Source organism: Pseudomonas wayambapalatensis, assembly GCF_049942315.1.
In the GTDB taxonomy this organism is placed as follows: domain Bacteria; phylum Pseudomonadota; class Gammaproteobacteria; order Pseudomonadales; family Pseudomonadaceae; genus Aquipseudomonas; species Aquipseudomonas wayambapalatensis.
In genome coordinates, this window is record NZ_JBNFMU010000234.1 from 1 (window position 1) to 91,236 (window position 91,236).

The window sequence follows — 91,236 nt, forward strand, 5'->3', positions numbered from 1 at the left end:
CCATTTCATGAATGGCAGCCATTACCAGGAGCGAGACGGGGGACTTGGGTTGGAGGAGGACCGCTTGATGGGCCACGGTTTGTGCGCAGAGTGCGTACTCGGTGGCTTGGATGATGGTGTCTTCGAGAGAGTGGTTGTTGTGAGGTGGGTCGGGGACGATCTTTAACATCGCGTTATTCCTTGTGGGGCTACCTCCCAACTGCTGTCAAACAAAGGGTGGCAGCTGTACGTGGGTTGACAGACCGGCGGAATAAGCAAAGTTCCGGCGCACGCAAGCGTGCCCGCACGTACAGCTGCCATGGAAAGCAGCCATATGCTTAATACCGTCACAGCCTGTCAAAGCTGTGTCGTTGATGTGCAACGACGCGCCGAGACTAGAGCGCTGCCCCAGGAGCCGCAACGGAAAAAAGGCGCCGGGAGTATCTTTGGGAAATGGACTACAGGAAAGGCGTATTTTCTGATTTTCGAAGGATGCGATACGCATAGGCGACGCCAGGAATACCAGGCACCTACGCCACCCCCTTGTAGGAGCGGGCTTGCCCGCGAACACCGGCATAGCCGGTGCCATCCACCGCGGTGTTGCCATCGCGGGACCAGCCCGCTCCTACAGGATCTCCCTGCTCCTGCACTCAACGATCAGCGCGCACCTTTGCTCCCGACATTCGACACCCACTCCTCACTGCGGCTATGCCCGCTGGTGCGCAGCAGCCCCAGGTCCAGCGCATTCTCACCATCCGCCGCGCCCTTGCTCTTGGACAGTTCCGCAATGGCCGTACCCATGTCGACCGGCGAGTTGGAGAAGTCCACCGAGACATTGCGCTGGTAGTCACGACCCGTGAGCGTTTCGCGGCTGACCGACTGGGCCTGCAGATCGACGTCACCAGCGCTCGACTGGATCCGTGCCCCGACCAGACGCGCCTGGCCACCGACCTTCAATTCGACGCCTTCATTGCCCTTGAGCGTGGCCTGGTGGGCGACGGTGTCGCGCTGGGTGTGGGACACCTCGACTTTCACGGTCGGCGACAGCTTCGGGTCCACCTTGCTCAGCGTCGGGCCAACCTTCTCGGTGACCTTGCCTGCCGCTGGGCCGGAGAGGGCTCCGGCAGCATCGAGATAACCCTGGGGATTCTTCTCGTGGCTCAGACGGGCGTCGGCCTTGACGACCAGTGTGTCGACGCGATCCTTGCGGCTGGCCAGCAGCAGGTCGCCACCGATGTCGCCGCGGATCCGGTCGGCGTCCAGGCTTGCGCCTTCGATGCGGGTGTCACCTTGGCTTGCCAGCTCGATGCGGTCAGCGCGCAAGGTGCTGGCATTCCAGGTCTGGTTGTCGCGCTTGTCGAGATTGACCTGCACCCGCCCGTGCAGGCCGCGGATATCCTTGTCCGGGGTTTCGCCGCGGTTGAGCCTGAAACCGGCACCGGCAGTGATCTCCAGGTTGTCGCGCTGCTCCGTGTCGGACGAGGCTTCGACCAGCATGCCACCCTTGCTGGCCTCCAGCTTGATCTGCGCGGCCGAGGCTTGCAGGCCCTGGAGATGCAGGGCGATATCGTCGCGTGCACGGCTACTGATCTTCAGGGTGCCTTGGGTGTCGAAGCGGGCATCGACTGCCTGGCTGGCCTTCTCGTTGAGCTTGCCATTGGCGAAGTGACCACCCAGTGCGCCGCCTTTGCCCGTGCCGAACTTGGCTGCCAGCTCGAGCCCGCCGCCGAGGTTGTGGCCGCTGGCCTGCTGGCTGTCGTGGGCCGCCTTGACCTGCAACAGCCCGGCGCTGTCCAGTTCGATGCCGCCAGTCGGTGCTTCGCGGCTGCCGATGCGAGTGCCTTCGAGGATAAGGTCGGCGCCGCTGCTGAGCAGCACCTTGCCCTTGGCGTCGATCTGGCCGACCTGGGCCTTGCTTTCCTGGCGCTGGAGCTCGGTCAGGTCAAGGTAGCCGCGACCCTCGACACCGGTACTGCCGGGGCGGTTGCCCACCTTGGCCCAGGCATTGCCGTCGGTCTGGCGCTGGTGTTCGGAGCGCTGGTCGTGAGCTGCGCTCAGCAAGAGCTTGCCGTTGCTGGTGATGCTGAGGTCGCCGTTGCCGGCGTTGATGCGCGTACCTTCGTACAGGCCGTCGGCGCCCAGTTGGACCTGGATACCCGTTTGTCCATAGAGGCTGCCGACCCGGGCGTTGCGGGTGCTGTCTTCGCTGTTCGACGAGCCACCTTTAGCGCTGGCGCGCACATTGAGGTCGTTGCCGGTACTGGTGTCGACCCGCATGTCACCGCCAACGGCCAATTGCTCGACGAGGCGCGACTGCTCGTCGACCGCCGCACGTTGATGATGCTGGTTGGCGGTGATCGCCAGCAGGCCCTCATTGGCGCGCCAGGCCGTGCCTTGATCGTCGATGCGCTCGGCTTCGACCTTGACGCTGGCACCGGACAGCTCGCTGACCTGGGCGATACCGCGGCGCTGGTTTTCCAGGCGCTTCAGATGGTCCACGGTCATGTCGCCGCCGACGCTGGGTGCGGCCATCGCGTCCTCGGGCGAGGCCTGCTGGAAGCGCGCGGCTTCCTCGCCGAGTATCAGGCGCTCGATGGGCCGGGTCAGATCGCGGTATTCGAGGCTGGCACCGAGGGTGCCACGCCAGTTGTCATTGCGCTGCTCGCGTTCGTGCACATCCTGTACCGCTCGGTTCTCGATCTCCTTGGCCTTGACCAGCAACGCCTTGCCAGCGTCGACGCGTGCGGCCTCGGTCACCAACGTCCCTGTGTCGATCTTCACATCGCCACCTGCCTGCAATTCGCTGCGTTGTACCTTGCTGTCGCGCTCACGCACGGTCTCCTTCTGATGATGCCCCTCGAAGAGGCTGCCGATTCGGTCGATGCCGCCGGTCACGACCAGGCTGCCACCGCTGTCGGTGCTCTGGGTGTCTGTCTGGTGGTCGTTGTGGGTGGCGCCGAGTGTGATCCGTTGCCCCTGCAACGCGAGGTCGCCAGTAGTGGCGGTGACTTTCGAGCCATTGACCTGCAGGTGTGCACCGCTTTGCAGTTCGACCGAGCCGCCCTTGAGCTCGCTGGCCACCTGTTCGGTCACGCGCTGCTGGCTTTGTGTGCTGACGACCGCATAGCCGACTCCAGCCTCGTACTGGCGAGATCCGGGCTTGTCGTCCTTGGCGTTGGCGGTCTGGCGGGCGCTGGCGGTGAGTGAGCGCTGTTGCGTGTCGGTCTTGCTGTCGCTGCGCGCCTGCGCACTCTCGACGATGAGGTCGCCCTTGGCTTCGACCTTGAGCTGCCGACCGGCCTCGACCTTGGCGCCCTGGATGCGCAACTCTTCGGCGCTGGCCAGGCGCAGGTCGCTTTTCGAACTGACGTCGCTTGCCAGCACCTTCTCCTGGTTGGCGCTGTGGCTGCGGTCGTGGCCGATCAGGCCGAACAGCTTGCTGTCGCTCTGTTTGTCGGTGGTGCTGGAGCGGCTGTGGTCGGCTTCGATCACCAGCTTGCCCTTGTCACCGTAGAGCACCGATTCGCCTTCGCTGGCGATGGTGCTGCCCTTGACCCTGACCTGTCCGGCGGTGACGTTCAGGTTGGCGCCCGAGGTGATCACACTGCCGGCGACCTGCTGGGCGGTATTGTCCTTGCCTTCGCGGTCGCCGAAGAAGCTGCCGGAAACCAGGTCGCCCCGGTAGTCGCGTTGTGTGCCGCGTGCCTCCAGGGCCGTGGTGGCAATGTCGACCTGGCTTGCCGACAGCGCCATGTCGCCCTCGCTGTGCATCCGGCTGCCCTGGACCTTGAGTGCCTCACCAGCCTTGGCGATCAGCGTGCCCCCCTGCAGATCGCTGGGTTTGGCGGTCTCCTGGTACTGGTCGCTGTCGCTGTCACCCCGCCACAGGTGCTTGCGATGGCGTACCTGCTCTTCGACACGTCGGCTCTGCTTGCCGGCTTCGATGCTCAGGTTGGTCGCGCTGTCGAGGTTGAGTTCGCCGCCGGCCTTGAGGGTGGCCGCTACCAGTTGCATGTCGCCGCCGGACTTCAGCGCCAGGCGGTCATCGGCTTGCAAGTGCGTGCCGGTGAGCGTGCGCTCGGTCTCGGTGGTGTTGCGTTCGTAGGTCTCGGTGGTGACGAACAGCCACTTCTTGTCCCATGACTTACGGTCACGTTCGATGTTTTCCCGGGCTGTGGTATCCAGCGTGAGTTTCTGGCCCGCATTGACGTTGATCGATTTGCCCTCGCCCGTGACGGCCTGCAGCCTCAGGTCGCCGCTGGCGCTGAGGTCGAGGTCGCCCTTGCGGCTGCGCAGCGCGGCGTTGCGCGTGCCGTCGTCACCGATGTGCAGCCCGCCGGCCGACTGGACCTGGATGCCATCGTACCCGTGCATGTCGATGGCGCCGATTCGCACGCCCGCGCCCTCGGCCGTGCTGACCACGCGGATGCGGCCGGCGTACATGGCGCCGAACAGGCTGGCATCGATGCTCGCCGGGGTGCCTGGCAGGTGTTCGAGGACCTGGCCGTTGCTGGCGTCGATGCGGTTGCGTCCGGCAATCAACTGCAGGTCGTCGCGGGTCTTGAGCGTACCCTTGCTGTCGATGCGCGGGGCGATCAGTTCGAGGGCGCCGCCATCGTTGCTCTGGCCACCGTCGAGCACGCTGAGCATGCCATGGGCGTTGCGTGAGTCGAGCAGGCGCACGCGGCCGTCCTCGAGCTGCACATCACCGACCAGGAAACCGGCGCGGGTCGTGTTGATGAAGCTGCCACCATTGAGGGTGATGCCATTGCTGTTGGCGAGGATGTAGTCGGCGGGGCGGCCGAAGATTTCCTGTGGGCCTTCGATCAGCGAGGCGTTGCGGCTGATCACTTCGTTGAGGATGGTCGAGGCAGCCTGCCCCTGGAACTGCGGGTTGGCGGCCAGGGCGCCTGCCAGTTGCGACTGGCCGGCCTGCAGGGCGTTGTTGAGCACCGCACCCGCCTGGCCGATGTTGTAGTGGAGGAACTGGTTGTGCGACAGGCCGCTGGCGTTGGGTGCGACGATCTCGATGACCGGCACGCCATGGGCGTCGTTGATCAGCGGGGTGCCGCCCGGTCCAGGAGCCGGTTGCAGGCTGCCTTGGGCGAGCAGGGCCGGTGAGGCGGCTGCCAGTGTGAGAAATATGCTCCAGCGCAGGGCGTCGGGGGTGGTCGCTTTGCGGGGCTTTTTATCGTTCACGGGGTTGTCTCTCTTGTTGTGGGTGAATCAGATCTTCAAGGTCCATTCGAACACCCAGAAGCCAGGCTCCAGGGTGCTGCGTGATCGGTCGCTGGCACTCAGCGCGCGCTGGTAGTCCAGGCGCAGGCGATTGCCCGGCGTGCCCAGTACCACGCCGAGCACGGCCCCGCTCAGGCGTTGCGAGCTGCTGCCGTGATCGAAGCGCGTCCAGCCCAGGTCCAGCCCGAGGTGCGGGCGGATTTCCAGGGGCAGGCTGAGGGGAAGGGTGTGGCTCAAGGTGTTGCGCCACACCGCACCGCTGGCGCCGGAGACGCTGTGCTGGCGAAAGCCGCGCACGGCGAGGTCGTCGGAGAGGGCAAGCTGTTCGATGGCCGGCAGGCGGTCGGGGCTGTATTGCAGGTTCAGTTCGCTCTGCCAGCGCCAGGGCCCTGGGTGCAGGTACAGGAGGTTGGCGCGGTACTTGCGAAAACCAGGCTCGGCGCTCTTGCGGCCAAGCGGTGCGCGGTCGGCACCGAACAGATCCACGCCTTGGGCGACGCCGACATAGGCGTTCCACAGGCCGCCTTCGAGCCAGAGCAGGTTGAGGCCCGCCTCGAGGGTGGTGAGTGTCGGGCTCTGCTGGGCGATCTTAAGCGGGCCGAGCCAGTTGCCCACGCGTTTGTGGTCAAGGCGCAGGCTGGCGTTGAGCATGCCCTGCTGGTTGCGCCACAGCATGCGGTCGGCACTCAGCCCTTGCAGGCTGCTGCTGCCCCGGCTGCTGAGGCGGTTGCCGGGTAGTGGTGCGCGGTAGCTGAGCTGGCTGGCGTTCAGGGCGAAGGTCCAGGGGCCGTAGGGAACGCTGTAGTAGAGGCTGGCACCCTGGCTGCGCCCCGGTGCCTGGAAGACACTGGAGTTCAATGACAGGCGCAGGTCGTCGTTCAGCCCCAGCGGGCTGTCCAGGCCGAGGCTCAGGTTCAGGCGATGGCGGCCGGTGAGTGCGCTGCCGCGGTTGTCGAGGCGGCTGTCCAGATGCCAGCGCGAACCGATCCGGCGTGGTTCGAGTTGTATCCGCGTACCGCCGGGTACGTCGCCGGGCAACAGGTTGGCGCCCAGGTCATAGGCGCGCAGGCGGTTCAGTTGATCGAGCCCTTGCTCCAGGTCGGGCAGGTACAGTGGATGGCCGAGCATGTCGGGAAAGGCACCGGCCAGCGACAGCGGCAGCGCGGTATCCAACTCGATACTCTCGACGAAGCCTTCGACGATGACGATGTCGAGGGGGGCGCCAGCCTTGGGGGGATGTCTCAGATAAGGGCGGCTTGCCGGATACCCCGCCCTGACGTAGCCTTCGGTGATTGCCAGGAGCAGTCGGTTGATGGCGTGCGCAGTCATGCACGAGTGCAGCAGCGGGCGCAGGCTCTGTTCGAGCGTGGCGTTGGTGATGCGCACGTTGCCGCTCAGGCGCAGGCCGCTGACCGGCCAGCATTGGGCTGAAGGGGTTGCCGATGGTGTCGGCTGCCCTGATCCTTGCGGGGCAGGGCGGCGCTGCCAGTGCTCCAGCCGCTGCTGTTGCTGCAATTGCTGAAGCTCGCGTTGCTGGTCGCGTAGCTGCTCGCTGGCGGTATCGGCTGCAAGGGCAACCGAGCTGGTCAGCAGCGCGAGCAATGCACTGATGATTGAAAGGCAGATAGCCGGAAACGGGGTGTTCGCCATCGAAGAATTCCGCAGAGGTCGTACGGTTCAAGTACTCGTTTGCGTGGATTCTAAAAATTCGAACAGTCGTTTGGATGCGATACGTTGCCTGTACGGGTATCAGGCAAATAACCTTTTTGAGTCGGGATATTCTGAGGACTTGCTGAAAATGTAGGACGCGCCGTCAGCCTGCGCCGTCTTTCTCAGGCGCGGGCGGGCTCCACGCTGGGGACGTGGGAACTGCAAGGGTGAGCCCGAGGGCTCAGGGGCGAATCTCGATCATGGTCCCGTCCTTGACCATGCTCCACACTTCACGCATGTCGTCGTTGCGCATGGCGATGCAGCCTTCGGTCCAGTCGAGGGTGTGGAAGTACCACTCCGGGTATTCTTCGTTGATCGGTGTGCCGTGGATCATGATCATGCTGCCGGCATTGACCCCTTCGCGGCGCGCCTTGGCGGCGTCGCTGATGTTTGGGTAGGAGATGTGCATGGCCAGGTTGTAGCGGTCGCTGACCTTGCGCCAGTCGAGCCAGTAGAAGCCTTCAGGCGTGCGCTTGTCGCCTTCGCGCTCCTTGGCGCCCTTGGGTTGTTTGCCCAGGGAGATGCGGTAGGTCTTGAGTGGCTCGCCGCGGCTGATCAATTGCAGGCGCCGCTCTGACTTGAGCACCAGCACCTTGTCGATCTGCGGCTGGCTGCTGCTTTGCACAGGCCTGGCCTGGGGCTGCGTGCCCTGCGACGTGGTCGCGGGCAGGGGCTTGCGAATGATGGTCTCGGTGAACGCCGCCTGGGACACCGATGCAACGCACAAGCAGAAGAGGGCAAGCAACCAGCGCATGAAACGTATCCTGAAATAGCTAGGTGGACGACGAAACGTTCATCGGCGGCAGGTATTCATGGCCTATGGGGTACTGCTGCCCGATGCGGTCGCGATAATAGCATTCTAGTGTCCGCGTGACGGTGCGGAAAGCCAGTTCGTTCCAGGGTATTTCATGCTCTTCGAACAACCGCACTTCCAGGCTCTCGACACCGACGTCGAAGTCCAGGTCGGCGAGCTCTGCGCGGAAGAACACGTGCACCTGGTTGATGTGCGGCAGGTCGAACAACTGGTAGAGGGTGGTTGGGCCCACGCGTGCGCAGGCTTCCTCGACGGTCTCGCGACGAGCGGCCTGGTCAAGTGTTTCGCCGTTCTCCATGAAGCCGGCGGGCAGGGTCCAGAAACCGCGGCGGGGCTCGATGGCGCGGCGACACAGCAACACCTGGCTGCCCCAGATCGGCAAGACGCCTGCGACGATGTTGGGGTTCTGGTAGTGGATGGTCTGGCAGGAGGGGCAGACGTACCGCAGGCGGCTGTCGCCCTCGGGAATCTGCTGAATGACCGGTTGGCCGCACGCGCTGCAGAATTTCATGCTTTTATTCCTGTGTGAGCGGCTATCTTGGCGCGGCCGACGGGGTTGTCGCAAGCCGTCGGGGCTTGGGTGCCTCGCGGCTTTGGTGCATCATGCAAGGCAGGCTTTGGAATCGAGAGTGCGTAATGCTGGACGAGCTTCTTCGCCGAATGAGCAACCATACCCCTGCGTCACTGGAGGCGGATCGCCGTTTTCCCGAGGCGGCGGTGCTGCTGCCCATTACCCGTAGCGAAGAGCCCGAGCTGGTGCTCACTCTGCGTGCCAAGGGGCTTTCCACCCATGGTGGCGAGGTGGCCTTTCCCGGAGGGCGCCGCGATCCGGAGGACCCGGACCTGGTGTTCACCGCCCTGCGCGAAGCCGAGGAGGAAATCGGCCTGCCGCCGGGGTTGGTCGAGGTGATCGGCCCCCTGAGCCCGCTGATTTCGTTGCACGGGCTGAAGGTAACGCCGTTCGTCGGGCTGATTCCGGATTACGTCGAGTACCAGCCCAACGATGCCGAAATCGCCGCGGTCTTCAACGTCCCTCTGTCGTTCTTTCGCCAGGACCCACGCGACCACACCCATCGCATCGACTACCAGGGGCGCAGTTGGTACGTGCCCAGCTACCGTTATGGCGACTACAAGATCTGGGGGCTGTCGGCGATCATGATCGTCGAGCTGGTCAACGTGCTGTTCGACGCCGGTATCAGCCTGCACCAGCCGCCAGAGCGCTTTATCCAGAACTGAGCGGGGTTCACCCGCCGACTGCGTTCAACCGTGAGGAACACGACATGAAATACCGCTTGGGCGACCTGCGGGTCGAAGCCCATCCCAGCAGTTGGGCTGCCCCCACTGCCACCTTGATCGGCAAGGTGCGCCTGCAGGCCCGGGCCAGTGTGTGGTTCGGCGCCGTGCTGCGCGGCGACAACGAGCTGATCGACATCGGCGAGGACAGCAATGTCCAGGACGGTACCGTCATGCACACCGACATGGGGTCGCCGCTGACCCTGGGCAAGGGCGTGACCATTGGCCACAACGCCATGCTGCATGGCTGCAGCGTCGGCGACTACAGCCTGGTCGGCATCAATGCGGTCATCCTCAACGGTGCGCGGATCGGCAAGCACTGCATCATCGGCGCCAATGCGCTGATCCCGGAAGGCAAGGAGATTCCCGACGGTTCGCTGGTGATGGGCTCGCCGGGCAAGGTGGTGCGCGAGCTGACCGAGCAGCAGAAGCGCATGCTCGAAGCCAGCGCCGCGCACTATGTGCACAACGCCGAGCGCTATGCGCGGGAGCTGGTGGTCGATGAAGACTGACGAGCGGCCGGTCGCCTCGCCGTGCGTGAACGTCTGTGCGCTGGATGAGCAGGACATCTGCATCGGTTGCCAGCGTACGGTGCAGGAGATCACCCGGTGGGCACGGATGGCCAATGACGAGCGCCGGGCGGTGATCAAGCTGTGCCATGAGCGGGCCGTGGCGGCGGGGTTGGTGATCGGTTGAGCTAGCGGCGGTTTGCCGCTGCGACTTGTCCCACGATGGGGCTGGCGCTAATCTGTCGGGCTTGCCCCTCGAATCTCCGGATCATGTTCTACCTCATCGCCTACATCAGCAGCGTGGTGCTCATCAACTACGCCTTCTCCAGCGCTCCGCACCTGGACGTGATCTGGTCCGCCTGGGGCGGGCTGGTGTTCATCCTGCGTGACATGGTGCAGACCCGTTACGGGCATGGCGCACTGATCGCGATGCTGGCGGCGCTGGTGCTGTCCTACGCGACTTCGGAGCCGGCCATCGCCCTGGCCAGCGCTACGGCGTTCTTCGTGTCCGAACTGATTGACTGGCTGGTGTTCAGCGTCACCCGCAGACCCCTGCGTGACCGCCTGTGGCTGAGCTCGGCGCTGAGCATCCCGGTGGACACCTTCATCTTCTTCGGCATGATCGGTGCACTGACGCCTGCCGTGATCGGCACGGCGATGGCCTCGAAGTTTGCTGGTGTGACGGCGGTCTGGCTGATCATGGCGTGGCGGGCGCGACGCGCGCTGGCGGTGGGTTGATCCGCGCCCGATTGATGTAGAATACCGGTCCTTTTTCAGCGGGCAGCACCAGCCGGCGCGCCCCGGACGCCTTCGAGGACCTGAAATGACCCGTATCGGAACCCCATTGTCGCCGACCGCGACCCGCGTACTGCTGTGTGGCTGCGGCGAGCTGGGCAAGGAAGTGGTGATCGAGCTGCAGCGCCTGGGCGTCGAGGTGATCGCCGTGGACCGTTACGCCAACGCGCCTGCCATGCAGGTCGCGCACCGCAGCCATGTGATCAACATGCTCGACGGCGTCGCCCTGCGTGCGGTGATCGAGGCTGAAAAACCGCACTACATCGTGCCGGAGATCGAGGCCATCGCCACCGCCACGCTGGTCGAGCTGGAGAACGAAGGTTTCAACGTGGTGCCGACCGCCCGCGCCACTCAGCTGACCATGAACCGCGAAGGAATTCGTCGCCTGGCTGCCGAAGAGCTGGAGCTGCCGACCTCGCCCTACCACTTCGCCGACACTTATGAAGACTTCGCCAAGGGCGTGGCCGATGTTGGCTATCCGTGCGTGGTAAAGCCGGTAATGAGCTCGTCGGGCAAGGGCCAGAGCCTGCTGCGCAGTGATGCCGACCTGCAGAAAGCCTGGGACTACGCCCAGGAAGGCGGGCGTGCTGGCAAGGGCCGGGTGATCGTCGAGGGTTTCATTGATTTCGAGTACGAAATCACCCTGCTGACCGTGCGTCATGTGGGCGGCACCACCTTCCTCGCGCCGGTCGGTCACCGTCAGGAGAAGGGCGACTACCAGGAGTCCTGGCAGCCCCAGGCCATGAGCCCGAAGGCGCTGGCTGAGTCGCAGCGTGTGGCTCAGGCGGTCACCGATGCGCTGGGTGGTCGTGGCCTGTTCGGCGTCGAGCTGTTCGTCAAGGGCGACCAGGTGTGGTTCAGCGAAGTGTCGCCACGTCCGCATGACACCGGTCTGGTCACCCTGATTTCCCAGGACCTGTCGCAGTTCGCCCTGCATGCCCGTGCGATTCTTGGCCTGCCGATCCCGGTGGTGCGTCAGTTCGGTCCGTCGGCCTCGGCCGTGATCCTGCCCGAAGGCCAGTCGCAGCAGACCAGCTTTGCCAACCTCGGCGCAGCGCTGAGCGAGCCGGACACCGCCATTCGCCTGTTCGGCAAGCCGGAAATCAACGGCACCCGCCGCATGGGCGTGTGCCTGGCCCGCGACGAGTCGGTCGAAGCGGCGCGCGCCAAGGCGACCCGTGCTTCGCAGGCGGTGAAGGTCGAGTTCTGATCTGAGATCGCACGGGGCTGCTGCGCAGCCCATTCGCGGGCAAGCCCGCTCCTACAGACTCCTGCAGGAGCGGGCTTGCTACAACTGCTCAAAGCTCGGTATGGCGAGTTTCCTTCAGGCACAGCACTGCAATCAGGCTGATCACCGCCGCCACCGATACATATCCCCCCACCCAGCTCAAACCTCCCATGCTCACCAGTTGCTGGGCAAAGAACGGTGCCGCCGAGGCGCCGACGATGCCGCCCAGGTTGTAGGCCGCCGAGGCCCCGGTGTAACGCACGTGGGTCGGGAACAGCTCAGGCAGCAGCGCGCCCATCGGGGCGAATGTCACGCCCATCAGGAACAGTTCGATCGCCAGGAACAGCGCCACGCCGGCGGTGGAGCCCGAGGTCAGCAGGGGTTCCATGGTGAAGCCTGAGGCAATGGCCAGCAGCCCACCGACGATCAGCACCGGCTTGCGCCCATAGCGGTCGCTGAGCCAGGCCGACAGCGGCGTAGCCAGTGCCATGAACACCACGGCGAAGCACAGCAGGCCGAGGAAGGTTTCGCGACTGTAGCCGAGTGTGGAGACGCCATAGCTGAGCGAGAACACCGTGGAGATGTAGAACAGTGCGTAGCACACCACCATCGCCGCAGCGCCCAGCAAGGTGGGCATCCAGTACTTGGCGAACAGGTCGACCACCGGCATTTTCACCCGCTCTTGACGGGCCACGGCCTTGGCGAAGACCGGGCTTTCCTCGAGCTTCAGGCGTACGTAAAGGCCCACCAGCACCAATGCAGCGCTGAGCAGGAACGGAATGCGCCAGCCCCATTCACGGAACTGCTCGTCGCTGAGCACCAGTGCCAGGGTCAGGAACAGACCGTTGGCGGCGAGGAAGCCAATCGACGGGCCCAACTGCGGGAACATGCCGAACCAGGCGCGCTTGCCGGGCGGTGCGTTCTCGGTGGCGAGCAGGGCTGCACCGCCCCATTCGCCGCCCAATCCCAGCCCCTGGCCGAAGCGCAGCACGCAGAGAATGATCGGGGCCCATACGCCGATGCTGTCATAGCCTGGCAGGACACCGATCAGTGTGGTGGACACCCCCATCAGCAGCAACGAGGCGACCAGGGTCGACTTGCGCCCGATGCGATCACCGAAGTGGCCGAACAGGGCCGAACCCAGCGGCCGGGCGAGGAAGGCGATACCGAAGGTGAGGAAGGCTGCAAGCATCTGCGCGGTGCCTGAGCCGGACGGGAAGAACACTGGACCGATCACCAGCGCCGCAGCCGTGGCGTACACGTAGAAATCGTAGAACTCGATGGCGGTGCCGATGAAGCTGGCGGTGGCGACCCGGGCGGGCGAATTGACCGGAGTCGCCGAGACAGGTTCGGCGTAGGTGTTGCTGGTTGTCATGCGTAGGTCCCTGAACAGTCGTTCGCGCGGCCGATCAGGCGGGCCGCAGCGTATTGTTGTGGTTCGCCAGGCTGACGAGGGCCCCGGGATGGCAGGGCGCGGACGCTGTTCGGGATAGGACGCAGGGCCGCTGGCACGTCAGTGAGGCGGACTGGCCGTGGGGCGCCGGGTGCGGGTAGCAGGCGGGACGGCAGGGCTGGGTAAGCGTGGCCCGAGTATAGCTATCGGGTTACGGTCCAGACCAGTACCTTGCTGGCGCAATTGTCCTCGGTTTCGAGGATTTCCAGGCGGTAGCGTCCGACTTTCAGGCAAACCGCGCTTGCCGGGATGCTTTCCAGTGCTTCGGTGACCAGGCCGTTGAGGGTTTTCGGGCCGCCGTCGCAGGGCAGGTGCCAGCCCAGGCTGCGGTTGAGCTCGCGCAGCGAGGCGGTGCCTTCGATGATGAAGCGGCCATCGGGCTGGGGATGGATATGGGGGTTGTCCAGGCTCTGCTCGTCTTCGAACTCGCCGACTATTTCTTCAAGGATGTCTTCGAGCGTCACGATCCCCAGCACTTCGCCGTACTCGTCCACGACCACGCCCATGCGCCGCTGCTGCTTGTGGAAGTTCAGCAGTTGCAGTTGCAGCGGGGTGCTTTCCGGGACGAAGTAGGGCTCGTAGCAGGCGGCCTGGAGTTTCTCCAGGGTCAGTTCGGCGCGTGGCAGCAGGTGGCTGATGAGCTTGGTGTTGAGGATCGCTTCGACCTGGTTGATGTCGTTGTGATAGACGGGCAGGCGGGTGTGGCGGCTGAGGATCAGCTGTTCGATGATCTGTTCGATCGGGTCGTCGAGGTTGATGCCATCGACTTCGTTGCGCGGGACCAGGATGTCGTTGACGGTAATCCTGTCCAGCGCTTGCAGGCCCTCGATCAGGCCCTGGCGTGGGGTTTCGTGCGGCTCGTCGTCATCCAGGGCGTCTTCGTCCTGTGGGTGCAGGGCGACGGCGGTAGGCTGCACGCGGAACGGGCGCAGGATCACTTTGGCCATGCCGTCGAGCAGGCAGGCCAGCGGCTGCAGCGCTGCCAGTGGCAGCTTGAGCAGGCTGCCACCGAGGCTGGCGAAGGCGTGCGGGTTGCGTCGTGCCAGGCGCCGCGGCAGGTACTCGGCCAGCACCAGCAGCGTCAGCGTGGCACAGAGCCCGGCCAGCCAGAAGCCATGTTCGCCGCTGTAGCGCTGGCCGATCAGGCAGGCCAGGCCCAGCACCAGCAACTTGCCGAGGCTGGCGCAAAGGACCAGTGCCTGGGCGGGCAGGGTGGGGGCTTCTGTCTCGCTGGAGCGGGCGTGGCCGTTGAGTTGCTGGCGGGCGGCCTCGACCGCACTGAACAGCGCCGACCACAGCAACGCCAGTACCAGGGTGCCGAGCAGCGGGGCGTACGGCAAAGTGTCCATGATTGCCCGTCAGATGTGCAGGATGAATTCGCGGACCAGCTTGCTGCCGAAGTAGGCCAGCATCAGCAGGCAGAAACCCGCCAGGGTCCAGCGGATCGCCTTGTGCCCGCGCCATCCCAGGCGATTGCGCCCCCACAGCAGGACGCTGAACACGATCCAGGCCAGGCACGACAGCGAGGTCTTGTGCACCAGGTGCTGGGCGAACAGGTTCTCGAAGAACAGCCAGCCGGAGATCAGCGACAGCGACAGGAGGATCCAGCCCGCCCAGAGGAAGCCGAACAGCAGGCTTTCCATTGTTTGCAGTGGGGGGAAGTTGCGGATCAGTCCCGAGGGGTGCTTGTGCTTGAGCTGGTGGTCCTGGAGCAACAGCAGCAGGGCCTGGACCACGGCGATGGTGAACAGGCCATAGGCGAGGATCGACAGCAGGATATGCGCCAGGATGCCGGGCTCTTCATTGACCAGCGGCACGGTGCCGGCTGGCGCGAACTGTGCCAGCAGCGCTGTCACTGCACCCAGCGGGAACAGCAGCACCAGCAGGTTCTCCACCGGAATGCTCAGGCAGGCGAGCAGCGTCAGGGCGATCACCGCGGTGGCGATCAGGCTGGCGGCGCTGAAGAAGTCGAGGCTCAGGCCCAGTGGGGTGAGCAACTGGAAGAACAGGGCGCCGGTCTGTGCGACAACGGCAATCACGCCCAACAGGCCGAGCAGGCGTTTGTCGACCTTGGCACCCTGTGCCAGGCGCGAGCCTTGATAGGCGGTCGCGGCAATATAAAGGATGGCCGCGATCAGGTTGGGGATGAGGCTGGGTGAGGAGAGCATAGGTCCTGGTAGGCGAGCCCTAAAGGAGGGGAGTTTGGCATAGAACGCGGTTGCCTAGGAAGACTGCAGGCCGTGTCGGCCTTTTCGCGGGCTCAAGGTTTCATGGAGGCGGCGGTTCGGCGCTGTGAGTTGCCAGCGAAAAGGCCGCCGCCGCTGCCGCTCAGCGCCAAGGTGTGCGCCGTCGCCGCTCTCCGTTATAATGCCCGGCTTGCTGTGCCCTGCGCGTGTGGATATCCGCCAGGGCGCCTGAACAACCTCGGCTTTATTGGGCCTGAAAGGATCACCATGTTCGAAAACCTGACCGACCGCCTGTCACAGACGCTGCGCCATGTCACCGGCAAGGCCAAGCTGACCGAAGAGAACATCAAGGACACGTTGCGTGAAGTGCGCATGGCCCTGCTCGAGGCCGACGTCGCCCTGCCGGTGGTCAAGGACTTCGTCAACAGCATCAAGGAGCGCGCGGTCGGCACAGAGGTGTCGCGCAGCCTGACGCCGGGCCAGGCCTTCGTGAAGATCGTCCAGGCCGAACTGGAAAGCCTGATGGGCGCGGCCAACGAAGACCTCGCGCTCAATGCGGCTCCGCCAGCCGTGGTGTTGATGGCGGGCCTGCAGGGCGCCGGTAAGACCACCACCGCCGGCAAGCTGGCGCGCTTCCTTAAAGAGCGCAAGAAAAAGACCGTCATGGTGGTGTCCGCCGACGTCTACCGCCCGGCGGCGATCAAGCAGCTCGAAACCCTGGCCAACGACATCGGCGTGACCTTCTTCCCGTCCGATATCAGCCAGAAGCCGGTCGATATCGCCGAGGCGGCGATTCGCGAAGCCAAGATCAAGTTCATCGACGTGGTCATCCTCGACACCGCCGGCCGTCTGCACATCGACGCCGACATGATGGACGAGATCAAGGCCCTGCACGCGGCGGTCAAGCCGGTCGAGACGCTGTTCGTGGTCGATGCCATGACCGGCCAGGACGCCGCCAATACCGCCAAGGCCTTTGGCGAGGCGCTGCCGCTGACCGGCGTGGTGCTGACCAAGGTCGATGGTGATGCCCGTGGCGGTGCCGCGCTGTCGGTGCGCGCCATCACCGGCAAGCCGATCAAGTTCATCGGTATGGGCGAGAAGACCGAAGCCCTCGAGCCTTTCCACCCTGACCGCATCGCCTCGCGCATCCTCGGCATGGGTGACGTGCTCAGCCTGATCGAGCAGGCCGAGCAGAACATCGACAAGGCCAAGGCCGACAAGCTGGCCAAGAAGCTGAAGAAGGGCAAGGGCTTCGATCTCGAAGACTTCCGCGACCAGTTGCAGCAGATGAAGAACATGGGCGGCCTGGGTGGCCTGATGGACAAGCTGCCCAGCATCGGTGGCGTCAACCTGTCGCAGATGGGCAATGCCCAGGGCGCGGCCGAGAAACAGTTCAAGCAGATGGAGGCGATCATCAACTCCATGACCCCTGCCGAACGTCGCGACCCCGACCTGATCAGTGGTTCGCGCAAGCGCCGTATCGCCCTGGGCTCCGGCACGCAGGTGCAGGATATCGGCCGACTGATCAAGCAGCACAAGCAGATGCAGAAGATGATGAAGAAATTCTCCGCCAAGGGCGGCATGGCCAAGATGATGCGTGGCCTGGGCGGGATGCTGCCGGGCGGCGGCATGCCGAAGCTGTAACCGAATCCGCTTGGTCGCCTTGATTGCAAGGCGGCCAGGCAGACCCCGCTTTGGCGGGAAAATCGCCGCAAAACAGCGGCTTAAGCGGCAGTTCTGGATTGCTTTGCATGGCTCTTGCGAAAAAGCCATTTGCAAATGTCCGTGTATTCCCTGAGAATATGCGGCCTTTTGGGCACCCGTGTGCCTATTTGGCATTCAGATTTGCAGCACTGACTGCAGTACCGACTATAGGAACGATGTTCACATGGTAACCATTCGTCTGGCCCGTGGCGGCTCGAAAAAGCGCCCTTTCTACCACCTGACCGTGACCAACTCGCGTAACGCCCGTGACGGCCGTTTCGTTGAGCGCGTTGGCTTCTTCAACCCGATCGCCTCGGGCGCCGAAGTCAAGCTGTCGGTCAACCAGGAACGCGTCACCTACTGGCTGAGCCAGGGCGCGCAGCCGTCTGAGCGTGTTGCTCAGCTGCTGAAGGACGCTGCCAAGGCTGCTGCCTGAGCAGTATGAACGCGACGCCAGAAAAGGCTGACGACCTCATCATCGTTGGCAAGATTTTTTCGGTTCACGGCGTTCGCGGCGAGGTGAAGGTGTATTCCTTTACCGATCCGATTGAAAACCTGTTGGATTATCCGCGCTGGACGCTTCGGCACGAAGGCAAGGTAAAGCAGGTCGAGCTGGTCAGCGGTCGTGGCTCCCAGAAGGGCCTGGTCGTGAAACTGAAAGGCCTCGACGATCGCGATGAAGCCCGTCTTCTGAGCGGTTACGAAATCTGCATTGCGCGGAGCCTTTTGCCCAACCTGGCCGCCGACGAGTACTACTGGTACCAGTTGCAGGGCCTGAAGGTCATCAACCAGGACGAACAACTGTTCGGCAAGGTCGATCACCTGTTGGAGACCGGTGCGAACGATGTAATGGTGGTCAAGCCTTGCGCTGGCAGCCTGGATGATCGCGAGCGTCTGTTGCCCTATACGGAGCAATGCGTGCTGGCAATCGACCTGGAAGCAGGTGTGATGCGAGTCGAATGGGACGCGGATTTCTAGACGATGGGTAACCTTCGCGTAGAAGTCATCACGTTGTTCCCCGAGATGTTCTCGGCCATCACGGAGTACGGCATTACCAGTCGTGCGGTGAAACAGGGGTTGCTGCAAGTGACCTGCTGGAACCCACGGGACTACACCACTGATCGTCACCACACGGTGGATGATCGGCCGTTTGGCGGTGGTCCGGGCATGGTGATGAAGATCAAGCCTCTGGAAGACGCCCTGGCCAGTGCCAGGCAGGCGACCGGAGCATCGGCGAAGGTGATCTACCTCTCGCCACAAGGCCGCAAGCTGACTCAGCAGGCGGTCAAAGGCCTGGCCGAACAGGAATCGTTGATCCTGATCGCCGGTCGTTATGAAGGCATCGACGAGCGTTTTATCGAAGCTCATGTCGATGAGGAGTGGTCGATTGGTGACTATGTACTTTCCGGTGGCGAGCTGCCGGCCATGGTACTGATCGATGCGGTTACGCGGCTGCTGCCCGGAGCTTTAGGGCATGTGGACTCGGCGGAGGAAGACTCCTTCACCGATGGTCTGCTGGATTGCCCGCACTACACCCGACCTGAGGTGTATGCGGATCAGCGTGTACCCGACGTGTTGCTAAGTGGCAACCATGCACACATCCGGCGTTGGAGAATGAAGCAGTCCCTTGGTAGGACCTTCGAACGACGCGCCGATCTTCTGGAAAGTCGCTCGCTTTCTGGAGAAGAGAAGAAGCTGCTCGAGGAATACCTCCGCGAGCGGGACGATAGTTAACGTATCGATGGTGGATCAAGTTATCCATCTTAGGAGCACAGCATGACCAACAAGATCATCCAGCAGCTCGAAGCCGAGCAGATGAGCAAGGAAATCCCGACCTTCGCACCAGGCGACACCATTGTCGTTCAGGTTAAAGTGAAGGAAGGCGATCGCTCGCGTCTGCAGGCGTTCGAAGGCGTTGTTATCGCCAAGCGTAACCGCGGTCTGAACAGCGCCTTCACCGTGCGCAAGATCTCCAGCGGCGTTGGCGTAGAGCGTACCTTCCAGACCTACAGCCCACAGATCGACAGCCTGGCCGTGAAACGTCGTGGTGACGTGCGTAAAGCCAAGCTGTACTACCTGCGCGACCTGTCCGGCAAAGCCGCTCGCATCAAGGAAAAACTGTCCTGAGTGCAGTTTGACCGGCGGCCTTGGTCGCCTTGCGAGAGAAAAAGCAGCCTTCGGGCTGCTTTTTTGCATTTTGTGGTATTGGTGTTGCCTGCTTCGCGGGTCGCCCCGCTGCCATTCCCTTGCGATTCGAGTACCCCATGACCACCACCCCAAGAGACCAGGAAATCCAGCGCCGTACCGAGCTGTCGATCACTCGCGTGACTAAGGCCGTATTTCCCAATACCACCAATCACCACAACACCTTGTTTGGCGGCACCGCGCTGGCCTGGATGGATGAGGTGTCGTTCATCGCCGCTACGCGTTTCTGTCGCCTGCCGCTGGTGACCGTGTCCACCGACCGCATCGACTTCAAGCACCCGATCCCGGCGGGCTCGATCGTCGAGCTGGTTGGCAGCGTGATCAAGGTGGGCAATACCAGCTTGCAGGTACAGGTCGATGTGTTCGTCGAGAACATGTACCTCGACGGCCGCGAGCGTGCGATTCATGGGGTGTTCAGCTTTGTTGCCATCGACGAGGACAAGCGACCGGTGCCGGTACTGCCTCAGGCTTGCCTGTCCAGAGGTCGGTACAGACAACCCGCAAGCCGCTATGAAACACTAGGCCCACTTTCAACACCCAGCAGCCTTCCGAATGCCCGCCCTGGACCACCCCCTGATCGATCAGTTTCTTGATGCCCTCTGGCTGGAAAAAGGCCTGTCCGACAACACCCGCGTTTCCTACCGCAGCGACCTGGCCCTGTTCAATGGCTGGTTGCAGGAGCGTGGCGTCGCGTTGCCTGAAGCTGGCCGCGATTCGATCCTCGACCACCTTGCCTGGCGCTTCGATGAGGGTTACAAGCCGCGCTCCACTGCGCGGTTTCTCTCTGGTGTGCGTGGCTTTTATCGCTATCTGCTGCGGGAGAAACTCATTGGTGTCGATCCGACCTTGCAGGTCGATATGCCGCAGCTGGGTAGGCCTTTGCCCAAATCCCTGTCGGAAGCGGATGTCGAAGCGCTGCTCAAGGCACCCGACCTGGCCGAAGCCATCGGCCAGCGCGACCGAGCCATGCTCGAGGTTCTCTACGCCTGCGGCCTGCGGGTCACCGAGCTGGTGAGCCTGACCCTCGATCAAGTCAACCTGCGCCAGGGTGTACTGCGGGTGATGGGCAAGGGCAGCAAGGAACGTCTGGTGCCGATGGGCGAGGAGGCGGTACTGTGGATCGAGCGCTACGTGCGCGACGGTCGCGGCGAGCTGCTCAACGGTCGCCCCAGCGATGTGCTGTTCCCCAGCCTGCGGGGCGAGGAAATGACCCGCCAGACGTTCTGGCACCGCATCAAGCACCACGCGCGCGTGGCCGGTATCGACAAGCCACTGTCACCGCATACCTTGCGTCACGCCTTTGCCACCCATCTGCTCAACCATGGTGCCGACCTGAGGGTGGTGCAGATGCTGCTGGGGCACAGCGACCTTTCCACCACGCAGATCTACACCCACGTCGCCAAGGCACGTTTGCAGCAGTTGCATGCCCAGCACCATCCGCGTGGATGAATGATTTTCATGTTCCGCCCGGCGGCCATCAGACAGTGATTTCGTCGCGGCCTGATGTGGTAGGCTTGAGCGGTTTGCACCAGGGACTGTCTGGTCGCCGCGATTTTTTCCGCAGGCGACGTCCTCCGGTCCCCGTCCGCCTTCAGGAGTACCCCATGCGCGTGACCCAGATGTTTGCCGCCGCCGCCCTGGCGCTGGCCAGTACCTTTGCCTTCGCTGCGGCCACCGATGTCAACGCCGGTGCCGAGCAAGCCATTCGCAACACACTCAAGACACTGGAACTGGAAGTCCCGATCGAAAGCGTCGCCACCAGCCCGGTCGGCGGGCTCTACGAAGTCAAGCTGCAGGGCGGTCGCGTGCTCTATGCCAGCGCAGATGGCCAGTTCGTCATGCAGGGCTACCTGTACCAGATCCAGGATGGCAAGCCGGTCAACCTGACCGAGAAAACCGAACGCCAGGGCATCGCCAAGCTGATCAATGGTATTCCTGCGACTGAAATGGTGGTTTACCCGGCCAAGGGCGAAACCAAATCGCACATCACCGTGTTCACCGACACGACCTGCCCGTACTGCCACAAGCTGCACGCCGAGGTGCCCGAGCTGAACAAGCGCGGTATCGAGGTGCGCTATGTCGCCTTCCCGCGCCAGGGCCTGGGCTCGCCGGGTGACGAGCAACTGCAGGCTGTCTGGTGTTCCAGTGACCGTCGCGCGGCGATGGACAAGATGGTCGACGGCAAGGAAATCAAGGCGGCCAAGTGCGCCAACCCGGTCAGCAAGCAGTTCCAGCTCGGCCAGTCGATCGGTGTCAACGGCACGCCGGCGATCGTGCTCGAAAGCGGCCAGGTGATCCCGGGCTACCAGCCGGCACCGCAGGTGGCCAAGCTGGCCCTGGCCGGCCAGGCGCAAGCCGCCAAGTAATTCATTCAATACGCCGTCGTCATGGGGTGACGGCATGTTTCACGGTCGGCGCAGGTGCCGGCCGTTCAATGGGGAGTTCACAGTGAAACCGGTCAAAGTAGGCATCTGTGGGTTGGGGACCGTCGGTGGCGGTACCTTCAATGTACTTCAGCGCAACGCCGAGGAGATTGCCCGCCGTGCCGGGCGCGGTATTGAAGTGGCCCAGATTGCCATGCGCTCGCAGAACCCGAACTGCCAGATTACCGGTACCCCCATTACCGCTGATGTGTTCGAAGTCGCGACCAACCCCGAAATCGACATCGTCATCGAGCTGATCGGTGGCTACACCATTGCCCGCGATCTGGTGCTCAAGGCCATCGAGAACGGCAAGCACGTGGTCACCGCCAACAAGGCGCTGATTGCCGTGCACGGCAACGAGATTTTCGCCAAGGCCCGTGAAAAGGGCGTGATCGTGGCCTTCGAGGCGGCGGTTGCCGGCGGCATCCCGGTGATCAAGGCGATCCGCGAAGGCCTGTCGGCCAACCGCATCAACTGGTTGGCCGGGATCATCAACGGCACCGGCAACTTCATCCTCACCGAAATGCGTGAAAAGGGCCGTGCTTTCCCTGACGTGCTGGCCGAAGCCCAGGCGCTGGGCTATGCCGAGGCCGACCCGACCTTCGACGTCGAGGGCATCGATGCTGCGCACAAGCTGACCATCCTGGCCTCCATCGCTTTCGGTATTCCGCTGCAGTTCGACAAGGCCTACACCGAGGGCATCACCCGCCTGACCACTGCTGACGTCAACTACGCCGAAGCCCTGGGCTATCGCATCAAGCACCTGGGTGTGGCCCGCCGCACTGCCGACGGCATCGAGCTGCGCGTGCACCCGACGCTGATCCCGAGCGACCGCCTGATCGCCAACGTCAACGGCGTGATGAACGCGGTGATGGTCAACGGCGACGCTGCTGGCTCGACGCTCTACTACGGCGCCGGTGCCGGCATGGAGCCGACCGCTTCGTCGGTGGTCGCCGACCTGGTCGATGTGGTGCGTGCCATGACCTCCGACCCGGAGAACCGCGTTCCGCACCTGGCCTTCCAGCCGGATTCGCTGTCGGCGCACCCGATCCTGCCGATCGAGGCGTGCGAAAGCGCCTATTACCTGCGGATCCAGGCCAAGGATCACCCAGGCGTGCTGGCCCAGGTCGCCAGCATCCTGTCCGAGCGTGGCATCAACATAGAGTCGATCATGCAGAAGGAAGCCGAAGAACAGGACGGCCTGGTGCCGATGATTCTGCTGACCCACGGCGTGGTCGAGCAGCGTATCAACGATGCCATCGTCGCCCTTGAAGCCCTGCAGGATGTGGTCGGCAACGTCGTGCGTATCCGCGTCGAACAGCTCAATTAATTCAGCAGCGGGCCGCGACGGCGGCCCGCGCCCAGAACCGAAGGTTTGCACAATGCGCTATATCAGTACTCGCGGCCAGGCTCCGGCCCTGAATTTCGAAGACGTCCTGCTGGCAGGTCTTGCCAGCGACGGCGGCCTGTACGTGCCGGAAAACCTGCCGCGCTTCACCCAGGAAGAAATCGCTTCCTGGGCCGGCTTGCCGTATCACGAACTGGCGTTCCGAGTGATGCGCCCCTTCGTCACCGGCAGCATCGCCGATGCCGACTTCAAGAAGATCCTCGAGGAAACCTACGGTGCCTTCGCCCACGCCGCGGTGGCACCGCTGCGCCAGCTGAACGGCAACGAGTGGGTGATGGAGCTGTTCCACGGCCCGACGCTGGCGTTCAAGGACTTCGCCCTGCAACTGCTCGGCCGTCTGCTCGACCACGTGCTGGTCAAGCGTGGCGAGCGCGTGGTGATCGTCGGTGCCACCAGCGGTGATACCGGTTCCGCCGCCATCGAAGGCTGCCGCCGTTGCGACAACGTCGACATCTTCATCCTGCACCCGCACCAGCGCGTGTCGGAAGTTCAGCGTCGGCAGATGACCACGATCCTCGGTGACAACATCCACAACATCGCCATCGAAGGCAACTTCGACGACTGCCAGGAGATGGTCAAGGCCAGCTTCGCCGACCAGTCCTTCCTCAAGGGCACTCGCCTGGTCGCGGTCAACTCGATCAACTGGGCGCGGATCATGGCCCAGATCGTCTACTACTTCCATGCGGCACTGCAGTTGGGCGGCCCGGCGCGCTCGGTCGCGTTCTCGGTCCCGACCGGCAACTTCGGCGATATCTTCGCCGGTTACCTGGCGCGCAACATGGGCCTGCCGATCAGCCAGCTGGTGGTGGCCACCAACCGCAACGACATCCTGCACCGCTTCATGAGCGGCAACCAGTACGTCAAGGACGCGCTGCACCCAACGCTCTCGCCGTCGATGGACATCATGGTCTCGTCCAACTTCGAGCGCCTGCTGTTCGACCTGCACGGTCGCAACGGCGCGGCGATCGCCGAGTTGATGGCCAACTTCAAGCAGGGTGGTGGCTTCAGCGTGGAGCAGGATCGCTGGACCGAGGCGCGCAAGCTGTTCGACTCCCTGGCAGTGAGCGACGAGCAGACCTGCGAGACCATCGCCGAGGTGTTCAAGGCCACCGGCGAAGTGCTTGATCCGCACACCGCCATCGGCGTCAAAGCCGCTCGTGAGTGCCGTCGCAGCCTGGATACGCCAATGGTGGTGCTGGGCACCGCGCATCCGGTCAAATTCCCCGAGGCAGTGGAGAAGGCCGGTGTCGGCAAGGCCCTCGAGCTGCCTGCGCACCTGAGCGACCTGTTCAGCCGCGAGGAGCGTTGCACGGTCCTGGCCAATGACCTGAAGACGGTCCAGGCCTTCGTCAGCCAGCACGGCAACCGCGGCAAGCCGCTGTAAAACGCGGTACTCGAGGGCATTGGCGGGGCAAGTCGGAACATCGGCTTGCCCCGTTTGCGTTTGAGCGGTTCTTTAATTACAGAATCATCCTTCGTCTTTTCAGGCTTTTCCTATTTGAGTCCCTATGCTGCTTTTCTAGAGTGGGCGCCCTGTCCATCAGGGCTCGCAGCCCTCAGGAGCGGCTCATGCACCGGCTCAACATTCTTATCGTCCAGTCTCATCCCGCCCAGCAGATCGCTTTGCACCAGGCCTGCAATGCCCTGGGGGTTTTCAACGTGCGCATCGCCTGCGATCTGGCCAGCGCCAAGGCAAGCATGGCGCAGATGCGAGCCTTGGACATGCTCATCATCGACCATGGCATGCCGGCGCTGAGCGCCCAGGCACTGTTGAAGCACGTGACCCGGCAGGGCCATGCGCGTGCGCTGCTGTTCGTCGGACAGCCCCCTGTGCGCGGCCCTGATCTCGCTTCCGAGGCCCAGCGTCAGGGGCAGTGGGTCGTTGCCCAATTGCCCTGGCCGTTGTCGATGAGGGGGTTGCAGGCGGCATTGCAGCGGCTGCGTCGACCGCCGCGCAGGCACTCCGGGCGGGATATCGAAACTGTCATGTTGCCCACGCATGCTGGCTGATACAGGCGCGAGCGAACTTTCCCAAGTGCCTGACGGTCAGTTCCGATAGGTCCCCGACAAAGCGAGTACGCCGGATGGAAAGAATCTGCTCCCTGCTCAACGATGCCCTGTCCCCTTATCACACCCGACTCGACGATGCGGATGCGCGCGGCAATCGCCAACTCACCGTGCTCGATGCGCAGGGCAACGAGGTATTGCACCGCGCCGTGAGCGTGCGCCAGCTACAGGAGCAGCGCTTGCTGGTCGATCTGGTCGACGGTCTGCACCGCGACCTGCAGATCGTCGAAGGGCGTCTGCAGCCCTGTGTGATCGCAGCATTGCAACACCGGCACCAACCTCAGGGAACCTTTGCCTGAGTGCCTCGTCAGATTTTATAGGGTGCTCGAACGCTGCTTTGCTCCGGTAGCGTTGGATCGCCGTACAGAGTCCATTCAAGGGCTTTGCGTTGACCCCGGATGTCTTCCCCAGCATCCGGGGTTTCTTTTGCCTGCGTCATGGCTTGATGCTGGTCGGAGCGGGAGCCTCCTCGACCAGGCGTCGGGTCTGTTCCAGGTACTCTGTGCGCAGTTCGGGGTCAAGCCAGTTGGCGTAGAACTCAGGGAGGACTTCCTGGCGCAGGTGTGGCAACAGCTTGTCGATATGGGCGATGGCCTCGCGTCCTAGTGGGGTGTCGGAGCAGCCCACATGCAGAAACTGGTAGCGATTCGCCCCTTTGATCGGGTGGAACTGGTAGCTGTCCAGCGAGCCGCCCTGCTGCTGGACCAGGTAGCGCACCTCTGGCCAGTAGCCAAGCACCAGTTGCAGGCGCCCCAGCTGCTGCATCTGCAAGAGGTTGGCGGTGGCATCGTTGCCGTAGTGGCGGCTCAACGTGGCTTCTGGCAACAGCCGCAGGATATCGTCGACCACTGCCCCGTAGCTGCGCTGGGCCACGATTCCCAGTTTCAGCCCTGGACGCTCCAGCAACTGCTTCAGGTCCACAGGCGAGCCTTCCCCGGGATCGTCCAGCAGCCTCTGGTCAGCCTTGCGGATGACTAGCCCGCCACTGAGGATGGGCAGCGAGGGTTGGGAAAAGTGCACGAAACGGGCGCGTTCCGGCGTCCATAGCAGGGTCGGGTCGCAGGTGAAGCTGTGCTCTTGGAGCATCTGGATGCCACGGGCGCGATTCACCCGAAGGACTGTGTGATCGTATTCTGGCATCTGCTCGATGAGCAGAGGCAGCATGCGGTCGACCACGCCCTGGCCCTTTTCCTGGCCTTCGAGAATGGTGAACGGCGGCAGGTCGCGCACCAGCCAGGTCAGGCGCTCACGGGCCTGGCCCTGCTGCCAGGGCAGCAGCAGGGCGCAGAGCAGCACACACAAGCGCATCATGCTGGTTCGGCGCCCGATCAGACCGCCCCCTGCTCGCGCAGGCGTGCCACCTGGGCATCGCTGTAGCCCAGCCCGGCGAGCAGCGTCGCCGTGTGCTCCCCCAGCGCAGGCCCGACCCACTCCGTGGAGCCTGGTGTCTGCGACAGCTTGGGCACGATACCTGGCATCTTGAAGGGCTTGCCGTCCGGGAGTTTCGCCTGGAGGAACATTTCCCGGGCGAGGAATTGCGGGTCGCTGAACATGTCCTCGGCCGAATAGATGCGGCTGGCAGGCACGCCGGCATCGTTCAGTGACTGCATCACCTGTTCCAGCGGCAGGCTGTTGACCCAGCGGTCGATCACCCCGTACAGCTCGTCGCGACGCAGGTCACGACCATCGTTGCTGGCCAGGGTCGCGTCCTCGGCCAGGTCGTCGCGGCCGATGGCCTGCATGAAGCGTTTGAAGATCGCATCGCCGTTGGCGCCGATCTGCACGTGCCGGCCGTCGGCACTGGTGTGGATGGAGGAGGGGGTGATGCCCGGCATGATGTTGCCGGTGCGCTCGCGAATGAAGCCGAACACGTCGAACTCCGGCACCATGCTTTCCATCATCGCAAAGATTGCCTCGTACAACGCCACATCCACCACCTGCCCTTCACCGCCATTGACCTCGCGATGTCGCAGGGCCATCAGCGCGCCGATCACGCCCCAGAGGGCGGCAATCGAGTCGCCGATGGAAATGCCCGTGCGCACGGGCGGGCGATCCTCGAAACCTGTGATGTAGCGCAGCCCCCCCATGGACTCGCCGACTGCACCGAAGCCCGGCTGGTCCTTCATCGGCCCGGTCTGGCCGAAGCCTGACAGGCGCACCATCACCAGGCGTGGGTTGAGGGCATGCAGCACGTCCCAGCCAAGGCCCAGTTTCTCCAGCACGCCAGGGCGGAAGTTCTCGATCAGGATGTCAGCGCCGGCCAGCAATTGCTTGAGGATCTCGCGCCCTTCGGGGTGCTTGAGGTTGAGGGTAAGCGATTGCTTGTTGCGTGCCTGGACGAACCACCACAGCGAAGTCCCTTCATACAGTTTGCGCCACTTGCGCAGCGGATCGCCGCCATCAGGTGATTCGACCTTGATCACCTCGGCGCCGAATTCGGCGCAGATACGCGAAGCGAAGGGGCCGGCGATCAAGGTGCCGAGCTCGATGACCTTCAGACCGGCGAGGGGTTTGGCGGGGGTGGGCATGGTGCGTCCGTGGCGACAGAAAAGAGGCTTGGTTTTATCACAGCTGGTCAATGGCAGATACTGTTGCAAGGCAGAGTCCAGTGCACGCAGATGCGCAACCACCCACCCCAACAAACTCGGATCGGTTAAACTCTGCGACTTTCTCCAAAGAAGCCCCTTTCCCATGGCCCAGCCTTCCACCACCTACAAGTTCGAACTGAATCTGACCGACCTCGACCGCGGCGTGTACGAAAACGTCCGTCAGACGATTGCTCGTCACCCGTCGGAGACTGAGGAGCGCATGGCCGTCCGTCTGCTGGCCTACGCCCTTTGGTACAACGAGAACCTGTCGTTCGGCCGCGGTCTGTCGGATGTCGATGAAGCTGCCCTGTGGGAAAAAAGTCTGGATGATCGCATCCTGCACTGGATCGAAGTCGGCCAGCCCGACGCCGAGCGCCTGACCTGGTGCTCGCGTCGCACCGAGCGCACCAGCCTGCTGGCCTACGGCAGCTTGCGGGTGTGGGAGAACAAGGTGGTCGGCGCGGTCAAGGGCCTGAAAAACCTGAGTATCGCTGCTGTTCCGCAGGAAGTCCTGGAGGTTCTGGCCACCGACATGCCGCGTACCATCAAATGGGATGTGATGATCAGTGAAGGCACGGTATTCGTCACCGACGACCGTGGCCAGCACGAAGTCCAACTGCAGTGGCTGCTCGGTGAGCGCGGCTGACCTGATCCGATCTGACCGCCGAAGACCCCATGCGTATCGAACCCCGCCCCCTGCCATCGGCATTGCCCTTCCTCGGTAACCTGCCGCCCCTGTTGACCCGCCTGTATGCCGCGCGCGGCGTGCAGAGCGAGTCCGAGCTGGACAAGAGCCTGGCGCGCCTGTTGCCGTACCAGCAACTTAAAGGAATCGAGGCGGCCGTCGACCTGTTGGTCGAGGCCCTGGACCTGCGTCAGCGCATCCTGATCGTTGGCGACTTCGACGCCGATGGCGCCACCGCCAGCACCGTGGGTGTGCTGGGGCTGCGACTGCTGGGTGCGGCCCATGTGGATTACCTGGTGCCCAATCGCTTCGAGTACGGCTATGGCCTGACCCCCGAGATCGTGCAGGTGGCATTGCAGCGTCAGCCACAGCTGCTGATCACTGTCGATAACGGTATCTCCAGCGTCGATGGCGTGGCGGCGGCCAAGGCGGCCGGGCTCAAGGTCCTGGTCACCGACCACCACCTGCCTGGCGAGCAGTTGCCCGACGCCGATGCGATCGTCAACCCGAACCAGCCAGGCTGTACCTTCCCCAGCAAGTCGCTGGCTGGCGTGGGGGTGATCTTCTACGTGCTGATGGCCCTGCGTGCCCGCCTGCGCAGCCTTGGCCGCTATGAGACGCAAGCCCAGCCGAACATCGGCGAACTGCTCGACCTGGTGGCGCTGGGCAGTGTCGCCGACGTGGTGCCGCTGGATGCCAACAACCGTATCCTCGTGCACCAGGGCCTCGAGCGCATTCGTGCCGGGCGCGCTCGCCCCGGGCTGAAGGCAATCCTCGAAGTGGCGCGCCGCGATCACCGCCGCATCACCTCGACCGACCTGGGTTTCATCCTCGGACCACGGCTCAATGCCGCCGGTCGGCTGGACGACATGAGCCTGGGCATCGAATGCCTGCTGTGCGAAGACGCCGCCGTGGCGCTGGACATGGCCGGGCAACTGGACGGGCTCAACCAGGATCGCAAGTCCATCGAGCAGGGCATGCAGCGTGAAGCCCTGGCCCAGCTCAAGGATTTGCCGGTCGAGTCCATGCCCTATGGACTGTGCCTGTTCGACGCCGACTGGCACCAAGGTGTGATCGGCATCCTCGCCTCGCGCCTGAAGGAGCGCTACCACCGGCCGACCATTGCCTTTGCCGATGCGGGCGAGGGTATGCTCAAGGGGTCGGCGCGTTCGGTGCCGGGCTTCCATATCCGTGATGCGCTGGATGCCGTGGCCGCGCGCCACCCGCATCTGATCAGCAAGTTCGGCGGCCATGCCATGGCCGCAGGCTTGTCGCTACCGGAGGCCAACTTCCAGGCCTTTGCCGATGCGTTCGACGAAGAGGTGCGGCGCCAGTTGTGCGAGGACGACCTGACCGGGCGCCTGCTGTCCGATGGCACCCTGGCGGTCGAGGAATTCCATCTGGACCTGGCTCGTGCCCTGCGCAATGCCGGCCCTTGGGGGCAGCATTTTCCCGAGCCGCTGTTCCATGGCGTGTTCCAGTTGGTCGAACAGCGCGTGGTAGGGGAGCGGCATTTGAAAGTGGTGCTCAAGAGCGAGTGCGGCTCGGTGAAACTTGATGGGATCGCTTTCGGCATCGACCGCGAAATCTGGCCCAATCCGACAGTGCGTTGGGTGGAGGTGGCCTACAAGCTCGATGTGAACGAGTTTCGCGGCAATGAAAGCGTGCAGTTGATGATCGCGCACATGGAGCCGCGCTGACACGGGGCAGGTGTCAGCGCGGGGCGTCCATCCGGCGGAACTTCGCCCCAAGGTAATCTGGTCTAGTCTCAACAAAGACCGATACCGGGCCACGGCCGCACACGAGTGTCCGGGTCGGATCACCATTGGAGTCCTTGGGAGGTCCCCTCATGAGCCTGCTGCTTGAGCCGTATACCCTGCGTCAGCTGACCCTGCCCAATCGTATTGCGGTATCACCAATGTGCCAGTACTCGAGCGTCGATGGCCTGGCCAACGACTGGCATCTGGTCCACCTGGGCAGTCGCGCCGTCGGTGGCGCCGGGCTGGTGATCACCGAAGCGGTGGCTGTCACTGCCGATGGAAGAATCACTGCCGAAGATCTCGGGTTGTGGAACGACGACCAGATCGCCCCGCTGCAACGTATCACCCGCTTCATCACCTCCCAGGGCGCCGTCCCGGGCATCCAGCTGGCGCATGCCGGGCGCAAGGCCAGCACCCATCGTCCCTGGCTGGGCAAACACGGTAGCGTCAAGATCGAGGACGGCGGCTGGCAGCCGGTCGGGCCTTCGAAGATCGCCTTCGACCCGGAGCATACGCCGCCGCGCGAGCTGAGCCACGATGAAATCCAGGGCGTCGTCCAGGCCTTCGTCCAGGCTGCCGAGCGTGCGAAGACGGCCGGGTTCAAGGTCGTCGAAATCCATGCGGCCCACGGCTACCTGCTGCATCAGTTCCTCTCACCTCTGAGCAACCAGCGGCGTGACGAGTACGGCAGCTGCTTCGAGAACCGTATTCGTCTGACGCTTCAGGTGACCGAGGCCGTACGTGAGGTGTGGCCGCAGGAGTTGCCGCTGTTCGTGCGGGTCTCGGCCACCGATTGGGTCGAAGATGGCTGGAACCCCGACGAAACGGTCGAGCTGGCGCGTCGTCTGAGGGCGCTGGGGGTCGACCTGATCGACGTGTCCTCGGGCGGGACCTCGGTCAATGCCGAGATCCCCACCGGCCCGGGTTACCAGACTCGCTTCGCCGAGCGCGTACGCAAAGAGTCGGAAATTGCCACCGGCACCGTGGGCATGATCACCGAACCCGCCCAGGCCGAGCACATCCTGCGTACCGGTCAGGCCGACGTGATCTTCCTCGCCCGCGAACTGCTGCGCGACCCCTACTGGCCGCTGCATGCCGATGATGACCTGGGTGGCAACAAGGCAACCTGGCCTGCGCAGTACCAGCGTGCGACCAGCCGGGCCAACCCGATTCATGAGTCGGACTTGCGGGATTGACAGATCTGCACGGTGGAAACGCTCGACGAGACTAATGCAACATCCCGAAGCAAATGCATTAAGCGAGAATTCAGGCTGCGGGCCTAATCTGGAGCTTCCCTATCCGTCCAGGAGTCATCCAGATGAACACCCGTGGTCTGCTCGATCAATTGCTCAAGTCCGGCCAGTCGCTGCTGCAGAACCAGCAGGGCAAGGGCGGGGCGGGCAAGGTGCCCGGTATTGGCGACCTGCTCGGGGGTGGCCAGGGCAAGGGGGCAGGCCTTGGCGGCCTGCTTTCCGGTGCCGGAGGCGGGGCGCTGGCGGCCGGTGCCATGGGCCTGCTGCTGGGCAGCAAGAAGGCGCGCAAGTACGGTGGCAAGGCACTTACCTATGGTGGCCTCGCTGCGCTTGGCGTGCTTGCCTACAAAGCCTATGGCAACTGGCGGGCGCGCCAGGGCCAGGCTGCGGCGCAGGAGCCACAGACCCTCGATCGCCTGCCGCCGGCCCAGGCCGAGCAACACAGCCAGGCGGTGCTCAAGGCGCTGGTGGCGGCGGCCAAGTCCGATGGCCATATCGACGAGCGCGAGCGTGAACTGATCGAAGGCGAATTCGTGCGCCTGGACAACGATCGCGAGCTACAGGCCTGGCTGCATGCCGAGCTGAACAAGCCGCTCGACCCCGCCGAAGTGGCCCGTGCCGCGCAGACGCCTGAAATGGCCGCGGAGATGTACCTGGCCAGTGTGATGATGGTCGATCAGGAGCACTTCATGGAGCGCGCCTACCTTGACGAACTGGCCCGCCAGTTGCGCCTGGACCCGAACTTGCGCGAGGAACTGGAGCGCCAGGTGCGGGACGCTGCAGCGCAGTGATGTGGCGATTGGCCATTTAATCGGCAGGGATGCCTGAATACTCCACAATTCAACCGATAAAGCGCCTGGCGGCTAGGCTATACTTCGACGATTTTCCCGCTCGTGAAGAATTCCTGAGGGCTGATTGTGAAGAACTGGACCTTGCGCCAACGGATCCTGGCAAGTTTCGCCGTGATCATCGCCATCATGCTGTTGATGATCGTCGCGGCGTATTCACGCCTGGTGACCATCGAAGCCAGTGAGCAGGCAGTGGGTACGGACAGCATTCCGGGGATCTACTACAGCTCGATGATCCGCAGCGCCTGGGTCGACAGCTACGTCGCCAGCCAGCAGTTGGTCGGCTTGTCCGACCATCGCGAACTGACCTCTGCCGATATCGAACTGTTCAAGGGTTTCCACGACCGACTCAGGGCGCAGATGACCAACTACCAGGGCACGATCCAGGATGCGCAGGACCAGGCATCCTTCGACACCTTCGTGCGCCTCGAGGAGGATTACGTCAAGGTGGTCGACCAGGTCCTGGCAGCCTACCGCGAGAAGAACTACCCCGAAGCCGAGCGTCTGATCGCCGAAGTGCTGACACCGGCCTGGACCGCTGGGCGCAAGCACCTGAACACGGTGATCGACCGCAATACCGAATCCGCCAATGCCGCCACCCGCGAGATCGTCAGCGCCGTGGCCACCGCCAAGGGCAGCATGATCGTTTCGCTGATCCTGGCGATCGTCGCCGCCGGCATCTGCGGCCTGCTGCTGATGCGCGCCATCAGCGCACCCATGCAACGCATCGTGCACGCCCTCGACAAGCTGCGCTCGGGTGACCTCAGTGCGCGCCTGAACCTGGACCGCAAGGATGAGTTCGGCGCCATCGAGAACGGCTTCAATGAAATGGGCGAGGCACTTGCCAACCTGGTGGCCCAGGCCCAGCGCTCATCGGTGCAGGTGACCACCTCCGTCACCGAGATCGCCGCCACCTCCAAGCAGCAGCAGGCCACCGCCACCGAAACCGCGGCAACCACCACGGAAATCGGCGCCACTTCGCGGGAGATCGCCGCGACCTCGCGTGACCTGGTGCGCACCATGACCGAGGTGACCAGTGCCGCCGACCAGGCTTCGAGCCTTGCCGGCTCCGGCCAGCAAGGCCTGGCGCGCATGGAGGAAACCATGCACCAGGTGATGGGCGCTGCCGACCTGGTCAACGCCAAGCTGGGCATCCTCAACGAGAAGGCCAGCAACATCAACCAGGTGGTGGTGACCATCGTCAAGGTCGCCGACCAGACCAACCTGCTGTCGCTCAATGCCGCCATCGAGGCGGAAAAAGCCGGCGAGTACGGTCGTGGTTTTGCCGTTGTGGCCACCGAAGTGCGTCGCCTGGCCGACCAGACCGCAGTGGCCACCTACGACATCGAGCAGATGGTGCGCGAGATCCAGTCCGCAGTGTCGGCTGGGGTCATGGGCATGGACAAGTTCTCCGAGGAGGTGCGCCGTGGCATGTTCGAGGTGCAGCAGGTCGGCGAGCAGCTCAGCCAGATCATTCATCAGGTGCAAGCGCTGGCGCCACGGGTGCTGATGGTCAATGAGGGCATGCAGGCACAGGCCACCGGCGCCGAGCAGATCAACCAGGCGCTGGCTCAGCTCAGTGATGCCAGCACGCAGACGGTCGAGTCGTTGCGCCAGGCCAGTTTCGCCATCGACGAACTGAGCCAGGTGGCTGCCGGGCTGCGTGGCGGTGTGTCGCGCTTCAAAGTCTGACGGTGATGAACGATCTGCAACCGCGTGATCAGCGTCAGGCCGAAGCCAAGGGCGTGTTGTACCTGCTGTTCCATATCGGCGGACAGCGCTTTGCCCTGGATGTGCGCGAGGTGATAGAGGTGCTGCCGTTGCGTCCGCTCAAGCCCATCGCCCAGGCACCCGCCTGGGTCGCCGGGATCCTCGGGCATCGTGGCGCGCTGGTGCCGGTCATCGACCTGTCGTCCCTGAGCTTCGGTGAGCCTGCGCCGCAGCGCACCAGTACGCGCCTGGTACTGGTGCGTTATGGCGCTGACCTGCAACTGGGGCTGGTGCTCGAGCAGGCGACCAACACCTTGCGTTGCCAACCCGACGAGTTCCAGCCCTACGGGGTGGACAACGGCGAGGCGCGTTACCTGGGGCCTGTGCGACAGGATGCACAGGGGCTGTTGCAGCGCATCCAGGTCGACGACCTGTTGAGCGATGCCGTGCGCCTGCTCTTGTTCCCTGATCAATCCACGCAGGTGGCAGGATGATCGAACAACGCTTCTTCCGCTTCCTGCAGGAGCGCATCGGCCTGGATGTGGAGTCGGTGGGCGCGCCGATGGTCGAGCGGGCCTTGCGCCAGCGATGTGTGGCACTCGCCGCGCGTGACCTCGACGATTACTGGCTGCGCTTGCAGCAATCGTCCGGTGAGCAACAGGCGTTGATCGAGGCGGTGATCGTTCCCGAGACCTGGTTCTTCCGTTACCCCGAGTCGTTCACGGCATTGGCCGGGCTGGCTCGGAAACGCCTGGTCGAGCTGGCCGGATCACGGCCGCTGCGTATCCTCAGCTTGCCGTGCTCGACCGGCGAGGAGCCCTATTCGATTTCCATGGCGCTGCTCGATGCGGGTCTGCCGCCATCGGCCGTGCGCATCGATGGGATGGACATCAGCCCCAGTTCCCTCGCCCGTGCCGAGCAGGCCGTGTATGGCCGCAACTCGTTCCGCGGCAGTGAACTGGCGTTCCGTGAGCGGCATTTCGACTGCGCCGATGACAGTTACCGCTTGCATGAGCGCGTGCGTCAGCAGGTCAGCCTGCAGCCTGGCAATGTGCTCGATCCTGCCCTGCGCAGCCGCAAGGGGGTCTACGATTTTGTCTTTTGCCGCAACCTGCTGATCTATTTCGACGTACCCACCCAGCAGCGGGTCTTCGAGGTGCTCAAGCAACTGCTCCACGACGATGGCGTGCTGTTCATCGGCCCGGCCGAGGGCAGCTTGCTGGCGCGTCTGGGCATGCGGCCGATCGGCATCGCGCAGTCGTTCGCCTATGTGCGTCAGGACCAGGTCGGCGTGCAGCCGCCGGTCAGCCCGGTGCCGCCGGCACGACCCAGCGTCCCGCCGGTAGCTGCGCCGCGTCCTGTCGCCATGCCCGTGGTGGCGCCATCCCTGGCCCGTGCTGCTCGCCCGCCCGCCAGGCCGGTTGCGTTGCCGACCGTGAACGAGAACGAAACCGAACTGCTGGCAGCCATCGCCCGTCAGGCCAATGCCGGGGCCAGCGAGCAGGCCCGCGCCAGTTGCGAGCGCTACTTGCGTCTGTTCGAGCCCAAGGCGCAGGTCTACTACTGGCTGGGGCTGCTCAGCGATACCCAGGGCGATGCCGGCGAAGCACTCAAGCATTACCGCAAGGCCCTGTACCTGGAGCCCCAGCACACCGAGGCACTGCTGCACCTGGCCACTCTGCTGGCATCCCAGGGGGATGTCACAGGGGCACGGCGTCTGCAGGAAAGGGCGGCGCGGGCGGGCAGGGAGTCTGAACGATGAGCGGTGCCTACTCGATGGACCTGATCGCCCAGGACCATGACGATATCGACGATTGCTGGAATCGCATCGGTGTCCATGGCGACAAGCAATGCCCCCTGCTGGACCGGCACATCCACTGCCGCAATTGCGAAGTGTATGCCGCTGCGGCTACCCGCCTGCTCGACCGCTACACCTTGCTGCAGGACGAGCATGTCGAGATGGCGCAGGTGGAGCAGGGCACTGCCGGTCGCTCCATGCTGCTGTTCAGGCTGGGCGAGGAATGGCTGGCCCTGGCCACTGCCTGCCTGGCGGAAATCGCGCCGCTGCAAGCCGTTCACTCGCTGCCGCACCAGCGCTCGCGGATGCTGCAGGGGGTCGCCAACGTGCGGGGTGCGCTGGTGCCGTGCCTGTCGTTCGCTGACCTGCTGGGCATGGAGCTGGCGCCAGCACAGGAGCGCAGTGGGCGGGTGATGCCGCGGATGTTGATCCTGGCTGCCGAAGGTGGGCCGGTGGTATTGCCGGTCGACGAGATCGACGGCATCCATCGCCTGGACCTTTCGCGCCTGCACGAGGAGCACGACACGGCCCATTTCACACTGGCGGTGATGCAGTGGCGTGGCCGCAGTGTGCGCGTACTCGATGACCAACACCTCCTGTCTGCCGTGAAGCGGAGCCTGTCATGACCCCGGAGCAAATGCGCGACGCATCGTTGCTCGAGCTGTTCAGTCTCGAGGCCGAGGCCCAGACCCAAGTGCTCAGTGCCGGGCTGCTGGCCCTCGAGCGCAATCCGGCCCAGGGCGATCAGCTGGAAGCCTGCATGCGTGCGGCGCACTCCCTCAAGGGCGCGGCGCGTATCGTCGGCATCGATGCCGGTGTCAGCGTCGCCCATGTCATGGAGGATTGCCTGGTCGCGGCCCAGGAGCGGCGCCTGTTGCTGCGCCCCGAACACATCGATGCCTTGTTGCAGGGCACTGACCTGCTGATGCGCATCGCAACGCCCGGGGACACCCAGGGCGAGGCGGCGGTGCCGGCGTTCCTGGTACAGATGGCCATGTTGCTCGACCCTTCGGCGCCTGCGCTGGACGCTGCCGGCGCATCGGCTGAACCTTTGCCTCTCGCGATGCCGCCCGAAGTGCCCGCGATGCCTGTGGAGCCTGAGCCGGAAGTGGAGCCTGCTCCCGCACCCAGGAGCGGCAAGCGCACAGGCGAAGGCGGTGAGCGCGTGCTGCGGGTCACCGCCGATCGCCTGAACAGTCTGCTCGACCTGTCGAGCAAGTCGTTGGTGGAAACCCAGCGGCTCAAGCCCTATCTCGCCAGCCTGCAGCGCCTCAAGCGCATGCATGGCCAGGGTATGCGCGCCCTCGACGGGCTCAAGACCCAGCTCGAAGGCAGCGGCCAGAGCGCCGAAGTGCTCGACGCCCTGGCCCAGACCCAGCGCCTGCTCGCCGAAACCCAACAGATCCTCCAGCAGCAGGCTGCCGACCTCGACGAATTCGGCTGGCAGGCGAGCCAGCGCGCGCAGTTGCTGTACGACACTGCGTTGGCCTGCCGGATGCGCCCCTTCGCCGATGTGCTGACCGGGCAGAGCCGTATGGTGCGCGACCTCGGGCGCTCCCTGGGCAAGCAGGTGCGGCTGCTGATCGAGGGTGAGAAGACTCAGGTCGACCGTGATGTGCTGGAAAAACTCGAGGCGCCGCTCACGCACTTGCTGCGCAATGCTGTCGATCATGGCATCGAGCAGCCCGAGCGACGCCTGCTGGCGGGCAAGCCCGGTGACGGCACGCTGCGCCTGCGCGCGTCGCATCAGGCCGGGTTGCTGATTCTCGAACTGAGCGACGACGGTGCGGGTATCGACCTTGAGCGCCTGCGCCGCAGCATCGTCGAGCGGGCACTGTCGCCCGCCGAGACCGTGGCGCAGATGAGCGAGGCCGAGTTGCTCACCTTCCTGTTCCTGCCCGGTTTCAGCCTGCGTGACCAGGTCACCGAGGTGTCTGGCCGTGGGGTCGGCCTGGACGCGGTGCAGCACATGGTGCGCGAACTGCGCGGGTCGATCGAGCTCACTCAGGTGGCAGGGCAGGGCTGCTGCTTCCACCTGGAGGTGCCGCTGACCCTGTCGGTGGTGCGCAGCCTGGTGGTCGAGGTCGGTGGCGAAGCCTATGCCTTCCCGCTGGCGCATATCGAACGCACCCTCGACGTACCGGCCGAGGCCATCGTGCAGATCGAAGGCCGCCAGCACTTCTGGCACGAGGACCGCCACATCGGCCTGGTCGCCGCGAGCCAGTTGCTCAACCGTCCGGCCGCGCAGGAGGAGGCGGACAGCCTGCGCGTGGTGGTCATTCGTGAGCGCGAGCAACTGTACGGCGTGGCCGTGGAGCGCCTGATCGGCGAGCGGGTGCTGGTGGTGATGCCGCTCGACCCGCGTCTGGGCAAGGTCCAGGACATTTCCTCCGGCGCCTTGCTCGACGATGGTTCGGTGGTGCTGATCATCGATGTCGAAGACCTCTTGCGCTCGGTGGACAAGCTGTTGAGCACCGGGCGCCTGGAGCGTATCGATCGCGGTGCACGGGCGGGCCGGGGTGTGGTGCGCAAGCGCATCCTGGTGGTCGACGATTCGCTGACGGTACGCGAGCTCCAGCGCAAGCTGCTGGGTACGCGCGGATACGACGTAGCGGTGGCGGTCGATGGCATGGATGGCTGGAACGCCCTGCGCAGCGAAGACTTCGACCTGCTGATCACCGACATCGACATGCCGCGCATGGACGGTATCGAACTGGTCACCCTGGTGCGTCGCGACAGTCGCCTGCAATCGCTGCCGGTGATGGTGGTGTCGTACAAGGACCGGGAAGAGGACCGCCGACGTGGACTGGATGCCGGCGCCGACTATTATTTGGCCAAGGCCAGCTTCCATGACGATGCGTTGCTGGATGCGGTGGTGGAGTTGATCGGAGGAGCCCAGGGATGAGGATCGCCATCGTCAATGACATGCCCATGGCTGTCGAGGCCCTGCGCCGTGCGCTGGCCTTCGAGCCCGCGCACGAAGTGATCTGGGTGGCCAACAATGGCGTCGAAGCCGTGCACAAGTGTGCCGAGCAGACGCCGGACCTGATCCTCATGGACCTGATCATGCCGGTGATGGATGGCGTGGAGGCGACTCGCCGGATCATGGCCGAAACCCCTTGCGCCATCGTCATCGTCACGGTGGATCGCAAGCAGAATGTGCACCGGGTGTTCGAGGCCATGGGCCACGGCGCCCTCGATGTGGTCGATACGCCGGCACTGGGTGCGGGCGATGCCCGGGAGGCGGCGGCGCCTTTGCTGCGCAAGATCCTCAACATCGCTTGGTTGATCGGCCAGCAGCGCTCCAGCGCAGTCCGCTCCGTGGCGGCGCCGGTCCGCAATCTAGCGCGTCGTTGCGGCCTGGTGGCCATTGGCTCGTCCGCAGGCGGGCCAGCCGCGCTTGAGGTACTGCTCAAGGGGCTTCCGCAGGATTTTCCGGCGGCCATCGTGCTGGTCCAGCATGTCGATCAGGTGTTCGCCGCCGGCATGGCCGAATGGCTGAGCGGTGTGTCCGGGCTACCGGTACGCCTGGCCCGTGAGGGTGAACCACCGCAGCCGGGGCAGGTGTTGCTGGCAGGCACCAACCACCACATCCGGCTGTTGCAGAATGGCCAACTGGCGTATACCGCCGAGCCGGTCAACGAAATCTACCGCCCCTCGATCGACGTGTTCTTCGAGAGCGTGGCGCGCTTCTGGCGCAGCGATGCGGTGGGCGTGCTGCTCACCGGCATGGGCCGCGATGGCGCGCAGGGGCTGAAGCTGATGCGCGAGCAGAGTTTCCTGACCATCGCCCAGGACCAGCAAAGCAGTGCGGTGTATGGCATGCCCAAGGCCGCCGCAGCGATCCAGGCGGCAGTCGAGATACGACCGCTGGAGCGAATTGCCGGGCGACTTATGGAAATCTTTCCGAAATGACGATATGTATTGAGTCACGCCGCCTGGCCGGTAGTGACCTGGTGAATAGGGATGAATGACCTACCGATCGATGGTTTCACGACGATCAACGAAAGCGCCGCGATGGTCCTGCTGGTCGACGACCAGGCGATGATCGGCGAGGCGGTGCGTCGTGGGCTGTCCCACGAGGAGAACATCGACTTCCACTTCTGTGCCGATCCACACCAGGCAGTGGCCCAGGCCATGCGCATCAAGCCGACGGTGATCCTCCAGGACCTGATCATGCCGGGTCTGGACGGCCTGACGCTGGTGCGCGAGTACCGCAACAACCCGGCGACCCAGGATATCCCGATCATCGTCCTGTCGACCAAGGAAGACCCGCTGGTCAAGAGTGCGGCCTTCGCCGCCGGGGCCAACGACTACCTGGTCAAGCTGCCGGACACCATCGAGCTGGTGGCGCGTATCCGCTATCACTCGCGCTCCTACCTCACCCTGCTACAGCGTGACGAGGCCTACCGCGCCCTGCGCGTCAGCCAGCAGCAGTTGCTCGACACCAACCTGATGCTGCAGCGGTTGATGAACTCCGATGGCCTGACGGGGCTGTCCAACCGCCGCCATTTCGACGAATACCTGGAACTGGAGTGGCGCCGCGCCATGCGCGAGCAGCAGCAGTTGTCGCTGCTGATGATCGATGTCGACTACTTCAAGGCCTACAACGACGGCTTCGGCCATCTGGCCGGTGACGAAGCGCTGCGCCAGGTGGCCGAGGCAATCCGCGGCTCCTGCTCGCGCCCAAGCGACCTGCCGGCGCGCTATGGCGGCGAGGAATTCGCTCTGGTGCTGCCCAACACCTCGCCGGGTGGTGCACGGCTGATTGCGGAAAAACTGCGCCAGACCGTGCTCGCCCTGAATATTCCGCACAATGCCCCCCAGTCCGATGCGCGCCTGACGGTAAGCATCGGATTGGCCACCCAGACACCGGTGGTGGGCAGTCACTGCCGGCAGTTGATCTCTGCCGCAGACAAGGGGCTTTACCTGGCCAAGAACAGTGGGCGTAACCAGGTTGGCATTGCATGACGCGGTTCTGCATGAAATGAATCTGCACCTGCCCGCCCTCAAGGCTGAACGGCCTGATCGGCTTTGTTGTAGCTGAACGGTGAGTGGGTGAGCTGTCGCAGGTTCAGCGCCACTACCGGTACCCATATCCCGGTGTTGGCCTTGAACTTGGTCTGGAATGACTTGGCATTGTTGAGCGAAGCGGTGTTGCCGACCTTGTAGAAGAACGCCTCGATTGGCAGCTGGGCACCATAGTTCTGCGGCCAAAGATTCACCATCAACTCATTCCAGGCCGCTTTGATGTTCGGCGGTGGATTGCTGCGTACCTTGTAGCTGATCGCGAACTGTGCGGCATTCTGGGTACTCAGTGAGCATTGATAGTTTCGGTCGGGCAGTTTGCTGGAGTACGCATACCAGGTGGCCTCCGTTGTCACGTTTACACTGGCGCAGGTGCTGAGGTCTGCCGCTGCCACGCTTCGCGGTTTCAGGCCACAGCCCTTGCCAGAGCGAACGCCGACTGCCGTCGCTGCATCATAGGCGTAGATGCACAGGTACTCCATACCCTTGCCTTGTGCGGCAGCCTCGGCTTGCGGAAGGAAGATGAAGCCTGCATCCCGGTAGAAATTGCTCACAACGGAATCGACGCGAAAGTAAGAGAAGGACACGGCACCCAGTTTAATTGCGGATGGGCTCGGGTCCCACGGGTTGAAGGGGCCGTCGTCCACTGAGCGAATGATGATGCCATTACAGTAGTAGGCAGGCAGATTTCCCGGGCAAGTATTTTCCCTGGCGTTGTAACGAGCATTCAGATTAGCGGCAATTCTTGAACCGGGGTCGGTACCGGTTTGTGTCACCCGAACGTTGAACGGCGGCGAGATGAGCAGCGGATTACCGCCGACACCGACACTGCCCGTGACCACGGCGGTACTTCCAATATCCTTGGCGATTTCGCTTCTGGGAATCTGGAACATCAGCGGTACATTGGGGGTCTTGACGACCTGAGTTTTTGCAAGCCATTCGCTGCGACCTTTCCAGCGCATGCCCACCGTATCGTTCAGCGTCATGGGCTTGTAGAGAAAGCTGACGGTGACCGAATCGCCAATGGCATCGACATCCACGGTGCTGGAACCGGAGTTGGGGAAGCGCGGGCGGTACAGTTCCAGTTGGGTCGCCGCCTGAGTCGATGACTGGATCGCCGCCACCGCAGGTGTTTCTGCCTGGTGAGTCTGGCAAGCGGTCATCGCCAGCAGCGCCAACAACAGAGCACTTGGGCCTATGCGGTAAGTACATGGCTTTACTGGCATTATCATCATGACTTCCTTGTTCGTGAGATAGAAGCGGTCATGGTGACGCTGACGTTAGTTTGGCGTGTACGCCAGCGCTCCACGAAATCAGAAGGGCGCAATAAAGTTGAGGGTGAGCAGGCTAATGACTTTGTTGTGCCCTCCGGGTATTAAGATTTTTTATCTTCTGATTCAAAAACCCGGACTTCGAGTGTTTTGCTGATCGACAGCGGCTTCCCAGGAATACCTACGCTGGCCGTCAGTTTTGATGTCCATTTGTTGCCGAGGTCTGTTTTGACCACACCATAAGGAATGACGAACGTCATGACTTTCTCATCTTTCACTTTCTGCAGAGGCAGGTCGTACGTCGCATTCCCACGCCAGCGCATGCCTACTGTGTGGCCTTCCGCAATGTCGTCATACTCGAAGGTGACCTTGAGTTCTTCTCCCAACTTATCCAAATAGATCTTGTTATCCTTGAAGTCCGGAACCTCAGGGGGGTTGTATACATCTTCTTCATTCGCTGGTTTAGTTACACTGTTCATTGTATGTCTCCTTGCGCAACTGCGCCTGACCTTAAATGTTGGTGGTGCCTGCAAGCTCATTAGTGCATAGGCTGTGGTACTTATCTACTGACAAAAATACTAGGTCGAAGAGGTTTGCAATCGACGTTCCCGCGCTCGCTCGTTACCCCCTGCCAGCGTTCGGTGCTGATCGCTTTTGCCGAAGTGCGGCGCCCGACGGGTCTGCCGCCGTGGCTCGGACTGGGTTATACTCGCGGGCTTTTCACCGAATTCGTGCGAGTAGCCAGAAGCCATGGAAATCCAACCGATCCTGAACACCATCAAGGACCTCACCGAACGTTCCCAGTCCATTCGGGGGTATCTTTGACTACGATCACAAAGCTGATCGTCTGATCGAAGTCAACCGCGAGCTGGAAGACCCCAACGTCTGGAACAAGCCGGAGTACGCGCAGGCCCTGGGCCGCGAACGTGCCATGCTGGCGCAAGTGGTCGAGACCCTCGACAAGCTGTCCAACGGCCTGGGCGACTGCCAGGACCTGCTCGACATGGCGGTCGAGGAAGGTGACGAAGCTGCCGTCGGCGACGTTGTGACCGAACTGGAAGGCCTGGAAGAAAACCTTGCCCAGCTCGAGTTCCGTCGCATGTTCAGCGGCGAAATGGACATGAACAACGCCTACCTGGACATCCAGGCCGGCTCCGGTGGCACCGAGGCGCAGGACTGGGCCAACATCCTGCTGCGCATGTACCTGCGCTGGGCCGACAAGCGCGGTTTCGACGCCACCATCATCGAGCTGTCCGAAGGTGAAGTCGCCGGTATCAAGGGCGCCACCGTGCACATCAAGGGCGAGTACGCCTTCGGCTGGCTGCGTACCGAAATCGGCGTGCACCGCCTGGTGCGCAAGAGTCCGTTCGACTCCGGTGCCCGTCGCCACACTTCTTTCTCGGCGGTGTTCGTCTCGCCCGAGATCGACGACAAGGTCGAGATCGAGATCAACCCGTCCGACCTGCGCATCGACACCTACCGTTCCTCCGGCGCGGGTGGTCAGCACGTCAACACCACCGACTCGGCGGTGCGTATCACCCACGTGCCGACCAATACCGTGGTGGCGTGCCAGAACGAACGCTCCCAGCACGCCAACAAGGATACCGCCATGAAAATGCTGCGGGCCAAGTTGTACGAGCTGGAAATGCAGAAGCGCAACGCCGCCTCGCAGGCGCTGGAAGACAGCAAGTCGGATATCGGCTGGGGTCACCAGATCCGCTCCTATGTACTCGATGACTCGCGTATCAAGGACCTGCGTACCGGTGTCGAGCGCAGTGACTGCCAGAAGGTCCTCGACGGCGACCTCGACCAGTACCTGGAAGCCAGCCTCAAGCAGGGGCTGTAAACCGCACACCACCGCCGCGATACGAGGCCATGGGCCCGTATCGCGTGCCCTGCCCGACAGGGGCACCGAATACCTGATGGAAACAATGACGACATGAGCGACCTCAAGACCGAATCGCAAGACCTGCAACAGGAAGAAAACACCCTGATCGCCCTGCGCAAGGAAAAACTTGCCGCCGAGCGTGCCAAGGGCAACGCCTTCCCCAACGACTTCCGTCGCGACAGCTACTGCAACGACCTGCAGAAACAGTACGCGGACAAGACCAAGGAAGAGCTGGAAGCAGCCGCGATCCCGGTCAAGGTTGCCGGTCGCATCATGCTCAACCGTGGCTCGTTCATGGTGATCCAGGACATGACCGGGCGCATCCAGGTCTATGTCAACCGCAAGACCCTGCCCGAAGAAACCCTTGCCGCGGTCAAGACCTGGGACCTGGGCGACATCATCAGCGCCGAAGGCACCCTGGCTCGCTCGGGCAAGGGCGACCTGTACGTCGAGATGACCGACGTGCGCCTGCTGACCAAGTCGCTGCGTCCGCTGCCTGACAAGCACCACGGCCTGACCGACACCGAGCAGCGCTATCGCCAGCGTTACGTCGACCTGATGGTCAACGAGGAAACCCGCCACACCTTCCGTGTGCGTTCTCAGGTGATCTCGCATATCCGCAAATTCCTGATCGAGCGCGACTTCCTCGAAGTCGAGACGCCGATGCTGCAGACCATCCCTGGCGGCGCTGCGGCCAAGCCGTTCGAAACCCACCACAACGCCCTGGACATGGCCATGTTCCTGCGCATCGCGCCGGAGCTGTACCTCAAGCGGCTTGTTGTCGGTGGTTTCGAGAAGGTCTTCGAGATCAACCGCAACTTCCGTAACGAAGGCGTTTCGACCCGGCACAACCCCGAGTTCACCATGCTCGAGTTCTACCAGGCCTACGCCGACTACCGCGACAACATGGACCTCACCGAGGAGCTGTTCCGCGAGCTGGCGCAGTTGGTCCTGGGGACTACCGACGTGCCATACGGCGACAAGGTATTCCACTTCGGCGAACCGTTCGCGCGCCTGTCGGTGTTCGATTCGATCCTCAAGTACAACCCCGAGCTGACTGCCGCCGACCTGCAGGACGTCGACAAGGCCCGCGCCATCGCCAAGAAAGCCGGTGCCAAGGTGCTGGGGCACGAAGGTCTGGGCAAGCTGCAGGTGATGATTTTCGAAGAGCTGGTCGAGCACAAGCTGGAGCAGCCGCACTTCATTACCGAGTATCCGTTCGAAGTGTCGCCGCTGGCCCGTCGCAACGACGACAATCCGGCCGTGACCGATCGCTTCGAGCTGTTCATCGGTGGCCGCGAGATCGCCAACGCCTACTCCGAGCTCAACGATGCCGAAGACCAGGCCGAGCGCTTCCTGGCGCAGGTTGCCGAGAAGGACGCCGGTGACGACGAAGCCATGCACTACGATGCCGACTTCGTGCGTGCCCTGGAATACGGCATGCCGCCGACCGCCGGTGAAGGCATCGGTATCGACCGCCTGGTGATGCTGTTGACCAACTCGCCGTCGATTCGCGATGTGATCCTGTTCCCGCACATGCGTCCGCAGGCTTGAGTGAATTGAAAAAGCCGCCTCCAGGGGCGGCTTTTTCTTGCTTGGCTGTGTAGTGTCTGTACCGGCCCTATCGCGGGACAGACAATGAACATCCCCTAGACAGACTCCGAGGTCCCCACCGTGCCCCCCGCAAACGCCCAGCAAGGCGCCGCCGGCGTAGCCAACGCCGTCGCCGAGAGCGTGCAGTACCAAGGTCGCAAGACCAGTCGCCAGGGCAGCGAGCAACGCCGCCAGCAGATTCTCGACGCCGCCATGCGCATCGTCGTGCGCGACGGTGTGCGCGGTGTGCGCCACCGTGCAGTGGCGGCAGAGGCCGAGGTGCCGCTGTCGGCCACCACCTATTACTTCAAGGATATCGAAGACCTGCTCACCGATACCTTCGCCCAGTACGTCGAGCGCAGCGCCGCCTACATGGCCAAGCTGTGGGCCAACACCGAGGTTGTGCTGCGCCAGCTGCTGGCCCAGGGCGACGGCAGCCCGCAGTCCCGTGCACGTCTTGCCGACGAAGTGGCGCGCATGACCGCCGACTACGTCACCCGCCAGCTGTACAACCGCCGCGACTTCCTCATGGCCGAGCAGGCCTTCCGCCAGGAGGCGCTGCTGTGCCCGCGCCTGGCCGAACTGGTGCGGGCCCACGAGCAGATCCTGCTGCATGGCGCGCGGCAGATGCTTCAGGTGGTCGGCTCGCGCCAGCCCGAGCAGGACGCCCTGGTGTTGACGGCCATCATCGAGCAGATGGAATATCAAGGGCTGCTCAAAGAAGCGAATGCCCAGGCCGATGGGCAGATGCTCGCTATCCTTACCCGTTACCTGCACCTGGTGCTGGCCGCGGTCTAAGGCGCAGCCGACCTTTTCAAGGAGAACCTGATGAAAGCCTGGCGTGTGCTGTTGTTGACCTTGTCGTTCCTGCTGCTGGGCGGGTGTCTGGTGACCTTCGACGAACCGCTGGCCAGTAACGAACCAGCCCCCAAGGCCTTGCTGGGCCAATGGAGCAGCAAGGACGCCTGGGGCCAGCCACTGAAGCTGACCATCAGCCGCGTCGGCGGCAACACCTACAAGGCCGTGGCCCGCGCCCAGGGCAAGGCGCCCGAGGATTACACCTTCAGCGTTTCGCGCCATGGCAATCGCTGGTACCTGTCGGCAGGCGTGCCCAAGCGCCTGGGCGGCAAGTTCCTGATTGGCGGTTTCGAAGTCGTCGATGGCAAGCAGTTGGTGCTCTACAACCTCGATGTCGAGCAAGTCCAGCAGGCCGTGGACAACAAGGAATTGAGCGGTCGCAGTACCGAGGTGCCCGAAGACAATGGCCCGGGCGTACTGATCGACAGCCCCGCCGAGCGGGTGCTGGCCTATCTGGACGACCCCGCCAACTCCGACCTGTTCGTCGAGGTGGCGCGGTTCCAGCGGGCCGGCAAATAGCGGATACCGCGTACCTGTAGGAGCGGGCTTGCTCGCGAATAGGCCCTTGCAAGGAGTCTCCGTTGGACGAATACCAGCAAACCATCCGCACATTGTCCGACCGTATCGTCGCGGCCCAGACCCCGATCCGGGTGCTGGACGCGGTGAAATGGGACGACGGCATTCGCCAGGGTTTTCTCAAGGCCAAGGGCAAGGAGCCGCCAGCGGTAGACCATGCGTACTACCACAGCCGCCCTCTGTCGTTCGACTCCAGCGCGGTGAAGGCCGAGTTCCAGGCCATCGAGCGCGACATCATCCGCCAGCTCGGCCAGTTCAACCCGGTCGGGCAGATCATGAAGCGCATGTGCCGCGAGTACCGCATGGTGGTGCGCATGCTCGAGGCGCGCGGCACCGAGGATTTCGGGCTGATCTCCCAGGAGCTGTATGGCGCCGCCTCCGACGCCTTCCACGCCGGTGACCCGACCCTGGCCGACCTGGGGCTGATGCTCTCGGACTACCTGAACAATATCGATGGGCGTGGCGACCTGAAGGACGAGCCGAAAAACCTTACTGCCAAGGAAGCGGTGGAGATCCTCCAGCGCCGCCTGAACAAGGTCTTCGGCGAGGCGGAAGAAACCATCCGCGTGTTCGAGTCCGATGGCATCGTCGCCGATGCGGCGGCCGGTGCCGACTACATCAAGGTGCGTGCCGACGCCATGTTCAACAGCCGCGACGTCCGCGCGCTGGAGGTTCACGAAGGGCTGGTGCATGTGGGCACCACGCTCAATGGCCTCAACCAGCCGATCTGCACCTTCCTGGCCAAGGGCCCGCCCTCGTCGACCGTGACCCAGGAGGGCCTGGCCATCCTCATGGAGGTGATCGCCTTCGCCTCCTATCCCAGCCGCTTGCGCAAGCTGACCAACCGCACCCGCGCCATTCACATGGTGGAGCAGGGCGCGGACTTCCTGCAGGTATACGAGTTCTTCCGGGGCCAGGGTTTCGAAATGGCCGAAAGCTATGGCAATGCCAGCCGAGTATTCCGCGGCTCGGTGCCCAATGGTCTGCCGTTCACCAAGGACTTGTCCTACCTCAAGGGTTTCATCATGGTTTACAACTACATTCAGTTGGCCGTGAGGAAAGGCAAGCTGGAGCAGATTCCGCTGCTGTTCTGCGGCAAGACCACGCTGGAAGACATGCGCACCTTGCGCCAACTGGTCGAGGAGGGCCTGGTGGCGCCGCCGAAGTACTTGCCCGAACAGTTCCGTGACCTCAACGCGCTGTCGGCCTGGATGTGTTTCTCCAACTTCCTCAATCACCTGAGCCTGGATCGCATTGAAGCCGACTACGCGAACATTCTCTGAGCGCTGCCGCACCCTGTTGCTCGGGCTCGGGTTGTCTTGCCTGGCCGGTTGCAGCAGCCTGCTGTTCTATCCAGAGCCGGGCCAGCCGTTCACCCCCGAGCGAGCGCACCTGCAGTACCGCGATGTCACGCTGACCACCGAGGATGGCACCCGCCTGCATGGTTGGTGGCTGCCGGCCAAGGCGGGCGTCGAGGTCAAGGGCACGGTGCTGCATCTGCACGGTAATGGTGGCAACCTGGCCTGGCACCTGGGCGGCAGTTACTGGCTGCCCGAGCAGGGTTATCAGGTGCTGATGATCGACTATCGTGGCTATGGTTTGTCCCAGGGCACGCCGACGCTGCCGGCGGTGTACCAGGATATCGATGCTGCGCTGGGCTGGTTGGGCAAGGCGCCCGAAGTGCAGGGCAAGCCGCTGGTGCTGCTGGGCCAGAGCCTGGGCGGTGCGATGGCCATCCATTACCTGGCCGGCCATCCCGAGCAGCGCCAGCGTTTCAGTGCGCTGGTCTTCGATGGGGTGCCGGCGAGTTACCGCGACGTCGGGCGCTTCGCCCTGAGTACGTCGTGGATGACCTGGCCGCTTCAGGTGCCGCTGTCGTGGCTGGTGCCCGACGCTGACAGCGCGATCCACTCCATCGAACGCCTGGACAGCCCGCCCAAGCTGTTCTTCCACAGCATCGATGACAACCTGGTGCCCATGGCCAACGGTATCCGCCTGTACCAGCATGCCCCGCCGCCGCGCGTGTTGCAGTTGACCCGTGGCGACCATGTGCAGACCTTCGCCGACCCGACCTGGCGTCAGGTGATGCTGCGCTTCCTCGACGACCCCAGCCACTTCAACGGCCTGCGCCGATTGGCGGAGGTCCCGAACTACCCTGACGAGAAGAATGCGCAATGAGTGAAGAACGCAACGCCATCCCGCTGATCCTGACCGGTGTCGGCAGCATCATCGTGACGGTGGGTGCCTTGTGGTACTACGGCTACCTGCATTTCGCCAAGCCCGAGGATGCCCTGCTGCTGCAGGACTACACCATGCTCAAGACGATTCCGGGTGAGGACTACCGGGTTTCCCTCGATCCATCGCCGCAGGTGGCGCAGTGCGTCGAGGGTGTGCTGGTGTTGTTCGACACTCAGCAGAAAGGCCTGACGGGCGTGCTGGTCGACAACCGCAAGCGGGCGATCCGCTGCATGGGCCAGGACACGCCGCAGCAGGTACAGTGAATCTGATCTTGCGCACATGAAAAACCCGCCATCAAGGCGGGTTTTTCATATCGCTCACAGCGCGTATCAGCGAATCGCAGCACGTGGCTGGACCGGTTGGTTATCGTTGGAGATGGTCACCTCCACACGACGGTTCTGCGCACGGCCCGAGGCGCTGGAGTTGTCCGCGACCGGATACTCCTTGCCATAACCCTGGGCGACTACGCGGGATGGGTCGATGCCGGCACGCACCAGCGCACGGCGTACGCTTTCGGCGCGACGCTCCGACAGGCCTTGGTTGTAGTTCGCCGAACCGACGCTGTCGGTGTAGCCCTCGACAATCACCTTGCGCTCAGGGTTTTCCTGAAGGAAGTTGGCCAGGGTGGTGATGTTCGGCAGGGCGCTGCTCTTGAGGTCGGCCTTGTTGAAGTCGAACAGCACATCGCCGAAGGTCACCAGCGTACCGCGGTCGGTCTGCTTGGCGTTGAGGCTGTCCTGCAGTTTCTTGATCTGCGCGTCGCGGGCCTCCAGCTTGGCCTGGGCGCGTTGCGCCGCAGCGTTTTTGATATCGGCTTCTGCGGTGCGCAGGGCGATGGTCTGCTTGGCGACTTCGACACGCTGGTTGGTCAGGTAGGCCAGTTGATCGACCTTCTTCTCATCTTCGCGATCCATGTAGGCCTTGTCGGCCTTGTTCAGCCAGTCCTGGGCGTCCTTGGTCTCGAGGGCTGCCAGCTTGCTCGACTGCGGATCGCTCTGCAGCGCCGAGAAGTTGGTGCGGGCCGATTCGAGGTTGGCGTTCGGGTCGTGCGAGCACGCAGCCAGACCGACGCTCAGGGCCAACAGGGCAGGGATCATTACGTAATTGCGCATAGTGTTCATCCTTTGATCGATAACGAAGGCAGGGGAATACCGGGCAGGCCTCACTGGGCGCTGCGCAGGCCTTCCTCACGTACGTCCTGAACGCCTTGGCGGGCATCCTGCACGGCTTTCTGGGCCTTGGCTGCCTGTGCCTTGCGCTCGGCGACGCGGGCGTCCCATTCGGCCTGTTCGGCCAGTCGCTTGGCTTCGTCGTACTTCTTGTCATGCATGGCGATTTCCGCCTGCTTGAACTTGTCTTGCGCCGCTTTCATCTCCACGGCGGCAAACTCGGTGCCGCCTGCGCTGACGGCAGAGTTCACGGCAGACTGGGTCACCGCGTACTGCTCGGTCGGCGGGTTGCCAGCACAGCCAGCCAGTACCAGGCTGCTGCCAAGCGCCAGCGCGGCCAGCTTGAGCCCGCGCAGAGAGTTGGACGGGAATTTTTCGGTGCGGGTCTTCATGGTGGTCAACTCCATTGGATCACTCCTGATAACGATGTCCGTAGCAGTCCATCGCTCCCTGACATACACATGTGCTCGAGTCCAAGGCCAAACACCATGCGTGCAGGGTTTTTGCGTGATGGCTATTGGCTCCGACTTGAGCGTTTTCAGAATAGTTCAGAAAAAGTTGCGTAGGCTTCGTAATTATTTCTGACTGGTCGGTCAGTGCTTTTCCTACGGAACTATTGCCGCGCGGGGCAGTATTCGTGGGCCTTCCGGCTCAGGCGTCGCGCTTGGGGAGTGGCTGGCTGAGGTCGTGCAGATGCCGCCGCGACAGGCTTAGGAAGCGTGGCGTGGGGCCGATATCTTCATACAGCGGATCACCTTCTTCATCGGTGGCGATCACCTGCTGGCCCTTCACGTAGGGGAAACTGGCTTCGAGTTCTTCGAGCGCGGCGGCGACCAGCTCGCCGAGCAGTTCTTCGGTGGTGCGCTTGGGGTACATCTCGACCAACGCGGCCAGGCGCGCCTCGGATTCCAGGTCAAGGTGCAGGTGGTGCCCGGTGGGGCTGAGGGTGCCGGCGGCGTTCTGTTCCCAGTGTTGTGCGAGCTCGCGGATTTTCATGATGACCTCTGTAGAACCGTGACATGAGCTGTGAGGGCCGTCTCTTCACTTTAGTTGCATTGGCCGATCCTGGCTTGCCTTGCGGGGGCGCCTGTGGGCACTCTTGGAGCAATGACCTGGGCGGCAGCGCGGGTGGACCGCGCGATAAGGAGAGCCAATGACCGATATCGATGTGCGCTTGCGTGAGGATGTCCATCTGTTGGGTGAACTGCTGGGCGAGACCATCCGCCAGCAGCATGGCGAGGCATTCCTGCAGAAGATCGAGGATATTCGTCACAGCGCGAAGGCCGATCGCCGTGGCGCGGCCGAGCAGTTGAGCTCCACGCTTGGCGATCTTGCAGACGATGACCTGTTGCCGGTCGCCCGAGCCTTCAACCAGTTCCTCAACCTGGCCAACATTGCCGAGCAGTACCAGTTGATCCATCGCCGTGGCGCCGACCAGCCGGCACCATTCGAGGACCGCGCATTGCCCGAGTTGCTGGCGCGGCTCAAGCAGGCCGGGCACGCCGACGATGCCTTGGCCCGGCAACTGGCCAAGCTGGACATCCAGCTGGTACTCACCGCCCACCCCACCGAGGTGGCGCGGCGTACGCTGATCCAGAAGTACGACGCCATCGCCGCGCAGCTTGCCGCCCAGGACCATCGCGACCTCACGCCGGCTGAACGCCAGCAGGTGCGCGAACGCCTGCGTCGTTTGATCGCCGAAGCCTGGCACACCGAGGAGATTCGCCGCACCCGTCCAACGCCGGTCGATGAGGCCAAATGGGGCTTTGCGGTGATCGAGCATTCGCTGTGGCAGGCGATTCCCAGCCACTTGCGCAAGGTCGACAAGGCGTTGTTCGAGGCCACGGGCCTGCACCTGCCGCTGGAGGCGGCGCCAGTGCGTTTCGCCTCTTGGATGGGCGGCGACCGCGATGGCAACCCCAACGTCACCGCCTCGGTCACCCGCGAGGTGCTGTTGTTGGCACGCTGGATGGCGGCCGACCTGTTCCTGCGCGATATCGACTACCTCGCCGCCGAACTGTCCATGCAACAGGCCAGCGACGCCCTGCGCGCCAAGGTAGGTGACAGCGCCGAGCCCTACCGCGCCTTCCTCAAGCAACTGCGTGATCGTCTGCGTGCCACCCGGGCCTGGGCCCATGCCGCATTGGCCGGCCCGCAGCCTGCAAGTGCCGAAGTGCTTGTCGACAATCGCCAACTGATCGAGCCCTTGCAGCTGTGTTATCAGTCCCTGCATGCCTGTGGCATGGGGGTGATCGCCGATGGTCCGTTGCTCGATTGCCTGCGCCGGGCGGTGACCTTCGGCCTGTTCCTGGTGCGCCTGGACGTGCGTCAGGATGCGGCCCGGCACCGCGACGCGCTGTCGGAGATCACCGAGTACCTGGGGCTCGGGCGTTATGCCGAGTGGGATGAAGAACAACGTATCGCCTTCCTCCAGGCCGAGCTGAAAAACCGTCGGCCGCTGCTGCCCGCCCACTTCCAGCCCCAGGCCGAGACCGCCGAGGTGCTCGCCACCTGTCGCGAGATCGCGGCGGCGCCCGCGGCTTCTCTGGGCTCCTATGTCATCTCCATGGCGGGCGCCGCCTCCGATGTGCTGGCGGTGCAATTGCTGCTCAAGGAGGCCGGGCTGACTCGGCCGATGCGCGTGGTGCCGCTGTTCGAGACCCTTGCTGACCTGGACAACGCGGGCCCGGTGATGGCGCGCCTGCTCGGTTTGCCCGGCTATCGCGCCGGGCTGCACGGGCCGCAGGAAGTGATGATCGGTTACTCGGACTCGGCCAAGGATGCCGGTACCACGGCGGCAGCCTGGGCGCAGTACCGGGCGCAGGAAAACCTGGTACGCATCTGCCGTGAACACCAGGTCGAGCTGCTGCTGTTCCACGGCCGCGGTGGCACCGTCGGCCGTGGCGGTGGCCCGGCCCATGCGGCGATCCTTTCCCAGCCGCCAGGGTCGGTGGCGGGGCGTTTCCGCACGACCGAACAGGGCGAGATGATCCGCTTCAAGTTCGGCCTGCCGGGGATCGCCGAACAGAACCTCAATCTCTATCTGGCGGCGGTGCTCGAGGCGACCTTGCTGCCGCCGCCACCGCCCGAGCCTGCCTGGCGCGAACTGATGGACCAGCTCGCCGCCGATGGGGTGAAGGCTTATCGCGCGGTGGTTCGCGAGAACCCTGATTTCGTCGAGTACTTCCGTCAGTCCACCCCGGAGCAGGAACTTGGGCGCCTGCCGTTGGGCAGTCGGCCAGCCAAGCGCCGGGCGGGCGGCATCGAAAGCCTGCGGGCCATCCCGTGGATCTTCGGCTGGACCCAGACGCGTCTGATGCTCCCTGCCTGGCTGGGATGGGAAACCGCGCTGGGCAATGCCCTGGCGCGTGGCCAGGGTGAGCTGCTGGGGCAGATGCGTGAGCAATGGCCGTTCTTCCGCACTCGCATCGATATGCTGGAGATGGTGCTGGCCAAGGCCGATGCGGAAATTGCCAAGGCCTACGACGAACGTCTAGTGCAACCGGCGCTGCTGCCTTTGGGGGCACATCTGCGCGACCTATTGTCGCAGTCGTGCCAGGTGGTGTTGGGCCTGACCGGCCAGCCGGTGCTACTGGCGCACAGCCCGGAGACCCTGGAATTCATCAGCCTGCGCAACACCTATCTGGACCCGCTGCACCGCCTGCAGGCGGAACTGCTGGCGCGTTCGCGGGTGCGCGAAGCCGCTCTGGACAGCCCGCTGGAGCAGGCCCTGCTGGTGACCGTGGCCGGTATTGCCGCCGGTTTGCGCAACACCGGCTGAGGCCGTCGGGCAGCGCCGCACCGGGTTGTACGGTGGTGCAGCCGGGGGATGCATCGGGGTAGGTTGCGATGGGTGCAACCTGCTCGGCAGAAGGGCGCCAGATGGGCGTTCGTGCAATTTTGGAACGCTTGTCTGGCTGCCGGGCGCTGTGTATCTTGAGCAGCCTTTTGACCGATTTTCCGGTCTGATCCGATTTTCCGGACTTGGCCCTGAACGCCGAATCCATTGATTTGCAATAAAAAAATATGAGGAGCACAAGATGCGCGTAATTCTGCTGGGAGCTCCCGGGGCCGGTAAAGGTACTCAGGCAAAGTTCATCACCGAGAAGTTCGGTATTCCACAGATCTCCACCGGCGACATGCTGCGTGCCGCTGTCAAGGCCGGCACCCCGCTGGGGCTGGAACTGAAGAAAGTCATGGACGCCGGCCAGCTGGTTTCCGACGATCTGATCATCAGCCTGGTGAAGGAGCGCATCGCTCAGCCAGACTGCGCCAAGGGCTGCCTGTTCGACGGTTTCCCACGCACCATCCCGCAGGCCGAAGCCATGGTCGCTGCCGGTGTCGACATTGATGCCGTGGTCGAAATCGCCGTGGACGACGAAGAGATCGTCGGTCGCATGGCCGGTCGCCGCGTGCACCTGGCCTCGGGCCGCACCTACCACATCCAGTACAACCCGCCGAAAGTGGCAGGCAAGGACGATGTCACCGGCGAAGACCTGATCCAGCGCGACGACGACAAGGAAGAAACCGTGCGTCACCGCCTGTCGGTCTACCACAGCCAGACCAAGCCGCTGGTGGACTTCTACCAGAAGCTGTCGGCCGCCAACGCCGGCAAGCCCAAGTACGCCCACATCGAAGGCGTCGGCTCGGTCGAGTCGATCACCGCCAAGGTGCTGGCAGCCCTGAGCTGATCGCCCTCTGCGTTTTACAACGGCCCGCTTGCGGGCCGTTGTCGTTTATACTGCCGCTCTTTTCCCTTTCGCCTGGATACACGTTCGATGACCACCCTGCTGGCCCTGGATACCGCCACCGAAGCCTGTTCCGTCGCCCTGCTGCATGACGGCAAGGTGACCAGCCATTACGAGGTGATCCCGCGCCAGCACGCGCAGAAGCTGCTGCCGATGATCAAGCAGTTGCTCGCCGACTCCGGTGTCGCCCTGAGCGCAGTGGATGCCATCGCCTTTGGCCGTGGGCCTGGGGCCTTCACCGGTGTGCGCATCGCCATCGGTGTGGTGCAGGGGCTGGCATTCGCCCTCGAACGGCCGGTGCTGCCGGTGTCGAACCTCGCCGCCCTGGCCCAGGGGGCGCTGCGCCAGCATGGTGTGCAGCAGGTGGCCGCGGCCATCGATGCACGCATGGATGAAGTGTACTGGGGCTGCTACCAGGCGCACGATGGCGAAATGCGCCTGCTCGACCAGGAGCGGGTGATCGCCCCTGAGCGGGTCGTACTGCCCGAGGGTGGCCAGTGGTTCGGTGCGGGCACCGGCTGGGGCTATGGCGAGCGTCTGGGCGTTCAGGTCGAGCGCTGCGATGCCCAGGCCCTGCCGCATGCCCTGGATATCCTCAGCCTGGCCGGCCATGCCTGGGCGCGGGGCGAGGCGGTCGTCGCCGAACAGGCGCAACCGGTCTATCTGCGCGATAATGTCGCCACGCCCAAGGCGCGCTGAGTGCAGTTCGTCGGCTATTGCCGTTCGAGATAAAACCTTTTGCGCGATCTGTGGTCCAGTTATCACACGCGCATTGGTGATGGACGCCTGATGCTGCTAGATTGCCATCATTGCTCCCGAGTGCACCCATCATGCGCATCGACGGTTTCTCCTCACAGTCCTACCCGGTCAAGCGCGCACCGCGCAAAGCATCGGTGCGCGACGAGAGCATCGACGATGCGCAGGTCATCGAGGACGTCGAAGACCACGAAGCCGAGCAGATCGCCCGCGCCAACCGCCGCAGCGCTGGCCTGCCAGCGCGCCAGCAGGACATGGTGTTCCCCCGCGCCCGCGACAGACGCACCGCCACCGCGTTGGCCAGTTACCTCAGCACCGCGGGTTTCACCGACTGGGAGATGGAAGTGCTGGGGTTGGACCTGTACATTTGATGGATGAATCCATCGCCTCTGCCTTATCACCTCGGTTGTCCGTCCTGGAGCGAGAACGCCTGGCGCGACTACCTCTATCCCGCCGACGCTCGCCCTGCTGAGTACCTTGGCCTGTACAGCCAGGTGTTCAATGCGGTCGAGGGCAACACCACCTTCTACGCCCGTCCTGCGCCTGCCACGGTGGAGCGCTGGGCCCAGGTCATGCCCCGGCAGTTTCGCTTCACTGCGAAGTTTCCCGGTGACGTCAGCCATGCTGGCGACCTGCGTGATCAGCTCGAATCCGCGCTGGACTTCACCCGCCTGCTGGCGCCGCTGGGCGAGCGAGTATCTCCCTACTGGCTGCAGCTACCGGCGCTGTTCGGCCCGGCGCGATTGGCGGAACTGAGCCACTTCCTCGACGAGATCGGTGTGCCGGTGGCCGTCGAGGTGCGCAACGATGCCTTCTTCGCCCGTGGCGATGAGGAGCGTCTGCTCAACCGGCTGTTGCATGAGCGCGGTGTGGAGCGAATCTGCCTGGATCCGCGGGCGCTGTTCAGTTGCACGTCGCGCGACCCAGCGGTGCTGCACGCGCAGGCCAAGAAGCCCAAGGTGCCACCGCGTCCGGCCGCCTTCAGCCAGCACCCGCAGGTGCGCTTCATCGGTCATCCGGAGTTGGCCGCCAACGAAAGTTTTCTCACACCCTGGGTGGACAAGATCGCTGGCTGGATCGAAGAGGGGCGTTGCCCGTACATTTTCCTGCATACCTCCGACAACCGCCTGGCTGCTGCGCTGGCCCAGCATTTTCACCAACGCCTCATGGTGCGGTTGCCGGGCCTGGCGGCTTTGCCGGAATTGCCGCGCGCACCTGAGGTCGAACAGCTGGGACTACTCTGATCCCCAGACCCTGCCGGAGACCTGATCATGGATGTGCAAACCCTGCGAGCCGAAGCCTTCAAGAAGTTGCACGAGCGTGATGGCGCCTTCGTCATTCCCAACCCGTGGGATGCCGGGTCCGCCAAGCTGCTGGCGGCGCTGGGCTTCGAAGCTCTGGCCACTACCAGCGCAGGATTGGCCTTCAGTCTGGGCCGGCCTGATGCCGAGGGTGCACTGAGCCTCGACGAAACACTGGCCAATGCCCAGGCCATCGTCGATGCCACACCCCTGCCGGTGGCCGCAGACTTGGAGAACGGTTTCGGCGACCTGCCCGAAGACTGCGCGCAGACCATCCTGCGCGCGGCCGAGGCTGGGTTGGTGGGCGGCTCGATCGAGGACGCCACCGGTCGCAGCGACGCCCCCATCCACGATCTTGGCCTGGCCGTCGAGCGTGTCCGCGCCGCAGTTCAGGCGGCCCGCAGCCTGCCATTTCCTTTCACCCTGTGCGCCCGTGCGGAAAACCTCCTGCACGGGCGCCTGGACCTGGATGACACCATCAACCGCCTGCAGGCGTTCGCCGAGGCGGGCGCCGATGTGCTCTACGCCCCAGGCCTGCGCAGTGTCGACGAGATTCGTGCAGTGGTGCAGGCGGTGGCGCCCAAACCGGTCAATGTGCTGCTGGGCATGGCGGGTGTGCCGCTGTGCGTGAATCAGTTGCAGGACCTGGGGGTGCGCCGGATCAGCGTCGGCTCGTCGCTGGCGCGTGCGGCACTGGGCGCGTTCCAGCGTGCGGCGCTGGAGATTCGGTATCAGGGCACCTTCAGCTATGGCGAACAGGCGATGCCGTTCGCCCAGCTCAACGACCTGTTCCGACGCTGACCGGCCATGCGCTTGCTGGCGATGGTGCTGGGCGGGCTGATGGCCGCAGGTGCGCTTGCCTGGTATCTGGGCTGGCGTCCACCGGCAGCGTGGAATCCCTGGGCGGCGCTCGATGTGCGTCAGCCGCCGAACCTGCTGACGGCCTACAAGCTGTCACGTCTGCGTGACGACCCGGCTTTGTGTCGACAGGCGCTGCAAACGTCTGCGCTGCGTTATCGAGCGCAGGCCGACAGCCCGGAAACGGCGCGTTGCCCGTTACGCAATGTGTGGCGTATCGAAGGTGGCGAGGCGCGCCTGAGCAGCAGCTTTCTCGCCAGTTGTCCGCTGGCGGTGGCCTATGCGCTGTTCGAGACCCACGGCTTGCAGCCTGCGGCGCAGCGTGTGTTCGGCCAGTCGGTGGCACAGGTGGATCACCTGGGCAGCTTTGCCTGTCGCAATATCTATCATCGCGAGCAGGGGCGGCTCAGCCAGCACGCCACGGCCAATGCCCTGGACATCAGTGGCTTTCGCTTGAAGGATGGCCAGCGCATCGTACTGGCGCGAGACTGGCAGGCGGGGGGAGCGAAGGCGCAATTCCTGCGCGAAGTGCGCGATGCGGCCTGCGAGAGCTTCAGTACGGTGCTGGGGCCTGACTACAACGCTGCCCACGCGAATCACTTTCATCTGGACGCGGGGCTTTGGCAGGTCTGCCGCTGACTCAGGCGTGTACGCGCACGTTGTTCAGCACCACAGGGCGGGCCCAGTGGGTATCGAATTCCAGGTCGTTTTGCTGTTTGGCGAGGGTCGCGTCGTCGAAGGGTTCCGGAGCCGGTTCGAGCAGGTACTTCTCCAGTTCGGCGATCGGCAGGTGCAGCGGACGCGGCGAAGGCGCCGGGCCCGGCTCGGGCGAGGGATGGCCCTGGTTCATCACCAGCGGGCGCAGCCAGCTGCCATTGAGGTCGAGCTGGCGCTGCTGCTCGATCAGTTCGCTGGCGCTGAAGGGTTCGGGCGCCGGCTCCAGCAGGTTGGCTTCCAGTTCTGCCTTGGGCAGGAACAGCGGCTCGGGCGGACGCACCTCGGTATCCTGAACCGGCAGCGCGCGCTGAATCTCGATCAATGCCAGCGCCTTGGCGCCGCCCAGTGGCTCGCCGCTGTCCTTGTCGTACTGGCGGGTCAAGGCCTGGCTGAAGCTGTCCTGCTCTTCTGCGGACTGCTCGGCCATCGCGCGGGCGAAGAAGTCCTGCCACAGGTGGCTGACGCCGCCCAGTGCCTGGGTATTCTGGCGACCGTAGTTGCCGACTGGCGACAGGTAGGTCAAACCGATGGGAAGAGTATCTGACATGGCAGTCGCGCGCGTTGTGCTCTGGCAGAATAGCGGATAGAGCTTTTATCGGCCGTGGCCGGGGTTTCATTAATTTTTTCGAGTGCGGGATCGGATGGCAGAGCAAGAGCAGGGCACAGGTATCAGGGTCGAGGCGCTGTCGGCGCCGTTCCAGGCGCAGGCGCAGGATTGGGCGCAGCGTCTGGGCCTGCCGCAGGAGGATGACTCGGCGCAGTTCGCCGTGCAGATCGGCGCTGATGGTCTGCAGATCCAGCAATTGGGGCCGCAGGCCCCCGGTCCGGTGCGGGTGGATTTCGTCGAAGGGCAGGCGGCGCATCGACGCCTGTTCGGCGGCGGCAATGGGCAGATGATCGCAAAGGCGGTCGGTATCGCCCAAGGCGTTCGGCCTCAGGTGCTGGATGCCACCGCGGGGTTGGGCAAGGATGCTTTCGTGCTGGCGAGCCTGGGCTGCCAGATGACCCTGATCGAACGCCAGCCGCTGATTGCTGCGTTGCTCGAGGATGGCCTGGCGCGTGGGCGCCTGGATGCTGAAGTGGCGCCGATCGTCGAGCGCATGCGCTTGCTGACGGGCAATGCCATCGAACGCATGCGCGATTGGCAGGGCGAGGCGCCGCAGGTGATCTACCTCGACCCGATGTTCCCGCACCGTGACAAGAGCGCACTGGTGAAGAAGGAAATGCGCGTGTTCCGCCCGCTGGTGGGCGACGATCTGGATGCTCCGGCATTGCTGGAGGCCGCGCTGGCGCTGGCCAGCCACCGGGTCGTGGTCAAGCGCCCACGCAAGGCACCGATCATCGACGGGCCAAAGCCGAGCCATAGCCTGGAGGGCAAGTCCAGTCGCTACGATATCTACCCGAAGAAGGCGTTGAAGGCTTAGGGTAAGCGGGCGCCGAATCGCCGCGAACACCGGCAAAGCCGGTGCCATGCATCGCGGTGTACTTTTCGCGGGCAAGCCCGCTCCTACAGGTGGCTGCTATACGCCCGCATGAACACCCCGACCACCTCGCGCACATGCTGCTCGGCTTCCTCTCCGGCCAGCGGCGGTGCGCAACCGAGCAACAGCCGGTAATCGGCGGCGCCCTTGATCAGGCAGAAGAAATGCTCGGCCGCGCGCAACGGATTCTCCATCCGCAGCAACCCGCGTGCATCGACGCAGCGCAGCAGCGCCTCCATTTCGGCCAGCACCCGCTTGGGCCCCACCTCGTAGAAGAACTGCCCAAGCCCCGGGTCCTGGCTCCCCAAAGCCATGATCAGGCGCGTCAGCTTGACCGACTCGTCGCTGCTGATCAGCGCCTGGAAGCCCCGGGCAATTTTGAGCAGCACGTCTTCGATCGGCACGCCCTCGGGCAGCTCGAAGATCAGGTCGGGCAGTTGCGTCTGGCAGGTGGCCATGACCGCCGAGCCGAACAGGGTCTGCTTGTCGTTGAAGTGGCTGTAGACCGTGAGTTTTGAAACACCTGCCGCCGCAGCGACCGCATCCATGCTGGTGTTGGCGTAGCCAAGGCTGAGGAACAGCGACTTGGCGGCTTCGAGGATGGCCTCGCGCTTGGCGAGATCCTTGGGCCGGCCAGGGCCTGTGGGTGCGTCGATGGGCATTGGAGTCCGTGTCTGTCTGATGAAGCGCTCATATTACCGAGTCGCGCGGCTCGCGGCTGCTACGCACGTCGCGGGATAAATACATTTTTCTGTCTGGCACCCGCTTCCCGGCGTCGGTTCCCTGACTTAATATACCCGCCAGTATAATTATTCGATGCGTCCTCTGCGAAAGGTTATTCATCATGTTGCGTCGTGCCTCGCCCCTCGTCCTGCCCCTTGCCTGCGTCTTGCTGCTCACTGCCTGTGGCCAGGAGGCCGCGGCACCTGCGGCCCCGCGTCCGGCACTGGTGATCCAGCCCCAGCCCACCGGCGCTTCGGCCAACAGCTATCCGGGCGAAGTACGCGCCAGGTTCGAGCCGGAGCTGGCGTTTCGTATCGGCGGCAAGGTCAGCAAGCGCCTGGTCGAGGAAGGGCAGCGGGTCAAGGCCGACCAGCCACTGGCCGAGCTCGATCCGCAGGACGTGCGCCTGCAGTTGGAGGCCAACCGCGCGCAGATGGCCGCCGCCGAGGCGAACCTGTCGCTGGTGCGTGCCGAACGCGACCGTTACCAGAAGCTGCTTGACCGCCAGATGGTCAGCCATTCCCAGTTCGACAATGCCGAGAACCTCTACCGTGCGGGTCTTGCCCGCCTCAAGCAGGCCAAGGCGCAATTCGACGTGGCCGGCAACCAGGCGGAATACGCTGTGCTGCGGGCGCCGCAGAACGGTGTGATCGCCAAGCGCCAGGTCGAAGTGGGCCAGGTGGTTGCGGCTGGGCAGACAGTATTCACCCTGGCAGCCGATGGCGAACGTGAGGTGGCCATCGGCCTACCCGAGCAACAGTTTGCCCGCTTCACGGTGGGGCAGGCGGTAACTGTCGAACTCTGGTCGCACCCCGAGCAGCGCTTCGAGGGGCGTATCCGCGAGCTGTCGCCGGCCGCCGATCCACGCTCGCGCACCTTCGCTGCGCGAATTGCCTTCACATCGACGCAAGCCCCGGCAGAGCTGGGTCAGAGCGCTAGGGTGTACATCGCCCATGCCGAACGCTCGCCGCTGTCGGTGCCGCTGTCGGCGGTGACTGCCGAGCAGGGCCAGGCCTATGTCTGGCGAGTGGGCAAGGACAATCGGCTGGAGCGTGCGCCTGTTCGTCTCGGCCCCTACGGTGCCGACAGCGTGCCGGTGCTCGAAGGGCTGGGCGTCAACGATTGGGTGGTCGCCGCAGGTGGCCACGTGCTGCGCGAAGGCCAGGAGGTACGGCCGGTCGATCGCAGCAACCGTGTGGTGAACCTGGCGAGCAAGGAGTAAGTCCCGATGGGGTTCAACCTTTCCGCCTGGGCGCTGCGCAATCGCCAGATCGTACTGTTCCTGATGATCCTGTTGGCGGCCATTGGCGCTATGTCCTACACCAAGCTGGGACAGAGTGAAGATCCACCCTTTACCTTCAAGGCCATGGTCGTGCGTACGTTGTGGCCTGGTGCCACCGCTGAAGAGGTGTCGCGACAGGTCACCGAGCGCATCGAAAAGAAGCTGATGGAGACCGGCGAGTACGACAAGATCGTCTCGTTCTCCCGTCCGGGGGAGTCCCAGGTCACGTTCATGGCTCGCGACTCGATGCATTCGGACGAAATTCCCGAGCTGTGGTACCAGATCCGCAAGAAGGTCGCGGATATTCGTCACACCTTGCCGCCTGAGGTGCAGGGGCCGTTCTTCAACGATGAGTTCGGCACCACGTTCGGCAATATCTACGCCCTGAGCGGGGCAGGCTTCGACTATGCAGTGCTCAAGGATTATGCCGACCGCATCCAGATCCAGCTGCAGCGGGTCAAGGATGTGGGCAAGGTCGAGCTGATCGGCTTGCAGGACGAGAAGATCTGGATCGAGCTGTCCAACACCAAGCTGGCGACCCTGGGGGTGCCGCTGGCCGCGGTGCAGCAGGCGTTGCGCGAGCAGAATGCGGTGAGCACCGCAGGCTTCTTCGAAACGCCCAGCGAGCGCCTGCAACTGCGGGTCAGCGGGCGCTTCGACAGCGTCGAGCAGATTCGCCAGTTCCCTATCCGCGTGGGCGATCGTACCTTCCGCATCGGCGATGTTGCCGAGGTCCATCGCGGCTTCAACGACCCACCTGCGCCGCGCATGCGCTTCATGGGCGAGGATGCCATCGGCCTTGCTGTGTCGATGAAGGACGGCGGTGACATCCTGGTACTGGGCAAAGCGCTTGAAGCCGAGTTCGCCCGGCTCGCGCACGACCTGCCGGCGGGCATGGAGCTGCGCAAGGTGTCCGACCAGCCGGCAGCGGTCAAGGCCGGGGTCGGCGAGTTCATCCAGGTGCTGGTCGAGGCACTGGTCATCGTGTTGCTGGTGAGCTTCTTCTCGCTGGGGGTGCGCACGGGGCTGGTGGTGGCCCTGGCGATCCCGCTGGTGCTGGCCATGACCTTCGCTGCCATGCACTACTTCGGCATCGGCTTGCACAAGATTTCGCTGGGGGCGCTGGTACTGGCCCTGGGGCTGCTGGTGGACGATGCGATCATTGCCGTGGAGATGATGGCGATCAAGATGGAGCAGGGCTACGACCGGCTCAAGGCGGCAAGCTATGCCTGGTCGAGTACCGCCTTCCCGATGCTGACCGGAACGCTGATCACCGCCGCAGGCTTTCTGCCGATCGCCACGGCCGCGTCGAGCACCGGCGAATACACCCGTTCGATCTTCCAGGTGGTGACCATCGCGTTGCTGACCTCGTGGGTCGCGGCGGTACTGTTCGTCCCCTATCTGGGCGACCGCCTGCTGCCGGACCTGGCCAAGCGCCATGCGGCGCGTCACGGCAATGGCGAGCATACGCCCGACCCTTATGCCACGCCGTTCTACCAACGTGTGCGCAAGGTGGTGGAGTGGTGCGTGCGTCGTCGCAAGACGGTGATCGTGCTGACCATTGCCGCCTTCGTCGGCAGCATCGTGCTGTTCCGCTTCGTGCCCCAGCAGTTCTTCCCAGCATCGGCGCGGCCTGAGCTGATGATCGACCTGAAGCTGGCCGAAGGTGCTTCGCTGGCCAACACCGCCGAGCAGGTCAAGCGCCTGGAGGCGCTGCTCAAGCAGCAGGATGGTATCGAGAACTACGTGGCCTACGTCGGCACCGGTTCACCGCGTTATTACCTGCCACTGGACCAGCAACTGCCGGCAGTGAGCTTCGCCCAGTTCGTGGTGCTGGCCAAGTCGCTCAAGGACCGCGAAGCCCTGCGCAGCTGGGCCATTACCACCCTTGACCAGGAATTCCCGCAATTGCGCTCGCGGGTCACGCGCCTTGAGAACGGCCCGCCCGTGGGTTACCCGGTGCAGTTCCGGGTCACCGGCGAACACATCGAGAAAGTGCGCGCCCTGGCCCGAGAGGTGGCGGTCAAGGTGCGCGAGAACCCGCACGTGGTCAACGTGCACCTGGACTGGGAGGAACCGAGCAAGGCGGTGTTCCTGGCAATCGACCAGGACCGCGCCCGCGCGCTCGGCGTGAGTACCGCGCAGCTGTCGAGCTTCCTGCAAAGCTCGTTGACGGGCACCACGGTCAGCCAGTACCGCGAGGACAACGAACTGATCGAAATTCTCTTGCGCGGCACTCGCGAGGAGCGCAGCGACATGGGGGGCCTGGGCAGTCTGGCGCTGCCGACCGACAACGGCCAGAGCGTGGCGTTGTCACAGGTGGCGACGCTGGAGTACGGCTTCGAGGAGGGTGTCATCTGGCACCGCAATCGCCTGCCGACGGTGACCGTGCGTGCCGACATCTACGACAAGGAACAGCCGGACAGCCTGGTCAGGCAGATCCTGCCGACCCTGCAGCAGGTGCGCGAGCAATTGCCCGACGGTTACCTGCTTGAGGTCGGCGGCACGGTGGAGGATGCCCAGCGCGGCCAGCGCTCGGTGAACGCCGGCATGCCGTTGTTCATCGTGGTGGTGCTGAGCCTGCTGATGATCCAGCTGCGCAGTTTCTCGCGCACGGTGATGGTGTTCCTCACCGCACCGTTGGGGCTGATTGGTGTGACCTTGTTCCTGCTGGTGTTCCGCCAGCCGTTCGGCTTCGTGGCGATGCTCGGCACCATCGCGCTGGCAGGGATGATCATGCGTAACTCGGTGATCCTGGTGGACCAGATCGAGCAGGACATCGCCGCTGGGCTGGACCGCTGGCAGGCGATCATCGAGGCTACGGTGCGGCGCTTCCGGCCCATCGTGCTGACGGCATTGGCCGCGGTGCTGGCGATGATTCCACTGTCGCGCAGCGTGTTCTACGGGCCGATGGCAGTGGCGATCATGGGGGGCTTGATCGTGGCGACGGCCTTGACGCTGCTGTTCCTGCCGGCGCTGTATGCGGCCTGGTTCAGGGTGAAGAAGAGCGCCTGAGGTCGACCGTCAGACCGCCGCGATTTCCTCGGCGGTCAGGGCCCTGAACGCGCCTGGCGTCAGGGCCGGGTCCAGGCTGATGGGCCCCATGCTTTCGCGGTGCAGGCCGATCACCTTGTTGTCGAAGTGGCCGAACATGCGCTTGACCTGGTGATAGCGCCCTTCGACGATCGCCAGTCGCGCGCTGCGCGGGCCAAGAATGTCGAGTTGGGCGGGCAGGGTGGTGAGGTCTTCGAAGGCGAAGTAGAAGCCTTCGCGGAACTTTTCGATGTAGTGCGCGCCGATTTCGTCCTCGGTCTCGACCTGATAGACCTTCGCCTGCTTGGTGCGCGGTTGGGTCAGGCGGCGTGACCATTGGCCGTCATTGGTCAGGATCATCAGCCCGGTGGTGTTGTAGTCCAGGCGCCCGGCGATGTGCAGGTCGTCACGCAGGTCGGCCGGCAGCAGGTCGAGTACGGTGGGGTGCTGCGGGTCGCGGGTGGCGCTGACGCACCCCGCGGGCTTGTACAACATCAGGTAGCGTGCCGGGCGCCCGGCCTGCAACAACTGCTCATCGACCTCGACCCGGCTGAATTCACGCACCTCGTGTCGCGGATCTATCACCGGCTCTGCGTCGACCCGCACACGGCGCTGCACCAGCAGCAAGCGCACCTGCTGGCGGTTGTACTGGGGGAAGTTGGCGAGAAATCGATCGAGGCGCATCGTAGCAATCTTAAAGAGGCTGCCGCTGGTCGGCTGCCTTGAGCTGTTCGTCGACTGCTGCGCAGCGAGGGCACAGGCAGGCCTTGTTGCGCAGTTCGTCGGGAAGCGCTTCCAGCACAGCGGCATCGATGCTGACGCTGAAACACCAGCAGGCCTGGGTGGCACTGCGCGGGTCGGCCAGGGCGCACTGGTTGGCGGCGCCGCAGGCGGGGCAGCGCTGGCTGTCGTTCATGGTGGCTTCCGGGTATTCGCGGTATGTCTGCTCCGAGGCGCGCAGTATATCCGTTGGAGGCTTTTGTCGCGCCTCTGTCTATTTGTATTTCCGGATCGTTCTGTCTGTTTCAATTTGTTGCGCAAATGGCACCGGACCTTGGGCGCACTGTCTTACTCAGTGTCGATCAACGTGTTGCGATCGACGTCCGCCAGCGCCGCTGTGCCGGGCAATCCAGCGGTCCAGGAGGCCGCCATGTACCCTCGAATCCTGTTGGTCGTTCTGCTTGGCCTGATGACCAGTGCCTGTGCCCCTTACTACGGGGGCGGGGGCTATTACCGCAGCGAGTACTACACCGCTGACCGCTACGCCTACCCGGGTTACTACTACCGTCAGGACCGTTACTACGTCGCGCCGCAGCCTCGGTATTACTACCAGACGGCACCGCGTTACTACCGTCCGGCGCCGGCACCTTACTACCGGCCCTACACGCCACCGGTGGTGAACCAGTGGCATGGCAATCCGCGTCATGACTACGGCAACCGCCAGCGCTACGACTACGGGCGTGACCGCGATCGCCAGGACTACCGTGGCGGCGGGCGGGATGATCGCTGGCATTCCAATGGGCAACGCGATCGGGGGCGTGGGGATCGCAACTGGCAGCGATAGGGTCAGCCCAGATCCGCCAGCGGGTGTCGCCCCTCCCAGACTTTGACGAAGTGCGCTTCGACCACCGCTGCTGGCACCTTGCCGATATCCGGCCAGTGCCAGTGCGGTTGGTTGTCTTTGTCGAGCAAGCGAGCGCGCACCCCTTCGCTGAATTCCGGATGCCGACAGCAGTTCAGGCTCATGGCGTATTCCATCTGGAACACCTGGGCCAGCGACAGGTGACGGGCGCGCTGAAGCTGTTCCCAGACCAGATGACCGGTAAGCGGGCAGCCTTCATGCAAGCGCTCGCCCGCCTTGGCCAGCAGTGGATCGGTGTGGTGTCTCAAGCCGCACACGGCCCGCCAGGCGGCTACCGGGTCAGCGACATCGAGCAATGCGTCGATCACGGCGCGGCGAGGCAGCCACTGCGCTTCGGGAAGCTCGGCCCAGGCGCGATGCTGCTCGGCCTTGAGCAGGCTGTTCAGTTGCAAGGCGGTCTGTTCCTGCCAGTTCAGTTGCAGCAGTTCTTTAATCAGCGAAGCCTGCTGCTGCTCGCCGAGGAAACGGTCGGCCAGCCCCAGATCAAGGGCGTCACGGGCATTGATCGGCGCGCCGGTCAGCCCCAGGAACAGCCCAAGCTTGCCCGGCAGGCGGCTGAGGAACCAACTGGCACCGACATCTGGATACAGGCCAATGCTCACTTCCGGCATCGCCAGCCGGCTGCTGGGGGTGACGATACGCACATTGGCGCCCTGCAGCAGGCCCATGCCGCCGCCCAGCACATGACCGTGGCCCCAGCACAATAGCGGCTTGGGGTAGGTGTGCAGCAGATAGTCGAGGCGATATTCGGCGGCGAAGAAGGTTGCTGCCAGCGGTGGCACGCTGCCGGGATGCTCGCGACAGGCCTGCACCAGCGCGCGCACATCGCCGCCTGCGCAGAAGGCCTTTTCGCCGTTGCCGCGCAGCAGCACGCAGACGACGCCCGGATCGCGCGCCCATTCGCGCAGGTGCGAATCGAGCATCTCGATCATCGGCAGGGTCAGGGCGTTCAGGGTCTTGGCGGCATCCAGGGTGGCGATGCCGATACGGGCGCCATCGGCGCCGGTGAGTACCTCGCAATGAATGGACATGGACAACCTCGCGCAAGTCGTCGCACAAGTATGGCTTGCCTGACCGATCGTGCCTGTCACCGGTCGGAGCGATTGACAAGCGGGGGCGGCTTTCCTAGTGTCGCGCCCACTCTGATTCAGGATTGCTCCATGACCGACGACGATCGCATCAAGCTCGAACCCAGCTGGAAGGCCGCGCTGCGCGCCGAGTTCGACCAGCCCTACATGCACCAGCTGCGCGAGTTCCTGCGCCAGGAGCATGCCGCCGGCAAGGAGATCTATCCACCTGGGCCGCTGATCTTCAATGCCCTCAACACCACGCCGCTGGACAAGGTGAAGGTGGTGATCCTCGGCCAGGACCCTTACCACGGCCCGGGCCAGGCCCATGGCCTGTGCTTCTCGGTGCAGCCGGGGGTGCCGACGCCGCCTTCGCTGGTGAACATCTACAAGGAGCTGCAGCGCGACCTGAACCTGCCGATCCCCAATCATGGCTACCTGCAGAGCTGGGCCGAGCAGGGGGTGTTGCTGCTCAATACCACCATGACCGTCGAGCGCGCCAATGCCGCGTCGCATGCCAAGAAGGGCTGGGAGTTCTTCACCGACCGCATCATCCAGCTGGTCAGCGAGCAGTGCGAGAACGTGGTGTTCCTGCTGTGGGGATCGCATGCGCAGAGCAAGCAGAAGCTGATCGACGGGACCAAGCATCTGGTGCTCAAGTCGGTGCATCCGTCGCCTTTGTCGGCGTATCGCGGGTTTTTGGGCTGCGGGCATTTCAGCCGGACCAACAGCTTCCTGCAGCAGCGCGGATTGGAGCCCATCAATTGGGCGGTGCCGCCTTTGTAAGGGCTTGCGGTCGGGTTGGCCTCTTCGCGGGCAAGCCCGCTCTCAGCCAGTGGGGGCGGCGGTTCGGCGCTCCGACTTGCCCGCGAAGAGGTCGACCGGTCAATCGTCCTGGCGTATCCAATACCTGAACATCGGTTCTGCCAGGAACAGCACGAACAGCAAGCGCATCACCTGCAGCGCCGTCACCAGCGGCACCGACAGTTGCAGGGTCTCCGCCGTCAGGCTCATCTCGGCGATCCCGCCCGGCATCATCCCCAATGTCAGCGAACGCAGGTCCAGGTGGCTGAACAGGCTCAGCCCCCAGGCCGCGCCGCCTGCAATCAGCATGCACAGGGCCGTCGCCACCAGGGTGCGCCCCAGGAAGGCCGGCGCACGGCGGAAGAACGCGCGGTTGAAGTGGCAGGCCAGGCCGCTGCCGATCAACCACTGGCCGATCTGGCTGGCGCCGTTGGGCAGGCCGATCTGCAGGTTGTTGGCCAGGCTGATGCTGGCAGCCACCAGCAGTGGCCCGAACAACCAGGGATTGGGCTGGCGCAGGCGCTGCCAGAGCAGCGCCACGCCAATGCTCAGCGGCGCGATCAGCGCCAGCCAACCCCAACTGACGCTGCCGGCATGGTTCAGCGCCACGCCATCGCCCAGCAGCAGCTTGAACAGCGCCGGTACGCACAGCACCACCGCCAGTACGCGCAGGCTCTGCGCCGCCGCCACTTGGCTGAGCACCGCACCATTGCGCGCGCCCAGGTTGACCATCTCGCCCGAGCCGCCGGGCATACTGGCAAAGAATGCCGTGGCACGGTCCTCACCGGACCGGCGTAGCAGCCACACGCCGACGCCGCTGGAGACCGTGGTCAGCAGCGCACCGAAGAAGATCAAGCCGAAATGGCTGGCAACCTGTTCGATCACTTCCGGGGTGAAGTGCAGGCCGATACCGATACCGATCACCCACTGCCCGCATTTGCGGCCGTTGGGGATTTCCGACAGTTGCCAGGGGGTGAGGCAGCGCACCGCGATGATCGCCAGCAGCGAGCCGACCATCCACGGCAAAGGCCAGCCGACCTTGCTGGCGATGAAACCGCCAGCAAGTCCGACCAGCCCGGTAGCCCAGAACAGCGGCAACGACCGATCAGGCATCGGCCATGGCCCGGCGCTGCAGGCTGCGGCGGCGCCAGATGCGCAGTAACGGGAGGGCCAGCATGCAGAACACCAGTGCCCATACGCTCATGCTGATCGGGCTCGACCAGAGGATGCCCAGCTCGCCGTTGGAGATCGACAGCGCGCGGCGCAGGTTCTGCTCCATCAGCCCGCCGAGGATGAAGCCCAGCAGGATCGGCGACAGCGGGAAGTCCAGCTTGCGCAGGATATAGCCCATGATGCCGATGCCGACCATCAGGAACAGGTCGAAGGTGGTGGCGTGCACGGCGTAGACGCCGATCGCGGTGATGATCGCGATCACCGGCACCAGCGCCCAGTTCGGTACGGCAAGGATGCGGGTGAAGATGCGGATCATCGGGATGTTCAGGATCACCAGCATGATGTTGGCGATGAACAGCGAGGCGATCAGGCCCCACACGATGTCAGGCTGCTGTTCGAACAGCAGTGGGCCGGGGGTGATGTTGTACAGGGTCAGTGCACCGATCATCACGGCGGTGGTGCCCGAACCTGGTACGCCCAGGGTCAGCATCGGCACCAGGGCGCCGCAGCAGGATGCACCGATGGCGGTTTCCGGGGCGGCGAGGCCACGGGCGTCGCCCTTGCCGAACTTGCCGCTGGCACCGGCGATACGCTTCTCGGTCATGTACGCCACGGCGCTGGCCAGGGTGGCACCGGCACCGGGCAGCACGCCCATGAAGAAGCCGAGCAGGCCGCAGCGAATGTTGACGACGAAGACCGAGGCGGCTTCCTTGAGGTTGAACAGCATGCGCCCGGTGGCCTTGACCGCCTGGTGGCCATGGTGGGTCTTCTCCAGCAGCAGGAGAATCTCGCTGATGGAGAACAGGCCCAGTACCAGCACCACGAACTGGATACCGTCGGCCAGGTGAACGCTGTCACCGGTGAAGCGGTACACGCCGCTGTTGGCGTCGATGCCCACGGCCGACAGGAACAGGCCGATCAGCGCGGCGATGAAGGTCTTCAGTGGCTTGTCGCCGGCCATGCCGCCGAGGGCGACGATGGCGAACACCATCAACACGAAGTATTCCGCCGGTCCGAAGGCGATCGCCCATTTCGCCAGCAGCGGCGCGAACAGCACCATGCCGCAGGTGGCGATGAGTGCGCCGATGAACGAGCTCCAGGCCGACAGCGACAGGGCGACACCGGCCAGGCCCTGGCGGGCCATGGGGTAGCCATCGAGGGTGGTCATCACGGTCGAGGCTTCGCCCGGGATGTTCAGCAGGATCGAACTGATCCGGCCGCCATATTCGCAGCCCAGATACACCGCGGCCAGCAGGATCAGCGCCGACTCCGGCGGCAGACCGAGGGCGAAGGCGATGGGGATCAGCAGCGCCACGCCGTTGATCGGGCCCAGACCTGGCAACAGGCCGACCACGGTGCCGATCAGGGTGCCGCTCAGGGCGGTGACCAGGTTGTAGGGGCTCAGGGCGACGCCGAAGCCCTGGCCGAGGTAGCTCAAGGTATCCATGTGTCAGTTCTCCAGTACGTCGAGCAGGCCGAGGGGCAGGGGGACATCCATCACCCGGTCGAACAGCCAGTAGAGGAAGATGCTCATGCCCACCACCACGATCGCGCTGTGCAGCCAGCGGCCGCCATACAGGCGGGCCATGGGCAGGCCGGCGAGGACGGCGCTGAGGATGAAGCCCAGCGGCTCGAAGGTGGCGGCGAAGACGATCAGCAGGCCGACGCAGGCGGCGATCTTGGTGAGGGTCTCGCGGTCCAGGGGGACTTCGTCGTCCTTGTGCACGATGGGCGTCGGACGAATCGCCAGATACAAGAGGCCCAGGCTCATCAGGCCGAGCATCAGCAGCGGGTAGGCACGGGGGCCCACCGGCTCATAGGAAAACGCCGCCTGGTACGGCCAGGCCATGACGGCCAGGGCGGCGCAGACCGCCAGCAGCACCAGGGCGAAGATGCGTTGCAGGATCATGAAGGAATCCTCGATAGAAGCGGCTTTCATGCTTCCTTCGTGGGGGCGGGCAAGCCCGCTCCCACAAGGGCCGAGATTACTGGATCAGGCCGAATTCCTTGGCCAGGGTCTTGTAGTCGGCGACCTGCTTCTTCACATAGCCATCGAGCTCTTCACCGGTCATGGCGAACGGGAACAGCTCGCGCTGGTCACGCAGCTTGGCGAAGTCTTCCGAGGCCAGCAGCTTGTCGAACGACGCTTTCCACCAGGCGTACTCTTCGTCGCTCACCTTCGGGCCGAGGTAGAAGCCGCGCACCACCGGCCAGACGATGTCGTAGCCCTGCTCCTTGGCGGTCGGGATGTTCTTCATTTCAGGCTCGTCCAGGCGATTTTCCGAGAACACCGCGAGGATGCGCATGCTGCCGCTCTGGATGTGTGGCATGGAGTCGGAAATGTCGGTCGAACCCACCTGGATATGGCCGCCGAGCAGCGCGGTGGCGATTTCGCCGCCGCCTTCCAGGGCCACGTAGCGCAGGTCGCGCGGGTTGATGCCGGCAGCCTTGGCGATCAGCGCGGTCTGCATCCAGTCCTGGCTACCGACGGTGCCGCCGGAACCGATCACCACCTTGCTCGGGTCTTTCTTCAGTGCGGCAACCAGGTCATCGAGGGTCTTGTAGGGCGAGTCGCTTTTCACTGCGATGGCGCCATAGCTGGTGCCGACGGCGGCCAGCCATTTCACCGCGTTCTCGTCGAAGCGGCCGAACTTGCCCTGGGCCAGGTTCAGCAGCGAGCCGCTGGACCAGGCCACCAGCGTGCCGCCATCGGCCGGACGCTGGGCTACCACGGCGTTGTAGGCCACCGCGCCGACACCGCCTGGCATGTAGGTGACGCGCATGGGTTTGCTGAGGATCTTCTCCTCGACCAGTGCGCTCTGCACCAGTTTGCAGGTCAGGTCAAAACCACCGCCGGGCGAGGCCGGGGCGATGCATTCGGGGCGTTTCGGTTCGGCGGCCAGGGCGTTACCGGCCAGCAGCAGGCAGCCGGTGGCCAGGACGAGTCGGCGCAGTGAAAGGTTCATCGTCTATCTCCGTGAGCGTTGTTGTTATGGGTTACCACAGGGCCACGCTGTAGCTGACCAGCAGGCGTACTTCATCGGCATCGCGGGCGAAGTTGGAGCGGAAGGTAGCGTTGCGCAGGCGCACCGCGACGTTCTTCAGCGGACCACTCTGCACCACATACTTGAACTCGGTGTTGCGTTCCCATTCCTTGCCCTCGCTGCCATCGGCGCGGCTGACGTTGTCGCCGTTGATGTAGCGGGTCATGAAGGTCAGGCCAGGAATGCCCAGGGAAGCGAAGTTGTAGTCGTAGCGTACTTGCCAGGAGCGTTCGTCGGCGCCGGCGAAGTCGTTGATCTGGACGAAGTTGACCAGGTACGGGTCGGCGCCGTCGACATAGGGGAAGGCGCTGTCGCCGGACAGGTGCTGGTAGGCGGCGCTGAACTTGTGGCCGCTGAGCGCGTAGCTGAGCATGCCGTTGACCGTGGTGTTGTCGATCTTGCCGGCCAGGGCCTTGCCCTGTTCGTCACTCTTCGAGAGGCGCAGGTCGGCGCCGAAGGTGCCCGGCCCCCAGGGCTGTGTGGCGACCATGCCGACGAAGTGCTGGCGGTAGATGTCATCGAGCTGGGCGAAGTGGTAGCTGCCGGTGATGCGGTCGGTGAACTTGTAGTCCAGGCCACCCAGGTCGAAGTGGTCGGCGCGGAACGTACCACCGAAGCGGCCGTTCTTGTTGTTCAGCGCCAGGTCTTCCCAGTTGGTGTCGTCGCGGTCCTTGGCCTTTTCAAGGCGCCCGCCAGTGAAGGTCAGGTTCTTGATCTCGCGGGAGGTGAGCAGGCCGCCTTCGAAGGTCTGCGGCAGGATGCGCCCGTCGTTGGGCTGCAGCGTCGGCAGTTCCGGGATCAGGGTGCCGACTTTCAACTCGGTCTGGGAGATCTTGACCTTGCCGGTCAGGCCGAGCTTGGAGTACTCGTTGGCCGCCTTGCCGTCGTCATGGGTCGGCAGCAGGCCGGTGCCTGCGCGGTCCTTGCTGGAGTCGAGCTTGATGCCGAGCATGCCCAGGGCGTCGAGGCCGAAGCCCACGGTGCCGTCGGTATAGCCGGATTCGAAATTGAGCATGAAGCCCTGGGCCCATTCGTCGCGTTTGGATTGTTGCGCGCTGGTGCCATCGCGGAAGTCGCGATTGAAGTACATGTTTCGGGTTTCGAAGGTGGCCGTACTGTCTTCGAAGAAGGCGGCCTGGCTCATCGGAGCAATGCCGGCAAGGGCAATGGCGCTGGCGAGCGTGGAAGGGCGGGCGGAAAGGGACCGGCTGGGCTGCATTGACAGCATCGTCGTCTGACTCCGTTTTATTGTTCTTATTCGTTGCACCTTGCTGGTGCTTTTTTCGGCGCGTGGAGCGACCGTGGTGCGATGCTAGGTGGCGAACCTTTCGCTAACCTTTCAGCGCGAAAGGTTTGTCACAAGGGCTTCACAGTGCCGGCGAGGGCGTTACACTCCGCGCCACCGCCCAACCCGAGCAGGGAGAATCCGATGCGTGTGTTGCTGGTCGAAGACCATCTGCCGTTGGCTGAAAGCGTGGCCCAGGCCCTCAAGAGCCAGGGCTTGACCGTGGATGTGCTGCATGACGGGGTGGCCGCCGACCTGGCCCTGGCCAGCGAGGACTATGCTGTCGCCGTGCTGGATGTCGGCCTGCCGCGCATGGACGGTTTCGAAGTGCTGGCGCGCCTGCGCTCGCGGGGCAAGACCCTGCCGGTGCTGATGCTCACCGCGCGCAGCGACGTCAAGGACCGCGTGCACGGCCTGAACCTTGGGGCCGACGACTACCTGGCCAAGCCTTTCGAGCTCACCGAGCTTGAGGCGCGGGTCAAGGCACTGCTGCGCCGTAGCGTGCTCGGTGGCGAACGTCAGCAACGTTGCGGGCCCCTGGTGTATGACCTGGACACGCGGCGCTTTGCGCTGGGTGACGAGCCGCTGACCTTGACCTCGCGCGAACAGAGCGTGCTCGAGGCGCTGATCGCCCGTCCCGGGCGGGTGATGAGCAAGGAGCAATTGGCCGCACAGGTGTTTGGCCTGGACGAAGAAGCCAGCCCCGATGCCATCGAGATCTACATCCATCGCCTGCGCAAAAAGCTCGATGGCCACCCGGTGGCGATCGTCACGTTCCGCGGCCTGGGCTACCTGCTCGAGCATCGCGATGCGTGACAACGGCAGCCTGCGCGCGCGCCTGCTCGGCAACCTGGCGCTGTTGCTCGTGGTGCTGATGCTGGCCAGCGGCCTGAGCGCTTACTGGAATGGCCGCGAGGCCGCCGACACCGCCTATGACCGCACGCTGCTGGCCTCGGCGCGGACCATTGCCGCCGGCCTCTCCCAGCGCGATGGCACGCTCAGCGCCGATGTGCCCTATGTGGCCCTGGACACCTTCGCCTACGACAGCGCCGGACGCATCTACTACCAGGTGCTGGATATCCACCAGAGGCTGATTTCCGGTTACGAGAAGCTGCCGCCGCCGCCCCCTGGCACGCCGCGCACCGACGACTATCCGGCACTGGCGCGTTTCTACAACGCCACCTACCTGGGCCAGGATGTGCGCGTGGTGAGCCTGCTCAAGGCCGTCAGCGAACCGAACATGAACGGCATGGCCGAGATCCGCGTGGCCGAGACCGAAGAGGCGCGGGTGAGCATGGCGCGCGGACTGATGGCCGACACGTTGCTGCGCCTGGGCATGCTTGCGCTGGGCGCGCTGGTGATGGTGTGGTTCGCGGTCAGTGCTGCACTGCGTCCGCTGGAGCGTCTGCGCACGGCGGTGGAGGCCCGTCAGCCCGACGATCTGCGGGCCCTGCCGGTGGTGCAGGTGCAGCATGAACTGGGGCCGCTGGTGCGGGCCTTGAACCACTTCACCGAGCGGCTGCGCGGCCAGTTCGAGCGCCAGGCGCAGTTCATCGCCGATGCTGCCCACGAGTTGCGCACACCACTGGCGGCGCTCAAGGCTCGGGTGGAGTTGGGCTTGCGCTCGCGGGAGCCCGAGGAGTGGCGCCAGACCCTGGAGTCTGCGGCCCAGGGGACTGATCGCCTTACCCACCTGGCCAACCAGTTGCTGTCGCTGGCCCGTGTGGAAAATGGCGCCCGGGCAATCGCCGAAGGCGGTGCAAAGCGCCTGGATCTCAGCCAGCTGGCCCGCGAACTGGGCATGGCCATGGCGCCGCTGGCCCATGCCCGGGGTGTTGCCCTGGCGCTGGAAGCCGAGGCGCCGGTTTGGCTGAAGGGCGAGCCGACCTTGCTCAACGAGCTGCTCAGCAACCTGGTGGACAATGCCCTGGCCCACACGCCGATGGGCGGTAACGTGATCCTGCGCGTGCTGGCCCCTGCGGTGCTGGAGGTCGAGGACGATGGGCCGGGGATTCCAGTGGATGATCGCGAGCGCGTGTTCGAGCGCTTCTACCGGCGCAGTGCCCAAGGCAGTGGGCTAGGGTTGGCGATCGTCGGCGAAATTTGCCGTGCGCATCTGGCGCAGATCAGCCTGCATGATGGCGACAACGGCGGTTTGAAGGTGCGGGTGAGCTTCATTGCGGATTGACCGCCGCACCCGCGGCAGTCAGCGCAACATGTCTCGTGCCTCGACCAGCTCCAGCAGATCCAGCTCTTTGCCCTCCGGCAAGCGCAGCAGCTTATAGGCGGGCAGGCTGGTCAAGGGCTGGCCGCGCCCGCGCAGGCTGAGCGAGCGGGCGATCTGGACGATGCCGATGTAGTCGATCTTGTCGGTCTCGCGCTCCAGGTCCTGGACCTGGCTGGGCAGGTTGACCAGTTGCTCGGGAAACTCCCAGGCGCTGAGGATCTTGTCGCCCAGCACGGGATGGATCTGTTCGATCACGAAGTGCAGGCACACCGGGTCGGACAGCAGCTCGTTGTGCTCTTCGGCGTAGATCAGTACCGGCAGGGCGCCGATCTGGTGCACAAGACCACCCAGGGTGGCCTGGTCGGGTTTGAGGTGGGTGTAGCGTCTGCAGATTTCGTAACTGATGCCCGCCACTTCCAGGCTGTTTTCCCAGATATCGCGCAGCTTGTGTTCCACCGCCGGCGATCGGGCATGGAAGATCTGTTCGATCACCAGGCCGATAGCCAGGTTACAGCTGTAGTTGACGCCCAGGCGTGTGATCGCGGTGTGCAGGTCGGTGACCTCCACCAGTGCGCGCAGCAGCGGGCTGTTGACCACCTTGATCAGGCGCGCCGACAGCGCAGCATCGCGACCGATCACGCGGCTCAAGGCGGCAACGCTGATTTCGCTGTCTTCGGCGGCTTCTCGGATGCTCAGGGCAACCTCGGGCAGCGTGGGCAGGACCAGGTCGTCGTTGTCGATGGCAGCGAGCAACTGCGCTTGAACCATCTCGGCCAGCTTGTTCATGGACTTCTCTACCGCAGTGGTGGGGCTGCCCCGCCGCAGCGGCGGGGCGGGCTGGTCAGCGCTGGATTTCCCGATCGCGGTCCAGTTCGTAGGGCAGGTCGAGCAGGGTCAGGCGTGGGCCTTCGAGGCTGCCCAGGTGCAGGTTGTCATCTTCCACCGAGTCGGCGCTGAGCACTGCCAGCAGTTCGACACCTTGCTCGGCCGGTGCCGCGATGACCACCTCGCCGACCGAGGAGCCGTGGGTGGGCGAGAAGATCTCTGCGCCGGGTGCGGGGGCTTCGTCCACGGGCAGCGAGAGGCGATACTGGCGACGCTTGAGCTTGCCCAGGTACTGCATGCGCGCGACGATTTCCTGGCCGGTATAGCAGCCCTTCTTGAAACTCACGCCGTCGACGGCCTGCAGGTTGATCATCTGCGGGATGAACAGTTCACGGGTCGGGCCCATGACCTGGCCGATGCCGGCGCGGATCTGACCCAGCAGCCAGGCATCCAGGGTGCCTTCGGGCAGTGCGGCGGCGAGGACTTCGCGCACGTTGGCGGCCTGTTCGGCGGGCACCCACAGTTCGACGCGTGCAGGCGAGACAGCGATGGCGACGAGCCCTTCATAACGCACGGTGGCGCCGGCTGCCTGTGGTGTTTCAAGCCCCAGCGCGTGCAGCGCGGCATCGCCCTGCTGCAGGCCGAAGCGTACCCAGGCGGGGCTTTCGTCGGTCAGCGTGGCCTTGGAGAACACCGCGTACTTCTTCAGATCCGCCAATTGCGCCTCGAGCAGTTCGCTGGCCATGGCAAGCAGATAGCCATTGCCTTCGGGCAGGATGCGGAAGCTGGATTGCATGCGGCCTTTGACCATGCAGCGAGCGCCGAGACTGGCGTGCTGCGGATTCAGATAGTCGAGGTTGCAGGTCAGCTGGCCTTGCAGGAACTTGCCGGCGTCGGAGCCGCGGACAGCGAGGATGCCCTCGTGGGACAGGGGACAGAAGAAAGCGGAGTCGGCCATGGGTCATCGCGGTAGCTATAAAGACTGGCGGCCATCATAGAACGCCAGTAACAAAATAGGTAGGTGACTAGACCAATGCCTCGTGCCGCTGTGGTTGCAGCGCGGTATACTGCGCGACCATTCGAGGAGGGCCCCATGGTCGAACAAACTGAACTCAACCGGCTTTTCTGGCACAGCCGCCGCGGCATGCTGGAGCTGGACGTGCTGCTCGTACCCTTCACCCAGGAGGTTTACCCGAACCTGAGCGAAGCGGATCGCGAACTGTACCGCCGCCTGTTGACCTGCGAGGACCAGGACATGTTCGGCTGGTTCATGGAGCGTAACGAATCCGAAGACCCTGAGCTGCAGCGCATGGTCCGCATCATCCTGGACCGTGTCCAGCCCAAGTGAGTGCTTCGAGTGCCGTTGGCAGGGCTCGCGCCTGCTGCTGACGGCCTATCTTGCCGGGCAGGCGCTGGCGCTCGCCACTCTGTGGTTCAGTGCCTTGCCCTGGTGGTTGGCAACCTGCGTGCTGATTGCCTGCCTCGCCCATGCCTGTTGGGTGATTCCCCGTCGTATCCTCCTGACCCATCCTGATGCCGTGACCGGTCTGCGCCGTGATGCGCGTGGCTGGCAGGCGTTCAGCCGTGCCCGTGGCTGGCAGCGGGTTAGGTTGTGCCGTGACAGCGTCGCGCTGCCGGTGATGGTGGTGTTGCGCTTCGTGCGCGAAGGGCGGCGGGTTGCCCAGAGCCAGTGCATTCCAAGGGATGCGCTGACGGCGGATGAGCACCGACAGCTTCGTGTGCGCTTGAAGTTCAGCCGACGCCGATGGGTGATGGCTGTAGAGTGAAGTGGGTGTTGCCGACCTCTTCGCGGGCAAGTCGCCGCGGCGAAAAGGCCGGCGCCAGGCTCAGGTCGGGCTGAGTATCGTATCCCTGGCCTCACCCAGCATCCCCGGGTAGTCCAGGGTGTAGTGCAGCCCACGGCTTTCCTTGCGCTGCATCGCCGAGCGAATCATCAGCTCGGCCACCTGTGCCAGGTTGCGCAGCTCGATCAGGTCGCGGCTGACCTTGTAGTTGCTGTAGAACTCGTCGATTTCGTCCAGCAGCAGGCGCACCCGGTGCTCGGCGCGCTGCAGGCGTTTGCTGGTGCGCACGATGCCGACGTAGTCCCACATGAATCGCCGCAGTTCGTCCCAGTTGTGCGCGATGATCACGTCTTCATCCGAATCGGTAACCTGGCTGGCATCCCAGCAAGGCAGGGCCTGCGGCCTGCCGACTTGATCCAGGTGCGCCTCGATGTCCGCGGCAGCCGCGCGGCCGTAGACGAAGCACTCCAGCAGCGAATTGCTGGCCATGCGATTGGCGCCGTGCAGGCCGGTGAAACTGGTCTCGCCAATGGCATACAGGCCCGGTACGTCGGTGTGGCCGCGCTCGTCGACCATCACGCCGCCGCAGGTGTAGTGCGCTGCCGGTACCACCGGGATCGGCTGGCGAGTGATGTCGATGCCGAAGGTCAGGCAGCGTTCGTAGACCGTGGGGAAGTGGCTCTTGATGAACTCGACCGGCTTGTGGGTGATGTCCAGGTACACGCAGTCCACGCCCAGGCGCTTCATCTCGTGGTCGATGGCGCGAGCGACGATATCCCGTGGCGCCAACTCTTCGCGCGGGTCGAAGCGCGGCATGAAGCGCTCGCCGTTGGGCAGGCGCAGCAGCGCACCTTCGCCACGCAGGGCCTCGGTGATCAGGAAACTCTTGGCTTGCGGGTGGTACAGGCAGGTTGGGTGGAACTGGTTGAACTCAAGGTTCGCCACCCGACAGCCGGCGCGCCAGGCCATGGCAATGCCATCACCGCAGGCGCCGTCGGGGTTGCTGGTGTAGAGATAGACCTTGGCCGCGCCGCCTGTCGCTAACACCGTGAAGCGTGCGCCGAAGGTGTCCACCTCGCCGCTGTTGCGGTCGAGCACGTAGGCGCCCAGGCAGCGTTCGCCGGGCAGGCCCAGGCGCCGCTCGGTGATCAGGTCCACGGCTACACGCTGTTCGAGCAGGTCGATGTTCGGGCGCTGGCGCGCCTGTTCCAGAAGCGTGGTGAAGATCGCGGCGCCCGTGGCATCGGCGGCATGGATGATGCGGCGGTGGCTGTGACCGCCTTCACGGGTGAGGTGGAACTCGAAGCCGCCGTCGTCGACGCTGTGGTGTTCATCGCGGGTGAAGGGCACGCCCTGCTCAATCAGCCACTCGATGGCTTCGCGGCTGTGTTCGACGGTGAATCGCACGGCGTCTTCATGGCACAGGCCACCGCCTGCATTGAGCGTGTCCTCGACGTGCGATTGCACCGTGTCGGTGTCGTCCAGTACCGCGGCGACACCGCCCTGGGCCCAGAAGGTAGAGCCGTTGGCGAGGTCGCCCTTGCTCAGGACCGCGACGCGCAGGTGGCCGGGAAGGTTCAGTGCCAGGCTGAGACCGGCGGCGCCACTGCCGATCACCAGGACATCATGTTGGAATTGTTGGCTCATGTCGGGACACTAGTAACTAGGGAAGGGGAGCGGCACAATAGTGATGCGTATATGGCATTGTGAAACTATCGTGAAAGATGCCGGGCTGCCTTTATAGCAGCCCCCGGCGTCGGATTTCCAATGGCGGTTGCGCAGGCGTGGCGACTTTGTGGGAACTTTCCAGTACCCCTGCAAATCTCAAGAAGGCTGCCCGTCTGCCACGATTGCCGAGGCGACGCAGGACAGCGGCTCTACCCGGGCTGAAACCTGTGTATTCGAGACACTGATTATCGACGCAGCCGGCTGCGACCGCGCTGTGTCTTTTTCGTGCGAGCCGACCAGAGGCCGCAGGAAACTTGCTTGGAGGGGAGAACTTTTGCGCAAAGCCCGAGTCTATGGTTGCAAGCCTGAACGATGGCTGTCGCAACGCTCCTTTGAGTTCACTGAGGAGTGTTCATGCTAACCCAGGAAGAGGATCAGCAGCTTGTCGAGCGCGTGCAGCGCGGTGACAGGCGAGCGTTCGATCTGTTGGTGCTGAAGTATCAGCACAAGATTCTCGGGTTGATCGTGCGTTTTGTACACGACACCCATGAAGCGCAGGACGTGGCGCAGGAAGCTTTCATCAAGGCCTACCGTGCGCTTGGCAACTTCCGCGGTGACAGTGCGTTCTACACGTGGCTGTACCGCATCGCCATCAACACGGCGAAGAATTACCTGGTGTCCCGTGGAAGACGGCCGCCAGACAGCGATGTGAGCTCCGAGGATGCGGAGTTCTACGACGGCGATCATGGTCTCAAGGATCTAGAGTCCCCAGAGCGCTCGTTGTTGCGGGATGAAATCGAAGGCACTGTCCATCGCACCATCCAGCAACTGCCCGAAGACCTGCGCACGGCATTGACCCTGCGCGAGTTCGACGGGCTGAGTTACGAAGACATTGCCAGTGTCATGCAATGTCCGGTGGGTACCGTGCGCTCTCGAATCTTCCGCGCTCGGGAGGCCATAGACAAAGCCCTGCAACCCCTGTTGCAGGAAACCTGAGACAGCGGCGACAGCCAAGAGAGGAACCGCCATGAGTCGTGAAGCTTTGCAGGAATCGCTGTCCGCGGTAATGGATAACGAAGCGGACGAACTGGAATTACGTCGCGTGCTGAACGCGGTCGATGATGCCGAGACCCGTGCCACCTGGTCGCGTTACCAGGTCGCTCGCGCAGCCATGCACAAGGAACTGCTGCTGCCCAAGCTTGACATTGCGTCGGCCGTTTCTGCCGCGCTGGCCGACGAAGCCGTCCCGGTCAAGGCCAAGCGTGGCCCGTGGCGCAGCATTGGTCGCCTGGCCGTTGCCGCTTCGGTGACCGTCGCTGTGCTGGCGGGCGTACGCCTGTACAACCAGGATGAGATCAACGGCGCGCAACTTGCTTCGCAGCAACCTGTGCAGCAGGGGATCACCGTACCGCAGGCTCAAGGTCCAGCCGTTCTGGCAGGCTATAGTGAGAGCAGTGAGCAACCGACCGGGCCGATGGCCAACGGTGTGCTGCAGAACCAGGCCGGCTGGGATCAGCGTCTGCCAGGTTACCTGCGCCAGCACGCTCAGGAGTCTGCGCTGAAGGGCACTGAAACCGCTCTGCCTTACGCACGCGCCGCCAGCCTGGAAAATCGCTAAGTAAGGAGGATCATGCGCGCGCTACCTCTTCTGTCGCTGCTGCTCGGCAGTTGCATCACGGTGCCGGCATTGGCGGCCAACTCTTCGCCCGAGGCGAGCGAGTGGCTGAACAAGCTGGCACAGGCCGAGCAAGGGCAGAGTTACCAGGGTTCTTTCGTCTACGAACGTAACGGCAGTTTTTCTTCCCACGATATCTGGCATCGCGTCCAGGACGGCAAAGTCAGCGAGCGGTTGTTGCAGCTCGATGGCGCCGCCCAGGAAATCGTGCGGGTCGACGGCAAGGTGCAGTGCGTCAGTGGTTCCCTGGTCAGCGGGGTCGGTACGCCGCCCGATTCCGCCCCGCGAGTGCTCGATCCTCTGAAGCTGATGAGCTGGTACGACCTGGGTGTGGCTGGCAAGGCACGTATCGCCGGGCGCGACGCGGTGATCGTCACCCTCACTCCACGCGACCAGCACCGTTACGCCTTTGAGCTTCACCTGGATCGCCAGACCGGCCTGCCGCTGCGGTCGTTGATGCTCAACGACAAGGGCCAGTTGCTCGAGCGCTTCCAGATGACCCGCCTGGATACCGATGATGTTCCGACCGATCGCGACCTGCAGGCCAGTTCCGCGTGCAAGCCGGTGCAGCCTCTTGCGGCGGCGAAGCCTGAAACTGTCGCTGGCTGGCGTTCCGACTGGCTGCCGCCTGGCTTCGAGCTGGTCAACAGCGCCGTGCGCCGTGATCCCGAACGCAACAGCACCGTCAGCAGCCTGATGTACGACGATGGGCTGGCGCGGTTCTCCGTCTTTCTCGAGCCGATCAAGGAAGACGCCGGTACCGATACCCGTGCGCAACTGGGGCCTACCGTCGCTGTCTCACGGCATCTGAACACACCCAAGGGCAAGGTCATGGTCACCGTGGTCGGAGAGATTCCGCTGGGGACCGCCGAGCGCGTGGCATTGTCGATGCGCGCCCAGGATGTCCAGGCGCGGTAATGACCGTCCCAGACCCTTCCTACAAGCTGTCAGGCGCGCAGCTGACATGAAATTAAAGCATTGTCATTTGCAATCAACTGGTAAATTTTCTATAGGTCAGACTTCCTGGAGTCTGGCCTTTCCTGCATCTGCAGGGGCCCTTCTGCTAACTACGCTCGTTGTGACGGGAGCCGTATGTCAATACCACGCTTGAAAACCTATCTATCGATGTTCGCCGCCGTGCTGATGCTCGGCCAGGTGCTTACCGCCCAGGCCGAGGAAGCCCTGCCGGACTTCACCACCCTGGTCGAGCAAGCCTCGCCGGCGGTGGTCAACATCAGTACCAAGCAAAAACTGCCGGACCGTCGCGTCGCCGCCGGGCAGATGCCCGACCTGGAGGGCCTGCCTCCGATGTTCCGCGAGTTTTTCGAGCGCAACATGCCGCAGCAGCCGCGCTCCCCGCGTGGTGATCGCCAGCGTGAGGCTCAGTCGCTGGGCTCGGGCTTCATCATCTCCAGCGATGGTTATGTCCTGACCAACAACCATGTGGTCGCCGATGCCGACGAGATCATCGTCCGCCTGTCCGATCGCAGCGAACTGCAAGCCAAGCTGGTTGGCACCGACCCGCGCACCGACGTGGCACTGCTCAAGGTCGATGGCAAGAATCTGCCGACCGTCAAGCTGGGCGATTCCGAGAAGCTGAAGGTCGGTGAGTGGGTGTTGGCCATCGGCTCGCCGTTCGGTTTCGATCATTCGGTGACCAAAGGTATCGTCAGCGCCAAGGGGCGTACCTTGCCCAACGACACCTACGTGCCGTTCATCCAGACCGACGTCGCGATCAACCCGGGTAACTCCGGCGGCCCGCTGTTCAACATGAAGGGTGAGGTCGTGGGTATCAACTCGCAGATCTTCACCCGCTCCGGCGGCTTCATGGGCCTGTCGTTCGCCATCCCGATCGACGTGGCGATCGATGTCTCGAACCAGTTGAAGAAAGACGGCAAGGTCAGCCGCGGCTGGCTCGGCGTGGTGATCCAGGAAGTGAACAAGGACCTGGCCGAGTCCTTCGGGCTCGACAAGCCTGCCGGTGCGCTGGTAGCCCAGGTGCTGGAAAACGGCCCTGCGGCCAAGGGCGGCCTGCAGGTCGGTGACGTGATCCTGAGCATGAACGGCCAGCCGATCGTCATGTCCGCAGACCTGCCACACCTGGTCGGCGGTCTCAAGGATGGCCAGAAAGCCAAACTCGAGATCATCCGCGAAGGCAAGCGCCAGACCCTGGACATCACCATCGGTGCACTCCCTGAAGACGATGCCGACATTGGCACCGCTGGCCAGGCAGGCGTGGAGCGCAACAGCAACCGCCTGGGCGTCTCGGTCGCCGACCTCAGCGACGAGCAGAAGAAGTCGCTCGAGCTCAAGGGTGGTGTGGTCATCAAGGAGGTTCAGGATGGTCCGGCAGCACTGATTGGCCTGCGTCCGGGCGACGTGATCAGCCACCTGAACAACCAGGCGATCAGCTCGGCCAAGCAATTCACCGAGATCGCCAAGGACCTGCCGAAGAACCGTTCGGTATCGATGCGTGTGCTGCGACAGGGCCGCGCCAGCTTCATCACCTTCAAGTTGGCTGAATAGGCTGAGTGAAGGGTAGGAAAGGGCAGCTTCGGCTGCCCTTTTTCATGAGCGTGTCATGATGTTCTGTGGGAACATCAGCGAGCCGAGCAAATTCATGTCGCATTTGCAGGTGTGCGTGGCGATAGAGGAATCTCCCATATCCCTCCGGCTTGAGGTACAATTCCCGGCTATTTTTCCGCGGGCGTCCGGCTCGCAGCCTTTTCGAGTGTTGACCCGTGAGTGATTTGAGTCATATCCGCAATTTCTCCATCATCGCCCACATCGACCATGGCAAGTCGACGCTGGCCGACCGTTTCATCCAGATGTGCGGTGGCCTGTCGGCGCGCGAAATGGAGGCCCAGGTCCTCGACTCCATGGACCTCGAGCGTGAACGCGGTATCACCATCAAGGCCCACAGCGTCACCCTGCACTACAAGGCGCAGGACGGCAAAACCTACCAGTTGAACTTCATCGACACCCCCGGCCACGTCGACTTCACCTACGAAGTCTCGCGTTCGCTGGCCGCGTGCGAGGGCGCGCTGCTGGTGGTCGATGCCGGTCAGGGCGTCGAGGCGCAGTCGGTCGCCAACTGCTACACCGCCATCGAGCAGGGCCTCGAGGTCATGCCGGTACTGAACAAGATGGACCTGCCCCAGGCCGATCCGGACCGCGTCAAGGACGAGATCGAGAAGATCATCGGCATCGACGCCACCGAAGCCGTGGCCTGCAGCGCCAAGAGCGGCATGGGCGTGGACGAGGTGCTCGAGCGCCTGGTGCAGACCATTCCCGCGCCAGAAGGCGAGATCGACGCCCCTCTGCAGGCGCTGATCATCGACTCCTGGTTCGACAACTACCTGGGCGTCGTGTCGCTGGTGCGTGTGCGCCAGGGCCGGGTCAAGAAGGGCGACAAGATCCTGGTCAAGTCCACCGGCAAGGTGCACCTGGTCGACAGCGTCGGTGTCTTCACCCCGAAACACACCCAGACCGCCGACCTCAAGGCTGGCGAAGTGGGCTTCATCATCGCCAGCATCAAGGACATTCACGGCGCGCCGGTCGGCGACACCCTGACGCTGTCCTCGACCCCCGAGGTCGAGGTGCTGCCTGGCTTCAAGAAGATCCAGCCGCAGGTGTACGCCGGCCTGTTCCCGGTCAGCTCCGACGATTTCGAGGACTTCCGCGACGCCCTGCAGAAGCTGACGCTCAACGACTCGTCGCTGCAGTACATGCCGGAAAGCTCCGACGCCCTGGGCTTCGGCTTCCGTTGCGGCTTCCTCGGCATGCTGCACATGGAGATCATCCAGGAGCGCCTCGAGCGCGAATACGACCTGGACCTGATCACCACCGCGCCGAGCGTGATCTACGAGCTGGAGCTCAAGACCGGCGAAACCATCGTCGTCGACAACCCGTCGAAGCTGCCGGATGTCTCGGCGGTCGCGGACTTCCGCGAGCCGATCGTCACGGCGACCATCCTCGTGCCGCAGGAGCACCTGGGCAACGTCATCACCCTGTGCATCGAGAAGCGTGGCGTTCAGCGTGACATGCAGTTCCTCGGCAGCCAGGTACAGGTGCGCTACGACCTGCCGATGAACGAAGTGGTGCTGGACTTCTTCGACAAGCTCAAATCCACCAGCCGCGGCTACGCTTCGCTGGACTATCATTTCGATCGCTACCAGTCGGCCAACCTGGTCAAGCTGGACGTGCTGATCAACGGCGACAAGGTCGATGCCCTGGCATTGATCGTGCATCGTGACAACGCGGCCTACAAAGGCCGTGCGTTGACCGAGAAGATGAAGGAACTGATTCCTCGGCAGATGTTCGACGTGGCGATCCAGGCAGCTATCGGCGGCCAGATCATTGCGCGGACCACTGTCAAGGCGCTCAGAAAGAACGTACTGGCTAAGTGCTATGGCGGTGACGTCAGCCGTAAGAAGAAGCTGCTGGAGAAGCAGAAGGCCGGTAAGAAACGCATGAAGCAGGTGGGCAACGTGGAGATCCCACAGGAAGCCTTCCTCGCTGTGCTCAGGTTGGATAGCTAGGTCCTATGTCGCTAAATTTCCCGCTGTTGCTAGTCATCGCCGTCGCTGTCTGCGGCCTGTTGGGTCTGATCGATCTGCTGTTCCTGGCCCCGCGCCGGCGAGCGGCGATCGCTAACTACCAGGGCAGCGTCAGCCAGCCCGAGGTCGCGGTGGTCGAGCGCCTGAACAAGGAGCCGTTGCTCGTCGAGTACGGCAAGTCGTTCTTCCCGGTACTGTTCATCGTGCTGGTGCTGCGCTCGTTCCTGGTCGAACCCTTCCAGATTCCGTCGGGTTCGATGAAGCCGACCCTGGAAGTGGGCGATTTCATCCTGGTGAACAAGTTCTCCTACGGTATCCGCCTGCCGGTGATCGACAAGAAGGTCATCGAGGTCGGTGACCCGCAGCGCGGTGACGTCATGGTGTTCCGCTACCCGAGCGACCCGAACGTCAACTACATCAAGCGTGTGGTCGGTCTGCCGGGCGACCGGATCCGCTACACCAACGAGAAGCATCTGTACGTCAACGACCAGCTGGTCGCTGAGCAACTGGTGGGCACCGAAGCCGGATCCTTGGGTAGCGCCGAGTTGTACAAGGAGAAGCTGGGCGAAGCCGAGCACCTGATCCGCAAGGAAATGAGCCGCTATCGCATGCCGCCGGACCAGCAGTGGACCGTGCCGGCTGGCCATTACTTCATGATGGGCGACAACCGCGACAACTCCAACGACAGCCGCTACTGGGACGACCCGAGTATCCCGCGCGAGCTGCAGGGCATGGTCCCGGACCGTAACATCGTCGGCAAGGCCTTTGCGGTCTGGATGAGCTGGCCCGAGCCCAAGCTCAGCCACTTCCCCAACCTGTCACGGGTCGGTCTGATCCATTGATACCCCTCGGCGCTGTCCACAGACAGCGCCGAATGCATTTCTGACATAGGCTGTGTTCTCAGGGATGGATAAATTCGCCGCTGCATGACGGCGTGACACAGCCAAACAGTCTTTCAGGATGTTGATTTGAACGCGTTTAACAACGAAGGGGTGGCTGCATGAGCGCTTCCCTCGAACGCCTGGAGCGCAAGCTCGGCTATACCTTCAAAGACCGGGATCAGATGCTCCTGGCACTTACGCACCGCAGCTACGCCGGGCGCAACAACGAGCGCCTGGAGTTTCTCGGCGATGCGATTCTCAATTTCGTAGCTGGCGAGGCGCTGTTCGAGCGTTTCCCGCAGGCTCGCGAAGGCCAGTTGTCGCGCCTGCGCGCTCGCCTGGTCAAAGGAGAAACCCTGGCCCGCCTGGCCCGTGGCTTCGACCTGGGCGACTACTTGCGCCTTGGCTCGGGTGAACTCAAGAGCGGTGGTTTTCGCCGCGAGTCCATTCTTGCCGACGCCCTCGAAGCGCTGATCGGCGCGATCTACCTGGACGCCGACATGCAGACTGCCCGCGAGCGCATCCTGGCCTGGTTGGCCGGTGAGTTCGATGGGCTGACCCTGGTCGACACCAACAAGGACCCCAAGACGCGCCTGCAGGAATACCTGCAGTCGCGTGCCTGCGAGCTGCCGCGTTATGAAGTGGTGGATATCCAGGGCGAACCTCATTGCCGCACCTTCTTCGTCGAATGCGAAGTGGTGCTGCTGAACAACAAGAGCCGCGGTCAGGGCGTGAGCCGGCGTATCGCCGAGCAGGTCGCCGCTGCCGCCGCACTGATCGCCTTGGGCGTGGAGAATGGCAATGACTGAGAACAATCCGACCCGCTGCGGTTACGTGGCCATCGTCGGCCGCCCCAACGTGGGCAAGTCCACGCTGCTCAACCACATCCTCGGGCAGAAGCTGGCGATCACCTCGCGCAAGCCGCAGACCACCCGTCACAACATGCTCGGCATCAAGACCGAAGGTGACGTGCAGGCGATCTACGTCGACACCCCCGGCATGCACAAGGCCAACGACAAGGCCTTGAACCGCTACATGAACCGCAACGCCTCGGCAGCCCTCAAGGATGTCGACGTGGTGATCTTTGTGGTCGACCGCACCCGTTGGACCGATGAGGACCAACTGGTGCTCGAACGTGTGCAGTACGTCACTGGCCCGCTCATCATCGCGGTCAACAAGACCGACCGCATGGAAGAGAAAGCCGAGCTGATCCCGCATCTGCAGTGGCTGCAGGAGCAACTTCCGAACGCCGAAGTGATGCCGATCTCGGCCCAGCAGGGGCACAACCTGGACGCGCTGGAAGCTCAGATCGCCAAGCACCTGCCGGAAAACGAGCACTTCTTCCCGGAAGACCAGATCACCGACCGCAGCAGCCGTTTCCTGGCGGCCGAACTGGTACGCGAGAAGATCATGCGCCAGCTCGGTGCCGAGCTGCCGTACCAGATCACGGTCGAGATCGAGGAATTCAAGCAGCAGGGGCATGTGCTGCACATCCACGCCTTGATCCTGGTCGAGCGTGATGGCCAGAAGAAGATCATCATCGGCGACAAGGGCGAGCGTATCAAACGCATTGGTTCCGAGGCCCGCAAGGACATGGAGGTGTTGTTCGACTCCAAGGTCATGCTCAACCTCTGGGTCAAGGTCAAGGGCGGCTGGTCCGATGACGAACGCGCCCTGCGTTCGCTGGGTTACGGCGACCTCTAAGCCTCGCCGCGCACCTTGTAGGAGCGGGCTTGCCCGCGAACACGGGCAACGCCCGTGCCATGCATCCACGGTGCCTGGGCTGGCCTCTTCGCGGGCAAGCCCGCTCCTACAGGTGTGCGCTTTGCCTGAGACCGAGTGACCGCTCATGGACCAACCCACCCCGCAACCCGCCTACGTCCTGCACAGCCGCGCCTACAAGGAAACCAGCGCGTTGGTGGACTTCTTCACCGCCCAAGGCCGTGTGCGGGCGGTGCTGCGGCGCGCGCGCGGCAAGGGCGGCAGCCCGGTGCGCCCCTTCGTGCCGCTGGAAGTCGAGTTGCGCGGGCGAGGCGAGTTGAAGAATGTCGGTCGGTTGGATACGGTCGGCCTTGCCGGCTGGCTGCATGGTGATGCGTTGTTCAGCGGGCTGTATCTCAACGAGTTGCTGATGCGCCTGCTCCCTGCCGAGGCGCCGTTCCCTGCACTGTTCGAGCACTACACCCTCACCCTTGAGGCGCTGGCTGCCGGTCGCCCGTTGGAGCCGCTGCTGCGCGCCTTCGAATGGCGTCTGCTGGACGAGTTGGGTTATGCCTTCTCGCTGACTCACGACGTGAACGATGACGCGGTCGTCGCCGAGGGGCGCTACCGACTCCAGGTGGACGCCGGGCTGGAGCGGGTCGAACTGCTTCAGCCTGGTCTGTTCATTGGCACAGAGCTGTTGGCCCTGGCCGATGCTGACTGGGACGCACCTGGCGCGCTGCTTGCGGCCAAGCGCCTGATGCGCCAGGCGCTTGCCGTTCACCTGGGGCCCAAGCCGCTGGTCAGCCGGGAACTGTTTCGCAAGCGCTGAGCACGTCGTATGCTGTGTGGCTCAATCTTCAGGAGAGCCTTTCGTGACTCACAGCAACCGCATGCTTCTCGGCGTCAACATCGATCACGTGGCCACTCTGCGCCAGGCCCGGGGCACCCGCTATCCGGACCCGGTCAAGGCCGCGCTGGACGCCGAGGAAGCGGGTGCCGACGGCATCACCGTGCATTTGCGCGAAGACCGTCGGCACATCCAGGAGCGTGATGTGCTGCTGCTCAAGGACGTGTTGCAGACGCGCATGAACTTCGAGATGGGCGTGACCGAGGAAATGATGCTCTTTGCCGAGAGGATCCGCCCTGCGCACATCTGCCTGGTCCCCGAGACCCGTCAGGAGCTGACCACCGAAGGTGGCCTGGACGTGGCCGGCCAGGAGGCGCGGATCAAGGCTGCGGTGGAACGCCTGGCGCGTACCGGGGCCGAGGTGTCGCTGTTCATCGATGCCGACGAGCGGCAGATCGAAGCGTCGCGTCGCGTGGGCGCACCGGCCATCGAGTTGCATACCGGTCGCTATGCCGATGCACAGACCCCGACCGAGGTGGCCGAAGAGTTGAAGCGTATCGTCGACGGTGTGGCCTTCGGCGTGGGGCAGGGGCTGATCGTCAATGCCGGGCATGGCCTGCACTACCATAACGTCGAGGCCGTGGCAGCGATCAAGGGTATCAATGAGCTGAACATTGGCCATGCGCTGGTGGCCCATGCATTGTTCGTCGGCTTCAAGGCGGCGGTGGCAGAGATGAAGGCCCTGATCGTGGCGGCCAGTTCCCGCTGATCAGTGCCGGCCCAATCGCGGGGCAAGCCCGCTCCCACAAGTACCCGCTGTCCATGAGAATAGCGGGTACTTGTGGGAGCGGGCTTG

The 91,236-nt window shown here is 63.9% G+C and carries 86 protein-coding genes and 2 pseudogenes; 61 read left to right on the forward strand and 27 right to left on the reverse strand.

Annotation, left to right across the window (positions count from 1 at the left end):
* Positions 1-636: 636 nt before the first annotated feature.
* The 4 genes and pseudogenes from ACPZMI_RS23660 to ACPZMI_RS23675 form a co-directional block, all read right to left on the reverse strand.
* Positions 637-5,178, reverse strand: coding sequence for a hemagglutinin repeat-containing protein (locus tag ACPZMI_RS23660; protein ID WP_426353190.1), 4,542 nt, complete (start codon positions 5,176-5,178; stop codon positions 637-639).
* A gap of 27 nt (positions 5,179-5,205) precedes the next feature.
* Positions 5,206-6,867, reverse strand: coding sequence for a ShlB/FhaC/HecB family hemolysin secretion/activation protein (locus ACPZMI_RS23665; RefSeq protein WP_426353191.1), 1,662 nt, complete (start codon positions 6,865-6,867; stop codon positions 5,206-5,208).
* A gap of 241 nt (positions 6,868-7,108) precedes the next feature.
* Positions 7,109-7,528 (reverse strand): annotated as a pseudogene (locus ACPZMI_RS23670) (L,D-transpeptidase family protein); the annotation flags it as partial.
* A 172-nt stretch (positions 7,529-7,700) separates the two neighbouring features.
* The gene (locus ACPZMI_RS23675) at positions 7,701-8,252 is read right to left on the reverse strand and encodes an NUDIX hydrolase (RefSeq protein ID WP_186711273.1); all 552 of its coding nucleotides are present in this window, start codon (positions 8,250-8,252) and stop codon (positions 7,701-7,703) included.
* A gap of 125 nt (positions 8,253-8,377) precedes the next feature.
* On the opposite strand from ACPZMI_RS23675, the gene ACPZMI_RS23680 reads away from it, so the two are divergent.
* From ACPZMI_RS23680 to purT, 5 genes are all read left to right on the forward strand, one after another.
* Positions 8,378-8,977 (forward strand): CoA pyrophosphatase, encoded by a 600-nt coding sequence (locus ACPZMI_RS23680; protein WP_054894676.1) that lies wholly within the window; start codon positions 8,378-8,380, stop codon positions 8,975-8,977.
* Between the two features lie 44 nt (positions 8,978-9,021).
* Entirely contained in the window at positions 9,022-9,546 is a 525-nt protein-coding gene (locus ACPZMI_RS23685; protein ID WP_065863173.1) for a gamma carbonic anhydrase family protein, read from the forward strand.
* On the forward strand, positions 9,536-9,730 hold the full coding sequence (locus tag ACPZMI_RS23690; RefSeq protein ID WP_426353192.1) for a DUF1289 domain-containing protein: 195 nt from the start codon (positions 9,536-9,538) through the stop codon (positions 9,728-9,730). The genes ACPZMI_RS23685 and ACPZMI_RS23690 overlap by 11 nt, the downstream gene beginning before the upstream one ends.
* An 83-nt stretch (positions 9,731-9,813) precedes the next feature.
* Entirely contained in the window at positions 9,814-10,281 is a 468-nt protein-coding gene (locus ACPZMI_RS23695; protein WP_065863171.1) for a VUT family protein, read from the forward strand.
* A gap of 85 nt (positions 10,282-10,366) precedes the next feature.
* Entirely contained in the window at positions 10,367-11,548 is a 1,182-nt protein-coding gene (purT, locus tag ACPZMI_RS23700; protein ID WP_112897568.1) for a formate-dependent phosphoribosylglycinamide formyltransferase, read from the forward strand.
* Between the two features lie 88 nt (positions 11,549-11,636).
* Here purT and ACPZMI_RS23705 read toward each other — a convergent pair whose 3' ends face one another.
* The 3 genes from ACPZMI_RS23705 to ACPZMI_RS23715 all read right to left on the reverse strand — a co-directional run bounded on the left by ACPZMI_RS23705 (position 11,637) and on the right by ACPZMI_RS23715 (position 15,187).
* Positions 11,637-12,941: an MFS transporter gene (locus ACPZMI_RS23705; RefSeq protein WP_186711272.1), complete on the reverse strand. Its 1,305-nt coding sequence runs from the start codon at positions 12,939-12,941 to the stop codon at positions 11,637-11,639.
* Between the two features lie 221 nt (positions 12,942-13,162).
* Positions 13,163-14,368 carry a transporter associated domain-containing protein gene (locus ACPZMI_RS23710; protein ID WP_186720670.1) on the reverse strand — a complete coding sequence of 402 codons (1,206 nt, stop codon included), beginning with the start codon at positions 14,366-14,368 and terminating at the stop codon, positions 13,163-13,165.
* A 9-nt stretch (positions 14,369-14,377) separates the two neighbouring features.
* Positions 14,378-15,187 (reverse strand): cytochrome C assembly family protein, encoded by an 810-nt coding sequence (locus tag ACPZMI_RS23715; RefSeq protein ID WP_186668713.1) that lies wholly within the window; start codon positions 15,185-15,187, stop codon positions 14,378-14,380.
* A gap of 285 nt (positions 15,188-15,472) precedes the next feature.
* Between ACPZMI_RS23715 and ffh the strand changes: the two genes are divergently transcribed.
* The 12 genes and pseudogenes from ffh (at position 15,473) to ACPZMI_RS23775 (ending at position 25,311) form a co-directional block, all read left to right on the forward strand.
* Positions 15,473-16,849: a signal recognition particle protein gene (gene ffh, locus ACPZMI_RS23720; protein ID WP_063543302.1), complete on the forward strand. Its 1,377-nt coding sequence runs from the start codon at positions 15,473-15,475 to the stop codon at positions 16,847-16,849.
* A gap of 244 nt (positions 16,850-17,093) precedes the next feature.
* On the forward strand, positions 17,094-17,345 hold the full coding sequence (rpsP, locus tag ACPZMI_RS23725) for a 30S ribosomal protein S16 (protein WP_008094480.1): 252 nt from the start codon (positions 17,094-17,096) through the stop codon (positions 17,343-17,345).
* A gap of 5 nt (positions 17,346-17,350) precedes the next feature.
* A complete protein-coding gene (gene rimM, locus ACPZMI_RS23730; RefSeq protein WP_426353193.1) occupies positions 17,351-17,887 on the forward strand; it encodes a ribosome maturation factor RimM in 537 nt (178 codons plus the stop codon).
* Positions 17,888-17,890: 3 nt separating this feature from the next.
* A complete protein-coding gene (trmD, locus tag ACPZMI_RS23735; protein WP_186711270.1) occupies positions 17,891-18,643 on the forward strand; it encodes a tRNA (guanosine(37)-N1)-methyltransferase TrmD in 753 nt (250 codons plus the stop codon).
* 42 nt (positions 18,644-18,685) lie between these two features.
* Positions 18,686-19,036, forward strand: a complete 351-nt coding sequence (gene rplS, locus ACPZMI_RS23740) for a 50S ribosomal protein L19 (RefSeq protein ID WP_023629812.1) — start codon at positions 18,686-18,688, stop codon at positions 19,034-19,036.
* Positions 19,037-19,173: 137 nt separating this feature from the next.
* A pseudogene (locus ACPZMI_RS23745) lies at positions 19,174-19,578 on the forward strand (acyl-CoA thioesterase); the annotation flags it as partial.
* Between the two features lie 88 nt (positions 19,579-19,666).
* Positions 19,667-20,563 (forward strand): site-specific tyrosine recombinase XerD, encoded by an 897-nt coding sequence (xerD, locus tag ACPZMI_RS23750; protein ID WP_186668707.1) that lies wholly within the window; start codon positions 19,667-19,669, stop codon positions 20,561-20,563.
* A gap of 155 nt (positions 20,564-20,718) precedes the next feature.
* Positions 20,719-21,480: a DsbC family protein gene (locus ACPZMI_RS23755; RefSeq protein ID WP_426353194.1), complete on the forward strand. Its 762-nt coding sequence runs from the start codon at positions 20,719-20,721 to the stop codon at positions 21,478-21,480.
* A gap of 82 nt (positions 21,481-21,562) precedes the next feature.
* Positions 21,563-22,867, forward strand: a complete 1,305-nt coding sequence (locus ACPZMI_RS23760) for a homoserine dehydrogenase (RefSeq protein ID WP_054895086.1) — start codon at positions 21,563-21,565, stop codon at positions 22,865-22,867.
* Between the two features lie 52 nt (positions 22,868-22,919).
* Entirely contained in the window at positions 22,920-24,329 is a 1,410-nt protein-coding gene (gene thrC / locus ACPZMI_RS23765) for a threonine synthase (protein WP_186668703.1), read from the forward strand.
* 185 nt (positions 24,330-24,514) lie between these two features.
* Positions 24,515-24,955, forward strand: coding sequence for a DNA-binding transcriptional response regulator (locus tag ACPZMI_RS23770; protein WP_186668701.1), 441 nt, complete (start codon positions 24,515-24,517; stop codon positions 24,953-24,955).
* 74 nt (positions 24,956-25,029) lie between these two features.
* Positions 25,030-25,311 carry a DUF3509 domain-containing protein gene (locus ACPZMI_RS23775; RefSeq protein ID WP_426353195.1) on the forward strand — a complete coding sequence of 94 codons (282 nt, stop codon included), beginning with the start codon at positions 25,030-25,032 and terminating at the stop codon, positions 25,309-25,311.
* Between the two features lie 136 nt (positions 25,312-25,447).
* On the opposite strand, the gene ACPZMI_RS23780 is transcribed toward ACPZMI_RS23775, so the two are convergent.
* On the reverse strand, positions 25,448-26,320 hold the full coding sequence (locus tag ACPZMI_RS23780) for a TIGR02285 family protein (protein ID WP_186668802.1): 873 nt from the start codon (positions 26,318-26,320) through the stop codon (positions 25,448-25,450).
* 20 nt (positions 26,321-26,340) lie between these two features.
* A complete protein-coding gene (locus ACPZMI_RS23785) occupies positions 26,341-27,540 on the reverse strand; it encodes a CaiB/BaiF CoA transferase family protein (RefSeq protein WP_186668697.1) in 1,200 nt (399 codons plus the stop codon).
* A 163-nt stretch (positions 27,541-27,703) separates the two neighbouring features.
* Between ACPZMI_RS23785 and ACPZMI_RS23790 the strand changes: the two genes are divergently transcribed.
* From ACPZMI_RS23790 to ACPZMI_RS23840, 11 genes are all read left to right on the forward strand, one after another.
* A complete protein-coding gene (locus tag ACPZMI_RS23790) occupies positions 27,704-28,246 on the forward strand; it encodes a YaeQ family protein (protein ID WP_186668695.1) in 543 nt (180 codons plus the stop codon).
* Positions 28,247-28,275: 29 nt separating this feature from the next.
* Complete coding sequence (gene recJ, locus ACPZMI_RS23795) at positions 28,276-29,985, forward strand: single-stranded-DNA-specific exonuclease RecJ (RefSeq protein WP_186668694.1); 1,710 nt, start codon at positions 28,276-28,278, stop codon at positions 29,983-29,985.
* Between the two features lie 149 nt (positions 29,986-30,134).
* Positions 30,135-31,241, forward strand: a complete 1,107-nt coding sequence (locus ACPZMI_RS23800; protein WP_426353196.1) for an NADH:flavin oxidoreductase/NADH oxidase — start codon at positions 30,135-30,137, stop codon at positions 31,239-31,241.
* 122 nt (positions 31,242-31,363) lie between these two features.
* Positions 31,364-32,089 (forward strand): tellurite resistance TerB family protein, encoded by a 726-nt coding sequence (locus ACPZMI_RS23805; protein WP_426353197.1) that lies wholly within the window; start codon positions 31,364-31,366, stop codon positions 32,087-32,089.
* A 126-nt stretch (positions 32,090-32,215) separates the two neighbouring features.
* Positions 32,216-33,838 (forward strand): methyl-accepting chemotaxis protein, encoded by a 1,623-nt coding sequence (locus ACPZMI_RS23810; protein WP_186668688.1) that lies wholly within the window; start codon positions 32,216-32,218, stop codon positions 33,836-33,838.
* Between the two features lie 5 nt (positions 33,839-33,843).
* Positions 33,844-34,350, forward strand: coding sequence for a chemotaxis protein CheW (locus ACPZMI_RS23815; protein ID WP_186668686.1), 507 nt, complete (start codon positions 33,844-33,846; stop codon positions 34,348-34,350).
* Entirely contained in the window at positions 34,347-35,618 is a 1,272-nt protein-coding gene (locus ACPZMI_RS23820) for a CheR family methyltransferase (RefSeq protein WP_411383899.1), read from the forward strand. Before ACPZMI_RS23815 ends, ACPZMI_RS23820 begins: the two co-directional genes overlap by 4 nt.
* Complete coding sequence (locus ACPZMI_RS23825) at positions 35,615-36,280, forward strand: chemotaxis protein CheW (RefSeq protein WP_411383900.1); 666 nt, start codon at positions 35,615-35,617, stop codon at positions 36,278-36,280. Before ACPZMI_RS23820 ends, ACPZMI_RS23825 begins: the two co-directional genes overlap by 4 nt.
* Positions 36,277-38,559 (forward strand): hybrid sensor histidine kinase/response regulator, encoded by a 2,283-nt coding sequence (locus ACPZMI_RS23830; protein ID WP_426353198.1) that lies wholly within the window; start codon positions 36,277-36,279, stop codon positions 38,557-38,559. The genes ACPZMI_RS23825 and ACPZMI_RS23830 overlap by 4 nt, the downstream gene beginning before the upstream one ends.
* Entirely contained in the window at positions 38,556-39,569 is a 1,014-nt protein-coding gene (gene cheB / locus ACPZMI_RS23835; protein ID WP_411383902.1) for a chemotaxis response regulator protein-glutamate methylesterase, read from the forward strand. Before ACPZMI_RS23830 ends, cheB begins: the two co-directional genes overlap by 4 nt.
* A 51-nt stretch (positions 39,570-39,620) precedes the next feature.
* Positions 39,621-40,625: a response regulator gene (locus ACPZMI_RS23840; RefSeq protein WP_186668676.1), complete on the forward strand. Its 1,005-nt coding sequence runs from the start codon at positions 39,621-39,623 to the stop codon at positions 40,623-40,625.
* A gap of 38 nt (positions 40,626-40,663) precedes the next feature.
* Here the strand turns inward: ACPZMI_RS23840 and ACPZMI_RS23845 are convergent, their stop codons facing one another.
* The gene (locus ACPZMI_RS23845; protein WP_426353199.1) at positions 40,664-41,863 is read right to left on the reverse strand and encodes a hypothetical protein; all 1,200 of its coding nucleotides are present in this window, start codon (positions 41,861-41,863) and stop codon (positions 40,664-40,666) included.
* Between the two features lie 194 nt (positions 41,864-42,057).
* Complete coding sequence (locus ACPZMI_RS23850) at positions 42,058-42,432, reverse strand: hypothetical protein (protein ID WP_186711317.1); 375 nt, start codon at positions 42,430-42,432, stop codon at positions 42,058-42,060.
* Positions 42,433-42,703: 271 nt separating this feature from the next.
* Between ACPZMI_RS23850 and prfB the strand changes: the two genes are divergently transcribed.
* The 7 genes from prfB to ACPZMI_RS23885 all read left to right on the forward strand — a co-directional run bounded on the left by prfB (position 42,704) and on the right by ACPZMI_RS23885 (position 49,369).
* Positions 42,704-43,799, forward strand: a protein-coding gene (gene prfB / locus ACPZMI_RS23855; protein ID WP_186711318.1) for a peptide chain release factor 2 whose coding sequence is annotated in 2 segments (ribosomal slippage) — positions 42,704-42,775 and positions 42,777-43,799 — 1,095 coding nt in all. Because the reading frame shifts where the segments join, the coding sequence is not laid out codon by codon here.
* 93 nt (positions 43,800-43,892) lie between these two features.
* Positions 43,893-45,395 (forward strand): lysine--tRNA ligase, encoded by a 1,503-nt coding sequence (gene lysS, locus ACPZMI_RS23860; protein ID WP_054895070.1) that lies wholly within the window; start codon positions 43,893-43,895, stop codon positions 45,393-45,395.
* A 120-nt stretch (positions 45,396-45,515) separates the two neighbouring features.
* Entirely contained in the window at positions 45,516-46,232 is a 717-nt protein-coding gene (locus ACPZMI_RS23865) for a TetR/AcrR family transcriptional regulator (protein ID WP_426353200.1), read from the forward strand.
* A 30-nt stretch (positions 46,233-46,262) separates the two neighbouring features.
* Positions 46,263-46,811, forward strand: a complete 549-nt coding sequence (locus tag ACPZMI_RS23870) for a LolA-like protein (protein WP_186668666.1) — start codon at positions 46,263-46,265, stop codon at positions 46,809-46,811.
* A gap of 62 nt (positions 46,812-46,873) precedes the next feature.
* Positions 46,874-48,151 carry a flavohemoglobin expression-modulating QEGLA motif protein gene (locus tag ACPZMI_RS23875; protein ID WP_186668664.1) on the forward strand — a complete coding sequence of 426 codons (1,278 nt, stop codon included), beginning with the start codon at positions 46,874-46,876 and terminating at the stop codon, positions 48,149-48,151.
* Positions 48,123-49,046 (forward strand): alpha/beta hydrolase, encoded by a 924-nt coding sequence (locus ACPZMI_RS23880; protein ID WP_186720681.1) that lies wholly within the window; start codon positions 48,123-48,125, stop codon positions 49,044-49,046. The genes ACPZMI_RS23875 and ACPZMI_RS23880 overlap by 29 nt, the downstream gene beginning before the upstream one ends.
* Positions 49,043-49,369 (forward strand): PA3694 family proteiin, encoded by a 327-nt coding sequence (locus tag ACPZMI_RS23885; RefSeq protein WP_063543336.1) that lies wholly within the window; start codon positions 49,043-49,045, stop codon positions 49,367-49,369. Before ACPZMI_RS23880 ends, ACPZMI_RS23885 begins: the two co-directional genes overlap by 4 nt.
* A gap of 66 nt (positions 49,370-49,435) precedes the next feature.
* Here ACPZMI_RS23885 and lptF read toward each other — a convergent pair whose 3' ends face one another.
* From lptF to ACPZMI_RS23900, 3 genes are all read right to left on the reverse strand, one after another.
* Positions 49,436-50,218 (reverse strand): lipotoxin F family OmpA-related lipoprotein LptF, encoded by a 783-nt coding sequence (gene lptF / locus ACPZMI_RS23890; protein WP_186668660.1) that lies wholly within the window; start codon positions 50,216-50,218, stop codon positions 49,436-49,438.
* Between the two features lie 50 nt (positions 50,219-50,268).
* A complete protein-coding gene (locus ACPZMI_RS23895) occupies positions 50,269-50,682 on the reverse strand; it encodes a DUF4398 domain-containing protein (RefSeq protein WP_054895063.1) in 414 nt (137 codons plus the stop codon).
* Positions 50,683-50,926: 244 nt separating this feature from the next.
* Positions 50,927-51,271, reverse strand: a complete 345-nt coding sequence (locus ACPZMI_RS23900) for a pilin assembly protein (protein WP_125930606.1) — start codon at positions 51,269-51,271, stop codon at positions 50,927-50,929.
* 157 nt (positions 51,272-51,428) lie between these two features.
* Here ACPZMI_RS23900 and ppc point away from each other — a divergent pair, with 157 nt between their 5' ends.
* The 7 genes from ppc (at position 51,429) to ACPZMI_RS23935 (ending at position 58,577) form a co-directional block, all read left to right on the forward strand.
* Complete coding sequence (ppc, locus tag ACPZMI_RS23905) at positions 51,429-54,056, forward strand: phosphoenolpyruvate carboxylase (protein ID WP_288374447.1); 2,628 nt, start codon at positions 51,429-51,431, stop codon at positions 54,054-54,056.
* Positions 54,057-54,315: 259 nt separating this feature from the next.
* The gene (gene adk, locus ACPZMI_RS23910) at positions 54,316-54,966 is read left to right on the forward strand and encodes an adenylate kinase (RefSeq protein WP_153773975.1); all 651 of its coding nucleotides are present in this window, start codon (positions 54,316-54,318) and stop codon (positions 54,964-54,966) included.
* Between the two features lie 87 nt (positions 54,967-55,053).
* Positions 55,054-55,722 (forward strand): tRNA (adenosine(37)-N6)-threonylcarbamoyltransferase complex dimerization subunit type 1 TsaB, encoded by a 669-nt coding sequence (gene tsaB, locus ACPZMI_RS23915; protein WP_186710648.1) that lies wholly within the window; start codon positions 55,054-55,056, stop codon positions 55,720-55,722.
* Positions 55,723-55,853: 131 nt separating this feature from the next.
* Complete coding sequence (locus ACPZMI_RS23920) at positions 55,854-56,150, forward strand: hypothetical protein (protein ID WP_186668644.1); 297 nt, start codon at positions 55,854-55,856, stop codon at positions 56,148-56,150.
* 3 nt (positions 56,151-56,153) lie between these two features.
* Entirely contained in the window at positions 56,154-57,023 is an 870-nt protein-coding gene (locus tag ACPZMI_RS23925; protein WP_186668642.1) for a DUF72 domain-containing protein, read from the forward strand.
* Between the two features lie 27 nt (positions 57,024-57,050).
* Positions 57,051-57,881, forward strand: a complete 831-nt coding sequence (locus tag ACPZMI_RS23930; protein ID WP_426353201.1) for an isocitrate lyase/PEP mutase family protein — start codon at positions 57,051-57,053, stop codon at positions 57,879-57,881.
* Positions 57,882-57,887: 6 nt separating this feature from the next.
* Entirely contained in the window at positions 57,888-58,577 is a 690-nt protein-coding gene (locus ACPZMI_RS23935; protein ID WP_426353202.1) for an extensin-like domain-containing protein, read from the forward strand.
* A gap of 1 nt (position 58,578) precedes the next feature.
* On the opposite strand, the gene ACPZMI_RS23940 is transcribed toward ACPZMI_RS23935, so the two are convergent.
* Positions 58,579-59,202, reverse strand: coding sequence for an energy transducer TonB (locus ACPZMI_RS23940; protein WP_186668636.1), 624 nt, complete (start codon positions 59,200-59,202; stop codon positions 58,579-58,581).
* 94 nt (positions 59,203-59,296) lie between these two features.
* Between ACPZMI_RS23940 and ACPZMI_RS23945 the strand changes: the two genes are divergently transcribed.
* Entirely contained in the window at positions 59,297-60,079 is a 783-nt protein-coding gene (locus ACPZMI_RS23945) for a class I SAM-dependent methyltransferase (protein WP_186710653.1), read from the forward strand.
* A gap of 83 nt (positions 60,080-60,162) precedes the next feature.
* On the opposite strand, the gene ACPZMI_RS23950 is transcribed toward ACPZMI_RS23945, so the two are convergent.
* Positions 60,163-60,798, reverse strand: a complete 636-nt coding sequence (locus ACPZMI_RS23950; protein ID WP_186668632.1) for a TetR/AcrR family transcriptional regulator — start codon at positions 60,796-60,798, stop codon at positions 60,163-60,165.
* 182 nt (positions 60,799-60,980) lie between these two features.
* Between ACPZMI_RS23950 and ACPZMI_RS23955 the strand changes: the two genes are divergently transcribed.
* Together ACPZMI_RS23955 and ACPZMI_RS23960 are read left to right on the forward strand one after the other, a co-directional pair.
* On the forward strand, positions 60,981-62,081 hold the full coding sequence (locus tag ACPZMI_RS23955; protein WP_186668630.1) for an efflux RND transporter periplasmic adaptor subunit: 1,101 nt from the start codon (positions 60,981-60,983) through the stop codon (positions 62,079-62,081).
* A gap of 6 nt (positions 62,082-62,087) precedes the next feature.
* Entirely contained in the window at positions 62,088-65,156 is a 3,069-nt protein-coding gene (locus ACPZMI_RS23960; RefSeq protein ID WP_411383913.1) for an efflux RND transporter permease subunit, read from the forward strand.
* A 9-nt stretch (positions 65,157-65,165) separates the two neighbouring features.
* Here ACPZMI_RS23960 and ACPZMI_RS23965 read toward each other — a convergent pair whose 3' ends face one another.
* Together ACPZMI_RS23965 and ACPZMI_RS23970 are read right to left on the reverse strand one after the other, a co-directional pair.
* Positions 65,166-65,858: a pseudouridine synthase gene (locus tag ACPZMI_RS23965; protein ID WP_426353203.1), complete on the reverse strand. Its 693-nt coding sequence runs from the start codon at positions 65,856-65,858 to the stop codon at positions 65,166-65,168.
* Between the two features lie 10 nt (positions 65,859-65,868).
* Positions 65,869-66,090, reverse strand: a complete 222-nt coding sequence (locus ACPZMI_RS23970) for a cysteine-rich CWC family protein (protein ID WP_065863133.1) — start codon at positions 66,088-66,090, stop codon at positions 65,869-65,871.
* A 234-nt stretch (positions 66,091-66,324) separates the two neighbouring features.
* On the opposite strand from ACPZMI_RS23970, the gene ACPZMI_RS23975 reads away from it, so the two are divergent.
* Complete coding sequence (locus ACPZMI_RS23975; protein ID WP_186720688.1) at positions 66,325-66,738, forward strand: hypothetical protein; 414 nt, start codon at positions 66,325-66,327, stop codon at positions 66,736-66,738.
* Between the two features lie 2 nt (positions 66,739-66,740).
* On the opposite strand, the gene ACPZMI_RS23980 is transcribed toward ACPZMI_RS23975, so the two are convergent.
* Positions 66,741-67,847 (reverse strand): enoyl-CoA hydratase/isomerase family protein, encoded by a 1,107-nt coding sequence (locus ACPZMI_RS23980; protein WP_186720689.1) that lies wholly within the window; start codon positions 67,845-67,847, stop codon positions 66,741-66,743.
* Positions 67,848-67,976: 129 nt separating this feature from the next.
* Here ACPZMI_RS23980 and ung point away from each other — a divergent pair, with 129 nt between their 5' ends.
* Complete coding sequence (gene ung / locus ACPZMI_RS23985) at positions 67,977-68,669, forward strand: uracil-DNA glycosylase (protein ID WP_186668619.1); 693 nt, start codon at positions 67,977-67,979, stop codon at positions 68,667-68,669.
* A 99-nt stretch (positions 68,670-68,768) separates the two neighbouring features.
* Here ung and ACPZMI_RS23990 read toward each other — a convergent pair whose 3' ends face one another.
* The 5 genes from ACPZMI_RS23990 to ACPZMI_RS24010 all read right to left on the reverse strand — a co-directional run bounded on the left by ACPZMI_RS23990 (position 68,769) and on the right by ACPZMI_RS24010 (position 74,132).
* Positions 68,769-69,800: an AbrB family transcriptional regulator gene (locus ACPZMI_RS23990; protein ID WP_186668617.1), complete on the reverse strand. Its 1,032-nt coding sequence runs from the start codon at positions 69,798-69,800 to the stop codon at positions 68,769-68,771.
* The gene (locus tag ACPZMI_RS23995) at positions 69,793-71,307 is read right to left on the reverse strand and encodes a tripartite tricarboxylate transporter permease (protein WP_288374462.1); all 1,515 of its coding nucleotides are present in this window, start codon (positions 71,305-71,307) and stop codon (positions 69,793-69,795) included. Before ACPZMI_RS23995 ends, ACPZMI_RS23990 begins: the two co-directional genes overlap by 8 nt.
* A gap of 3 nt (positions 71,308-71,310) precedes the next feature.
* A complete protein-coding gene (locus ACPZMI_RS24000; RefSeq protein ID WP_186710661.1) occupies positions 71,311-71,769 on the reverse strand; it encodes a tripartite tricarboxylate transporter TctB family protein in 459 nt (152 codons plus the stop codon).
* Positions 71,770-71,845: 76 nt separating this feature from the next.
* Positions 71,846-72,826 (reverse strand): Bug family tripartite tricarboxylate transporter substrate binding protein, encoded by a 981-nt coding sequence (locus ACPZMI_RS24005; protein WP_125930594.1) that lies wholly within the window; start codon positions 72,824-72,826, stop codon positions 71,846-71,848.
* 31 nt (positions 72,827-72,857) lie between these two features.
* On the reverse strand, positions 72,858-74,132 hold the full coding sequence (locus ACPZMI_RS24010) for an OprD family porin (RefSeq protein WP_426353204.1): 1,275 nt from the start codon (positions 74,130-74,132) through the stop codon (positions 72,858-72,860).
* A gap of 201 nt (positions 74,133-74,333) precedes the next feature.
* Between ACPZMI_RS24010 and ACPZMI_RS24015 the strand changes: the two genes are divergently transcribed.
* Together ACPZMI_RS24015 and ACPZMI_RS24020 are read left to right on the forward strand one after the other, a co-directional pair.
* Complete coding sequence (locus tag ACPZMI_RS24015) at positions 74,334-75,005, forward strand: response regulator (protein ID WP_054891845.1); 672 nt, start codon at positions 74,334-74,336, stop codon at positions 75,003-75,005.
* Entirely contained in the window at positions 74,998-76,377 is a 1,380-nt protein-coding gene (locus ACPZMI_RS24020; RefSeq protein ID WP_426353205.1) for a sensor histidine kinase, read from the forward strand. The genes ACPZMI_RS24015 and ACPZMI_RS24020 overlap by 8 nt, the downstream gene beginning before the upstream one ends.
* An 18-nt stretch (positions 76,378-76,395) precedes the next feature.
* Here ACPZMI_RS24020 and ACPZMI_RS24025 read toward each other — a convergent pair whose 3' ends face one another.
* Both ACPZMI_RS24025 and ygfZ read right to left on the reverse strand, forming a co-directional pair.
* On the reverse strand, positions 76,396-77,202 hold the full coding sequence (locus ACPZMI_RS24025) for an HDOD domain-containing protein (protein WP_186668613.1): 807 nt from the start codon (positions 77,200-77,202) through the stop codon (positions 76,396-76,398).
* A gap of 55 nt (positions 77,203-77,257) precedes the next feature.
* Positions 77,258-78,199 carry a CAF17-like 4Fe-4S cluster assembly/insertion protein YgfZ gene (gene ygfZ / locus ACPZMI_RS24030; RefSeq protein ID WP_426353206.1) on the reverse strand — a complete coding sequence of 314 codons (942 nt, stop codon included), beginning with the start codon at positions 78,197-78,199 and terminating at the stop codon, positions 77,258-77,260.
* A 135-nt stretch (positions 78,200-78,334) separates the two neighbouring features.
* Between ygfZ and ACPZMI_RS24035 the strand changes: the two genes are divergently transcribed.
* Together ACPZMI_RS24035 and ACPZMI_RS24040 are read left to right on the forward strand one after the other, a co-directional pair.
* Positions 78,335-78,589 (forward strand): FAD assembly factor SdhE, encoded by a 255-nt coding sequence (locus ACPZMI_RS24035; protein ID WP_054891841.1) that lies wholly within the window; start codon positions 78,335-78,337, stop codon positions 78,587-78,589.
* On the forward strand, positions 78,573-79,028 hold the full coding sequence (locus ACPZMI_RS24040) for a protein YgfX (RefSeq protein WP_426353207.1): 456 nt from the start codon (positions 78,573-78,575) through the stop codon (positions 79,026-79,028). The genes ACPZMI_RS24035 and ACPZMI_RS24040 overlap by 17 nt, the downstream gene beginning before the upstream one ends.
* A gap of 60 nt (positions 79,029-79,088) precedes the next feature.
* On the opposite strand, the gene nadB is transcribed toward ACPZMI_RS24040, so the two are convergent.
* Entirely contained in the window at positions 79,089-80,693 is a 1,605-nt protein-coding gene (nadB, locus tag ACPZMI_RS24045; protein ID WP_186668608.1) for an L-aspartate oxidase, read from the reverse strand.
* Between the two features lie 435 nt (positions 80,694-81,128).
* Here nadB and rpoE point away from each other — a divergent pair, with 435 nt between their 5' ends.
* The 10 genes from rpoE (at position 81,129) to pdxJ (ending at position 91,149) form a co-directional block, all read left to right on the forward strand.
* Positions 81,129-81,710 (forward strand): RNA polymerase sigma factor RpoE/AlgU, encoded by a 582-nt coding sequence (gene rpoE / locus ACPZMI_RS24050; RefSeq protein ID WP_003252049.1) that lies wholly within the window; start codon positions 81,129-81,131, stop codon positions 81,708-81,710.
* Positions 81,711-81,741: 31 nt separating this feature from the next.
* On the forward strand, positions 81,742-82,332 hold the full coding sequence (locus tag ACPZMI_RS24055) for a sigma-E factor negative regulatory protein (RefSeq protein WP_125930590.1): 591 nt from the start codon (positions 81,742-81,744) through the stop codon (positions 82,330-82,332).
* A 12-nt stretch (positions 82,333-82,344) separates the two neighbouring features.
* The gene (locus tag ACPZMI_RS24060) at positions 82,345-83,307 is read left to right on the forward strand and encodes a MucB/RseB C-terminal domain-containing protein (RefSeq protein ID WP_186668604.1); all 963 of its coding nucleotides are present in this window, start codon (positions 82,345-82,347) and stop codon (positions 83,305-83,307) included.
* Positions 83,308-83,514: 207 nt separating this feature from the next.
* Positions 83,515-84,915: a DegQ family serine endoprotease gene (locus tag ACPZMI_RS24065; protein ID WP_411384446.1), complete on the forward strand. Its 1,401-nt coding sequence runs from the start codon at positions 83,515-83,517 to the stop codon at positions 84,913-84,915.
* Positions 84,916-85,130: 215 nt separating this feature from the next.
* Positions 85,131-86,930 (forward strand): translation elongation factor 4, encoded by a 1,800-nt coding sequence (gene lepA, locus ACPZMI_RS24070; protein ID WP_186668600.1) that lies wholly within the window; start codon positions 85,131-85,133, stop codon positions 86,928-86,930.
* 5 nt (positions 86,931-86,935) lie between these two features.
* The gene (lepB, locus tag ACPZMI_RS24075; protein WP_054891835.1) at positions 86,936-87,790 is read left to right on the forward strand and encodes a signal peptidase I; all 855 of its coding nucleotides are present in this window, start codon (positions 86,936-86,938) and stop codon (positions 87,788-87,790) included.
* A gap of 158 nt (positions 87,791-87,948) precedes the next feature.
* Positions 87,949-88,638 carry a ribonuclease III gene (gene rnc / locus ACPZMI_RS24080; RefSeq protein WP_186668598.1) on the forward strand — a complete coding sequence of 230 codons (690 nt, stop codon included), beginning with the start codon at positions 87,949-87,951 and terminating at the stop codon, positions 88,636-88,638.
* Entirely contained in the window at positions 88,631-89,533 is a 903-nt protein-coding gene (gene era, locus ACPZMI_RS24085) for a GTPase Era (protein ID WP_186668596.1), read from the forward strand. Before rnc ends, era begins: the two co-directional genes overlap by 8 nt.
* A gap of 145 nt (positions 89,534-89,678) precedes the next feature.
* Positions 89,679-90,362, forward strand: a complete 684-nt coding sequence (recO, locus tag ACPZMI_RS24090) for a DNA repair protein RecO (protein WP_186668594.1) — start codon at positions 89,679-89,681, stop codon at positions 90,360-90,362.
* 61 nt (positions 90,363-90,423) lie between these two features.
* Positions 90,424-91,149 carry a pyridoxine 5'-phosphate synthase gene (pdxJ, locus tag ACPZMI_RS24095; RefSeq protein WP_189657675.1) on the forward strand — a complete coding sequence of 242 codons (726 nt, stop codon included), beginning with the start codon at positions 90,424-90,426 and terminating at the stop codon, positions 91,147-91,149.
* The last annotated feature ends 87 nt before the right edge of the window (positions 91,150-91,236 follow it).

Excerpts from the sequence above, each read along its gene's own strand:
- ACPZMI_RS23980 (WP_186720689.1), bottom strand. The coding sequence starts at position 67,847 with ATGTCCATTCATTGCGAGGTACTCACCGGCGCCGATGGCGCCCGTATC.
- ACPZMI_RS23675 (WP_186711273.1), bottom strand. The coding sequence starts at position 8,252 with ATGAAATTCTGCAGCGCGTGCGGCCAACCGGTCATTCAGCAGATTCCC.
- rplS (WP_023629812.1), top strand. The coding sequence starts at position 18,686 with ATGACCAACAAGATCATCCAGCAGCTCGAAGCCGAGCAGATGAGCAAG.
- ACPZMI_RS23975 (WP_186720688.1), top strand. The coding sequence starts at position 66,325 with ATGTACCCTCGAATCCTGTTGGTCGTTCTGCTTGGCCTGATGACCAGT.
- thrC (WP_186668703.1), top strand. The coding sequence starts at position 22,920 with ATGCGCTATATCAGTACTCGCGGCCAGGCTCCGGCCCTGAATTTCGAA.
- ACPZMI_RS23935 (WP_426353202.1), top strand. The coding sequence starts at position 57,888 with ATGCGCTTGCTGGCGATGGTGCTGGGCGGGCTGATGGCCGCAGGTGCG.
- rnc (WP_186668598.1), top strand. The coding sequence starts at position 87,949 with ATGAGCGCTTCCCTCGAACGCCTGGAGCGCAAGCTCGGCTATACCTTC.
- lepB (WP_054891835.1), top strand. The coding sequence starts at position 86,936 with ATGTCGCTAAATTTCCCGCTGTTGCTAGTCATCGCCGTCGCTGTCTGC.
- ACPZMI_RS23930 (WP_426353201.1), top strand. The coding sequence starts at position 57,051 with ATGGATGTGCAAACCCTGCGAGCCGAAGCCTTCAAGAAGTTGCACGAG.
- ACPZMI_RS23885 (WP_063543336.1), top strand. The coding sequence starts at position 49,043 with ATGAGTGAAGAACGCAACGCCATCCCGCTGATCCTGACCGGTGTCGGC.
- recJ (WP_186668694.1), top strand. The coding sequence starts at position 28,276 with ATGCGTATCGAACCCCGCCCCCTGCCATCGGCATTGCCCTTCCTCGGT.
- ppc (WP_288374447.1), top strand. The coding sequence starts at position 51,429 with ATGACCGATATCGATGTGCGCTTGCGTGAGGATGTCCATCTGTTGGGT.
- ACPZMI_RS24065 (WP_411384446.1), top strand. The coding sequence starts at position 83,515 with ATGTTCGCCGCCGTGCTGATGCTCGGCCAGGTGCTTACCGCCCAGGCC.
- ACPZMI_RS23830 (WP_426353198.1), top strand. The coding sequence starts at position 36,277 with ATGACCCCGGAGCAAATGCGCGACGCATCGTTGCTCGAGCTGTTCAGT.
- ACPZMI_RS23780 (WP_186668802.1), bottom strand. The coding sequence starts at position 26,320 with ATGCGCTTGTGTGTGCTGCTCTGCGCCCTGCTGCTGCCCTGGCAGCAG.
- lptF (WP_186668660.1), bottom strand. The coding sequence starts at position 50,218 with ATGCGCAATTACGTAATGATCCCTGCCCTGTTGGCCCTGAGCGTCGGT.
- ACPZMI_RS23800 (WP_426353196.1), top strand. The coding sequence starts at position 30,135 with ATGAGCCTGCTGCTTGAGCCGTATACCCTGCGTCAGCTGACCCTGCCC.
- ACPZMI_RS23685 (WP_065863173.1), top strand. The coding sequence starts at position 9,022 with ATGAAATACCGCTTGGGCGACCTGCGGGTCGAAGCCCATCCCAGCAGT.
- ACPZMI_RS24055 (WP_125930590.1), top strand. The coding sequence starts at position 81,742 with ATGAGTCGTGAAGCTTTGCAGGAATCGCTGTCCGCGGTAATGGATAAC.
- pdxJ (WP_189657675.1), top strand. The coding sequence starts at position 90,424 with ATGCTTCTCGGCGTCAACATCGATCACGTGGCCACTCTGCGCCAGGCC.
- ACPZMI_RS24015 (WP_054891845.1), top strand. The coding sequence starts at position 74,334 with ATGCGTGTGTTGCTGGTCGAAGACCATCTGCCGTTGGCTGAAAGCGTG.
- ACPZMI_RS23940 (WP_186668636.1), bottom strand. The coding sequence starts at position 59,202 with ATGTCAGATACTCTTCCCATCGGTTTGACCTACCTGTCGCCAGTCGGC.
- ACPZMI_RS23785 (WP_186668697.1), bottom strand. The coding sequence starts at position 27,540 with ATGCCCACCCCCGCCAAACCCCTCGCCGGTCTGAAGGTCATCGAGCTC.
- ACPZMI_RS24005 (WP_125930594.1), bottom strand. The coding sequence starts at position 72,826 with ATGAACCTTTCACTGCGCCGACTCGTCCTGGCCACCGGCTGCCTGCTG.
- recO (WP_186668594.1), top strand. The coding sequence starts at position 89,679 with ATGGACCAACCCACCCCGCAACCCGCCTACGTCCTGCACAGCCGCGCC.
- ACPZMI_RS23895 (WP_054895063.1), bottom strand. The coding sequence starts at position 50,682 with ATGGAGTTGACCACCATGAAGACCCGCACCGAAAAATTCCCGTCCAAC.
- ygfZ (WP_426353206.1), bottom strand. The coding sequence starts at position 78,199 with ATGGCCGACTCCGCTTTCTTCTGTCCCCTGTCCCACGAGGGCATCCTC.
- nadB (WP_186668608.1), bottom strand. The coding sequence starts at position 80,693 with ATGAGCCAACAATTCCAACATGATGTCCTGGTGATCGGCAGTGGCGCC.
- ACPZMI_RS24035 (WP_054891841.1), top strand. The coding sequence starts at position 78,335 with ATGGTCGAACAAACTGAACTCAACCGGCTTTTCTGGCACAGCCGCCGC.
- ACPZMI_RS23690 (WP_426353192.1), top strand. The coding sequence starts at position 9,536 with ATGAAGACTGACGAGCGGCCGGTCGCCTCGCCGTGCGTGAACGTCTGT.
- ACPZMI_RS23790 (WP_186668695.1), top strand. The coding sequence starts at position 27,704 with ATGGCCCAGCCTTCCACCACCTACAAGTTCGAACTGAATCTGACCGAC.
- ACPZMI_RS23965 (WP_426353203.1), bottom strand. The coding sequence starts at position 65,858 with ATGCGCCTCGATCGATTTCTCGCCAACTTCCCCCAGTACAACCGCCAG.
- cheB (WP_411383902.1), top strand. The coding sequence starts at position 38,556 with ATGAGGATCGCCATCGTCAATGACATGCCCATGGCTGTCGAGGCCCTG.
- ACPZMI_RS23990 (WP_186668617.1), bottom strand. The coding sequence starts at position 69,800 with ATGCCTGATCGGTCGTTGCCGCTGTTCTGGGCTACCGGGCTGGTCGGA.
- ffh (WP_063543302.1), top strand. The coding sequence starts at position 15,473 with ATGTTCGAAAACCTGACCGACCGCCTGTCACAGACGCTGCGCCATGTC.
- ACPZMI_RS23820 (WP_411383899.1), top strand. The coding sequence starts at position 34,347 with ATGATCGAACAACGCTTCTTCCGCTTCCTGCAGGAGCGCATCGGCCTG.
- ACPZMI_RS23995 (WP_288374462.1), bottom strand. The coding sequence starts at position 71,307 with ATGGATACCTTGAGCTACCTCGGCCAGGGCTTCGGCGTCGCCCTGAGC.
- ACPZMI_RS23840 (WP_186668676.1), top strand. The coding sequence starts at position 39,621 with ATGAATGACCTACCGATCGATGGTTTCACGACGATCAACGAAAGCGCC.
- ACPZMI_RS23920 (WP_186668644.1), top strand. The coding sequence starts at position 55,854 with ATGCGCATCGACGGTTTCTCCTCACAGTCCTACCCGGTCAAGCGCGCA.
- rimM (WP_426353193.1), top strand. The coding sequence starts at position 17,351 with ATGAACGCGACGCCAGAAAAGGCTGACGACCTCATCATCGTTGGCAAG.
- ACPZMI_RS23925 (WP_186668642.1), top strand. The coding sequence starts at position 56,154 with ATGAATCCATCGCCTCTGCCTTATCACCTCGGTTGTCCGTCCTGGAGC.
- adk (WP_153773975.1), top strand. The coding sequence starts at position 54,316 with ATGCGCGTAATTCTGCTGGGAGCTCCCGGGGCCGGTAAAGGTACTCAG.
- ACPZMI_RS24000 (WP_186710661.1), bottom strand. The coding sequence starts at position 71,769 with ATGATCCTGCAACGCATCTTCGCCCTGGTGCTGCTGGCGGTCTGCGCC.
- ACPZMI_RS23850 (WP_186711317.1), bottom strand. The coding sequence starts at position 42,432 with ATGAACAGTGTAACTAAACCAGCGAATGAAGAAGATGTATACAACCCC.
- xerD (WP_186668707.1), top strand. The coding sequence starts at position 19,667 with ATGCCCGCCCTGGACCACCCCCTGATCGATCAGTTTCTTGATGCCCTC.
- ACPZMI_RS23815 (WP_186668686.1), top strand. The coding sequence starts at position 33,844 with ATGAACGATCTGCAACCGCGTGATCAGCGTCAGGCCGAAGCCAAGGGC.
- ACPZMI_RS23715 (WP_186668713.1), bottom strand. The coding sequence starts at position 15,187 with ATGCTCTCCTCACCCAGCCTCATCCCCAACCTGATCGCGGCCATCCTT.
- ACPZMI_RS23825 (WP_411383900.1), top strand. The coding sequence starts at position 35,615 with ATGAGCGGTGCCTACTCGATGGACCTGATCGCCCAGGACCATGACGAT.
- era (WP_186668596.1), top strand. The coding sequence starts at position 88,631 with ATGACTGAGAACAATCCGACCCGCTGCGGTTACGTGGCCATCGTCGGC.
- tsaB (WP_186710648.1), top strand. The coding sequence starts at position 55,054 with ATGACCACCCTGCTGGCCCTGGATACCGCCACCGAAGCCTGTTCCGTC.
- ACPZMI_RS23945 (WP_186710653.1), top strand. The coding sequence starts at position 59,297 with ATGGCAGAGCAAGAGCAGGGCACAGGTATCAGGGTCGAGGCGCTGTCG.
- rpsP (WP_008094480.1), top strand. The coding sequence starts at position 17,094 with ATGGTAACCATTCGTCTGGCCCGTGGCGGCTCGAAAAAGCGCCCTTTC.
- ACPZMI_RS24020 (WP_426353205.1), top strand. The coding sequence starts at position 74,998 with ATGCGTGACAACGGCAGCCTGCGCGCGCGCCTGCTCGGCAACCTGGCG.
- ACPZMI_RS23950 (WP_186668632.1), bottom strand. The coding sequence starts at position 60,798 with ATGCCCATCGACGCACCCACAGGCCCTGGCCGGCCCAAGGATCTCGCC.
- ACPZMI_RS23960 (WP_411383913.1), top strand. The coding sequence starts at position 62,088 with ATGGGGTTCAACCTTTCCGCCTGGGCGCTGCGCAATCGCCAGATCGTA.
- ung (WP_186668619.1), top strand. The coding sequence starts at position 67,977 with ATGACCGACGACGATCGCATCAAGCTCGAACCCAGCTGGAAGGCCGCG.
- ACPZMI_RS23695 (WP_065863171.1), top strand. The coding sequence starts at position 9,814 with ATGTTCTACCTCATCGCCTACATCAGCAGCGTGGTGCTCATCAACTAC.
- ACPZMI_RS24025 (WP_186668613.1), bottom strand. The coding sequence starts at position 77,202 with ATGAACAAGCTGGCCGAGATGGTTCAAGCGCAGTTGCTCGCTGCCATC.
- ACPZMI_RS23955 (WP_186668630.1), top strand. The coding sequence starts at position 60,981 with ATGTTGCGTCGTGCCTCGCCCCTCGTCCTGCCCCTTGCCTGCGTCTTG.
- ACPZMI_RS24010 (WP_426353204.1), bottom strand. The coding sequence starts at position 74,132 with ATGCTGTCAATGCAGCCCAGCCGGTCCCTTTCCGCCCGCCCTTCCACG.
- ACPZMI_RS23970 (WP_065863133.1), bottom strand. The coding sequence starts at position 66,090 with ATGAACGACAGCCAGCGCTGCCCCGCCTGCGGCGCCGCCAACCAGTGC.
- ACPZMI_RS24060 (WP_186668604.1), top strand. The coding sequence starts at position 82,345 with ATGCGCGCGCTACCTCTTCTGTCGCTGCTGCTCGGCAGTTGCATCACG.
- ACPZMI_RS23680 (WP_054894676.1), top strand. The coding sequence starts at position 8,378 with ATGCTGGACGAGCTTCTTCGCCGAATGAGCAACCATACCCCTGCGTCA.
- ACPZMI_RS23805 (WP_426353197.1), top strand. The coding sequence starts at position 31,364 with ATGAACACCCGTGGTCTGCTCGATCAATTGCTCAAGTCCGGCCAGTCG.
- ACPZMI_RS23710 (WP_186720670.1), bottom strand. The coding sequence starts at position 14,368 with ATGGACACTTTGCCGTACGCCCCGCTGCTCGGCACCCTGGTACTGGCG.
- ACPZMI_RS23770 (WP_186668701.1), top strand. The coding sequence starts at position 24,515 with ATGCACCGGCTCAACATTCTTATCGTCCAGTCTCATCCCGCCCAGCAG.
- ACPZMI_RS23870 (WP_186668666.1), top strand. The coding sequence starts at position 46,263 with ATGAAAGCCTGGCGTGTGCTGTTGTTGACCTTGTCGTTCCTGCTGCTG.
- lysS (WP_054895070.1), top strand. The coding sequence starts at position 43,893 with ATGAGCGACCTCAAGACCGAATCGCAAGACCTGCAACAGGAAGAAAAC.
- ACPZMI_RS23900 (WP_125930606.1), bottom strand. The coding sequence starts at position 51,271 with ATGAAAATCCGCGAGCTCGCACAACACTGGGAACAGAACGCCGCCGGC.
- ACPZMI_RS23775 (WP_426353195.1), top strand. The coding sequence starts at position 25,030 with ATGGAAAGAATCTGCTCCCTGCTCAACGATGCCCTGTCCCCTTATCAC.
- trmD (WP_186711270.1), top strand. The coding sequence starts at position 17,891 with ATGGGTAACCTTCGCGTAGAAGTCATCACGTTGTTCCCCGAGATGTTC.
- rpoE (WP_003252049.1), top strand. The coding sequence starts at position 81,129 with ATGCTAACCCAGGAAGAGGATCAGCAGCTTGTCGAGCGCGTGCAGCGC.
- ACPZMI_RS23755 (WP_426353194.1), top strand. The coding sequence starts at position 20,719 with ATGCGCGTGACCCAGATGTTTGCCGCCGCCGCCCTGGCGCTGGCCAGT.
- purT (WP_112897568.1), top strand. The coding sequence starts at position 10,367 with ATGACCCGTATCGGAACCCCATTGTCGCCGACCGCGACCCGCGTACTG.
- ACPZMI_RS23705 (WP_186711272.1), bottom strand. The coding sequence starts at position 12,941 with ATGACAACCAGCAACACCTACGCCGAACCTGTCTCGGCGACTCCGGTC.
- ACPZMI_RS23665 (WP_426353191.1), bottom strand. The coding sequence starts at position 6,867 with ATGGCGAACACCCCGTTTCCGGCTATCTGCCTTTCAATCATCAGTGCA.